Annotated in this window: 68 protein-coding genes, 1 other RNA gene and 1 pseudogene; 24 read left to right on the plus strand and 46 right to left on the minus strand. The window is 46.2% G+C overall.

Annotated elements, in window-relative coordinates:
• Positions 1-209: 209 nt before the first annotated feature.
• From QUA34_RS07165 to QUA34_RS07195, 7 genes are all read right to left on the minus strand, one after another.
• Entirely contained in the window at positions 210-1,337 is a 1,128-nt protein-coding gene (locus QUA34_RS07165) for a glycosyltransferase family 4 protein (protein WP_333385200.1), read from the minus strand.
• A gap of 747 nt (positions 1,338-2,084) precedes the next feature.
• Positions 2,085-3,293: a DegT/DnrJ/EryC1/StrS family aminotransferase gene (locus QUA34_RS07170; RefSeq protein ID WP_333385203.1), complete on the minus strand. Its 1,209-nt coding sequence runs from the start codon at positions 3,291-3,293 to the stop codon at positions 2,085-2,087.
• 558 nt (positions 3,294-3,851) lie between these two features.
• Positions 3,852-4,427 carry an alpha/beta hydrolase gene (locus QUA34_RS07175; protein WP_333328822.1) on the minus strand — a complete coding sequence of 192 codons (576 nt, stop codon included), beginning with the start codon at positions 4,425-4,427 and terminating at the stop codon, positions 3,852-3,854.
• Positions 4,428-5,169: 742 nt separating this feature from the next.
• Entirely contained in the window at positions 5,170-5,478 is a 309-nt protein-coding gene (locus QUA34_RS07180) for a DUF3493 domain-containing protein (RefSeq protein ID WP_333057719.1), read from the minus strand.
• Between the two features lie 168 nt (positions 5,479-5,646).
• The gene (locus QUA34_RS07185; protein ID WP_333213010.1) at positions 5,647-6,879 is read right to left on the minus strand and encodes a DUF445 family protein; all 1,233 of its coding nucleotides are present in this window, start codon (positions 6,877-6,879) and stop codon (positions 5,647-5,649) included.
• A gap of 96 nt (positions 6,880-6,975) precedes the next feature.
• A complete protein-coding gene (gene ubiE / locus QUA34_RS07190; RefSeq protein ID WP_333328825.1) occupies positions 6,976-7,677 on the minus strand; it encodes a bifunctional demethylmenaquinone methyltransferase/2-methoxy-6-polyprenyl-1,4-benzoquinol methylase UbiE in 702 nt (233 codons plus the stop codon).
• A gap of 366 nt (positions 7,678-8,043) precedes the next feature.
• The gene (locus tag QUA34_RS07195; protein ID WP_333082437.1) at positions 8,044-8,988 is read right to left on the minus strand and encodes a response regulator; all 945 of its coding nucleotides are present in this window, start codon (positions 8,986-8,988) and stop codon (positions 8,044-8,046) included.
• Positions 8,989-9,144: 156 nt separating this feature from the next.
• On the opposite strand from QUA34_RS07195, the gene QUA34_RS07200 reads away from it, so the two are divergent.
• Positions 9,145-10,239, plus strand: a complete 1,095-nt coding sequence (locus tag QUA34_RS07200; protein ID WP_333328828.1) for a RuBisCO accumulation factor 1 — start codon at positions 9,145-9,147, stop codon at positions 10,237-10,239.
• A gap of 157 nt (positions 10,240-10,396) precedes the next feature.
• Here QUA34_RS07200 and QUA34_RS07205 read toward each other — a convergent pair whose 3' ends face one another.
• A complete protein-coding gene (locus QUA34_RS07205) occupies positions 10,397-11,404 on the minus strand; it encodes a DUF4349 domain-containing protein (protein WP_333328831.1) in 1,008 nt (335 codons plus the stop codon).
• A 166-nt stretch (positions 11,405-11,570) separates the two neighbouring features.
• Between QUA34_RS07205 and QUA34_RS07210 the strand changes: the two genes are divergently transcribed.
• Positions 11,571-14,027, plus strand: coding sequence for an ATP-dependent helicase (locus QUA34_RS07210; RefSeq protein ID WP_333385207.1), 2,457 nt, complete (start codon positions 11,571-11,573; stop codon positions 14,025-14,027).
• Between the two features lie 412 nt (positions 14,028-14,439).
• Here the strand turns inward: QUA34_RS07210 and QUA34_RS07215 are convergent, their stop codons facing one another.
• Positions 14,440-16,122, minus strand: a complete 1,683-nt coding sequence (locus tag QUA34_RS07215) for a tetratricopeptide repeat protein (RefSeq protein WP_333229611.1) — start codon at positions 16,120-16,122, stop codon at positions 14,440-14,442.
• 297 nt (positions 16,123-16,419) lie between these two features.
• On the opposite strand from QUA34_RS07215, the gene QUA34_RS07220 reads away from it, so the two are divergent.
• Complete coding sequence (locus QUA34_RS07220) at positions 16,420-18,156, plus strand: pseudouridine synthase (RefSeq protein ID WP_333385210.1); 1,737 nt, start codon at positions 16,420-16,422, stop codon at positions 18,154-18,156.
• A 353-nt stretch (positions 18,157-18,509) separates the two neighbouring features.
• On the opposite strand, the gene QUA34_RS07225 is transcribed toward QUA34_RS07220, so the two are convergent.
• Complete coding sequence (locus QUA34_RS07225; protein WP_333385213.1) at positions 18,510-21,032, minus strand: EAL domain-containing protein; 2,523 nt, start codon at positions 21,030-21,032, stop codon at positions 18,510-18,512.
• A 299-nt stretch (positions 21,033-21,331) separates the two neighbouring features.
• On the opposite strand from QUA34_RS07225, the gene dapB reads away from it, so the two are divergent.
• The 4 genes from dapB (at position 21,332) to QUA34_RS07245 (ending at position 23,600) form a co-directional block, all read left to right on the plus strand.
• Entirely contained in the window at positions 21,332-22,159 is an 828-nt protein-coding gene (dapB, locus tag QUA34_RS07230; protein WP_333385216.1) for a 4-hydroxy-tetrahydrodipicolinate reductase, read from the plus strand.
• A gap of 108 nt (positions 22,160-22,267) precedes the next feature.
• A complete protein-coding gene (locus QUA34_RS07235) occupies positions 22,268-22,978 on the plus strand; it encodes a phosphate ABC transporter permease (protein WP_242723651.1) in 711 nt (236 codons plus the stop codon).
• Positions 22,979-23,068: 90 nt separating this feature from the next.
• Positions 23,069-23,236, plus strand: coding sequence for a DUF4160 domain-containing protein (locus tag QUA34_RS07240; protein ID WP_333385219.1), 168 nt, complete (start codon positions 23,069-23,071; stop codon positions 23,234-23,236).
• 31 nt (positions 23,237-23,267) lie between these two features.
• Positions 23,268-23,600, plus strand: a complete 333-nt coding sequence (locus QUA34_RS07245) for a DUF2442 domain-containing protein (protein ID WP_333328382.1) — start codon at positions 23,268-23,270, stop codon at positions 23,598-23,600.
• A gap of 18 nt (positions 23,601-23,618) precedes the next feature.
• Here the strand turns inward: QUA34_RS07245 and QUA34_RS07250 are convergent, their stop codons facing one another.
• The 4 genes from QUA34_RS07250 to QUA34_RS07265 all read right to left on the minus strand — a co-directional run bounded on the left by QUA34_RS07250 (position 23,619) and on the right by QUA34_RS07265 (position 32,919).
• Positions 23,619-24,242 (minus strand): precorrin-8X methylmutase, encoded by a 624-nt coding sequence (locus QUA34_RS07250; RefSeq protein ID WP_015179019.1) that lies wholly within the window; start codon positions 24,240-24,242, stop codon positions 23,619-23,621.
• A gap of 135 nt (positions 24,243-24,377) precedes the next feature.
• On the minus strand, positions 24,378-25,184 hold the full coding sequence (locus QUA34_RS07255) for a TPM domain-containing protein (protein WP_333385223.1): 807 nt from the start codon (positions 25,182-25,184) through the stop codon (positions 24,378-24,380).
• A gap of 246 nt (positions 25,185-25,430) precedes the next feature.
• On the minus strand, positions 25,431-30,905 hold the full coding sequence (locus QUA34_RS07260; protein ID WP_333385226.1) for a WD40 domain-containing protein: 5,475 nt from the start codon (positions 30,903-30,905) through the stop codon (positions 25,431-25,433).
• 682 nt (positions 30,906-31,587) lie between these two features.
• On the minus strand, positions 31,588-32,919 hold the full coding sequence (locus QUA34_RS07265) for a P-loop NTPase fold protein (RefSeq protein ID WP_333213125.1): 1,332 nt from the start codon (positions 32,917-32,919) through the stop codon (positions 31,588-31,590).
• Positions 32,920-33,257: 338 nt separating this feature from the next.
• On the opposite strand from QUA34_RS07265, the gene QUA34_RS07270 reads away from it, so the two are divergent.
• Positions 33,258-34,160: an FtsQ-type POTRA domain-containing protein gene (locus tag QUA34_RS07270; RefSeq protein ID WP_333385229.1), complete on the plus strand. Its 903-nt coding sequence runs from the start codon at positions 33,258-33,260 to the stop codon at positions 34,158-34,160.
• 370 nt (positions 34,161-34,530) lie between these two features.
• Positions 34,531-35,805, plus strand: coding sequence for a cell division protein FtsZ (ftsZ, locus tag QUA34_RS07275; RefSeq protein ID WP_333056121.1), 1,275 nt, complete (start codon positions 34,531-34,533; stop codon positions 35,803-35,805).
• Positions 35,806-35,951: 146 nt separating this feature from the next.
• Here ftsZ and QUA34_RS07280 read toward each other — a convergent pair whose 3' ends face one another.
• A complete protein-coding gene (locus tag QUA34_RS07280; protein WP_333385233.1) occupies positions 35,952-36,731 on the minus strand; it encodes an MBL fold metallo-hydrolase in 780 nt (259 codons plus the stop codon).
• 184 nt (positions 36,732-36,915) lie between these two features.
• Between QUA34_RS07280 and thiD the strand changes: the two genes are divergently transcribed.
• Complete coding sequence (gene thiD, locus QUA34_RS07285) at positions 36,916-37,725, plus strand: bifunctional hydroxymethylpyrimidine kinase/phosphomethylpyrimidine kinase (RefSeq protein ID WP_333385237.1); 810 nt, start codon at positions 36,916-36,918, stop codon at positions 37,723-37,725.
• 105 nt (positions 37,726-37,830) lie between these two features.
• On the opposite strand, the gene dndE is transcribed toward thiD, so the two are convergent.
• Together dndE and dndD are read right to left on the minus strand one after the other, a co-directional pair.
• A complete protein-coding gene (gene dndE, locus QUA34_RS07290) occupies positions 37,831-38,232 on the minus strand; it encodes a DNA sulfur modification protein DndE (protein WP_190660605.1) in 402 nt (133 codons plus the stop codon).
• Positions 38,233-38,497: 265 nt separating this feature from the next.
• Positions 38,498-40,495 (minus strand): DNA sulfur modification protein DndD, encoded by a 1,998-nt coding sequence (gene dndD / locus QUA34_RS07295; protein ID WP_333385240.1) that lies wholly within the window; start codon positions 40,493-40,495, stop codon positions 38,498-38,500.
• Between the two features lie 42 nt (positions 40,496-40,537).
• Here dndD and QUA34_RS07300 point away from each other — a divergent pair, with 42 nt between their 5' ends.
• Positions 40,538-40,666, plus strand: a complete 129-nt coding sequence (locus tag QUA34_RS07300) for a hypothetical protein (protein ID WP_333385243.1) — start codon at positions 40,538-40,540, stop codon at positions 40,664-40,666.
• Positions 40,667-40,739: 73 nt separating this feature from the next.
• Here QUA34_RS07300 and QUA34_RS07305 read toward each other — a convergent pair whose 3' ends face one another.
• The 3 genes from QUA34_RS07305 to QUA34_RS07315 all read right to left on the minus strand — a co-directional run bounded on the left by QUA34_RS07305 (position 40,740) and on the right by QUA34_RS07315 (position 44,140).
• A complete protein-coding gene (locus QUA34_RS07305; protein ID WP_333385245.1) occupies positions 40,740-41,303 on the minus strand; it encodes a GxxExxY protein in 564 nt (187 codons plus the stop codon).
• Between the two features lie 130 nt (positions 41,304-41,433).
• Positions 41,434-43,149, minus strand: coding sequence for a DNA phosphorothioation system sulfurtransferase DndC (gene dndC / locus QUA34_RS07310; RefSeq protein ID WP_333385408.1), 1,716 nt, complete (start codon positions 43,147-43,149; stop codon positions 41,434-41,436).
• A gap of 22 nt (positions 43,150-43,171) precedes the next feature.
• A complete protein-coding gene (locus QUA34_RS07315; RefSeq protein ID WP_333385248.1) occupies positions 43,172-44,140 on the minus strand; it encodes an HNH endonuclease in 969 nt (322 codons plus the stop codon).
• Between the two features lie 222 nt (positions 44,141-44,362).
• On the opposite strand from QUA34_RS07315, the gene QUA34_RS07320 reads away from it, so the two are divergent.
• On the plus strand, positions 44,363-44,974 hold the full coding sequence (locus tag QUA34_RS07320; protein WP_333385250.1) for a hypothetical protein: 612 nt from the start codon (positions 44,363-44,365) through the stop codon (positions 44,972-44,974).
• Positions 44,975-45,046: 72 nt separating this feature from the next.
• Here the strand turns inward: QUA34_RS07320 and dndB are convergent, their stop codons facing one another.
• On the minus strand, positions 45,047-46,168 hold the full coding sequence (dndB, locus tag QUA34_RS07325) for a DNA sulfur modification protein DndB (RefSeq protein ID WP_333385252.1): 1,122 nt from the start codon (positions 46,166-46,168) through the stop codon (positions 45,047-45,049).
• Positions 46,169-46,720: 552 nt separating this feature from the next.
• Between dndB and QUA34_RS07330 the strand changes: the two genes are divergently transcribed.
• Positions 46,721-48,313, plus strand: a complete 1,593-nt coding sequence (locus QUA34_RS07330) for a DGQHR domain-containing protein (protein ID WP_333385255.1) — start codon at positions 46,721-46,723, stop codon at positions 48,311-48,313.
• Between the two features lie 24 nt (positions 48,314-48,337).
• A complete protein-coding gene (locus QUA34_RS07335) occupies positions 48,338-48,580 on the plus strand; it encodes a hypothetical protein (RefSeq protein WP_333385257.1) in 243 nt (80 codons plus the stop codon).
• Between the two features lie 2 nt (positions 48,581-48,582).
• Here QUA34_RS07335 and QUA34_RS07340 read toward each other — a convergent pair whose 3' ends face one another.
• From QUA34_RS07340 to QUA34_RS07415, 16 genes are all read right to left on the minus strand, one after another.
• A complete protein-coding gene (locus QUA34_RS07340; RefSeq protein ID WP_333385260.1) occupies positions 48,583-50,523 on the minus strand; it encodes an alpha-amylase family glycosyl hydrolase in 1,941 nt (646 codons plus the stop codon).
• 254 nt (positions 50,524-50,777) lie between these two features.
• Positions 50,778-51,356 (minus strand): hypothetical protein, encoded by a 579-nt coding sequence (locus QUA34_RS07345; RefSeq protein WP_333385262.1) that lies wholly within the window; start codon positions 51,354-51,356, stop codon positions 50,778-50,780.
• Positions 51,357-51,409: 53 nt separating this feature from the next.
• Positions 51,410-53,002 (minus strand): M36 family metallopeptidase, encoded by a 1,593-nt coding sequence (locus QUA34_RS07350; protein ID WP_333385265.1) that lies wholly within the window; start codon positions 53,000-53,002, stop codon positions 51,410-51,412.
• Between the two features lie 720 nt (positions 53,003-53,722).
• Complete coding sequence (locus QUA34_RS07355) at positions 53,723-55,144, minus strand: methyl-accepting chemotaxis protein (protein WP_333385268.1); 1,422 nt, start codon at positions 55,142-55,144, stop codon at positions 53,723-53,725.
• A 346-nt stretch (positions 55,145-55,490) separates the two neighbouring features.
• Positions 55,491-56,537 carry an endonuclease/exonuclease/phosphatase family protein gene (locus QUA34_RS07360; protein ID WP_333385271.1) on the minus strand — a complete coding sequence of 349 codons (1,047 nt, stop codon included), beginning with the start codon at positions 56,535-56,537 and terminating at the stop codon, positions 55,491-55,493.
• A gap of 10 nt (positions 56,538-56,547) precedes the next feature.
• On the minus strand, positions 56,548-57,018 hold the full coding sequence (locus tag QUA34_RS07365) for a DNA phosphorothioation-associated protein 4 (RefSeq protein ID WP_333385274.1): 471 nt from the start codon (positions 57,016-57,018) through the stop codon (positions 56,548-56,550).
• A 103-nt stretch (positions 57,019-57,121) separates the two neighbouring features.
• Positions 57,122-57,442 carry a nucleoside triphosphate pyrophosphohydrolase gene (locus QUA34_RS07370; RefSeq protein WP_333385277.1) on the minus strand — a complete coding sequence of 107 codons (321 nt, stop codon included), beginning with the start codon at positions 57,440-57,442 and terminating at the stop codon, positions 57,122-57,124.
• Positions 57,443-57,454: 12 nt separating this feature from the next.
• Positions 57,455-58,108 (minus strand): Uma2 family endonuclease, encoded by a 654-nt coding sequence (locus tag QUA34_RS07375; RefSeq protein ID WP_333385280.1) that lies wholly within the window; start codon positions 58,106-58,108, stop codon positions 57,455-57,457.
• The gene (locus QUA34_RS07380; RefSeq protein ID WP_333385283.1) at positions 58,098-60,161 is read right to left on the minus strand and encodes an AAA family ATPase; all 2,064 of its coding nucleotides are present in this window, start codon (positions 60,159-60,161) and stop codon (positions 58,098-58,100) included. The genes QUA34_RS07375 and QUA34_RS07380 overlap by 11 nt, the downstream gene beginning before the upstream one ends.
• Positions 60,158-60,433, minus strand: a complete 276-nt coding sequence (locus QUA34_RS07385; protein ID WP_333328317.1) for a hypothetical protein — start codon at positions 60,431-60,433, stop codon at positions 60,158-60,160. Before QUA34_RS07385 ends, QUA34_RS07380 begins: the two co-directional genes overlap by 4 nt.
• Positions 60,434-60,518: 85 nt before the next feature.
• On the minus strand, positions 60,519-61,886 hold the full coding sequence (locus QUA34_RS07390) for a DNA phosphorothioation system restriction enzyme (RefSeq protein ID WP_333385411.1): 1,368 nt from the start codon (positions 61,884-61,886) through the stop codon (positions 60,519-60,521).
• Positions 61,887-61,982: 96 nt separating this feature from the next.
• On the minus strand, positions 61,983-62,552 hold the full coding sequence (locus QUA34_RS07395; RefSeq protein ID WP_333385286.1) for a Uma2 family endonuclease: 570 nt from the start codon (positions 62,550-62,552) through the stop codon (positions 61,983-61,985).
• 34 nt (positions 62,553-62,586) lie between these two features.
• A complete protein-coding gene (locus QUA34_RS07400; protein ID WP_333082395.1) occupies positions 62,587-63,030 on the minus strand; it encodes a hypothetical protein in 444 nt (147 codons plus the stop codon).
• A gap of 198 nt (positions 63,031-63,228) precedes the next feature.
• Positions 63,229-63,609, minus strand: a complete 381-nt coding sequence (locus tag QUA34_RS07405; protein ID WP_333056143.1) for a phasin-related domain-containing protein — start codon at positions 63,607-63,609, stop codon at positions 63,229-63,231.
• 23 nt (positions 63,610-63,632) lie between these two features.
• Positions 63,633-63,729, minus strand: an RNA gene (gene ffs / locus QUA34_RS07410) — signal recognition particle sRNA small type.
• Between the two features lie 23 nt (positions 63,730-63,752).
• Positions 63,753-64,019, minus strand: a complete 267-nt coding sequence (locus QUA34_RS07415; protein ID WP_333328310.1) for a YciI family protein — start codon at positions 64,017-64,019, stop codon at positions 63,753-63,755.
• Positions 64,020-64,139: 120 nt separating this feature from the next.
• Between QUA34_RS07415 and QUA34_RS07420 the strand changes: the two genes are divergently transcribed.
• Positions 64,140-64,694 carry a 2'-5' RNA ligase family protein gene (locus QUA34_RS07420; RefSeq protein WP_333385289.1) on the plus strand — a complete coding sequence of 185 codons (555 nt, stop codon included), beginning with the start codon at positions 64,140-64,142 and terminating at the stop codon, positions 64,692-64,694.
• A gap of 135 nt (positions 64,695-64,829) precedes the next feature.
• On the opposite strand, the gene QUA34_RS07425 is transcribed toward QUA34_RS07420, so the two are convergent.
• Positions 64,830-65,516 (minus strand): ComF family protein, encoded by a 687-nt coding sequence (locus QUA34_RS07425; RefSeq protein ID WP_333328305.1) that lies wholly within the window; start codon positions 65,514-65,516, stop codon positions 64,830-64,832.
• Between the two features lie 72 nt (positions 65,517-65,588).
• Between QUA34_RS07425 and QUA34_RS07430 the strand changes: the two genes are divergently transcribed.
• On the plus strand, positions 65,589-68,075 hold the full coding sequence (locus tag QUA34_RS07430; protein WP_333385291.1) for a putative PEP-binding protein: 2,487 nt from the start codon (positions 65,589-65,591) through the stop codon (positions 68,073-68,075).
• A 210-nt stretch (positions 68,076-68,285) separates the two neighbouring features.
• Here QUA34_RS07430 and QUA34_RS07435 read toward each other — a convergent pair whose 3' ends face one another.
• Positions 68,286-68,417: a hypothetical protein gene (locus QUA34_RS07435; protein ID WP_333385294.1), complete on the minus strand. Its 132-nt coding sequence runs from the start codon at positions 68,415-68,417 to the stop codon at positions 68,286-68,288.
• Between the two features lie 13 nt (positions 68,418-68,430).
• Here QUA34_RS07435 and QUA34_RS07440 point away from each other — a divergent pair, with 13 nt between their 5' ends.
• Positions 68,431-68,877 carry a hypothetical protein gene (locus tag QUA34_RS07440; RefSeq protein WP_333385297.1) on the plus strand — a complete coding sequence of 149 codons (447 nt, stop codon included), beginning with the start codon at positions 68,431-68,433 and terminating at the stop codon, positions 68,875-68,877.
• A 146-nt stretch (positions 68,878-69,023) separates the two neighbouring features.
• Positions 69,024-69,149 carry a hypothetical protein gene (locus QUA34_RS07445; protein ID WP_333385300.1) on the plus strand — a complete coding sequence of 42 codons (126 nt, stop codon included), beginning with the start codon at positions 69,024-69,026 and terminating at the stop codon, positions 69,147-69,149.
• Here the strand turns inward: QUA34_RS07445 and QUA34_RS07450 are convergent.
• The 3 genes from QUA34_RS07450 to QUA34_RS07460 form a co-directional block, all read right to left on the minus strand.
• The gene (locus QUA34_RS07450; RefSeq protein WP_015179076.1) at positions 69,146-69,433 is read right to left on the minus strand and encodes an RNA recognition motif domain-containing protein; all 288 of its coding nucleotides are present in this window, start codon (positions 69,431-69,433) and stop codon (positions 69,146-69,148) included. The genes QUA34_RS07445 and QUA34_RS07450 overlap by 4 nt on opposite strands.
• A 636-nt stretch (positions 69,434-70,069) precedes the next feature.
• Complete coding sequence (locus tag QUA34_RS07455) at positions 70,070-71,635, minus strand: methyl-accepting chemotaxis protein (protein ID WP_333385303.1); 1,566 nt, start codon at positions 71,633-71,635, stop codon at positions 70,070-70,072.
• 932 nt (positions 71,636-72,567) lie between these two features.
• A complete protein-coding gene (locus tag QUA34_RS07460) occupies positions 72,568-72,786 on the minus strand; it encodes a hypothetical protein (RefSeq protein ID WP_333040721.1) in 219 nt (72 codons plus the stop codon).
• Between the two features lie 161 nt (positions 72,787-72,947).
• On the opposite strand from QUA34_RS07460, the gene egtC reads away from it, so the two are divergent.
• The 3 genes from egtC to egtD all read left to right on the plus strand — a co-directional run bounded on the left by egtC (position 72,948) and on the right by egtD (position 76,424).
• Entirely contained in the window at positions 72,948-73,736 is a 789-nt protein-coding gene (gene egtC, locus QUA34_RS07465; protein WP_333328296.1) for an ergothioneine biosynthesis protein EgtC, read from the plus strand.
• A complete protein-coding gene (locus tag QUA34_RS07470) occupies positions 73,708-75,000 on the plus strand; it encodes an ergothioneine biosynthesis protein EgtB (protein WP_333385306.1) in 1,293 nt (430 codons plus the stop codon). The genes egtC and QUA34_RS07470 overlap by 29 nt, the downstream gene beginning before the upstream one ends.
• 380 nt (positions 75,001-75,380) lie before the next feature.
• Complete coding sequence (egtD, locus tag QUA34_RS07475; RefSeq protein ID WP_333385309.1) at positions 75,381-76,424, plus strand: L-histidine N(alpha)-methyltransferase; 1,044 nt, start codon at positions 75,381-75,383, stop codon at positions 76,422-76,424.
• A 218-nt stretch (positions 76,425-76,642) separates the two neighbouring features.
• On the opposite strand, the gene QUA34_RS07480 is transcribed toward egtD, so the two are convergent.
• Entirely contained in the window at positions 76,643-77,254 is a 612-nt protein-coding gene (locus QUA34_RS07480; protein ID WP_333328287.1) for a hypothetical protein, read from the minus strand.
• Positions 77,255-77,663: 409 nt separating this feature from the next.
• Positions 77,664-77,975 carry an RNA-binding protein gene (locus QUA34_RS07485; protein ID WP_333082386.1) on the minus strand — a complete coding sequence of 104 codons (312 nt, stop codon included), beginning with the start codon at positions 77,973-77,975 and terminating at the stop codon, positions 77,664-77,666.
• A gap of 942 nt (positions 77,976-78,917) precedes the next feature.
• Here QUA34_RS07485 and QUA34_RS07490 point away from each other — a divergent pair.
• The 3 genes and pseudogenes from QUA34_RS07490 to QUA34_RS30175 all read left to right on the plus strand — a co-directional run.
• Positions 78,918-79,727 carry an SDR family NAD(P)-dependent oxidoreductase gene (locus tag QUA34_RS07490; protein WP_333328284.1) on the plus strand — a complete coding sequence of 270 codons (810 nt, stop codon included), beginning with the start codon at positions 78,918-78,920 and terminating at the stop codon, positions 79,725-79,727.
• A gap of 219 nt (positions 79,728-79,946) precedes the next feature.
• A complete protein-coding gene (locus QUA34_RS07495; protein WP_333385313.1) occupies positions 79,947-80,783 on the plus strand; it encodes an MBL fold metallo-hydrolase in 837 nt (278 codons plus the stop codon).
• A gap of 124 nt (positions 80,784-80,907) precedes the next feature.
• Positions 80,908-81,048 (plus strand): annotated as a pseudogene (locus QUA34_RS30175) (3,4-dihydroxy-2-butanone-4-phosphate synthase); the annotation flags it as partial.
• 186 nt (positions 81,049-81,234) lie between these two features.
• On the opposite strand, the gene QUA34_RS07505 reads toward QUA34_RS30175, so the two are convergent.
• Positions 81,235-83,337: a caspase family protein gene (locus tag QUA34_RS07505; RefSeq protein WP_333385320.1), complete on the minus strand. Its 2,103-nt coding sequence runs from the start codon at positions 83,335-83,337 to the stop codon at positions 81,235-81,237.
• 118 nt (positions 83,338-83,455) lie between these two features.
• Positions 83,456-85,110: WD40 repeat domain-containing protein (locus QUA34_RS07510; protein ID WP_333385323.1), on the minus strand; the 1,655-nt coding region annotated here is incomplete at its 5' end.

The raw sequence follows: 85,110 nt of genomic DNA on the forward strand, positions 1-85,110 counted from the left end.
CAAACTTATATTTAACTCACCTTGAATATATCGATCGCTCCTGCTAGTGGTCTGCGATCAATTATTCAGCAAACCCTACTTAAACTTGAGTAGGACTTATATCTAGTCCTGTCATATAACCCTCATCAGGCAAGTCGTGAGGACGAAGAGTCGTTTCTTAAAGATTTTAACAAATAAGGACTCTTCGTCAGTCCTCTCCTATTGAGTTTTTATTTTGCCTGCATTTTTTGCCGAATCTGCTCTCCGCGCCTAGCCGCAACTTTGGGCCAAGTAAACTCCAAAGCTCGCTGGCGGGCGGCGGCTCCCATCTTAGCCCGCAAATCAGGAGAATTAGATAGTTTTCGTAGTGCCTCCACCCAGGCGTCAGTATCGTAAGGAGGAAGAATTATGCCCTCAACGCCATCACGCACAACACCGCCTCCTCCCATCGGTGAAGCCAGAATCGGCAAACCATGAGCCATTGCTTCATAGATAACGAGTGCGCTACCTTCCTCCAGACTGGGAAAGGCAAAAAAGTCAGCTTGGCGATAGGCAGAACTGTAGTCCAAGGCATAATCAAAGTGAACTACATCAGGACGTTTCAGCAAATGGCTGCAAGTGTGAGCAATTGCCGGTTCGAGGGAGCCAAAAATTGTCAGCTTTCCCTTAATCCCAGCTCGCTCCCAAGCCTGTAAGAGCAGGTGAGTCCCTTTGCGGACGCAGGCAAAACCTAGGAAAAGGACGTTAACTTCCTCTGAGGCCGGTTTTTGGGATTGATAATTGGGGAAACGCGACGGCGACCAACCTTCAGTGGTTAACACCAGTTTTTCTTCAGGAACTCCGGCTTCTTGAAATGATTTTACTACTGCCGGACTGGGACAAAACAGAAAGTCAACTAGCTTGAGTTTTTGCTCTTCGGTCTTAATTTTTTCTGGGGTAATTGCGTGTTGAGGTTGCAATTCCAAGCGAGAGTAAGCATCGTCAAGGATACTCTTAGCTTGCTTTTGACAAGTATTAACTCGCTCCCAAAAAATCGGCTTACTTTGCTTGTTAACGCTCTTTACAGTATCTAATGATATAGCGGGCCACAAGTAGGCAACATCAAAATTTTTGATATCTTTGAGAAAACGCTTCTCTGCCTTGATTTTGGGAGCAGTAGGGCTGCGGTAATACAAGTTTGTCAGTAATGACGGAATTGCTTCAACTATATTTGAGTTGCGGCAGGAGCGATCGCAACTCGGGACAACCATGCGAGCATTCAGCTCAGGTTTTTGCCATTCTTTGCACACTGAAAAAAATACGTGGCTGATGGCTCGGTCATTGCAATGAATTGGGAATAAAGCACTCAGTTTTAACATAGGATTCATCTTGAGTTAACTAAAGTTTTTCTACTTGTTTCTAAACACGGAGATAGAAAAATGAGGCTCGGTTTAGAGACCAGTCTTGTTTGATTGAAAAGTAGATTCTGCCGTCTGACAGTGATTGTATGGTGACAACATAACATTAAGTAAATTCACTGACAAGGCCCTGAACCAAAAATTATGTATTTTTACTGTAAAGAATGAAACAGCAGCATCCAAAATGCACTGAAAATTTTTCCAAGATGTTTGGCGTCTTACTAAATAGGGCTTTTCAAGCGTTTTAGATAACGTGGCGATTGAAATTGCTGCTACACATACTGTTCTCCTGGATATTACGTACGAAAATAACTGACCGAAAACATCCAGAGTACAACCTCCCGGATCGCGGCCGCGGATCAGGTCTCACTCACCTGGGCATCCGAGCGAACGGAGAATGGTACAGGCCGCTTTTGTGGCATCTAAAATCTCAAATTTCAAATCTCAAATCCATCGACCGGGTATTAAACCCGGATTTGGTATAGCAGAAGGAACAAGGAAGAAGTTCACCACCCGTGCTCCCTCCTTGGGGGAAATCAGAAGGTAAATGCAATAAAATCAATGGTTTGGGCTATTAAAAACCTCCGGTGGAACCGAAAAGGTTGCTAGATCATTACCTTCCAAAGGGCGTTGTGGAGTTAAAAAACATCCTAGCTGCTTTTGTTAAAAAACAGCTAGGATGTTTGTATGGCAAACTATTTCAGGACTTTAGCCTGCTGTTGCCAAAGCTGGATTCTTAGTTTTGCCGATCGCCAAACATTTTTTAACAGCAGCAATTACATCTTCCACATCTGCATCTGTTAATTTGGCCGAAATCGGCAAGCTAACTGTATGCCGCCCAATGTAGCCAGCATTCGGATAATCTTCGGTATGCCATCCAAACATTTTTTGATAGACAGGATGTTCCGGCATACTCATATAATGTACGCCGACACCGATATTTTCAGCATTGATAGCGTCGAGAAATTCGTCGCGGCTGATTCCAGTTTTGGCTTCATCTACCAGAATGGTGTACAGGTGATAAGCATGAATTGTATCCGGTTCGGGGTTGGCTGGCAAAGTAATCGGCAAATCCGCAAATGCTTCGTTGTAGCGCTGCCAAACCTGCTCCCGACGCTGCCAATAAGGCGTGACTCGTTTCAATTGATGAATGCCGATCGCAGCTTGCAGATCCATCATATTGTATTTAAAACCGACTTCCACCACTTGGTAGTGCTTGTAACCCGAGTCGCTGAAGCGCTTCCAAGCATCTTTGCTCATACCGTGCAGCGCTAAAATGTTGAGCCTGTCGGCGTCTTCTTGACTGGCGGCCAGAATCATTCCTCCTTCCCCGGTCGTAATGTTTTTGGTGACATAAAAGCTGAAGCATCCGAAGTCGCCAAATGTGCCTGCTTTCCGTCCCTTGTACTCTGTTTCGATCGCGTGAGCACAGTCTTCAATTAACTTCAAGTTGTGACGGCGAGCAATCTCGCAAAGCGCATCCATATCGCAGGGACGACCTGCGAAGTGAACCGGCAAAATTGCTTTAGTTTTTGAAGTGATTTTAGCTTCGACTTGAGCCGGGTCAATATTCATTGTCACCGGATCTACATCCGCCAATACTGGTGTTGCCCCGGCGTGGATGATGGCATTAACTGTAGCGCAAAAAGTCATCGGAGTAGTAATGACTTCATCCCCCGGTTCCAAGCAAGCAGCGAGGACGCTCAAGTGCAGTCCCGCCGTACAGGAATTGACTGCAATCGCGTACTGGGAACCCTTGTAAGCATTGAATTCGTCTTGAAACTTCCTGACTTTAGGGCCTGTACCCAACCAACCTGTTTTCATGGTTGCCACCACTTCTTGAATTTCAGCATCTTCGATCGCCGGAGCACCGAAAACCAAGAAACGGTCTTTTGAACGAATAGGATTGTTGTTCATGTTGCTAGTCTTACCCAGTAAGTAAACTTGATCAAATGGAAGTGTTAATGAATGCAGTATCAGCGTTTTTTATCCAGATCTTTTGCTAATACCTTGTATAATGGCATCTTTTGTATAACAAGCTTACTAATGACAAGCCGTTTTTTCGCAAGCGCCTGACCCTGACAGAATTTATATATTTTAAGATAGAGAATCTCCAATGTCCAGTAGATCGTATTTCAGTTTATGGGTGATACACAAGCTCTTACCCGCATTTTTTACTTTAAATATTTTTTTTTAAAAAAGTTTTCTTTCTCTATAAATTTTTTGTAAGATGTCGAACATCTATCCAGAGAAAGATTTGACAGCGAAGTTATTTGATTTGTGATTTTTAATTTTAGAATTAGGAATGACAGATTCCCGTGAGGTTTGGAGCTTGGGTGGAGTTAGATTTTGTTTTAACTCGTGTAAAAATTAGGCAAATTTTGCACAAAAAAAATGTAACTCCCCTGTAATTGATGCAGGTTCAGCAACATTCTGCGATCGCTCCAAGCAATCAACCGTCCTTGACCAAATCCACTACAATCGAGGCAGACGAATCTTGTTCAAAATGTCTTGCAGCCGTTCTGAAACGCCGCCCAATTGTTCTGACAAAGCTACAAGTTTGCCGTAAGCTTCAACTAAGCGATCGCCCTCAACATAAACTTCTGAATTCGGATAATTCTTCATCGCTTCCAGCAGTGTAATCTCGTTATCATTAGTTGCAGACAGCACCAAGGCCTCGCGCAAAGCTTCTCGATTTGCATTCCCAGAAGGAGTGCGAATTACCTGACCCACTTCATCGAGAATAATTTCCCCAACCTTGCTGTTAAGCGTTTGATCCAAAAACCTTTGACTGACTTTTACTGGTCTTGTCAGACTGTTGCGAACGGCTTCCGGGTCTTTTTTTGCTTTTCCCAGCAGCATTTCTAACGCGGGCGACATTTGCCCAGTTTCTGCAAAAATTTCTAATTCGCTGACGGGTAAAGTCATTCGGATCGCACTGTATTTGAGCACTACCTTTTCGGCAGCCGCCGCAGCATTACTGTAAAATACAATTCCCGCGCCTGCTGCTAAAAATAACGTCCACCGCTTTGTGAAAAATGATCGACCCATAGTCAAATCTCCTAACATCTTTTTCTACTTCGACTTTGACACATCTCATTAGTTACTGCACAGGCTCAGGTCTTCGGCAAAGGCCAAATTATTCGATCGCCCCAGCACTTATACCATTTTAGATTTTAGATTTTAGAATTGCGAATTAGTCAGGACGATCGTGGTTTCCAGCATCGGCCAAGAGTTGCATGATTTTTGGGAACTGGTGTTCCCTATATCGAATGCTAGGCAAAAAACTCGGTTCCGGGCGCTGCTACTGGCCTCTTTGAGATTTGAGATTTGAGATTTGAGATTTGCGAATTAGTGAGGACGATCGTGGTTTCCAGCATCGGCCAAGAGTTGCATGATTTTTGGGAACTGGTATTCCCTATATCGAATGCTAGGCAAAAAACTCGGTTCAGGGCGCTGCTACTGGCCTCTTTGTGCGGGGTGCACACCCTACTAATTCTCTCGCTCAATCTCCCGATCCTAGCAAAATGCCGAACGCCAGCTCTTCTATCAGTGAAGGCTGGCGCTGGGCTTAAATTTATTTTATATATTTAGGGTCTTTATGAAAGCTGACCCCAATTGAACGAATTACAAGCGGTTTATGATTAGGGCCTTTAAATTTGCTGACCCCAATTGAAGCCACCTTCTTATAATTACAGGGATCGCTGGAAAACCATGATTTCATAATAATTTCTTTATATTTATAAATTTTTCTTGCTTCATATAAATTTTTGTCTCGATTTGTACATTTTTGTTACTTCGACTTCGGGGATCGGCCCTCGGCGCGCTGCTCCCACCGAAACAGGAACACCATCAGGGCCACCACTCCGACTTGGAGGGCAAAATTAGGCAAAGCAGAACCAATCTCCCGGCCCGAGGCAATTTTAGCGAGGAAAACCAAGCCGCCGATAAAGCCCGAAGCGCCACAAGCTACATAGACAAACTGTCGCAGAGGCCGGTAGGGAGTGGCCATTTCTGCGGTTAAACGCTCGTATTGTTGGCGGCTGAGGTTGCGCGGGTTTTTAGGGATGTTTGTGCGATCGTCCGAATTTGGGGCTGGCATAGATTTAGAAAATAAGTAAATTAGGATTGGGCCACAAAAACCCGGTTTATACCAAAAATCCTCTGGCTTAGGTAGCAAATACTAGGGAAAAACCGGGTTTTTGGTACTTTGGGCGCAAGTCTAGTGAATATTAGACTAGAACAAATATCTCACAACTGCCGAAATAAATCACCGCTGAAGCAAAAGCACAACTGTCTGCAAACAGCCGACAAAAACGCCCAAAATGCCTCCTAAATTTACAATTCCCTGCAACTCGCTTTTGACAATTCCCTGAATTGCTAACTCCAACTCTTCAGGAGAAGTACCTTTGACTCGATCGACAATCACCTGGTCAATATTCAAAATCGGGATAGCCTGAGCTACAATATTTTCTAAATCCCGCTCTAAATAACGCTCTAAAACCAAAGCCAGTTCTTTGCTGACAATTTCCAGGGAAGCGCTCATCACCGCTGAAGTTTGCAAGCGATTGAGAATCAACCGCGAAATATTTTCCCAGTCAATAGATTTGCTCAACCCCTCAAGTACATCTGTACCCCGCTGTTGAACATAGCTGCGAACACTGTCGCGCATAGTTTTTCGCAACTGTCTCACAGTCGAAACCGGTAAATTTTGCATCGACAAATTTTGCAGCCATTCCTGAATTCGCCCGCGAATCCCCAAAGAAATAGTTAACTCTGCTAAGCGCTGATTTGTGGCTTCTCTGTCATCCAGACAAAAAGTCCGCAGCCGAGTTAAAGTGTTCCGCAAACCAAACAAATTTGCTACTACCCAATAAGTGCCGCTGGTTTTTTCTCGAAACCCTTCATCGATGATCGAAATATTGCGATCCGTCAAAAAGTCAATTAAAGCCTGCCGCAGCACTTCCGGTGGTATTACTACCTGCAACAACCACTCAGCAAGCTGAGCCGCCTGAGCTTCCGTTAGCTGAATCTCCAGCAAAACTTGATCAAAAATTTGATTTAGCTGAGCTTCTAAAAAATCTTCCCGGCGCGCCAAAACTTTGAGAATTCGCGGCACAGATTCCCCCAGTAAATCTCGCAAAATGTTAGCGAGAATTTTAGCGGTTTTTTGCTCTGCGTCTGCTTTTACCTGATCCAGCGCCAACTGCAACAACCAGAGAATCACCGACTGCATCCGCTCGGTTTGCAGGAGGCGGCGCGCTAAGTTTTGCAGTTCCTGTGGCGTCAGCAGCGAACCCATAATTGTGTCGGAAATTCGCTTTGCTAAACGCTCTTGGTTGCGGGGGATCAAGCCGGGAGTGAAAGGCAACTTCCGCCCTTTGATATAAATCGCTCGATAGGGGCGGAACAGCATTTTGATAGCTATATCGTTAGTGAAATAGCCAATAATTCCTCCCACTACAGGTGGGGCCAACAACAGCCAAATGTCAGACGGATTCATCAATAATTGGGAATTGGGAATTGGGAATTGTTGATTGTTGACTGTTAACTGTTGACTGTTGACAACTGACCACTGACCACTGACCACTGACAACAGTCAACTGACTAATACCAATACTCCCATCATAGCTCCGGCAATGGGGTAGTGGGTGGCGGTGGCAAATCCGGCTTTGTTGGCGATCGCGACTTGCTCCTGGCCGATCGGGAATTTTTCTAAACTAGGATTAATGTAAGCATATTCTTGAGTCATTCCAAATTGCTGAGCAATGGGCACTACCAGACTGTCTAGATAAAACTGCTGAAAGCTCCGCATTAGGGAATTGCTGGGGCGGTGGAGGTCGAGAATAGCTGCTTTGGCACCGGGTTTGAGTACGCGGTGCAATTCCTGAAGACTGCGGGGGATGTCAGTCACGTTACGCAGGCCGTAACCCATTGTGGCGCAGTCGAAGTAATTGTCAGCAAAAGGCAAGTCTAGGGCGTCAGCTTCTACCCAGGAAATGGGACTTGCAGGGGTGAGAAAAGGTCGATCGCGCTTGGCCGCCACGGCCAATTGTTCGGCGGAAAAATCTACTCCAAATACGCAACCGGTCGGCCCTGCTTGTTTAGCCAGCAACAAAGCTAGATCCCCGCTACCGCAGCACAAGTCTAAACAAGTATTTCCGGGGCCAGCACTGCTCCATTTCACCGCCATTTGCTTCCAAATCCGGTGTTGCCCAAAACTCAACCAGTCGTTCAATTGATTGTAAACTGGTGCAATTCGATTAAATATAGTTTTAATTTGTTCTGCGTTATTAGTCATTAGTCATTGGTGATTGGTAATTTGTAATTGGTGGCTAGTTTGTCATCACGTAAAAACAATTAATCCGTGCATTCATGTCATGCTGTCGCCAGTCATTAATGCTTTGTATTGTTAGCTATCCGCGAGATTTTGTCTTGAATCCTTCGTTTGCTATTATTTTCAACTCAAGACAGAGAGCCGACTAATAACTAATGACTGACAACTAATGACTGATGACCCCGCCCAAAAACAGGTACAAGCTCCCGACAATTGTCGTGAATATTCCAAAATTTTAGACTTTTGTTCAAGCTCCAAGATTCACTGCGCTGCAAGTAAATCTAAAATCTAAAATCTAAAATCTAAAATCTAAAATCGACTGACTGATGACTAATGACCCTGAAAACTCGTCAATACCAAAGCAACTTCTTGAGCGGCGAGGTGAACTGTTGTGAGTTCGTCGGGGCGCAGGGAACAAGGTTGCTTCCACTGCATGGAAATCAGGGCGATCGATCGACCTTTGTGAACCACCGGGATGGTCAGGTGAGCTTGAATGCCGGATTTCTGATAGTGAGGCAGACTCGCTAGGTTTGTGTCGAGTCCAATATTCACAGCACCCTGAATAGTTTGAGAGGTAATTGCTTCTCGAACCAGAGGATCATCTGCCAGCCAATTTTCCACAGGTGAACCAGTGGTGTGACAGCCTTGGAGTGGCATCAAAACATTTCCGTCCACCAGTTGCAAAATGCAACAGTCCGCCAAAAAATTATCACTTATCGCAGTAGCAATTGGCTCTAAACTTGCTTCCAAACTCGGATAATCCACAGCCGTTTGCATAATTGTTGCTAACAGTTGTATTTGATTTTGGGCGCGATCCAATTCCTCAGTCCGCTGCTTGAGAATTTCATAAGTCTCGGCCGCTTTTTGCACCACCATTTTCAATTCGTTCGGGTCCCAAGGCTTAGTGATATACTTGTAAACCTGTCCTGAGTTAATCGCATCCACCAAGTCTTCAATGTCCGTAAAACCAGTCAAGATAATTCTGACCGTATTCGGAAACTGGGGTACGGTTTTGCTCAAAAACTCCGTCCCCTTCATTTCGGGCATCCGCTGGTCGGAAATGATGACGGCGACCTCGCCTTCGATGCCGAGGACTTCCAAGGCGCGAATTCCGCTCTCAGCTTTGAGCACGTTAAAATCTCGTCGGAAAGTGCGGTAGAGTAAATCCAGATTGTCTGGTTCGTCGTCTACTACCAGCATTTTGGGCTTTTTCGGTCTGTGTAGGGTCATGAGCTGGCGTTTAATTTGATCTAGCTCTGAAATGGCATTATCCATAACAATACGATAAACTCCCCTTTGTAAATTTAGGCGAGCAACTATTCTGTAACAATAGTCTCATAACTCACTTACTATTAATCTATCGCTCTGCCGCGACACGAGCCTTGCCAGTATCCAACCACACATAACTTAGCGCTAGTTTTTGATTCAATTATGACTGATACACCGCAAGATTCATCCCCTCCTGCATCTGCATCCTCCACAACTGCTGTGGATGCCGAAAAGTTAATTCGATCGCTCCGCCGCAAAGAAGGCACTTGGGTAGAGTGGGGACAGGCCTGCACTGCACTGCTAAAAGCTGGCTACAACTCTCAAAGGATTTTTGAAGAAACTGGTTTTGAGCCAATTCAGCAAAATCAAGTAAGCGTCGCAGCCCAAGTCTACACCAGCATGGTAAATGCTGGGGCTTCAGACGAAGTTCGATCGCACTTTTTGGGCAAAGGTAGCGATATCTTATACGAGTTTCGGATTCTCTCTCAAGTAGAGCGTGCCGGGGCGGCTGCTTTGATGCTAACCCACAATTTGGATGTTGACGATGCTCGCCAAGTTGCTAAAGCGATCAAGGAGTTTTCGCACTTCGGGAGTCTCCCCCAAGGGTTCACAGACACTCCCGGCGATGCTATGGCTTACCAATGCTGGCAATTAGCGAGACAGAAAAGCGATTTGCAAGAGCGATCGCGCTTAATTGCTCGCGGTTTAAAATTAGCTAGCAGCCCAACCGCTAGGGCGCAAATCGAGCAGTTGCTCGTTGATTTTACCGTAGTTTCCAGACGGGAAGCGCCCCGCTTGCCCGTCTACCGGCTGGATACCGAAGAACAATTGCCGCGCGTTGTCCCGGTTGTGGGCAAATTGCCGCTTTCTACGACAGATTTGCTGGCAGTGCCTTTGCCGGAGGAAATCGAGCCGTTCCGAATGGTAAAATTTTCTGGAGCCGGAGCTTGGGTGGCGATTCCCGGATGGCAGGTAATTTTGAACGCTGAAGATCCGGTGGCTGTTTTGGAAATGAGCGATCAATTGCCGGTACCGCTGCAAGGCAAAGTTGAAGAAGTTTTGATTATTGCCGATCGAGCTCAAAGACAGTGGGATGCTGACAGTTATTTCCTCGCAGATAACGCTGGCAATTTAGAATTGTACTGGTTTGAACAATCCCCAGATATTCCTATTTTGGGGCGAGTTGTGCTGGTGATGCGTCCGAAAAAGATTGTCGATGAAGACTATACCAAAGATGGATGGCAAATTGATGATTAGTCAGTGGTCAGTTGTCAGTGGTCAGTTGTCAGTTGTTAGTTGTCAGTTGTTAGTTGTCGTTGGTTTTAAGAACGGGTTCTCCGGCCGTTCCACAATACATAAATTTTACGTGGGTGGAATGACTAATGACTAATGACTAATGACTACTGACTACTGACTACTGAGGCGGTTTCGGTTCTTGAATTGTCGGAACAGAATGCTGTTTCTTAAATCGATTAAAGCCGTAAACCGCAGCCCCAATTAACAGCAAATAAGGACTGTAAGCCAACAGCCAAATACCCAAACCAAACAAACCCAGCGTCAATTCACCCACAGAATGAGTCGCTTTCCCCCAAGTTTCCTGCACGCGCAAACCTAGAGAAGGTTCGGGAGTTTGTTGAGCCGATACTGCTGCTTCTAGAGTTAAGCTAATAGTCGAATAGGCTACTTGATTTCGCAAACTTTTTAACTGAGCGTCAATGCGTTCGATCGACTCCCGAATATTGCTCAACTCTTGAGCAGCTTTGAGCACGTCGCCGACAGAGCCAGAGCGCTCCATAATTTTTAACACCATTTCCTCTGATTTGCGAAGGTTTCGCAGCCTAGCCTCGCTGTCAACTAATTGATCGGTAACATCCTCAGCCGTCAGAGAACGGTTCTCTACAGTTCCGAGTTTTGCCAAAGCGTCTAAAGTCGTTTCTAAACGTTCTTGAGGCACGCGAATCTCCACAGAAGCCGTTTGGCGGACACTCGAATCCGGGGGCTTTTGATTTTGAAAACCCAAGATATCGCCTTGCTGTTTTTCGACAATATTAGTAACAGATTTAGTGCTGGCGTCAATAGATTTGACCACTACACTGAGTTGGGCTTTTTTAATCAGTTGAGGACGGGTTGCGGTCGTTTCTGCTGCTTTTTTTGATGCACCAGGAGTTTTTGACCTCTGGGCTGCTGGCTCCGGTGCTGGTGCCGATTGTGGAGCCGATGCGGCAACTTGGTTTTCACGGATGCTGGGTGAATCTGCGCCGCCTGGAGCGCTGCTGGTCAGTTGAGATCCTCCGCAGCTAGGCAAAGCAATGGCTGAAGATAAAGTTAAGAATACCGCCACAGCAAAACGAGTTGTGCTGCTGTGGGCTGAGTTTGGGTTTGGCTTGGGCGGGGGGGAATTGATTTTGAGGTTAGTTTTCATTTGGGTGATTCCTATAAAAAAGGCTTAGGTATTGAATTTTATGCTGGTTTTAATTTAAGCTCGAATAGATAGTGTTAGTTTAGCCGATACCGAAATGGAAACGGTAGAGGTTGAATATTTTTTTATTTTTAACCGCAGATGAACGCAGATAAACGCGGATGTAATAATGACTGATGAATTTGATACTGATTTTATGCGATCGACAACGAATATCGATCGCCCTGGCAACATTTCCTCTGGGTTAGACTCTGCCGTGGTTTTGCGAGAACAAGCTTGCCTTAAAATTCGCGAAAGCTTGCGTGCGGGCCAGCAGGACATGGCGGATTGGCAAGGCGGCCCCCTTGCTGTTTCGGCGGTTCCGGGGGCCGGGAAGTCTACGGGAATGGCTGCTGCGTCGGCCATTGCGATCGCCCGCAACGGGCTTCACAGTCGCCGTCAGTTAATTGTCGTGACATTTACGCGATCGGCTGCTGCTAATATTAAAGCTAAAATTCGGGAAAGATTGGCCCAATTGTCTTTATCTCAAGGCGGTTTTGCGGTGCACACTTTGCACGGTTTAGCTTTGAATATTGCGATGCGACATCCTGATTTGTCGGGTTTAAATTTAGAAAATTCAACCTTAGTTACTCCCACTCAAAGTCACCGATTAATTCGTACCTGTGTAGAACTTTGGATTGCCGAAAATCCCCGCCGATATCAAGTTTTGCTGGAAGGACAGCAATTCGACGGAGAGGAAACGGAGAGGCTGCGGCGACAATCGGTTTTGCGGACGGAAATTTTGCCGCAGGTAGCTAAAACTGTGATTCACGAGGCGAAATCTTCTGGTTTATTTCCCGAACAGTTGTTAGAAATGAACGCTCTTGATACTGGGGATGGTTATGAGATTTTAGCGGTAGCTGGGGGTTTATATCAAAAATATCAGGCTTTGTTGAGGAGTCGGGAATTCATCGATTACGACGAAATGATTTTAGCCGCTTTGCGGGTGTTGGAAAATCCGAGGGCGAGGGCGATCGAGCAAAAGCAAGTATTTGCCGTTTTTGAGGACGAAGCGCAGGATTCGACACCGTTGCAGACTCGGCTTTTGGAAACATTGGCGATCGATCCCGATCGTCCTACTTTACCTCCCAATTTTATCAGAGTTGGCGACCCAAATCAAGCGATTAATTCTACTTTCACTCCCGCAGACCCGATTTATTTTAACCAATTTTGCGATCGGTGCGAAGTAGAAAATAAGTTAGCGACCATGGACGGCGCAGGCCGTAGTACCCAGGTGATTATCGATGCAGCTAACTTTATGTTGCAATGGGTAAATAGCTCGAAATTAGCGGGAACCGAACAGCCTTTTCGCGACCAAACTATTAAGCCAGTACCCAGCGATGACCCGCAGCATAATGCCAATCCTGATCCCATTGGTCGAGGATTAGAATTGCATACTCCCCGCGATATTTACCATACAATTGAGTTAATTGGCAAGCGGGTAATAGAGTTAGTAGAAGAATTTCTACCGACAGAGTTTGAATTTGGAATAAATGGCAAAAATATCGAATCAGGCGGTGAAGCTAGCGAAGGTGAAAATAGTGCCAAATTGCCGTTAGGAAATCTGAAATCGATGGCTATTTTGGTGCGGGAAAACAAACAAGGTAAGTTTATCAAAGAAGTGCTAGAAAATCCTAAAAAGCACGGATTAAGCTTTGATTTGCACAAATATGGGATTAAAATTGAGGATGTGGGAGAACGGGACAGACATTCTCAAGTACCTTGGGAAATCTTAACACTGCTGCAATTTCTCGATCGCCCGCACTCTCCAGACTACCTAAAAGCAGCCTTAAAGATTTTGAGCGATCGGCAGCTCATCCCCAAACAAGACTACAATGCTTTTGCTACCAGCCCCGAACAATTCCTTTACCCAGGCCCCCTAGACCCCCAGCAGTCAGACCCCGTTCGCAAATGCCGCTATTTTTGCTGCGGTTTGCTGCAAGCTAGCTTAGAATTGCCACCATACCAAATCATTTCATTCTTAGCCTTAGCGCTGCAATACGACCAAACAGAATTAGCCACGGCCGACAAATTAGCAGAACGAGTAGCAATCCAAACAGCCGGCAACAATTCAATGCGGAATATTTTGGATGTACTCAGCGAAATTGTCAGTTCCGAAAGATTTGAACCTGTGGATGCAGACGACAAAATAGAAGAACGCTATACCAGCAAAGGTCAACTAACAATTATTACCATGCACAAAGCCAAAGGATTGGATTGGGACTGCGTATTTTTGCCGTTTCTGCACGAACAAACCATCCCCGGAAATTTGCGAGTTTTGCCGCAAGCCCGATTTTTAGGAGATTTCACTTTAGCAGAGGTAGCGAGAGCGCAGATTCGAGCAAGTTTGCACGAAAAATATCCTTTACCAAATCTAGGCGAAGCCTGGGAACAAGCAGGTTATTTGAAAACAGCAGAAGAGTTTCGACTGCTGTATGTGGCGATGACGCGAGCAAAAAGTTTGTTGTGGATGGCGGCGGAGAAAAAAGGGCCTTTTACTTGGAACAAACCAGAGAATTTACAGGAGCAAAAACCTTGTCCGGTAATGCCTGTTTTGAAGCAGAGATTTCCGAGTAATGCTATATAAAAGAAGTCATAATTAAGCTGAGGTGCATCAGCTTATCACAAGTTATCTGGCGTTAGAAAATCCCTATCTTTGTCGCATAATCAACTTAATTCGATTGTTAATTGTTGTTCATTTAAATTGTAGGTTGAGGGCGGGCTTTCGGGCCCAACCCCTACTTCCCACAAGAGTGAAAATTTCTTTTACCATGCAATTTATACCAATTTTAAAAAAGAATGCAACAGTATTCTTGTTCCCCCCGCAATGCAGCGGGGGGGCTAGGGGGGGTCGAAGAGTGTTGCACGATTTTAGAGAAATGGTATTAAATGCGGATTAGCTGATTTGCAGGGGGAAGTTTAGGTTAAAACTTTACCCCAGCGCAGCGTTACGAAGAACAAAGCAATTTCAAAACTCAAAAATTTTTGTCAATTTCCCCTCACCACTTTCCTGACATCGTGCCCTTAAGTCTCAATTCTTCTCGACTAACTAGAGCTTCGTAGTAATCTGGTTTGATTTCGAGGGCGACTCCGTAAGAGCTAATGGCATCTTGAGTTCGCTGCAATTTTTGCAAAACGTCGCCCCGCTGCGCCCAAGCTTCCCAGTTGTCTGGCTTGAGTTGAATCACTTGGTCAAAAGCGACGAGTGCTTGGGAATAGTTCTGCATTTCCCCTAGGATCAGACCTCGCTGTACCCAGCCTTGATAGTTATCCGGCCAGACGGTAATTGCTCGATCGTATGATGCTAGAGCTTGTTCGTACTGCTGCAATTTTGACAAAGCGTTGCCGCGTTTCAACCAAGCTTCAAAATTGTCTGGCACGATTTTTAGGACGCGGTTGTAAGCTGCGACGGCTTCTTCGTAACGCTGCAATTTTTCCAGCGCGGCGCCTTGCTGCAACCCTACTTTTGATGTAATTTCTGCTTCTGAAGTCAGAGAGATTACTTTATCAAAACAGGCGATCGCTTCTTCGTATTGCTGTAATTTTTCCAAAGCTTCGCCTCGCAAGTTCCAAGCTTCTAGAAAATTACCTTCAATTTGTAGGGCATTGCTGTAAGCGATAATTGCCTCTTTGTAGCGTTCCAATCCTGCCAGGGCGATGCCTCTACCCAGCCAAGCTTCGGGAAAATTCGGATTAATTTGAACGGCTTGGTCAAAAGCAGCGATCGCCCCTTCAAAATCTCTCGATTCTGACAGTGTTTGACCGCGCCCGATCCATGCTTCGGGATAAAAAGAATTAATTTGAATTGCCCGATCGAAACAAGCAATTGCCGCATCTGCCCACTGGTGTTTGAGGGCCATTCCTTTATAAAACCAAGCTTCGCAGTCGTTGGGCTGCATTTGCAGTACGCGATCGTAAGCTGTCACCGCTTCTGCATATTTGTGCAATTTTGCGGAAGCAATGCCCCGATTGAACCAAGCCAGACTATTTTGTGGTTGCAGTTGAATGGCGCGATCGTAAGAAGTTACAGCTTCAGCGTAGCGTTCGGCTTTCATCAAAGCCAAACCTCGGTTCAGCCAAGCTTCCCAATTAGTCGGGACGAGTTTCAGCGCGCGCTCGAAAGCAGCCACCGCTTCAGGATAGCGCTCTGCTTGAACCAACACGTTGCCTTGCCGATACCACATGGCGGGTAAATTCGGATGAAGTTGGGTTGCTTTTTTGTAACAGGTTGCGGCTGCATCCCACTGCTGCAATTCCTCTAAAACTCTGCCGCGCTGATACCAAGCTTCGTGCTTTTCTGAATTTATTTGAATTGCGGTGTCGAAAGCGGCGATCGCTTCTGAGTGATTTTGCAAACTTAACAGCCCTGTGCCGCGCAGCATCCAAGCCCAGTATTCTTCGGGATTAATTGCTGTAGCTCGATCGGCGCAGGCTACGGTTTCTGCGTAGGAATGCAGTTGCTTGTAAGCTTTGCCCAGATTCAGCCACGCCCTGGCCCAGTCCGGCTTGATTTGAACCGCTTTTCCGTAGCAAAGGACTGCCGCTTCGTACCTTCCTGCGGCGTACAATCTATTGCCCCGATCGTAATCTGGAAATGCTGCAAAAATTCTTAAAATCGGTGGCAGCAGAGCTGGTTGGGGGTTTGAGGAGTTTTCAGGAGCCGAAGTCGAGAGGTCTGGCATACGCCTTGCACATAAAAAATTTAGTGGGATAACAAGCTTGCGGTCTTATATATTAACTTATGCTTTTCTTAATCTCGCTGCTGTTTTGAAACAAATTTAGCATATCAGGCTGGGTGCGACCAATCATTTTTACTTAATTCTAGTAGGTATAAAATTATGCACCCCTCCCACTTTGGGTACACCCCTGTAAGATACGGTCAGTCGATTTTCGATTTTCGATTTTCGATTTTCGATTGACCGAAAGCATCCAGAATACAAGCAGATATGTCCTAATTCAGATTTCAAACCAAATTTAATATGTTAGAAATGCACGCGCTTTTAGATGTCACGGACTGTCATTGGGAGTCGATCGACTCGCAGCCGAATTATTGGTACGAAGGCCGTTGTCCTCAAAGCGGCGAGCTGCTGAGACTGCCGCGCACTCGAATGTCCGAGGAGCTCGCGCGGGGTTTGATGCAGTACCTGGCGGCTGACGATTCCTATGATCGCGAAGGGAAGATGTACGGCATATTACTGGTGGAGATGCCTTCGGGGGAAAAGGGGATACTCAAAGCATTTTCCGGGCTGCTGAACGGTTGCAGCATTGTTGATGGGTGGGTGCCACCGATTCCGGGACGAGATCGTGTGGCTTTCGAGGAAGCCCGCACCTTAACTCAATTGGAGGCGATGAAACAGGAACTTATTGCACTGAATCAACTCCCGCAGCGACAAGAGTATGAAGGCTTGTTTCGGGAGTTTGAAGTGCAAATGCAAGTTTTGAGCGATCGGCATCGCAATTGCAAGCATCAGCGAGACGAAAAACGCCAGTTACTGTGTCAAAGTCTCGCAGCAGAAACGCTAGAAATTGCCCTGGAACAACTGAATCAAGAAAGCCGTTTGGAGAAAATTGAACGCAGGCAATTGAAACGACAGCGGGATGAAACATTGCAGCCGCTAAAACAATTAATTGAAGCTGCGGATCGGCGGATGCAGGCGCTGAAACAGCGGCGAAAAGAACTTTCCCGCGAACTTCAGACGCAAATGCACGCGGCTTACACTCTGGTGAATTTTTTGGGGACATCGCGATCGATCTCCTCATTGATGCCAACTAATTCTATTCCGACGGGTACCGGCGACTGTTGCGCGCCAAAATTGCTCCACTACGCGGCAGCAAACAATCTGAAACCGCTGGCAATGGCTGAGTTTTGGTGGGGGCCGGCATCGGGCGATAAGATACAGGGAGAATTTTATGGCGCTTGTGGCGATCGGTGTCAGCATTTGATGGGTTTTTTGCTGTCAGGATTAGCTCAAAATTCGATTGTTTCTAATATAAATCAGGGTTCGACGGGCGGGCTACAAGCCCAACCCTTACTCACCACAAGCAATAATATTTATTGTGGAACTGGCATCTTGCCCGTTAGGCAAAGGCTACCAATTATCTATGAAGACAAGTGGTTGATTGCGGTCAATAAACCCTCTGGATTGCTGTCAGTTCCAGGTCGTTATTTTGAAAATCAAGATAGTGTTTTCAGTCGTTTGCGTAGCTTGTTACCCGATAGCTTAAATTTAACCATAGTGCATCGTTTAGATTTGGAAACATCTGGGATTTTGCTATTGGCGCGGGACAAAGAAACTAGCAGTCAACTCAGGCAGCAATTTGCAAAAAAGCAGGTTCACAAGGTTTATGAAGCGGTGCTTTCGGGTACTGTAAAAGTTGATGCAGGTACGATCGATCTTCCACTTTGGGGCGATCCAGAAAATCGCCCTTACCAGCAAGTCAATTGGGAGTGCGGAAAGCCCAGCGTTACTCGCTTTCAGGTAATGGCGAGGGAGGGAAATTGCGATCGCGTCGAGTTTTTGCCGCTGACGGGACGCACTCATCAATTGAGGGTTCATGCAGCGGATGTTCGAGGGTTGGGGATACCGATTTTGGGCGATCGACTTTACGGATGTCGGGCTGCTGCGAATCGGCTACACTTGCACGCGCGGGAACTTTCGTTTGAGCATCCGCAGTTGGGAGAAAAGCTGCACTTACAGGCAGAAACACCTTTTTGAGCTAAGGGTGATCGGGCAATGATCAATATCTGTAGAATAACAAGTAATTGCTTCAGCCTCAAGAGTTTTAGTTGAAATTTGTGCTAACAGTAAGTCATAGTTTTATTGATTTAATTTTAAACAACCCTGAAATATTACAGCTTTATTGCTACCGAGAGCGTTATCTAAATTAAGAGGATACTCAGCTAATTTTCGAGGAGCGATAACGAGATGGATGACAATTTTTTTCAGCTTCATGTTTGTTTACCTAGCATTAATTTTAGCACCTAACATATTAGAGATACGCTTGGGGAACCCGATCGACTTTCAATTTTAGCTCTAACGTACAATAACTAATAACTAATAACCCACAACTACCACTGCGGATCGGAAGCCATCAAAGCAGTCGCAGCCTCGCTCGGTAACGGCTTAGCAAAAAAATAACCCTGACCGTATTCGCAGCCGATCGACCTCAACCTAGCTAATTGTGCCGCCGTCTCCACACCCTCAGCAATCACATCCATACCCAAAGCATGAGCCAGCGCTACAATCGTCCGCACGATCGCCACATTCTCCCCCTCGCTTTCGAGCTCCATCCGCCCCACAAACGACTTATCAACCTTCAAAGTATCCGTAGGAAACCGACTCAAATAACTCAACGACGAATAACCCGTACCAAAATCATCAATTCCCAACTTGACATTTAACGCTTTCATCTGCTTCAAAACCGCGATCGCCGACTCCACATCCTCCATCACCACACTCTCAGTAATCTCCAACTTCAAACTCTCGGCACTCAAACCCGTTGTTTCCAAAATTACCTGAATGCGATCGACCAAATCTGGCTGGGCAAACTGCTTTCCCGACAAATTTACACTCATAATCAAAGCTCGATCGAAACCAAACATTCCCTCCCAAAGCTCCAACTGCCGGCAAGCCTCCTCCAACACCCACTCACCCAGTGGCACAATTGCCCCCGTTTCCTCAGCCACCGGAATAAACTTCATCGGCGAAATCAAACCTCGCAGCGGGTGCTGCCAACGCACCAAAGCCTCAAACCCAATAATCTTCCCGCTTGCCAAAGATACAAACGGCTGGTAATGCAGCAAAAACTCCTGACGCTTGAGGGCCATCCGCAAATCAGTTTCCAATTGCAACCTCTCCACCGCCAAATCGTGCATCGAAGCATTAAACACCTGATACCTTCCCGTTCCCAAAGCCTTCGCCCGGTACATCGCCGTGTGGGCGTCCCGCAGCAAGTGTTCCGGCTGTTCACTGACAGTAGCAGCAGGTTCGCCCCCGATGGCAATCCCGATGCTTGCCGTCAAAAACACCTCCTGCCCCTTCAACTCAAAAGGCACAATTAAAGCTTGGTGAATTCGAGTGGCCAAATCCACCGCAGTAGCAACATCAACATTCCTCACCAAAATCGCAAAATCATCACCGCCCACCCGCGCCACAGTATCGGCGCGACCAATACTTGTCCTCAACCGCAACACCACCGCCATCAGCAGTTCATCCCCCGCCAAATGACCCAAAGAATCATTAATCACCTTAAACCTGTCTAAATCCAGAAACAGCACCGCAAACAGATAGCTGCGGCGGCCCCTAGTATTGGCGATCGCCCGCCCCAGACAATCCACGAACAAATCCCGGTTGGGCAAACCTGTTAGAGAATCGTGAAAAGCATCGTAAAGCTTCCTGTAAGCACTGACACTCACACCAGTCACCACCAAACCCAAAGTCGGCGACACCAGCGGCACCCACCCACCCCCAGTAAAAATCCCAAAACTAATCCCCAACAGTCCCATCAATCCCGCAGCCCCAGCCAATCCCGCCCTCACAGGATGCTGAATCCGCCAAGCCAAAACCCCGCCAATCATCGCCCAAGCACCGTTCCAAAAAATTTCCGCCCATTCCGGCCACACCCAAAATAGCGATCGCCCATCCAAAACCGCACTCAATATTTGGCTGAGCATTTGCGCGTGCAGCAACACCCCCGGCATTTTCGGACTTTGCTTTTTAACCGGGCTGTAGGGCGTCAAAAACAAATCTCTGGTACTCGGTGCAGTCGTCCCAATCAACACAATCTTGTCCTTAACCCAGCTTGGGTCAATTTCTCCCTTCAATACCTGCCTGATACTGACTTGTCGCACCACCTCCTTACCAGATCGGTATTTGAGCAGAATTTGGTAGCCTTTGGCATCGAGATTTGCATAGCCACCGCTGTTAGAAGTTAAAGGCACAAATTCTGCCTTTCCCCAATTGATTTGGTGGGGATGAACAGGGCTATTTTTCTGCTGTACTCTGTCTTTGAGATACAGCAAAGCCACTTGCACAGAAAACGATAAAGCAATCTTTTTGTCTGGTTGCGAAACTGAAAGCAAATTGCGGCGTACAACGCCATCAGGATCGAGCACGAAGTCGTTAAAACCGAGCCGATCGGGCGGTATCCCCGGAGGCGCAGGCACTCCCTGACTTTCTGAATCGCTCAATTTATAGATCGCCACCACATTCGGTGCTTTCAGTGCGGCCAGCAATTCTTCGTGTCCCGGCGGTTGAGGCAAATCCCGGTACAAATCCAAACCGATGACTTTTGGCTGATACTTTTGCAGTTTTGCCAAGGTTTGAGCGAGCGCACCGTCGGAAATCGGAAATCTCCCCAAAGCTTGAATATCAGCCTCAGAAATTGCCACTACCAGCAGTCGCGGATCGGGACCCGAATCTGGCTGCAAGCGCACTAACGAGTCAAAACTCCCCAATTCCAGGCTTTGCAGGCCTCCCAACTGCCGAACTCCCATATTCAGCAGCGTTACAGTCGCGCCCGCAAGCATTGCAGGCAAAATCCTAACCCGTCGGTTTTGAGAACTCAGGTTGAGACCAGTTGCGACAGACATGACATATCGAAGATTTCGAGAGAATTTGGCAGTCACAGAAAAAATATGTCGGTGCAAATTAGCTTTGCAGTCTGTTCTTACAGAATTGAGCTTAATATGAGATTGAATGTAATTTTTTCAGAACTTCTGCCGCCACCGAGTTTCTTTAAGCTAATTACTCGATTTGGCAAAGTATTTCTCGAATCGGAACCGGGTTTTGGAAGATTGGCCGACAAATCCTGTCTTTCATTCCTTGTTTACCCAAATTCCCACAAGCGTTAAAATTTAGTCGATCGAACTTTCAGGATATTTTTGAGATTATGGCGAATCAACTTCCGATTCCGGTGATTGTTAACGGTGCTGCAGGCAAAATGGGCCGCGAAGTAATTAAGGCGATCGCCCATGCTAGTGACATGACCTTATTTGGGGCTGTAGACCGCTCTCCGTCGTGCCTCAACGCCGATGCCGGCGAATTAGCCGGATGTGGCCCGTTAGAAGTTCCCATCACTGACGACTTGCAAGGAATGCTGGTATTAGCAGCTCAGGAAAAGCAGTTAGGAGTGATGGTAGATTTTACGCACCCTTCGTCAGTGTATGAAAACGTGCGATCGGCTATAGCTTACGGGATTCGCCCCGTAGTCGGCACTACCGGATTGAGCAGCAAGCAAATTGAAAACTTAGCTGAATTTGCTGATAAAGCGAGCACAGGGTGTTTGATCATACCCAATTTCTCGATCGGCATGGTTTTGCTCCAACAAGCCGCCGTCACGGCATCTCAGTATTTTGAACACGTAGAAATTATCGAGCTGCACCACAATCAAAAAGCCGACGCTCCCAGCGGTACGGCAATTCAAACTGCCCAAATGTTAGCAGAGATGGGAAAAACTTTCAATCCGCCAGAAGTTGAGGAAACCGAAAAATTAGCCGGAGCTCGAGGTTCACTGGCGGATGAAGGGATTCGCATTCACAGCATCCGTTTACCCGGTTTAATTGCCCACCAAGAGGTAATTTTTGGCGGCGCCGGTCAAGTTTATACTTTACGACACGATACGAGCGATCGCGCTTGTTATATGCCCGGAGTCTTGCTGTCTATACGCAAAGTCATTGAATTGCGATCGCTCGTTTACGGTCTGGAAAAGATCTTGTAGGTAATTGGTAATTGGTAATTTGTAATTGGTAATTTGTTACTACTGCCAACTGCCAACTGCCAACTGCCAACTGCCAACCGCCAACTGCCAACTGCCAACTGACTAATTATGCTAATTCCCTTAACCCGCGAAACCTTTCAAGAACTAATTCCCGCCGTCGCCACGGGAGCGCAATACAAATATATCTGGGGAAAACCGCCCGATTTTTTGAGGCGAATGTTAATCTCTGCCGTCACCGTAGTTTTCCTCCTGGTAGTTTATAACTTCGTCGGTTCCGATGTCGGGCCGCTAGTTTTAATCACCGGATTGATAGCTGGTTTGTACTGGCTGTGGGGGCCGATTTTGTGGGCGAGTTTGCGGAATGCAGAATGCCGCAAATATCAATACTGCGGTTTTTGGCAAGGACGAGTTTTGGATATATATATTACAGATGAAGTCACAAGTCAAGAAGAAACAGTCAATCAAAAAGGACAACTCGTAATAGTTGACAACCTAGAACCACGAATCAACTTAGAAGTTGGCGACAAAACCGGATTTACTACTACACTTCGAGCTCCATTGCGGAAAGATCATCAAGGAATTGTCCCCGGCCAAGCTGCTTTAATGTTAATCATGTCAAATCAAGAAGATTTAGGCAGAATTGCCAAAGTTTCAGATATTTATATTCCCAGCCGTGACGTGTGGGTGAGCGACTATCCTTATTTACGCAGAGATTTGTTTGTCGAGATGAGCCAGCAAATTAAAAAAGGTAGGAAAAAAGACCGCGATCGCACTAATCAAAGCAGAGATGTAAAAAGGCGATCGCCCGCTGATTATTAATATTGATAGTAGCCACAAATTTAAGAGCGAGTGCAGGTTAAAATTCTGACAAAATTCACAAGATAGCCGCTAATGCCTGCGGTTTTTTAGGTGAACCCCTACAGTTTCATCTTTTTTAGTTCCGATCGAGGCGAACCCGCCCACATTCATGTTAAGCGCGATCGGCAACTTACCCAATTTTGGATGAATCCTGTATCTCTAGAAAAAAATCTAGGCTTCAAAGAGCATGAATTAAACCAGATTGCTCGTCTTGTATAGGAATATGAACAAATATTGTTGCAGGCTTGGCATGACTACTTTGGTACATGAAACAGAACCCCTCGTAATTAAAGTCACGGTGACAGATGAAAAAGTAATTGTGGACTTAGTTGATGGTCGCAGTTTGAGTGTTCCCTTAGCTTGGTATCCCCGTTTGTTGCACGGTTCCCCGGAGGAAAGACATAATTGGCAGCTACTTGGAGATGGTTATGCCATTGAATGGGTTGATTTAGACGAACATATTGGAGTTGAAGGTTTGCTAGCCGGCCGACGCAGCAGTGAAAGTCAACGATCGTTTGAAAGTTGGTTAATTAACCGCAAGACTGATCGAAATAATCCAGAACGACTAATAACTAATGACTAATGACTGCTGACTTCTCGATCAACTGTTTCCCTCTTGCCCATAAGCTTGCCAAGCCAAATCCACCAGCCCGTTAACTATAGCCACAGCCACCACCGCAGAACCCTTGCGGCCCTCAATCCGAATGTGAGGAATCATCGAATCGTGCAGCCGCGACTTAGCCACGTCAACCCCCACAAACCCAGAAGGAGTCCCAATCACCAAAGCCGGTCGAATTTCCTCCGATTCAATCAAATCCACGATCGCCGACAAAGCAGTTTGAGCCTGGCCCACCACAAAAATCCCTTCAGGATAGCGTCTTGCCAAAGTTTCAATCCCCCAAGCCGCCCGCGTCCTTTCCTTTTGGGGGCGTGTCAAAGCCTCCATCGAACAGTAAACCGGATTCGCAAAGGTACTTTGGATCAGAGGCGTAATGCCCACCTGCACCATCGGCACATCTACCACGATCGTAGTCCGAGCAGCCAAAGCCGCCGCCCCAGCCTGCAAAGCCTGATCGGAAAAACTAATTAAAGACTTGTACTCAAAATCAGCAGTAGCATAAATCACGCGGCGGACTATTTCGTACTCCGCCGCTGAAAAACCGTGGTCGCCAATTTCGTTATCGATTAATCCCAGACTCTGGGCATCGCTTACGTGCCATTCCATTTGTTGGATAGCTGTCGCCTCTGAGTTGTCAGGTATCAGCTTACCAGCTTTTAGTCATTCGTTGACTGTTGAGTAAAATCTGCCAACTGCCAACTGCCAACTGCCAACTGCCAACTGCCAACTGACAACTGACAACTAAGTTTCCGACGATGAAGAAGATTTGCCCAACACCGGAGTCAGGAATGCCACCAAAACTCCGATCGCAAAACCGGCCACATTCCGAACCACAGGCAACCAGTCAGAAGTCCGAGTCACCACAGGCCCAAGTCCGAAAGCGAAAAACAGAATGCCCCACAGCGGCGAAAAAATCAGCGCCCACTGCCAAGCCACAACCTGTCCCGGCTTCCGAGGCTGAGCCGCAAACCCGCAGATGACGCCGCCAACCACCGACGTAATTAACGTCAGAATCCACTGTTCCCTTGGCAAACCCGGAACCACGCGGCATCCGCCCTGACGCAAACAGCCTTCTATTGACTCCAAAGATTCAATAATCGCTCGATCTTCCCCATTGTCCCGCACAAAAAATTGATTACCGTAGCGGGTTTGCAGTTCCACCCAAAAAGTGCGCGGCAACAGCGGATACAGCGAGTCGCCCACATTAAAATTGAGCAAATTGCCCCCTCGGGGGTCCGCAACTAATAACACACTCTTGTCATCTAGCCCCCAATAGCTTTTGACAGCCAAACCGGGCGTGCGATCGTACTGAGTCAGCACTCGCAGTTTCCAGCCCGTTTCGGCTTCAAATGCCTTTAAATTTTTTGCCAAATTTTGTTCTTCAATATCCGTAAGGGCTTTAGCTAAGTCAATGATCGGCGTCTGAGTTGAAGGCAACAAATCGGGATTATTGAAAGCGTGGGCTACAGGTGCGATCGTCCACACGGACAAAGCCAGACAAAATGCGACAACAGATGCTAGAAATTTTCGCGGGAAAAGCTGTGACATAGGAACTTATAATCCGGGTCTTAATTGTGAATGCTAGCTGGCGGTCTTAACCAAAGGATAAGAGAAAACTCATTTTTCTTTACAATTATTTACTTTACAGGAAGCCGAGAGCAAGGGGAAGGAAAAAATAGTTTTTGAGAAAGGGGGAGGGGGGAGAAATTAGCGATCGAGCTCCTCAAGGGGGTGAGTAACATCGAAAATCGAAAATCGACTCAATCCCCCAATCGAAAATCTAAAATCGAAAATCTAAAATCGATTTGGTTTTGCCCCAACCCCCTCACAGAGAAGCCGATCGCGATCGCTCACATTAGGATTAGTTCTCAGATAATCCCCCACCCAGTCACAGCCCCTCACCAGCAAATCGTCAAGATCCAAATTCCACAAAATCACCCGATTATCCCGGCCCGCAGAAGCCAGAACCTTCCCATCCGGGCTAAAACTCACGCTCATCACACTATCCTTGTGACCCGTCAAAGTTTTCAACAAAGTCCCGCTGCGACTCCACAGCTTCACCTTATGGTCATAACTGCCCGAAGCAACCAACAAACCATCCGGGCTAAAACCCACGCTAGTCACGCTGTCGCTAGAACCCTTCAGCAGCGTCGCCACCAAAGTCCCATCTACCTTCCACAATTTCACCGAATTGTCGTAACCAGCCGAAGCCAGCATTTTGCCATCAGGGCTAAAAGCAACCCCCAACACAAAACTGTTGTGAGCTCCTTCAAAAGTTCTTAGCAAACGACCGTCCCGATTCCAGAGTTTGAGAGTACCATCATCGCTGGCAGAAGCCAGCATCGAGCCGTCGGGACTGAAAGTCACCCCAGTCACCCAGCCTGTGTGTCCCGTCAAAGTCTTAATCAGCCTGCCGTTTCTAGTCCAGAGTTTCACAGTCTTATCCTTGCTCGCCGAAGCCAGAACCTCGCTGTCGGGGCTAAAACTCACGCTCATCACGCTGTCGGCGTGGCCGTCGAGAGTGAACAGCACAGAAGGCGAACACGGGAATAGCGGAGCCGAAGGACAAGGGAGAATATTATTCATGCCATCTTCTGTCAAACTCCAGACTTTCACCGTTTTGTCGTAACTCCCAGAAGCAAGTACCTGGCCGTCGGGGCTGAAACTGACGCTGGCGACTCTCTGAGTGTGTCCTTCTAAGGTTTCCAGCAAAACTCCCGTGCGACTCCAGAGTTTGATAGTTTTGTCCGTAGAAGCAGAAGCCAGCCTTTGGCCGTCGGGGCTAAAAGTAACGCCTTGCACCCGGTTTTGGTGTCCGTCGAGGGTTTTGAGCGGCACGTCATCGAGTCGCCACAGCCTGACAGTTTTGTCAAAACTTGCCGAAGCCAAGGTTTTGCCTTCCGGGCTAAAACTCACCTGAGTAACTCGATCGGCGTGTCCCTCAAAAGTTCTCAGTAAGCGACTCTCTGGTTTAATGTTGCTAGCATCGGTTGGGCGTTTGTCGCCAACACCAGCCAGACTCCAGAGTTTGACAGTCCCGTCTGCACTTCCAGAAGCAAGTGTTTGACCGTCGGGGGAGAAACTGACACCAAATACCCACTTGCTGTGTCCCCGCAAAGTTGTTAGCAGTTCACCTTTTTTTGCTGGTTTTGAATTTTCTGTTGGTGGGTGTTTGAGTGCAGCGATGCTCCAGATTTTCACCGTTTTATCTTCACCCGCACTGGCGATCGTTTCACCATCGGGGGAGAAACTGACGGTGTAAATTTTCGAGGGTTGTCTGTTTTCGCTGTGCCATAAATTAGCGATTAACTTACCGTCAGAACTCCACAGTTTCACAGTACCGTCATCGCTCGCCACAGCGATTATTTGGCCGTCGCGGCTGAAGCTTAGCCAATTTACGGGAGCAAATTGTTCGATCGTTCGCAGCAGCGTGCCATCGGTTTTCCAAAGTTTGATAGTTTTGTCTGTAGAGCCACTGGCGATCGTTTGACCGTCAGGGCTAAAAGCAACGCTGGTAACGCTATTAGTATGCCCTTTGAAAGTTGCCAGCAAACTGCCGTCATTTTGCCAAATTTTGACAGTTTTATCTAAACTTGCCGAGGCTATGGTTTTGTTGTCGGGACTGAACGCCACACAGGAGACACTGTTAGTGTGGCCTTTGAAAGTTGCCTGCAAACTGCCGTCGCGCCGCCAAAGTTTGACTGTTTTATCTACACTGGAAGAAGCTATTGTTTCGCCGTCTGGACTGAAGCTAAGACCCCAAACTACATCGCCGTGTCCTTCCAAGCGGTTGCGTTCTTTAACTCCATAAACTGCCTGCTGCAGGGCGGCAGAAATCAGAATTTCGGTGTCTTTGAGAGTAGACATTTGTTGGGAGTGTTCGATCTGTTTCCACTTTTTGCCAGCTCTCAAACTTTCCATCATGGCGTCAAATTTGTTGTTTGAGAAATAAAGTGCTTCAGAAGCTGCTGTCAGGGTACTGATTTCGGCTCGCTGAGTTTGAGCGACAGCTAGCTGTTTTTGACCCACAGCCCGCCACCAAAAATTTACGGCGGCGATGGTGGAACTGGTGAGCAGCATGACGCCGATCACTGCTACTCCCAGCAGTTGTTTGAGAAAAGTATTGGCTCGGTAGAGCTGTGCTTGACTCATTTTTTTGTCTGCTTCTGCTTTGTGCAGTCTGGCTTCTAAGCCGAATCTTTGACGGATCGGTCGCACTAAATAGTCGTGTACCAATTGATAGCGGTCTTCGGGCGCTTCCCGTAGCAGAAATAGCAAACCGTGACCAACTAAAATGTCTAAAATTAAGTCGAGGTTGTCGGTTTTATTGGGTCGGCTTTCAGGGTATGCAGCGAACTGTCGCTGTAGGGAAATTCTGTTTCTGCCGATCGCCGATAATTCGGTTTCGCGGGCATCGGCTGGCTGCTGACCTGTAACTAACGAGAGTTCGTGTTTGGTTTTTATCAGGCGAACGCCTCTTTCATCTGTCAGGGAAAACAAGATTTTCCAAGCTGCGTCTTCGTTAACGGGTCCACAGTCAGAGATGACTCTTTCGAGCGATCGTTTCACTAATTCCGCTTTGGGATTGTCCCCCAACTGCTGGTATTGTGCTAGACTGGTAATACCTTCTTCTTGCAGTTGCGCTCCTACTACCTGCAATTCGATCGGTCGCACTTCTTGCAGTTCGTCTGCTAAATCTTCTACGAAGGCATCGATCAGTGCCGGCTCTAAATAAAATTCCGCCCGTTCTGTTAAGTGTCCGATGACAGCCCGCGCGTCTTTGATAGAAAAACTCCGCAGTTGGTAGCGGATACTTTTGTCGAGAATATTATTGTTAATAGCGTCAAGATTTGGGAAGCGATCGCAATCTAGTAAATAGTGCAAATAATCTTCGCGCAAGCACAGAATTATCTTGACATAAGGCAAATTCAAAAACAAACGCAAAAAATTATAAAAAAGTTGTCTTTGTGCCACTGAAGTCGAAACAAAGAAAAACTCTTCAAATTGATCGAAAATCAGCACAGTCAACAAATTATTTGTGGCATTTTCGCGCAACTGCTCTATAATAAAAGAAGAGACTTCCGAGCTGCGAGCAGGAATAACCGAGCAACTTCTTTTGTGGATTTCCTGTAGTCCTTTCGAGATTAATTTACTTTCCTCTTCGGCTTGTTTGTCGTACAGTGCGCTGTTCAAAGCATTTTCTAACTCCACCAGCCAGTCGGTGTAAACTTTGACTACTACGGGCAATGTATCCCGCGCGCCCGGAGTAATATTTTTCAAAGCTGGTACTAAGCCGGCATTGACTAGAGAACTTTTCCCGACTCCGCTGGGCCCGTGAATAATAGTTAATTTATGGTCGTCCCTGCTAATTCTTTCTAGCAAGCTATTGATATCTGTTTGCCGCGAGTAAGCTGTCATGGAGGCTGCGATGGCAGCTTGGTTTTGAGCTGAGGGGCCTGAAGGATTGACCGCTTGGCGCTGCTGCTGCAATTGGCTGGCTCCGATAAAAGCTCTAAATCCGTATTGATATTCGATCGAACGCTGGGTTTTTTTAATCCGAAATGCTTTAAGATACTCTCCCTGCTCGAAATAAACGGCTTGCAATTCCGTCAAAATATCGATGTAAAGTCGGGGGTCGTACTTCGGCTCGCTTTGAGATTGAGCCAACTCCAAAGAATGAACCGCCGCTTCCCACTGGCCTAACTGCCGCAAACTTCGGGCTAAAAGTAAAAGATACGAACTCCTGTCGGATTTGGGATGTTGGATTTTAGATTTGGGTTCGTTACTTAACTCGTTAGAGCCCACAATTTCTGGATAATTTCCCTCAAACCCCAATCTCAAATCTTCAATCAGCAATCTCAAATCATTAGGCGTTTGATCCAAAATCGCCAAAGCCAACTCGGCTAGCTGGCGGGCTTGACTCCACCTCGACTCTTGCAGGGCAACTTCAGCCAAAAAGCCGTAATCTTGAGCTAGTTGGCTGGGGGTACCGTAAGTGAAGTGCAACTGCAAAGAATTTTCCGCTAATGCTTGCAACTCTCCCCAAGCTTTCAGGCGCTGCAGCACTTCTCCGAGGTGTGCTGTCACCTCAGCTACCAATTCCGGGCGTGAGGCAAGGGAGAAAGCGTTTCTAGATTTTTCCAGGCTAATCCACGCTTGTTCCCAGTGCTGGCGGTTGGCTACCGGGTTTCTGGCTGCTTGTAAGCGGTGACACAGGGCTATGTGAAACAGCACTATGCCTTCTCTCTCTAAAAATAAAATTTTGGGGACAGGATTCGACAAGGAGGAGAAGGTTTCTGGGTTTTCGGAATGTTCCAAGTTTGCTAGTTCCCAGTTGCCCGTTTTCTGCTGCCAAAATACTAAACTTTCTTGGTAGTGAATTAAGGCAGTTTCGGTTTGGTCGCTGACATAGTAATCTCGACCGAGAACGAATTGCAGGCTGGCTTTGAGGGCGGGTTCTAATTCTTCACCGCGATTTTGTAAATCTCTTAAAGCTAATTCTAGTTCTCGGCGTGGCAAAGAGCCGATCGCCAAATCGAAGGTATTGCCCGGACTCAATGGCGAATACGAGTGGACATCTGATTGTCGTCGGTTTTGTGGCCGTGAGTTAAAAGTTAGAAAGCGTTCTCCAGGGCTGATTTCGCGATCGAGGTCGCTTTTTTCGGACGGGGTTTCGCAGGTCTCACAATTAGCGATGGTGCTGACGTTGCTACTGGCGAGTTCTTGATTGAGTTCGCCTATTTTAAATATAGTATCGGCCCGCCTAGCGAGAAAATTAATTAATTCGTCAACGCCCATTTCAAATTTAATTGTGGCGGCGGCCCAACTTTTGAAATCCGGGGCCAGACGAATCATTTTGGTCACGATGTCATCTGTTACCCACAAAATCACTGGGCAGGAAAAATTTTTGCGAAATTCGTCTCGCACTTGATTGGTAGAAGCCATCAGTTCGTCGATCGCTACTACTGTTTCTAAACCAAATACCATCAAAGCCGAGGCAGAAACCACCGGCGAGTACCCCTCTTGGAAAGTGCTTGCCTGCAGAGTAGTGTAAAGGGTTTTGACTGAAGCTGGCAGGACGAGATCTTGAATTGGAACTGGGGACACTTCTCGCAGCCGCTGCGCTATTTGCTGGCGCAACTGCTCGTAGTTGCAGCGCACCAAAATTAGCGAGAATTGGTGTTGAGACATTGTGATTGACCTGACCAGAGTTTTGAGCGATCGCTCGTTGTAGTTGGCAGTTTCTTGTACCTTAATTAGATCGGTCATGCGTGCACCTCTTTTGCATTAATCAATTACCTAACGCTCGCCAATCGTGACTGAAAGCGTATCTACTTAGACAGCGCCGTCTCTGTCTGACGCTTTATCTCTGTATAAATACGTAGTTTCTCCTACTTGTTCTATCAATACTTACATAGTTATTAGATCCAATGTAAAGATATCATACCTCTCAATCTCAGAGAATGCTAGACTTCCCAATAAAAAATTAAGGTTATCTTAGATGTTTTTATTCAGCTATACATAAAAAACTACAGATCATAAATAGCCAACTGCTAAGTTCACGATCATACCGCCGGCTAGCTATTAGTAAACAACTCCGATATATCTGTAGCAGGCATTTAACACAACCGCAAAAAAAATGTCGTCCGGGATGGGATGATATGAAATTAAGAGCAACAGGTAAAAACAGAAATAGGGGGTATGACATTGCAGATATGAGAGTTGAGAGTGGGGAAAGTCCTTAGTGGCGGCAAAGTTGTATACGACAATAACATTCACCGCCTATAGCCAGCATTCAACAGAAATCAGCCAGTGGCAAAAACCGCTGACTGATTTCTTTATTAAATTGTAAGATTTCGGCGTTGTGAGCGATGAATTTTCAGTTAAATACTTTCTAATTCCCTGGTGGTTAAGGGTTCTTAGAGTCACGAAGCTATCTCAAAAACCCCAACTATTTTGCTTCAGTGCGCTGCAGCCACTCCTTATATTTTCTGGTTTCTGCTAGGGCTGGATTAATCCCAAACCAACGACCTTCTTGATCGCGGTATTCAAAGACAAACATACTTCGCAACAAGATTTGAGACTCTTCTTCGCCGGTTACACTTTGTCGCTTGACGACTTGAAACAGCAATTCCCATTCCAGGTCATTGATGGCTCCCAAAAGGTCATCGCGATATTCTTGAATGACGCTTTCGAGGCATTCGCGAGAGAAGGGAGGGTCTTCGTGCTGCAAACAGCTATACAAAAGCATCAGTAGATTGCGAACGTGACCGCCACTAATCCGGCAAAGCCGATCTAAAGTTTCGGGAGAGTCAAACACCTGGGAAATCAAATCAATGCGTTGATCGGGAGCAACTTTCGGGAAAGCTCTAGCTAATACTAACTGCCGCAGCAGTGCCATTCCTTCGAGGTGGTCTTCGCCCGATCGCACTTGCACTGGTACCATCGGCATCACCTTGGGCTTGACTCCAAATCGACTGGCAAGGCGGCCGAAGTCGTTGGAAAAAATCAAAGTCAGGGGAATCGTGTAGACAACATGGCAATTAAGTTTTTTCAACTGTTCGCCACGGTCTAAAAACAGGTATTCTGGCTGGGTGCGTCCGCTGGGTTTGAGGGAGGCGTCGAGGCGATCGAGGTTGTCAACGATGACTGCGAGCCCTTTTTTGCCTTGCTGCTTGAGTTCGGCGTTAGCTTTGTTGAGGAGTTCTTCGTTGATCGACTGCAAAATGCTGTTGGTGCGGGGTTCGAGATATTGCCTGAGTTGCGATCGCAGTTTGGGAGAGTCTTTAGTTTTAGCAGTAACTCTAGCAATGCCTACAGATAACTCGGCTTCCGCTGACAAATCTATGGGAGTCTGCAAAAATTCTGCCACTTCTGCAAACAGATTTGTAAAATAGCTCGGTCTGAGTTTGATTTTAGCCGATTCCATAGTTTCGCTGACTTGGCGCGCAATGCTCAGCAAAATATCGCTGATATCTACATCACCCATGTCTAAGTCTTGGGAAGACTCGAAGTAGACTACGCAAAAACCCTCTTGCTCTAGCTCAGCTTTCAGCCGAAACAATTCCGTAGATTTGCCACAGCCGATATGTCCTGTAAATAGCTGACAGGTTGGCTCGTTGGGGGAGATGCGGGTAATGGTTCGCTGTAAAGATTCAATGATTTTGCCGCCACGCACGGAACCAAAATCAATGTAGTATTGATAATCCCCTGGGTCTCCCGCAACAAGGGTCTTGCTGGGGTTGCAGGCTTTATAGAATCTGTCTAATTCGAGTGCGATCACAATGGAAGCCGAATAAAAGTTAAAAAAGTTAATCGAAAGTCTAAACTTTCTTTAGTTGAGTTTAGTTTGATTTGTAACCTTTTGCCCTGTGGGGTAATGCCCTAAATACCCAAAGAACCTTGATCTGGCAAGGGGTTTTCCCGGCGCTGGAATTGGGAATTTTTAATTAATAATTTTTTATTACTTAGCGGGATCAGTGATATTACTGATATCAGCAGGAGTATGGGTAAATTTGCGGGGATCTGGTTAAATGGTAGGGGAAAACAGGGTTCAAGAGAGAGAGCTTAAACAGTTTTGAATTTGTGCTAATCCTTAATTCCTATATTGTCAAGACGTAGATGGCTAGTTTTGGAGCGGTTTCTCAAACAGAGTTAGGGCGCAGGCGCCAAAAGTTGCGGCAGCAGAGGCGCGCTCGATTGGCGGCTGTTGTGTGGCAAATGCTAGCAGCGAGCGCAATCGCTGGAGGTTTGCTGTGGTGGATTGCTCAGCCGGCTTGGTTGATTGCCCGATCGGAACAAGTGAAGGTGGAGGGCAATCAGTGGCTGTCAGATAAGGCGGTGCGGTCTTTGGTGCCGCTGTCTTACCCGCAGTCGCTGTGGGGGATTCAACCGCAGGCCCTGGCCGAAAAGCTGGAGTCAACGGGGCCCATCGCCAAAGCGAAGGTGACTCGTAACTTGTTTCCGCCGAGTTTGACTATAGAAGTGGCAGAACGCCTGCCGGTGGCCGTGGCGCAGCCGACGGCGGTGTTGAGATCGAACAGTGAGAAGGAAAAAGTGGGGTGGCTGGACGCTCGCGGAGGTTGGATGCCGTCGGATAGTTATACTGCTGTACGATCGCAGAATAGTTCGATCGGGCCCGGCAGCATTCCGGGAACGCAGCCTCAGCGTTCTTTGCCCACTTTAAAAGTCATCGGGCCTTTGGAACAGTATCGCGCGTCTTGGCCGAAGTTTTACCAAGGACTCAGCGGCTTGACGGTGAAAGTGTTTGAGATTAATTGGCAAAACCCGAACAACTTGATCTTGAAAACAGAGATCGGTACCGTACACTTAGGGCCGTACAGTTCCAAGACTGCGGAGCAACTTAAGGTTTTAGACCGAATGCGACAATTGCCAAAACAGATAGATTCAAGCAAAATAGCCTACATTGACTTGAAAAATCCTGCTTCGCCGATCGTCCATTTGCCGGAACTACCCGGCAGTTTGGAGAGTTCAACTCCGGCACCCACTCGCGCCCGAAATTGATCCTCTGTCAACAAAAGGTAGAAGGTATCGATCGGACGGCAGAATTTTTAGCCATCAGGATCAATACGCAGCACTGGAAATAAGGACTGTTTTTTGATATCGAGTCGGGAAAAAAAATCTGATTTTTCTTTCCATCCCGATGCCTCAGAGGCTAGTATCCATTTTTTTTCCTGGTGCCTTGCTTACAACTGCCTTAATCCGGTCAAGTACCTGGATGGCGTCAAGCGAGGTCTGGGCTAGCGAGGTCGGCCAAATCCGAGATTGCTAACATTAAGCATCGACCAGTGTTAGTTTTTCGCGCAACTTAGCCTATAGTTGATTGTGAATTGGCGTTTAGTTAAAAAGCTGTAATCTACTATCCCCGACTCTAATGAAGCTTAATAATAGACAGGGGTCTGACCAAGACAGTCCCCCTTCGGAAGAAGTAAAAAATTTTCCGGTGGCTGCAGATTCCGCCAATCCCTTTAGACGCAAGTCTGGTTATGTAAATGTAGATAGTATTGATATCGATCCTATGGTCAATCCCAAAGACATAATGCCCAGCAGTGCTGCCAAAATCAAAGTAATTGGCGTCGGCGGCGGTGGGGGCAACGCCGTTAACCGGATGATTGCCAGCGAGGTTTCTGGTGTCGAGTTTTGGTGCGTGAATACAGATTCCCAAGCTCTGGTTCTCTCAAATGCTCCGAAACGCTTGCAAGTCGGACAGAAGTTGACGCGCGGTTTGGGGGCGGGGGGCAATCCGGCGATCGGTCAAAAGGCTGCGGAGGAATCTCGCGACGAGGTTGCTAATGCTTTGAATCACGCGGATTTGGTATTTATCACAGCCGGTATGGGCGGCGGTACGGGTACAGGCGCGGCTCCGATCGTGGCTGAGGTGGCTAAGGAAATGGGCGCCTTGACTGTGGGCATAGTGACGCGGCCTTTTACGTTTGAGGGACGGCGGCGCACCAGCCAAGCTGAGGAAGGGATTGCGGCTTTGCAAACTCGGGTGGATACGCTGATCGTGATTCCTAACGACAAGCTGCTGTCTGTGATTTCGGAACAAATGCCGGTACAAGAGGCTTTTCGAGTTGCTGACGATATCCTGCGCCAAGGGGTTCAGGGTATTTCTGACATTATTACTATTCCCGGTTTGGTGAATGTTGACTTTGCTGACGTGCGGGCAGTAATGGCGGATGCGGGCTCGGCTTTGATGGGCATCGGCGTAGGTTCTGGCAAGTCGCGGGCTAGGGAGGCTGCAATGCAGGCTATTTCTTCGCCTCTGCTGGAAGCTTCGTCTATTGAGGGCGCTAGAGGTGTGGTGTTTAACATCACGGGCGGTACTGACATGACGCTGCACGAGGTGAATGCGGCGGCTGAGACGATTTACGAGGTTGTCGATCCGAATGCCAATATTATTTTTGGAGCGGTGATTGACGAGCGCCTTCAGGGTGAAATTAAGATTACTGTGATCGCTACTGGTTTTTCGGGGGAAGTTGCGTCGCCTCCGCCTCCGGGGCGCACGCAAAATGTTAATGCTCCTTGGCGGGCTGCAACTGTGCCGGTGACTCCTGCTCAACAGACGCCTGATCCGAAAGCGAAACCGCCGCAGGATTTGGGATTGGATATTCCTGAGTTTTTGCGTAACCGTCGCCCGCCAAGATGATTTTAGATTTTAGATTTTAGATTGGGGATTTTAGATTGGGGATTTTGGGATTTTAGATTGGGGATTTGGCATTGAATCTCCCATCTCCCATCTAAAAAATCGAAAATATCGAGCATCTAAAATCTAAAATCTAAAAAATCTAAAATCTAAAATCTAAAATCTAAAATTTCGAGGGTTTGTCCTGGTTCGGGTTCGAGGAGTTGGGTGGAGAGGCCGGATTTTGCTAGCAAATCGCGAAATTCGGGCATGCTGCCGATCGATCGCACTAACATTGGTAAAATGCCTGTGGCTCGGATGTCTCCCGCCGCTGTAGGCAGGAAAAACCGAGGTTTGAGTGTTTGGGCGAGGCTGAGGGCTTCCGCAGGGCCGATGATGACTTGTCCGAGGAAGGGGAAGATTTGACCGATGACTGGGGCGATCGCTACGTCTACTGTGTCTATTTTCTGTTTAACTTTGTCTAATGGTGGCAGGTGCGGTTCGTAATAAAGTGTCTCGCCACTGCTTAAATCTTTGAGCAAATAGCCGTTTTCTTCTTGTCCCGGCTGGATTTCGGCTCCGGGTACGGCAGTAATTTGTAACTTTTCTTGATAATTAAATTCTTGCCAATTAGCTAAAGATGTGATATTGGTGTAGCCTAAACTGCTGAGGACTTTGGCGGCGGTGGGTGAGGCGATCGCGGGAATTGTGCGATCGAGCAGTTCGAGTGTTGGTCTGTGACAATGGTCGTCTAATCCTTGGGAAATTAGGATGAGGTCGATCGGCGGTAAGCTGCTGGGAGTGAAGGCGACGGGGGTGTTGTGGTAGGCGGTGAACAGCCAGGGTTGACCGTAAAACACGAGGGGATCGATTAGCCAGGGATCGACGAGGATAGTTTGGCCTGCGATGTAGAAGATCCAAGAGTTGAGGTCGATTCGGGTGATTTTCACAATTATTTGCAATAATTCTTTACATTTGTTTTAATCATAGCTAATTTTGTTTGGGAATTTTAACCCCTTCGGAAGCACAGGCGGGACGCCCGTGCCACTGGGAAGCACAGGCGGGACGCCCGTGCCACACATATAATTGGGATTTGTCTGGTTCAAGTTGGTGTTTATCTGGGGTTGAAAGAAGATGATTAAATCGAGGATTCCTGTGGCTTTGACTGTGGCTGGTTCTGATAGTGGCGGTGGGGCCGGAATTCAGGCGGATTTGCGGACTTTTGCGTTTCACTGCGTGCACGGTACGAGTGCTTTAACTTGCGTGACGGCTCAAAATACTTTGGGGGTGACGCGGGTGGATGCTTTGTCTGCTGAGGCTGTGGCTGCTCAAATTGAGGCGGTAGTGGGGGATATTGGGGTGGATGCTGTGAAGACTGGGATGCTGCTGAATAGGGAAATTATGGTGGCGGTGGCTTCACAGGTTGAGGCTTTGGGAATAGGGAATTTGGTTGTCGATCCGGTGATGGTTTCACGATCGGGCGATCGATTGATTGATGAGGGGGCGATCGCCTTTTTGCGGGAAGTTTTGATTCCAATGGCTGCTGTCGTGACTCCCAATCGGTTTGAGGCTCAGATTTTGAGCGGTTTGGAGATTGTTTCTCTAGACGATATGCGATCGGCGGCGCAGCAGATTTATCGTTTGGGTGCGAAAGCTGTTTTGGTGAAAGGCGGCGGGATGAAGGGAGATTTGCGGGGAATTGATGTTTGGTTTGATGGTACGCGGTTGGATGTGTTGAAGACTGAAAATGTTGATACTGGCAATACTCACGGGACTGGTTGTACTTTGAGTGCTGCGATCGCCGCTAATTTGGCATTAGGTAAAGATTTATTGACGGCGGTGACATTGGCTAAGGATTATGTTACTACTGCTCTCAAATATGCTTTGGATATTGGGGAAGGCCAAGGCCCAGTAGGTCATTTTTTCCCCCTTTTAGTGAAATAAGAAGTTATTGGTTATTGGTTATTTATTTGTTGCTCGCTTGGACCTCCTAATAACAACTGTCAACTGTCAACTGTCAACTGTCAACTGTCAACTGTCAACAATCAGTTAATTTCTTAATTTTTCAGGCGAAAGAGCGATCGCCACCAAGTCTTCAATTTTCTTAATATTTGGATCGCCGGCCAAATAACCAATCCCTCGGTGCAAGTGCAGGCGAAATTGTTTCGCTAGAGTTTCTTTTTCTGTGCCTAAATTGTCTTGGTGACACCGCTGCTTGAGGGCAATTATCAGGATATCAGCCATGTCGCCGCCGAAGACATCCCAGCTTAATTCAACGTTGCTGTCGCTGGGAATTGGTACTGGGGATGGGATGCTGGGTTCGGCGAGCGATCGGCAAAATCCCCACCGGCATAGAATATTCCACTGATCGATTTTGGTCGATCGTTTCAGTTTTGATAGTTGGTCTTTGCCTGTTTGGGATAGGCGGATGCGATCGACTGGTGGTTCCATAGGTTTAAGATTGTTTGGTATATTGTAAAAAGTGTTAATCTTGCGGAAGCAAGGCCTCTAAATAACTGGAAATAATTAACATTTTTTTACACGGCGCGACTTGATTAAATCGGTTTTTTTTGGTATTTTTATTGTAGTAGGATTTATCCTTAATAATGGGATGGTGGCAAAAATAAAATTTTCGCAACCATCCCATTATGCTATATATACTACCGCAACTCCAGGGCAAAGTCAAGGGGTTGCGGCTATTTTTTGGGGCGAATTTTTATTCCCAGAAGTAACCTTTTTCGACGGTGGTTTGGTGTTTGGCGGAGTCGTATTTGAGGAGGTAGCTGTGGGCGATCGCCTCTAATTCTTGGAGTTTTTCGTATTCTACTTTTCTAATTTCCGTGTCGGTAGAAAGCAGGATGACTTGGTGGCTGGCTGAGGGGAAATAGCGTTCCACTAGGTTGTTTCTGTGCGAGGAGTCGAGGCGGCCCAAGGGAGTGTCGATCGCCACTGGCAATTGTCTCCCGGATACTCTAGCCAATCCCCACAAAAAGGCGATCGCCAGCAATTGTTTTTCCCCGGCTGAAAGTCGGTGTTTGGGTACCGGTTTGCCTTCTGGATCGTAAATCGAGAGGCTAAATGTTTGAGTGTCGATCGCAACTCTGTGCACGAGGTCGGTTTTGTGCAACAGGTAGCGGAAACAGTCGGTAATTTCTATTTCTAGTTTGTTGAGTTTTTTGAGGGTGAGTTTTTCTTTAAAGAGTTTCAGGGTAGCTTGGGCTTTGGCGATGGAAGCGATGACGTGTTGGCTGTTTCTGATGGTGATGTATTCGCTGCTGTAGTTTTCTAGTTCTTTTTGGTTTTTGGCTAATTCTCTCTCTAATTCATCGACTCGGCGGTTGGCTGATTCCAAGGCTGCGGATGCGATAGCGACTGCTTTTTGGGCTTTACTGACCTCTTCTTCTAGTTTTTCGTAGGCTTCGGGGGAAGCGGCGGCGGCGAGTTGTCTGTCTGTAAAGTCGATTTCTGCTTCGATGTTTTTGATTTCTTCTATTTGTTCGCGGGCTAGAATTTGCTGGGCTTTGATTTGGTAGCTAAGAAGGTTTTCTAGTTGCTGGATGCTGTTGTTGTCGGCGTTCATCCAGGGCGGGGAGTCTGTTCCGGCTTGCTGTTCGAGTTCTTGGTTTTCTTGGCGGATGAAGTCTTGAATTTTATCGAGTTGTTGGGGATTTAAGGAGATTTCCGCCATATAGTTGAGAAGGCGATCGCTTCTTTGTTTGATAACATTTTGGGCAATCTTTGCTTGCTGCTGGCTGGCTTCTGTTTCTGCTTGAATTTTTGCTTCACTTAGCAAGGGCGAAATTAGGGCTAGTGGTAGCGTATTTGACGCCAATTCCATCATGGCTTGACGGTTTTTTTCTGCCTGATTTCTGTAGTCGTTTAGCTGTCTGTCTAGTTGACTGCGATCGGCGGCAATTTTCCCGCCTTCATAAATAAATTTTTCTGATGCTTGTTGCTGATTTTTTTGAGCTTTATCTAACTCGTTTTTAAAGCTAGCTTGTTCTTCTGTTGCTAATTCTTTCTTCTCAGTAATTTCCTGAAAAGTTTGTTCAATTTTCTCTAAAGCAGCCAAGTCTTTTTTGCCAGCAATTTCTTTCCGCTTGCGGCCGGCTAATATTTCTAAATCGACCGCGAGGCGTTCTGCTAATTCTAAACCTAAAAGAGATTTAATCGCCCCGACGACAAACTCTGGCGGTGTTTCGAGTTCAGCGAGTTCTTTTACTTGTTCGCCGTCAAACAAAAATAGGTTGGATATTCCGACGGGCAAAAGGGTTTCGATGTATTCGTCCCAGGTGTTAGTAATTGCTTTATCTGACCACCAATCGCTGACTATTTCGCTGTATATGAGAATGCTTAAATTATCTTTGATATCGGCTTTTTTCCAGTATCTAACTATTTTGAATTGAGCTAATTTGTCATCTTGGACTTGTTCAAATGTTAGTTCGACGCGGGTATCTTCTAATGGGGGAGTGTGGCGGTTGACGCATTGATTGAGAAAGTCGCTGTAGCTTAAATTCCCTCTGGTGGAACATTGGGCGCGACCACCGTAGAGGGCGAGGCGAATGCCGTCCATGAGGGTGGTTTTGCCGCCGCCATTCATGCCGCCAAATAGGATAACTGGGCAGGGATTTCCGTCTTTTTCGGGGCGGAGATTGATGGTTTGGGTGCCTGCATAGGGGCCGAAGTTTTTGAGGACGAGTTCGAGGAATTGCATTGTAGATGTTGTTGGTTGGTGGGGGGGGCGGTTAGCAACGGATTGGGTAGCGGATTTAACGGATGGGTGGTTGGTGGGGTGGCGGTTAGCAAAGGATTTAACGGATGGGTGGTTGGTGGGGGGCGGTTAGCAAAGGATTTAACGGATGGGTGGTTGGTGGGTGGCGGTTAGCAGCGGATTTGGTAATCAGCCACTAATCATCCGTTACATCCGTTACATCCGTTGCTAACCGTCCCCCCCTTTGCTACCAATCGATGACATCTGTTGAATCTTCCTCCTGGTTCTGGGGCTGAATGCTGGAAGGTAAGGGGAGTTCGGCATCTGTTTCTTCATAGGTTCCTGAACTTCCTCTTGTCCAACCCCTGCCACTTGTTTTGGGCGTCCACAAGTAGGGTTGAATGTGTTTCTGCCAACCTTGTACAGATTTTGGTGGGAGGATGCGGTGATATTCTAATTTGCTACGTCCAAAGTTTATAAATAAATCTACTTGGGCTCCTGTAGCTGCTACGTAAGCTATTATTTGAGCTTTATCTTTATCGGTCATTGGATAATTTACGGCTTTATCCTCTACTACAATACCTTCATTCACCCAATGGTCTAGATAGAGGATTCCCATCCAAACTTCACCGTCGTAAATTTGTCTGGGATACTCCATTTCTGTTGTTAAACCGGATTGTATCATTTCTGCATCAAAGGCTCTTTGGTAATGTTTTTCTCTTAAACCTTTTTGCGTCCTCCGGTGTACTCTCATTGCACAGCCGATGATGCTGTATGTAAGTTCCTGATGGGGAATATTAGGATTAAGCATGGTCGTAAAAATTTTGTAATTTAAACGATGAGGGTTGGGTAATAATGAGGTTAGTTGACAGCCTATTCTATCCGATCGCTCGGCGGGGTGGCTGTCAACAAGTTTGGGTTTAACCGCAGGCTAGCGCGTGCTAATCGCTAGGTTTTTCCTCTCCTGAATTGGGCGGTGAAAATTTAATATCCGCCCAAGATAGCTGTCTGCTTTGATTGCTGTTGCTTTCCAGTTCTTCTTTAAGTTTGGCAATATCAACGGTATCGTTTTTGGCGGAACTGTTGGTTTGGGCGATCGCATCTTTGAATTGCCGAATGTTTTCCGTCGGATTTGCTTTAATATCTTCCACCGCTTTTTTTAAATTGCGTTGATAGTGGGCGTTGCCAATCGCTTCTTCCTTCGATCGCGAACTGGTTTCAAAGCATTTGTCCAAATCGGCGTAAATACCTGTACGGCGGGGCTTCGTGTAGTATTGGCGTTCTGTATCAAGGAGTTTTGCCATCAATTCGAGGTGCATTTTGTCCTCGCTGCAAATCTCTTCGATCGCAGTCCATTCATCGCTACCGAGGAGTTTTCTTTCGGCGGCGGGACGGGAATCTTCAAAAGGTTCGCCCGTGACTTCTTCGTAAATCCGAGGTAAAGAATCGTCGAATTCGTGCTTTTCTTCCAGCCAAATGCGGCGGATTTCGCTAAGTTCTTCTGGGGTAATTAAGGTGATGTCGCGCATTTCTAGGGGTGCGGTTTTGCGGATTTGGGTTTGTGCTTCCAAGACTCGTCTCAGCCAGTGTTCTCGCCAGAATTTGGTGTAGGGCCCTGGGATGGGTTCGACGGAGGTTGTGTCGTCGCCCATGTTGCGTTCAAACAGTTCTACTCTACCGTAAATGCGTCGGAAGTCTCTTTTTGGGCGATCGTCTTTTATGTCTAATTCGTTGCGAATATCGAGGAGAGGCTGCATCCATTCTTTTTCCTCATCGTTTTGAATCATTGCCTCCATAGATTTGTCTTGGCTTACCATTGTGCAAACCCAGCAGCCAAAGCGAGAACTGCCGCAGCTAGGTGTAGACGTATCGACAACTAAAGGACATTCATTGTCTGCTGTTGCGCCTCGATACATGGTAAATAAATCTTTATTGCTATTTTCCCAAGGGTTAGGCCACTGATTCAGATAAATCCAGACTTCATCAGTTCGCCAATCTTCTATCGGACTATAAATTAGGGAATTAGGCAGACTAGGACTCTGATAAAGCAGAGATTTAATGGAACTAGATTTATCATTTAGACGGTCACTCATGCGACCTATTTCATGTTTCTCCATTGAAACAGCGCGTTTAATGCTTTCAGCTTTGCGAGTACCCAATATAAGAATTACTTCTCCATTGATTCTCACCATATCACGAACAAACCGATTAGAAGGAAGGATTTTCAGGCGTTCAGTACACCAGCGAAATCCATGTCTCGGTGCTGGGTAGCCTTTTCCCATCAAGTTGACCCAGAAAGTATCTTTGACATCTGGATAAAGCATATGAGGCTCTATTGGAAGCTGCTGCTTTATAGCCGCAGACTTCATCTGTTTTAATGATTGACGTACCCAAGTAGAAACTATCGGGTTCTCTACCAGTGTATCTGTGGTAATTACATAAATTTTTTTCGTCCTTTTTTCAGGTGGTAATTCTGCTATTGCATACCAGATAAGCTGCACTACCGCAGTGCTGTCTTTCCCACCGGAATATCCTAAAACCCAAGGTAGATCATCTAAACAATATAAATCTCTAATTTCTTGACTTAATTTTTTTATTTCTTCCACTAAGTCCCTAACGGTACGGGGTGGAAAAAGTGGTAGCATTGTTTCTGTCATGTCTTCAACCTCAGTTACTTTATTAAGCTCTAAATACATTCCGCCGATGCCATTCTAGCGATTCAAGTCTTGGTAAATCTTGGTCGGAAGTGGGCAGGAGAATAGTTTCACTATGAAAATCTTTCATACATCTGGCATTGGGGGATTCCTCTTCTAAGTCATTAGCGACGATAATTCTGTAATTATCATCTATAGCAAACCAACCCTGGTCAAAAGCCCAATGATGATTTTTGCACAATGATATCCCATTATTAATTTGATTATCATAAAACTTTGAAAATGGCTTAATATGTGAGCCATCTACAATATTTTGAGTTAGATTTCTGATAACTTTCAATCGACAAAATGCACACTTGTAATCATATGTATGTACTACTGCTTTCCTGAAAAAAGCATTTCTAACAGCAGATTTTGTTAAATGAAATCTCGGTTCTCCGTCAGAAACTTCGGCTGTAGCCGACATTTCTCTTTCTGTGTGACTAACATTTTCAAACTCTTGATTGACCTGCAAAATCTCTCCAATATCGTCTCTATTTGATGAAAACCATTTAGCAATCAGTGTATCTATTAATTCCGCTCTAGAATTTTGGTCTTGGAGTAAATCGAATAATTCATTATCCCAACTACCGTATTCTACAGCTTCTCTTAGCTTGTTAGTTGTTTTAGGCTTTGAACCGTTAAATCCCGATTTCAATGTTTTATGCCAGAATCCATCACCTTCCAAATGCCAAAATGGATAGTACAAACCACGATTGTGAGAGTCAGAACCTAAAATTTCCCAATACTTGTTAAATGTTTTAACCAAGGCGTCCGAAACATAAATTCGATTTTCCCTAATTATTCCTTGAGCAATTAGATCGATGATTGACAATAGTAATATTGGCTTATGATTAGCTTGGCCACGTTGGCGTGTGTTATTTACATTAAGAGCTGCAAAACGTTGGCGATAGTATGCTAAATTCTTATTTTCGGACTCTTCTCCTGTAGTCATTTTCTCCTGCCGCTAGAATTAAATAAAATCCGACCTGAAATTTTACACTCTTGTCAACAAAAAGTTAAGCACCGCAAGGCAAAACCATAACGCAGAAACTAGACAATTTAAGCAGTGTCAGCAGACTAAAAAGTAATTTTATAGCCTAGACAGGAGATAATTATATCACTGTCCGCGTGCATCTGCTGTTAAAAAATCATCTCTCACCCCCCCAGATCAAATATGTCCTACAGCGACTTCAAAACGATCGACCAAGCCGTCTCAACCCTGGATCTAACCGTTGAAGACATTCCCCACTTATTCAGCCACATTACCCCGATCGCACCTTCAGAACGCCTCAGACAAACTCTAGACGAAGCTTTAGACTTAGCCTCAAGTATCAGCACCGAAAAAGCTCGATCGGAATTAATCCTCACTCCCATTCTACTCGAAATACGGCGCACTTTCAACAACAAAATTGGCTATTTTTCCGGCAACACATTTAACGTAGAAGAGAGCCAAGGATTAACCGGGGCTTGTGACTTTCTCCTCAGTGCGTCGAGCAATCAATCATTAGTTACAGCCCCAGTCTTGACATTAGTGGAAGCCAAAGACAACGATATTAGAATAGGCTTGGGACAGTGTGCGGCTCAGATGGCAGCAGCTCAAATATTTAATGCCCGCAAAGGCCAAGAACAATCCGCAATTTATGGAGCAGTTTCAACGGGTACAAACTGGAAATTCCTAATACTAGAAAATCAGTTGTTAAAAATTGATTTGACTGAATATTATATTACTCAGCTAGACCAAATCTTGGGCATTCTTGCAGAACCATTCAGACGCTATTTTAATTAGCCCTGTTTTTGGTGGCATTTAGCCGCTGCAATTACAAACGCAGGTGGCACGGGTCTCCCGCCTGTGCTGCATCTACGCGCGTCCCGCCTGGGCTGTATGTGCGGTTTCCAAACCCAACCGCTTTTTCAAATAATCAGTCATCCAACTAACACTCGCCCTCGACTTAGAAATCCCCCCTTTCAACAAAATCCCCCCCTCCCAATCAGGATTAGAAATCGACCAATCAACCTGCTGCAAAAGGCTCAAACGTTCCTCCCAACTCTCAGGAAAAACCGATCGCAAAGCCGCCCCAACTTCCCCCAAACTCTCAAGGACAACACTGTGACAGTGCACGCAATCCCGGCGCATTTCCCCCGCAGCCACTTGTTTGTGCAGAACTAATTGCCAATCTGGAATAAAACTGCAAACCGCATTCCAATAACTAACCGCCAGTTGTATTTTTTGAGCGAGTTCTTCCTCTTTGTGTTCTTTTTTGGTGCGAGAACCAGAGGGTTTTGCCTGTTCGCTGCAGTGAATATTAGACAGCAAAGCCATGATAGCACGATCGATCGCACTCAGCGTAAACAATTTGTGCGATCGCCCGTTCAAACTCCCCCTCTCCATCTCAGTCAAACACCGGAAAACCTCAACCTGCTTAACAACCGCCTTCACCACAAAAGCGCGATCGTCCCGGTGGTTGTAAAGTACACTTAGCGACGCCTCCAAAGGAACTTGAAAATTATTCAAATCAGCAAACATCTGCTGCGACTTTTCCAACCCAATATCGAGAAACAAAATCAGCGCCACCGTCTCATATCCCAACTGCGGATTTTCCCTCAAAGCCATCTCAAAAGCCGCCCGCCGATGCTGTCCGTCATTAATAGTAAACTTAGCATCCATCGGCACCCGCAAGCGACCGATTTTCCGTTCTTCGGCCTCATTCCCCACAGCTTCAAAAGTAATATCCGCATCAATCGAAGCAGCAATTGCCCCACAAGTATAATTTGTAGGATTCTTCACAAAATAATCAGCAATTTCAGGAATCCTAGCTTTGTTAAGCGCGCGTTTCGCCCGCATAGACGGCGGCAAATCTTCTGATTCAAAGGGAAACAATTTCGGCAAAAAACGCACCGGACACATCGACACGTAATATTCGCGGCCCGCTTGAATTCCCCGGATGACCGGCAAAATGTATTCAAAAGAAGGAGTAGACATATTTTTTTGTGAAACCGCAGATACATCTGAAGCAAGGGCGCGAGGCAATTAACTCGCTAACCCGAAAGTCCGTCGGGGGTTGAAACCCATCCCTGATCCGAAAGTCCGCCGGGGGTTGAAACCCATCGTTGATCCGAAAGTCCGCCGGGGGTTTAAACCCATCGCTGATCCGAAAGTCCGCCGGGGGTTTAAACCCATCGCCGATCCGAAAGTCCGCCGGGGGTTTAAACCCCCGTCTCATAGCGAAAGTCGGTTAAAACCGACTGAAAATCTTGAAATTTATCTATATTTAGTCCTCTTAAGAGGACTTTCGCTATGAGACAGGGGTTTTCAACCCCTGGCGGACTCAGACGGTGGCGCGTAAGACCCAGACGCATCTGCATCAAGCCCGATCGCCCCTCACCTCTTGACAAATTAAACATTAAATGATATGCAACGTAGAACTTATTAGTATTTTAAGTATTTCACAAAAATTTTTAAAAAACAAGAGTTGACATAAATTTTAACCCATGATATTTTTAAAAAAATAGCCTAATTATATAAAAACAGCCGATGACTACCCATCCAGCGGATGACCTCGCTAGCAAAATTTTAGAAAAAGAAAATAGCGACAGACAGGAAATCGCACTTTTATTAGATAATTATTTAGGAAAGGACGATCGCATTTTCGTACAAAAAACCCAGATGGGAAACAGCGAAGCATACATCGGTTCAGTCACCCTAGAATGGTTAGACTCTCGCGTCCGTTTCGCCTCCCAAATGCCGCTTTTCCGCCAAAAATTTGACCTCCAAACCAACAACATCGTCCGCGACGACGAAACCATTGACGAAATTATCCAGCGTCCCTTAGATTGGTCGCGCCAAGCCACCCTAACTCAATACTTAGCCGCCCGAAAATCGCACAAATTCCCCGCAGTTTTAGTAGTCGTCAGTCCCCCGTGGGTAGATAATCCTCTAGCCGAGGAATGGGATAAAAATGGCGTAGCAACCAAATCCGCGACTGAATTTACATCCTTTGATAAAAACGAGAACTTAGGGCTTTTGAATGTTTCTAAAGAACTCTCAATTTTTGCCTTAGACGGCCAGCATCGGCTGATGGGAGTTCAAGGTTTAATGAGTTTAATTAAAACCGGAATCCTGCAAAGATACAACAAAAATAAAAAACCTGTCGGCGCTGCAATTACTCTGGAAGATTTAGCAGAAGAGTATCAAATCGACCCCGAAACAGTGTATAAATTAGCTCACGAAAAAATCGGAATTGAATTTATCCCGGCGGCGGTAGCGGGGGAAACGCGACAGCAAGCACAACGGCGCGTGCGATCGATCTTTGTGCACGTTAACCTAATGGCGGTAACGCTGAGTCAGGGACAGCTAGCATTATTGAACGAGGATAACGGATTTGCGATCGCAGCCCGAAAAATTGCCGTCACCCACCCCTTATTAAAAGAGCAAGATGACAGAAAGCCCCGCGTCAATTGGGACAGCGCCACAGTCGCAGCAAAATCAACGGTGTTAACCACATTGCAAGCGCTGCAAGATATGTCCGAACGGTATTTAGAATACAAATTCCCCCATTGGAAGCCGGAACGAAAAGGTTTAATTCCCATGCGTCCAGAAGATGAAGAACTGAAAGAGGGAATTGAAGAGTTTAAAAAATTGTTCGATCATTTAGCAACTTTGCCTAGCTATCAAAGAATTGAAAGCGGCGAAGAAACGGATGAATTGCGCCGATTTAGTTTTGAAAAGCCAGGGGGCGAGGGCAATATTTTGTTCCGTCCCGTCGGTCAAATTGCTTTAGCTAATGCTTTAGGAATTCTAGTATTTAGAAAGAAACTTTCTCTGAAATCTATTTTCGACAAACTCCGCAGATTCGATGTCGATGAAGGATTTAGCCACATGGACAATCCTGAGTCTGCGTGGTACGGGATTTTGTACGATCCGAACAAAAAGCGAGTGCTAGTTTCTGGAAAGGATTTAGCAACGAAGTTAATTGTATATTTGGTGGGGGGAATTCAGGACGATATGGAGCGAGCTCATTTGCGGCAAGCGGTAGCGGAAGCGAGAACTTTTGAGGATAAAGCTATTAGTTTTAACGGCAGATTTGTGCAGCCGCAAGAGGTAGGATTGCCGGCAGTGCTGAGTTGATTTTGTTACCGCAGATGCAGGCAGATGTTTTTTCACGATCGGCGATCGACTGCACATAGCTGCGGCAATTTATTGTTTTTCTCGTACTCTAGATTTGCGATCGCACGGCGTGACAAAGTTAATCGAGTCAGTGGAGTTGAAACTGCACTGACTCGATCGCTCGTTTCGCCCATTCAAGATATGCGATCGCACGGCGTTGCAAAGTTGATTTGCTCAAGGTCATGTCACCCACTCGTTGATTCCGGCGATCGCACTACCTCAGCTTGACTTTAGGGATGATTCGTCAAAATCAAAAATTCGGATGCTGGAAGCGGTTGGATCTCGACATAGGCAGTCCCATCTTGTCGCTGCACTGACACCGTTGATCCCACCTGATGAGGCCCCGTGTAACCCGGATTCCCTACTTGGGCCGTATTCAGAATTACCGTCATTGAACGGACGATCGCGTTGAGATTAGCATCCACTAACACTCTCGCTCCCCGATCGTCCGTTCCATGACTGTTTAGCACGCAAACCGCCTCTTCATCATCTAAAACCCGTGACCAACCAATAATTTCTCCACTCAGTCCGTGCTCGCCAAAGGGCAAGTTCAAGAAAGGAATCGCGGTTGGTCGCAAATACTGTCGTCCCAAGCGCAGCACAGGGAACTTTTTGCGGAGTGCCGCCATTGCCGCCATCCGAACATAGACAGGGTGATTCGGATCGAAACAGTGAACACCCGCTGTCCCAAACGGCCCAAAGCCGGGCAAGTTTTGATCGATGGCTTGTAGTCCTGCTACTCCAGATTGCCGGGGATGCGAGGGGCCAAACATTGCTTCCCGCAAATAGCGATCGGACCGCTTCCAGTCGGGCAACCACTTGCGTTCAGACGGTTCTGGCCCCGCCAATGCCTGCTCGGTTCCCGCGTAAATGCAGGGAATCCCCAACGTGAACAGTTGCAATGCCACCCCCGCAATCACCTGATGATCCGATCCAGCTTCGCTGGAAAAGCGGATTTTTTCACCAAATACATGATCGTGATCGTCCAAAATTGAAACATGACGCCGCCCGAGATTCCGATGTGAACCCATCACCGCGTTCATTGGATCAAACCCGTTAAAGTAGGCTCTTGGGTCCATCAGCCCTTTGGCAACCTGGTTAAGATTTCCCCGCATCTCGCCGATATCCAACGCAGCATTTAAGTTTTGCCCCACCACATCCAGATAACGGTCTTCGTTGTAATCTCCGCCTGCGACTTCTCCTACCAAAAAGAAGTCACTCTTACCCAGATTAGCCGCAAACTCCTTAATCGCCCCGCAGAAATTGCGGGCTTGCTCGTAGGTGACGTGCTTGAGGGTATCAATCCGAAAGCCATCGCAGTCTGTCAGGGCAATCCAGTATTTATAACATCGGGCTAAGTTATCTAAGAGATGGGGATAGTCCAACTGGAAATCTCGCAGCGTAATGAAATCCGATCGCCGGAATTCGGCATTGGGATCGTCGAGATCCCCCCGCCCTAAATCGCCCTTTCCGGCACGAGTATAGCAATCTGGTTCCTGGAGTTCGATCGGCCAAACTCCTTCCGCGTCCGTTTGAGGTTGCCCCGCAATGGGTTGTCCACGATCGCCTACCCACGACCCAAACTGATACCAACCAGGTGTATAGGGTGGTTCCCATTCTCCCCCAGGAGTACCAGGGGCATAGATCCAGTTAGATCCTGAATGGTTAAAAATGATATCAAGGATAATGCGTAGCCCCTTGGAGTGGGCTTTATTCACCAGACTGACCAAATCTTGGCGAGTCCCAAAGCGAGGATCTACCTCTAGAAAATCTTGAATGCCGTAACCGTGATAGCTATCCAAGTGACCCCGTTGCTGAAAGATGGGCCCTACCCAGATCGTCGTCACGCCTAGTTGGTTGAGATAATCCAGCTTTGACTCTAATCCTTTGAGCGTCCCACCCTGCCAGCGATCGCCTCCGGATTGTGCCCACTTGTCAAATTGCCAAGGCTGTCCATTCGGCAGATTAGGTCGGGCCTGATTCAGTTGCTGCCGATTAAGTAGAGGGCGTGTATCTTCTTTACCATCACTAAAGCGATCGGGTAAGAGAAAATAGAGGACTTCATTTCTCCAATCTGCAGAGGATGGAAAGTAACTCTCACGTCGGGGTAAAGAAAAGTCTTTTAGACTATCTGGACGCTTCTTGGTTAGATTCTGATCGGCAAATGTCATAGGATTTATCTCAGATTGGTGAATAGTTTTGCTCGGTCTTCTGAAGTTATGTTTTTTTGGTTAATGTGAGGAAATCGGCGATCGCACTCTGGCAAGAATGGACTGGACTCAGGCGATCGCTCGATCTTGTGTGGACTGAGTTAAACCTCTGTGAAACCCAGATTTTTTGTTGTGGCGATCAGTTTGGGATGATGGGTTTCGTGCCCTCAACCCATCTTGCTAGGAGATGGCGATCGCACTTACTTACCAGCAGACTAATTGTCCCCGCAATGCTGCCGTACAAGTCGATCGATCGCCTGTGCAATAGTTAGGAATCTCGATCGAGGAGTTTCGGGTTGATTATGGAGTGTTGTCAGAACATTCTCAATACTTTGACCTGTTGGCAATACCAATGTTGATGATTTCTCCCCCAGGCGAATAGTGAGCCGGTGGGGGTTGAGGGTAGGTTCAGATGGGATCTCAGAGGGTAGGTCGGCAAAATTCCGATCGGACAGAATGTTGGCAAGCATTACTAAATCCTGTCGCTCTAATTGACATATTTGATGGGGAGATGACACTGTATCGTTGATAAAACGACTAGCCTGACAAGTCCCATTAGGGAGAATTGTCCAAGTTATGCCAGAAATCCCCACAAAGCCCATCTGTCCATCTCGGAACTCTAACTCTGCGATCGGATGACCATCTTCCGTGAGGAAAGGATTGTTACGAGGTGTACTCATCGCCATAGCAGTCATAAACGCTAGAAGTGATACCAGAATGGTGACTGGAATGAGTTTTTGGTAAAAAGGCTTCTCCATAGCAAAAAACCTATCTCTGGGGCATGGTTTCACCATACCCCCAGTCCTAATTAGACTATTCTTCTAGTTGACATAGACAAAGCAAACTACTAAACAGGGATGCCTCGTTCAGTTTCAAAAATCCGCTGGATCGTTGCTTTGTATTCTCCACCACACCAGGATTGGTCAACCGCGAGTAGCATATCCTTGGCATACTTGAAGGTCGGTGAAGTTGTTCCTAGAACCAGCATACTCCCAAAGATCAGGAAGTCTGCCACTTCTTGTCCGAGTTTTTTTCTCAAGTGCCAGCAGGCCCCGGCCCAAGCTTGACCACGGTCATGGGACTCTGTTGAAGTTTCGGAATATTTCAAATCATTATCGCAGTTGCGAATCATCCCCGCTTTTTCAGGAGCAGGTACGACATACTCCCCTAAGTCAGGATCATTCAATAAAGAGCAAGCGAAATAATCAGCGTAACCTTCGTGCAGTGCAGCTCCTTCACTTCCAAACATAGCAGGGTGATATTCATCAATCACGGCATGGGTGAACTCGTGAGCAACTACATCAAATTCCTTGGCTAGGTCGCGAAGTCCACCGGGATTGCCGGGATAACTGCCATCTCCGAAGTAGATCTGCCCCGTACTGGAAGAGTAATAAGCATTATCGTATTTTGTTCCGGTATGGACGTTAGCAGCGAGTTGTCCACTGTTAACTTTGCCATAGGGGTTATTGACAGTAAACCCTCGGAATCCCAGGTCCAAGAAGTATTGATAGACTTTCTCCACAGCATAGTAGACTTGGCATTCATCAAAGTGCGTATCTTCAGGAGGAAAGTCAAATCGGTAATTGCTGCCTGCCACTGCGCCGGGCGCATCCTCATTAATCACCTTACAATACCGACCATCTAACTTGTTGTAAGGAGATTTGACATCGCGCAGCATCACAGTTTTTAGGGACGTTTCCTCGGGATTTTCAGAGTAAACTCGCGCCCGAGGTGCAAAGTAAAATGAGTGAAACTTCATCGAGTTGTAGCTGTCTACAATTTCTCCATTCTGGACATCAATAAAGTATTCCCAGTCACCGAGGGGGGTTTCTGCCGGAACAGTTAAGTGATAGACTCGCACATGACCCTGTTGGGTCGGATAGAGGACGGTTTTATGGGTAATGCCACCCCTCAACTCAACTGCTTCACCGAGATCTTTTCGGGCAATCTGGCGAGCTTCTTTTAGGGAGATAGCTGTCTCGCCCGGTTTGACAGAAATTTGCGATCGCAGACCACTCGTCACTATCCGAACTTGATTTTTGTCATCTACACCTACCAAAACGCTGGCACCAAAGACCGGTAATCCCTGGTGATTTTGCTGGCGACGAATGAATTTCAGCCCGCCCCACTTAAAGGAATCAACTTCAGTCAGTTCTTCAGTATCTTCTGCGCTCAGTCCTAAAATGCCAGGGTTTTCCATCAGGAAGGAACGGCTGGCGTCAGCGGCAGTGCCTGTCATTGTCATGGACAATTTTCCTTCTAAGTAAGCAGGATTTCCGGTCATGGTGTTCACCACTAAGGAAGATCCCGATCGCTGCGCTAGAAATGTTTTCCTCTGGGCCGAAGCAACCGCGACTGGCTCAGTGGCTACACCAGAGACGAAGGCATCAACACGATTTCGGTTAGCTGGATGACTAAGGCTAGACTCTTTATAAAACATAGGTTTTTCTCCTTCAATTTATGCAATGAATTCCTGAAAATCGGATTTCTAAAGACGCTGGATGACAGCGTTTGCTCCAATACTCCTTCAAATAAACTTGGGAAACAATACGATGATCTGCGTATAGGATTATGAAGATATTGCAACAAATTCTCCTTTAAGCAGTCCCAACTTTTCTTGGCAACCATCACCGCACCCGTTCGAGTTTGTATAGTTTTTTGTAAAGATTCTCCCAATGTTTTCGCACTGTTCCTTCAGTGCAACCCAGCACTTTAGCTATAGCAGTTTTCAATCGGACATCTGTACTTAAGCTGTTGCGGCTTTTAAATTGTCTGTCAAAAAACAATCAAAGTTTTGTGGGGTGGGCGTCCCGCTCGCCTTAAATATGCAATTTAAATGCGCGACAGCTTAACTCAACTGAGAAATGCTATATTCCGGCATTGCTATTATTTTTGGCAATCCAAAACAACACCGGGGCCTCGCGTTTGGTGAGTCTTAGGAATTCCCAAGCAGCAATAGAGAAGGATTGCGGTTGTTGTTCTTCCCGTAGCAAGAAATATTGCTTCCCGATTTGATCGGGAATGAGACGGATGATCAGTCGTCTGAGTAATTTTAGGAATATTTAGCTAAGTTTTTGCGAACAGTCGCTACCAGCCATGAAAAAGGGGGATTGAATTCGTTAAGTCCCCCTTGAGAACGGAGATGCTGAAGGGTGGAGGATCAAACAACTGCTTGCAGCTTTTGAGCAGCAGAATTGAGTTGGTGCGTGCTGACTTTGATTTGCGATACACCCGAAGCCGTCTCCCGCGCACCGTGATTAATCGCATTCATCGCTTCGACCACTTGATTAATCGCAACTGCTTGTTGTTTGGCATTCAGCGAAATTTGTTGACTGCTGATGAAAACTTTGTTGATTGAGTTAGACACACCTGTGAATGCCTCTGCCATGCTATGGGCAAGGGACAAGCCTTCATTCACTGTCTTGTTGCCTTCATCGGTGACTATCACGGTGGAGTCGATCGCCGTTTGGATTTCCGATACCAGCCTGTCGATCTTGACCGCAGACTTCTTACTTTCGTCAGCAAGTTTGCGAATTTCTCGAGCAACTACCGCAAAGCCTTTGCCATGATCGCCAGCACGGGCGGCTTCTACGGCGGCACTCACGGCCAGCATATTGGTTTGATTAGCTAAGTCACCCACCAAGCCCGAAATATTGCCAATCTGGTTGGTTTGTTCGCTCAGGCGCAAAATTTGTTGGGCGATCGCCCCCACTTTGTCCTTAAGGGTAGTCATCTCATCAAGAGTTTGGCGCACCGCTTCTGTACCGCCTTCAGTCAGCGAGAGGGCGTGACGTGCCCCTGAAGCAGAGACTTCAGCCTGTTCCGCCGATTGGCGCGAAGATGCGCCGAGTTCGTCCATCGTGGTCGAGGTTTCATTCACTGAGCTAGCTTGTTGCGAGACGGTGCGTTCTTGCTCTTCGACCGCACTGACGATTTGTGCCGAGGAGCTAGCAATTTCGCCGGCAGTTTGGTTGAGGGTGTTGGCGATCGCCGTGGATATCAAGTATGCCACCACCAAGGCAATAACTAAAGAAGCAACAGCACCCAATACCGACATCATGACCAACACACCGAGCGCATTTTTGGTGTTAGTTTCCGACTGCTTGACTAGCTTAGCTTGCTGAGTGTCAAACTCCGTCATAACAGCCTCGAAAGCCTTGAGATTTTCTGCACCCTTCTCTGCTGTGTCCATTACCAATTTACGGTTACCAGCTTTGGCCGCTTCAATCAGATTGCGGGCGCTCTTGTCATACTGGGTTGAAAATTCAATCATCTTGGTCATCCGTTCTTTTTGTTCATTGCTGAGGTTGTGAGTCAGATCTGAGGCTTGATCTTCAGTTTCCTTCAGCTTCTTGACACCCGCTTCGTAGCGATCGAGCGCTTCTTTGTCAAGGGTCAGAGCATAACCCCTTGACTGTCGGGCAATTTCTGATACTCTCAATTCAATGTAGTCTGACATCCTAGCAGCTTCTACTGCTTGCAATGCTTCCTCAAAGTTCTTACTAACTGTTTGCGATGTACTATAGACACCGATCGCTAGTCCTGCGATTAATCCTACTGGCACTGAGTAGCCAAGTAGCATTTTTCCTCTGAGTTTAAAGCTGTTCAACATAGATTTGATCCAAAATTTGACTTCAATCAATAGCTACACTTCGGTAGGAAATGATCGATGGCGGGTGGCGCCATTAATCGCCACCTACTCAACTTCTTCATCTCAACCTCCCAGGAGACCTGCACTCCCTTTCACTGCCTAGGGGGTCTTCTGCGAGTAGGGGTCTATAATACTGGTTACCAAATTCGGCACGGGTAGATTTAAATTATACCATTATGTACTGTGAGTATTACCCTGATTAGTGGAGTTTTCCGAGGAGTTTTCAAAGAGCAGGCGATCGATCTTAAGTTTGGTTGATGCTGTGGCTTACACCGCTTCATTTTAACAAAATAAGTTCAGCTCCTACAGGCAAATGATCGGACTCGGTTGCCTCCAAAACCGAACTAGATTTAGCACCCCAATGATTTGAATACCAAATATAATCAATCCGGCAAACGGGATAATTTAATCTCCAATTAGACCTTTTTACCAATAACTTAAGTTCCCAACCGTTAGGCCAGGTAAAACCAAACCCCAGTCCAGATTCTCGGAAGGAATCTTGCATGACTTTCTGCACCCTGTCATAGTCTTGAGTTTCGTCTGTCATATTAAAATCGCCCGCGACAATTACTGGCAGATTTTCTCGTTCAACTCGCTCCACTAAGTCTTGAATTTCAGGCGCCCGTTTGCCATATTTGTAAACTGGAATTTTGAGAAAACGCCCGATTCTCGATTTCTTAAACCACGGCCCGGTAGCTTGCATATTGTAAATCACTACTTCTTGTTCGTTAAATTTAATAATTGCCCGTTGCTGCGTTTCTCGATGGCCGGCTAAGTGCAGTATTTCGCTGGATACAATCGGATATTTACTGAGAATTCCTACAGGGGGAGTGCCAATTTGATAGGGGTAGTCTGCTTTTAACCAGGTGAAAGCTCTTTCGGTATGTTTCCTAACGATTTCTTGTAAAAATATAATATCTGGTTTTTGCTGGTGAATCAGTTTAAATAAAGTAGGTGACTGAGTTGCATACCAACCGACGTTATGGGATAGAATTTTGAGACGGGGCTGCGAATTTGTAATATTTATTGGTGCGGGAGAAAAGTATTTAATGTGCAGCCAACTTATTAGGAAAATGCAGGCGATCGCAGAAATAATAGTGAACCATCTTTTTTTGATAATTAATAATCCGATGATGGCAATCAGGAAAGTGGGGAAGAAAATTAAGGGAATAAAAGTGCTAATTAAGCCAACAATCCACAGTCTATCCCAAAAAATTAGTTTGAGAATGAAATAGCAGATAATAAATGCTGAGTAACTGTAAGCAAGAAATTTTGCAGATTCCTTTAAGCAGCTCTTGATTATATCTTTTGGGATGTGCTTCATTGGGAACCTATTAAAATAAAAACTTGCTTAAATCAAATTCTTCATTTGACCGATGTTGGTTGTCTCTTTCTGAAATCAAAACTAACAAAAGGCGATCGGTATAATCCGCCGCACCCCGCAACTCTTCTCGCAAAATTTCCAGTCCCCCATTAGCATATTCTTCAAAAATATGCAAGCGTTCTGCTTCCAATTTTTCGTCGAGATGGGAGAGAATTTGAGGATTTTTGGTTTCGGCGATCGCAATTAATTTAATCGCCATATCGTAGCCCCTCGATACAAAAATATCAACATCGATCGCCCCCGGTTCTCGTTTAGAAATTTCCCCTAAAGGCGATCGTTTTTTCCGCTGCTTTCCCAATGATGCAGCGAAGGCGATGACATCAGCGTAAGTCTGAAATGGCGCGGAGTTGTTATCCGATAAAGTTAATGATTTGACTAACTCCGCTTTATCTTTAGCAATTCTAATTTTGTTAGCAGCCATTGGCATAATATCTAGTTTCTAACTATTATAAATCTCGCAAATATCCAACAGTCGGCACAGGCGGACTTCCTTTGTGTAACGCCCGGTTGAAACCGATCGCACTTCACAATGTCCGCAACAACATAATTTTTTGTGCAAAACCTCCTCTTGCTTCCCGCCGCTTCATTTGTTCGGCCAAAAGTCGATCGCCCGAAATGCCAAAACTCGCCATCACCGCATCTATCACCTCATACAAATCCGCCAATTCCGCCACCAAATCTTCCTCGTGGGCCTGGGCCGCTTCCCCCGCTTCTTCAATCAATTTCTGCAGCAAAGCTTGACGGTATTCTGCCTCCGACAAAATTACAAACTCGCATTCCTTCCCGCTTTGGCGAATAATTTCAGGAATGCGATCGCGCACCAACTTATGATACTCTTTTTTCACGTCAAACTCCTTTCAACCTTGACTAAAAGTTTGAATCAACCAGCGATTAATTTCCCCATCATCTTCTGTTTGACTCCGGTTCAAAGCTTCCTCAATAAACGCTATTTCTAAGCCAGGTAAAACCAGTGAATTTTGAATTGTCCCACTCCCTCCCGCAGTAATAGCAAAGGCAAATACTGCATTCGTATTTGCATTAGCTGCCCAATATTCTTGGACTTCAGAATGTTCGTAAATTAAACGCTTTACTCCCAAATCATCGGCACTAGAAGATGCTCCTATTTCCACTACTAAAGCTGGAGGTGCAAACACATTCAAATTAATTGGCCTATTTGTGCGACGAGGCAATTCAAAATCTGCACCTATATAATAAGACAAATCAGGTTGAAATTCCCGAATACCTGTTTTGCGAAAACTGGCATTAATTAACTCCACTATTCGGATATTTCTAAAAGCAGTATAAAAATTGACAACTCTCGAAACTACTGAATTATGACGACTGTGCAATGCCCCTACTGGTGACATTTCTACCCTCATGTGTTCTTGATAGTAATAAAACTTGCCCTTTTCCCATGCTGAATCCTCAGCAAAATTCAGAAACTCTTCCCACGTCGCCTTCACCCAAATATCTGTTTCTAAAACCTGCGTAATTGCCGAATTAGAAGTCATAATCCACCTCTACAATTTCCGTATATTCAAATTCATTTGGACTGCGCCTAACTAAAGGATAGCGTGTCCCCCCGAGTTCGATCGCATCTTCTTCACAATCAGCTTTCGGAGAATTGTACACCAGGACGTATTCCCTGCCTGTGCAACTTTCCATCTCTTGAGCAACTTCTCCGCGCCACTGAGTTTTGGTCACCAAAACTACCAATTGATTCGCCAATTTCGGCAGCTTATTTGCAATTTGCTTGCGATAAATTTCGTCCAAACTCCCAAAGGGAGAATCCATAACAATTGGAAACGTACTGCTATCCGGGCCCATCAAAGTATTTTTTTGACTCCACTCCCGCACGCCCTCAATAATCCCGCCGATAAACGACAAGCTGAGAATTTGATTTTCTCCTGTAGAAGCGGCAACCAAAGAGTCTTGTCCCGACGTATTTTCTACTAGCGTCAGTTCGTATTTATCGCTCAACTTGGGGATATAAGGAGTAAAAGAAATGTGACTGAAAATATCTTGCACCCGCTTTTCCAACTGAGAACAAAACTGTTTTTCTAAGCGCGATCGCACTTCAGTTAGGCGATCGATCGCATCTTGAGCCGCAGCAATCCGGCGCTGGGCTAATACTTGCCTTTGCTCATTCAGTTGCTGCTTATCGATTTGCTTGTCTAGATTGGCGATCGACGCATTCAAACTCTCAATCTGCTGCTGGTTAGAGCCTGTTTCCCGGTGCAAATCGCCAATTTTTGCCTCAATTTCATCCAAGCGCTTTTGTAAGCGGCTGACATCGCCTTCAGGAAAATTTCGCAGCTTGTTGTGAATATCGTCTAACTGCGTTTCCACCCGAGAAAGTTCGGTTCTGTCGCGACTGATATTGCCTTGCTGTCTGTCAATTTCTTCCCAAAAATCAGCCACTTGCCTATCAATTTCATTTACCCGATCGCTAATCCGAATAGTTGTTTCTTCCACATCGCCAACACCTGCCTTATCTATCCAACCGCTAACCTGTTGGTGAGATTCAGAACCCTCCACTAATTCCGCACCGCAGATACACCGCTGCTGCGCTAATAACTCTTCCAAAAACGGCCGCTGAATCCCCGAAAGCAACGAGCCACATTCTCGTAAACCCCCGACAATCACTTCAAATTCAGCCGCCGCATCTGACAGAAATACCGCGTAACCGCGCATAGATATTGAGCGTTTTAGAGCATCTGTAGCTTGTGAAATTTGTTGCTTAAATAAATGGCGCTGCTTTTCCAATTCGTCTCGCAAATTTTGCAATTCGGCGGCACCGCCCAGTAGCAGCAAATCACCGTTAACTGCTTTTCTTAACTCGCGTTGATGAATCAATTCTTGCTCAATTTCTAATTTTCTTTGCAAAAATTCTTCTGCCTCTTTTTGAGATTTTTGCTTTTCTTTCAAAAGTTTCTTAATTTCGGAACTGCCAATCATTCTTAAATCTGTTTCTAGAGACTTTCTGGCATCTCCCAAATGTCTAATCGAGCGATTCAGCACCTCTACTCCCAGCAATTCCTTAGTAGCTTCAGCAATTTCTGCTTTCTTATCGTGGCGGACAATTTGCTCGATTCGCTCTCCGTCAAAAAAGAAATATTGATGCAAACTTTCCGGCAAAATTCGTCCGATAATATCATCAGGATGCTGGGGCGGTAGCATCCAGCGGCCGTCATCTTTTGCTACCTGCATAAACAATTCGCCTTTGCTGTGTTCGACACTATGTTGACTTTTGTAAGCATGACAACTGCGCCTTACTTGGTAGCGCTTGCTGTCGTGTTCAAACACGATTTCCACCCAACAAGGTACTCGTTTGCCCGGTTTGGCTTCCGCAATAGCGCGTTTATTTACTGATTGTTCTTCCGTAAAACCCGCGCTCAGATTTCCGTAAAGTCCCCAAGTAAAGGCATTCATCAAAGCTGTTTTTCCAGCACCGTTATTGCCGTGAATCACTGTAATATTTTGCGCGCCCCAGGCCAGCTTAATTTCGGGTGTTTGGCCGAAAAACTGCCGGAAATTGCACAGACTAATTGAAATCAGTTTCATACAATTGCTTCCTTAATAACTTTCAAAATGTCATCGCTAATATAGCGGGGAGCCCTCATGTACAGTTTATCTTTTTCAATTTCTAATACCCGTTCGATAATTTGTCGGACTTCGGGCGGCGCGCTAGTAATTGGTTCCTGTACGTCGCTCAATTCCTGATGAGTTTGATAAGAAGAACGATTTTCTGCTAAAATACTTTTTGGTACGGCTGCGATCGCACTATCTTCATATCTAAAAGCCATAATCAGATTTTCATGCAGATTTTCAGTCATTTTTTTTCAAATATTAAAAACTAGCAACTCAAACTGCGTTCGAATAATTCTCTATTCTCAAACATAAACCGAAGCTTAATAAATGTCAAATGTCTAATAGCCCGTAACGCCTCTGAATTTGCAGCAATTTCACTCTCGCTTCCCCAGCATTGTCGGCTAAATCCGCAAATTCCAAGAACCGCTTTAACTCTTTTCGCAGCAAATTGCGCTCGACTTCTAATGTTTCCCGACCTAAATCTGGAGGCAAAACTATCATGTCAAATAAAGTTGCCCTTTCCTTCCCCGGATGCGGCCGCAAAATCCGTCCCCGGCGCTGAATAAACTGGCGCGGATTGCTGCTGCTTGCTAAAATTACAGCATTGCGAATTGCTGGAATATCAACGCCTTCATCCAAACAGCGAATCGCGACTAAACCTTGCAATTCTCCACTCTCAAATTGTTGGCGCAATCGTTCTCTTTCTGCTAAAGGAGTTGCCGCAGTATAAGTGTTAACTCGGTAGCCTAATTCTGAACCCAATAACTTCGCGGTTTCTGTTAGTTGGCGGTTGTTATTTCGGCGGGCACCTCCTTCAATCGCACCATCGCCGCAGTAAAATAAAGTATGGGCTGTGTCGAGACGGTGAATCATTAATTCTCGCAAAGCTGTTAATTTATTAGCCGCTGCCCCAATTAACCGGGCTCGCTGCATTAATAAAGTCGTTAAAGCATCGTTTTCTTCTACTTTTTCATCGCCCCAAAGCGCCCAGCCAATTTTTTTAGTTAAGTAGGAATATTTGCGGGTTTCGGCTTCGGTCAATTCTACTAAAATTGGATAGTATAAATAATGTACTAATGCTTTTTGGCGGATAGCATCAGCCAGGGTGAGTTCAGGCTGCAAAACAGGGCCGAAATAATCTAAAATAGCTTCGGTTCCTTGTTCGTCGAAATGCCTTTCTGGAGTGGCGGAAAGGGCGAGTCGCAGTCCAATATTGCGCGGCAAACTTTCTCCTAAACGCGGCGCGCCTAAGTTGTGAACTTCGTCTCCAATAATCAGGGTTTTTTCTGGGAAATAGCGCAGTTGCGATCGCAAACTATCTCCCATTAAGGTAGCATTAGTAGTGATGATTGTGAGAAATGTTCGTTCGCCCGTTAGCGAAGCCCTCGAAGAGGATCGCACTTCATACAAACCCCCAGCCAGCTTATTCTGCCAACTGCGGGCGCTATCAAAAGCCAAAATAGGTTTTAAACCAAATTTCTCCGATTCCCGCGCCCACTGATTCACCAGGTGGCAGTAAGGGCAAATTACGAGCAGGACTTGCAGGTTAATTTTATTGTATAATTCAGTGGCGATCGCCAGTGCAGTAATCGTCTTGCCACTACCCGTCGCCATCTTCAGCGTACCGCGTCCCTGATTCGCAAACCAATTAGCAACCGCCACTCGCTGATACTGTCGCAATTGCAGCGATGGCGGCATCTTCGGAAACCCAAATTGCGAATTATCAGCCGTTGAGCGATTCACCTTTAAATGCCGTTAGATGCCAACTTACCCTGACTCAACTGTAACTCATTTCTAATTAAAACTTAACAGCTCAAACAAATTTGCCACCGAAAGTTGCAAATCCGACAGCACATCCAGTACAGGTAAAATATCTTCATTCTCTTTAATCTCAGGTTCCTGCTGCGGTTTAAAAACAATTACCAATTCTTCTTCCGGGTCAATCAGCCAACCTAATTTAGTATGATTCTTGAGGCAAAACAGAATCTTATTAATTACGCGAGTTGAACTTTGCTCCGGCGATAAAATCTCAATTGTCCAATCCGGCGCAATTTCAAACCTATTTTCAATCTTTCCCTGAGAATTCAGAGGAATGCGCGGCCACTCGAACACTGCTATGTCTGGAACAATAGAACGCCCCCCAAAAGTGCAGCGCAATTCTGGAAACGCATAAGCTAATTGCTGCGGCTTGCCAACTCGATTAATAACAGATGGAAACTCGAATTGTAACGTACTGTGTTTTCCTTGTGGCATAGCTTTTTGATAAATTTGACCATCAACATACTCGCTAGCCGGCTTAGTCTCTGGCAATAGCAGAAACTCTTCCAGAGAAATCTTTGACGGAGACTGAATTGACGTTACCATAAGCCATTAAACCCTCAACAACTCAACTGGGTCATTAAAAATCTGCATCGCCGTCTGTTTCCCAATCCGCACAACTCTCCGATTCCACACCAGTAGGGTGCATCGCACAAACCAACAAATTGCCACCGTAAACTTGACCGTGATAGTTGCGACAACCGCGACAAGCCGGCTGCTGCGTCGGCGAAGGGTCTACATAAGTAACCATCGACAAATCTATCTCATCAAACTCCGGGTCGAAGTCGCGGCAAATTTCAATTATCGGTTCGATAAATTCATTAAATAAACCGTCAAATTCATTGAAATAACCGTCTATGTCGTTAATCAGATTATTTTGTACTTGTTCTGTAAACTCTTCCGACATTTTTGCCAAAACGTCCAGCATTTCGACAAACTCTTCGCCCATTTCGGTGAAAAAATGCTCTACTTCAGAAACAGCATTTTCCATTACTCCAAAAAAATCTTTAGACCAATCTTCCATGAATTTGACAGCTTGCTATTACAAAATATTTTACAGACAAGTGCAGCCAGCCTCAAGTGAAGTGCTTGCACCTACTTTCAATTCTATTACCTATTGCCTGATATCCGTCCACCTCTGAGAGGGCAGATATTCAAAAAGGGAACTCAAGATTATTATCCTGAGTTCCCTTCATGCTTTGCTGAGCGAGCTTTTTCCTGCTTAATCCCGCTTCAGCCGCCGCAATTCCTCTTGTAAATTCTGCACCTGTTCGCGGAGCTTGTCTACGCCGCCTGTCTCTTTAGCATCTTTTGCCGAGACATCTTCTTCCTCAGAAACAATTTCAATCCGCCGAGGTTCAGCGGGTTTTTCGTTCCCAGCCGAGGCTACGGGGGGCTGCTGCTGAGCCTGTTGCACCATGTCATCAACAAAGCGGCGAGCTTCTTCCGTGGACATCTCGCCCCGCTTCACCAATTCGTCTGCCAGCTTTTGGGCTTCAGTGCGTAATTCAGTTAACTTGCTGCCAGCTTTTTCACCCGCATAGGAAGCGAGCCCGACACCAAGGTAAACTGCTTTTTGTAAAATATCTCCGAAACCAGGCATAGGAGCTACACCTCATAAAACTGGGTGAACCGGAGACCACGCCTATTACAAGCATCCCGTGTTGCTGCTACCTTCCGGTCCTGACAAGATTTGGGCGTTGGAATCGCGTGGGTCCAGTTCATAAATGAGTATAACACAGTTATTTATTCTTCAACCACACACCAGTGATAAATTTCATAAATAACGCAACCGTTCTTCACCAGCGGGTCTTCAGCGACGATCGCCTTCGCCTCATCCATCGAATCCGCCTCAAACATCAACATACCGCCGCCCCGCCGCGCCCAGTAGCCAGTTTTCGCTCGGTGTCCTTTAGAAATCAACTCTCGGACATAAGCTCTGTGAGCTGGCACGTATTGGTCAAAGACAGGCTTTTCGACAATTCCTTGCTCAATTTTGACAAACCAAGGCATTTTTATTGGGGATTTTAGATTTTATATTTTAGATTGGGAATGGGTGATCAGCAATGGGATCTAGGGTAAATGCTCTATATTCCATTTTGCACCATCCTTTCTTAACTGCGATGTTATCCGATGAACCAGTCAAAACAGCGATTTTTTATTGCCCTAGTGCCGCCTCCCGATATTGAACAGCAGATTACTGAGATTCAACTGTATTTTGTGGCCTCCTACAACAGCCGCGGTGCTTTGAATTCGCCGCCACACATCACGCTGCAACCTCTTTTTGAATGCTTAGCAGACGATGTTCCCAAATTAGAGGAAAGTTTGAAGGAGTTTTCGGCAAATCGGCTGTCAATTCCCGTTACTCTATCCGGTTTTGCTGCTTTCGCGCCCCGCGTCATTTACGCTGATGTTGTCAAATCACCCGAATTGCTGGAGATTCACAAAGATTTGATGAGTTATATGGAGGCAAATTTGGGAATAGTCGATCGAGTTTCTCAGACTCGCGCATTTGTACCGCACATGACAGTAGCGTTTCGCGATTTAACTAAGGAGAATTTTCAAGCGGCTTGGTTGGAATTTGCAGGGCGATCGCTCCACTTTGAGTTTACCGCTTCGGCATTAACTTTACTACTTCACGACGGCAGCCGCTGGAACATCAGCAAACAGTTCCCGCTTTCGGCCTAAACTCTCTCTCTTCTTTCTCTTCCTTCGTGTCCTTAGCGTCTTCGCGGTTCGTTTTCCCCAAAAAATCTTGTTAGCAAATTCTGATTAATATCATGTCCTCACTACAAACATTTTTAAACTAAAAGACAAAATAGCCTATCGATCGCCCTTATTCGGAGTTGCAAGTGCCACAGTTCCATAAACCGAAATTCCCGACAGTTTCAATATTTGAATTGCCGACTTAACCGTAGTACCGCTAGTGTAAATATCATCAACTAACAGCACTCGATCGCGCGGGAGGCGACGACGAAAATCTTTCCCCAAACTTAAAGCATTTTTCATTTCCGCTTGCCGCTGCTGTGGCGTCAGAGCGAATAAAGCCTGAGTATTTTTCACCCGCTCCAAACCGTGCCGCTGCAAAGGCAAACCAGTCACCTCGCAAAAACTTTCAGCCAACAGTTCTGCTTGGTTAAAACCGCGCTCCTTGACCTTTTCTTTGTGCATGGGAATCGGTACAACTGTTAGATTGTCTATAGCTAATTCGGGAAAACTCAGCCAAGATTCTGCCAGCCAGCCGCCTAGAGGTTTTGCTAATTGCGGATTGCCGTCATATTTCAAAGCTGCGATCGCCCGTTTGAGAGCCCCGCCATACTCACCCCACACAAAAACACGCTGCTCTGAATGCCAAAATCGACCAGGATCGCTTAACTGACATCGCTGAAGTTGCTTGTGACAGTACGGACAAAACTCTCCGGCGGCCGGTCGCTGACAAAGAGGACAGTTAGACTTAAGAAATAGATTGAGAAAAGATTTGACTAATCCCGTCCATTTTCGCTTGTTCATCCTAAAATTGTCGTAAGTGATTAATGGGAAAAACTCTCAACTTCAATCAGTTTCCACCGACAGGCTCGCAGCGTGAAAAACCTCTACTGGTTAGACAAAATTCAACCTTCAGACAGAGATGCAGTGGGAGAAAAAGCATTTTACTTGAGCTGTTTGCTCCAGAAAAATCATCCTGTTGTACCGGGTTTTGTCGTACCGGCTACCACATTCTGGCAGTTTTTAGAGTCGATCGAGTGCCTAGAACCGCTGTTTGCTGACTGGCCACACTCTTCACTGCACTTGAATGTCGATGAACCCAGACAACTGCAATCGATCGCCCGCAGCATCCGCCACCAAATCCTCGCCGGCAAACTACCAGATTCACTGCTCTCCACCCTAGAGTCTGCTGTTTCTCAACTCAACTCCAAGTCAAACTTAAACTCCACAGCCTTAATTTTTCGCCCTTCCCTGACTTCCTGGAACCCGAAAACAGTCGGCATTCTGGCGTCTCAGGCAGTACGGGCAGAACCCGAAGCCATTGGGGACGGACTCAAACGAGCTTGGGCAGAAATGTTCAGAGCCCGAAGTCTATTTTACTGGCAGCGGTGCGGTCTGCGGGTACAGCAAATCAATCCCGCAGTTTTGGTGCAGCCACTTCAAGAAGCCATCGCCGCGGGCGAGGTAAAAATAAAGGCGGGTGCACAGTGGGAAATCCAAGCCACCAGCGGTTTGGGATTGTCCCTCGCTAGGGGAGAAACCATCCCCGATTACTATCAAGTGCAGCCAGAAACAAGCGCGGTTAAATTCCAGCGGATCGGTTACAAAACATTAGCCTACAATCTCAAAGTCGGCGATGGTGAACCGAAAAAAAAACTGCTACTGGGCAAGTTTGCTGCTTTCCCAATTCCCGATTCTCCATTTATAATTCCTGATTTTGCTGATTGTTGCGTGCAAGTTTTAGCGCTGGGAGAGGAAGCACAAACAGAATACGTTTTAGAGGAATCGCAACTGCAAGAAATCATTGAATTGAGTAAAAAAGCGATCGCCGAATTTGACTCGGATTTAATTTTCGAGTGGACGCTAAATCAGACAGCAAACAGCGGGGAAGCGCAGTTTTATTTCACTCAAGTTCGTCTTGTCAAAGGGGAAAAAGTCGCGCCACTAGAGGAAAATTCGAGATCCCTCCCGCACCCAAACTCGATCGCCCCAGCCCGAACTCCTGCCATACTCAGAGGTGTGGCAGCAGCATCAGGAAAAGCCGAAGCAATTGCCCAAGTTATGACTAATTCCCACCCAGAAAACGCGGAATTCTTAGCCGGAGGCATTTTGGTAGCCCGGACAATCGAGCCGAATTGGCTGCCTTGGCTGAAGATTGCTGCTGGAGTGATTGCGGAACAAGGAGGCATGACATGCCACGGCGCCATTTTAGCGAGAGAATTGGGGATTCCCGCCGTTGTGGGAGTGACCGGGGCGACGCGGGCGATCGCCTCGGGCGATTCGGTTTTGGTAGACGGCGATAGCGGAGAAGTTTTTGCCCTCGCCCAACAGGATGCGATCGAGACAGGAGACAGCAGCCGACTTCGGGACACAGCAAAAAAGGCAAATGTATACAGTACAGCAGCGAAAATGTCAATAGCCAAGCACCAATCTTCTACCTCCGATCGATCGTCCAATTGGGCGTCTAAATCTCGACAATCTGAGTCTACTCAATATGTTTGGGGCCCACCAACGGCGACTCAACTGCTAGTTAATGTCAGCCAAACAAGTTCGATTGACCGCCTCAAAAATCTGCCAATAGACGGCATCGGATTGCTGCGATCTGAATTAATGGCATTAGAAGCTTTGGACTGTGAAAACCCCAAAGTTTGGCTACAAGACGGCCGCCAATCGGAATTTGTCGATCGCATGGCGGATTGCCTCAGTTTATTTGCTGCTGCCATTTCGCCGCGGCCAATATTTTATCGCTCTCTCGATTTACGCGAGTCAGGCGACCACGGCAGTTTCAGTTATACCTTTGAACCGGAATTATTTGATTGGGAACTCTGCGTACTTCAAAAAGTCTGCGAGTCAGGCCATACCAATGTTAATTTAATTTTGCCTTTCGTGCGATCGGTTGAGGAGTTTATCTACTGTCGCCAGCGCTTAGAAACTATTTGGAAAAACCGCTCAGCCGAATTTCAACTATGGATTATGGCGGAAGTTCCTTCAGTGTTATTTTTATTGCCAGATTACGTAAAAGCCGGAGTTCAAGGAATTTCCATCGGCACCAACGATTTAACCCAATTGCTGTTAGGAATTCACCGCAACTCCGACCAGGTAGCAGGTGCATTCAACGGGCGCGATCAAGCAGTGATGAGGGCGATCGAACAATTAATCAAACAGGCCCGGGCCGCCGGCATTCCTTGCTCAATCTGCGGCGACGCTCCCGCATTGTATCCCGATACAGTTGAATCCTTCGTGCGGTGGGGGATTTCGTCTATTTCGGTCAATGTCGATGCTGCAGAACAAACTAGCAGGGCGATCGTCCGCGCCGAACAGCGCCTACTCCTAGAACTCGCTCGATCGATAATTAACAATTAACCACTCCCGGACGCACTTGACCCCAGAAGTCCGGTTTCTACTCTAAATCATGGCTTTGGTAAGCAGCCACCCGCTCAGAAATCGGATTTCTAGAGAACCCGTGCGTCCAGGAATATTAACAACTACAGAAACCTGGTTTCTGAGTAGATCTAGCAACCGCCCTGACGGTTAGGAAATTCTTAATTTCTCAAACCCTTGCTTTTATTCCTTTTATTGCTTCTTCCTTCTTCCTTCTTCCTTCTTCCCTCTTCCTTCTTCCTTCTTCCCTCTTCCTTCTTCCTTCTTCCTTCCACTAACATCCGATTTTAAAGCTAGGATAGAAATATCACCAATTCTTGACATGGAGGTACAAACCGTGAAATCAAAAATTATTGCAACCGCAGCAATACTTGCCGCCCTGGCCTTTCTGCATCCTCACCCAGCATTATCTCAACCTGCAACTGACGGTGGCAAAAAACCCGGATTCTGGCAACCTCAAGCGCAGGTTGACAATACTCGCAACATTACCCTCAGACTGTTAAATGAAACAGGATTAAACCTAGAATACGGTCCATCAGGTGGCAGCTTGTCATCCTTGCCCGTCGGAACCAGCAAAAACATCATTGTTCGTATCAGCAATCGCACCGGCGACATTGCCAATATTCCGATTAATGCCACCGGAGGAACCACAACTTTGAAATACGACTATAACGTTGACTCGCAGACAAACATTGTGACGATTCGCATCACCAGATCAGACGGCAGCACTCGGCAAGACAGATCAGTTTATATTGATGAAAAAGGGCGAGTTTACTCTTTCTAAGATTAATGCTCATCAACCCGGTTTCTCCTGATAAATTTTGCTCTTAGCAGCGAGGTATCGCGGAAGAAATCGGGTTTCTAGACTACCGCGCATAAATTCTGTCTTTCTCAAAAAGTTATGAATCAAGTCCAGCCCATAAAGAATCGATGTTTTGTGCAGCGGATTTGACATTTCATCCCCAAAATCAACTGCTGCTTGCAATTCGGCGCTACTGGCGCACTGGTGCATCAGGTGGGTTTCGAGAGGATGTCAACCGCCGCATCGCAGACTAATATCCGTCGTTTCTCTTGATACCTGCGCCTCGATTTCCCTCTTCTTTCGGTTTAGCTTTGTTCACTCGCAGGGGGCGCCCCATCCACTCTGCACCGTCTAATTCGGCAATTGCAGCGTCTTCTTGGGCATCCTCCATCATCTCAACAAATGCAAAACCGCGCATCCTACCGGTTTCCCTGTCGGTAGGCAAGACAACTCGCTTGACTGTGCCGTATTCTGCAAATACTGCTTTCAGGTCTTCTTCGGTGGCGCGGTAAGACAGATTTCCAATGTAGATAGTCATGTCGATCGAACTGAACTTGTTGTGCTATACATAATAACCTTTTAATTTAATTGTCAAGTGCTATCTAGCATACAACTGGGCGATCGACTCTGACTAAAAGGGTTTGCCGCACTGACCAACCCTTGGTACTGGCTGCAATAGTTAGCTTAATCAAAACTCATATCCTCACTGATCCGCAGGGCGCGTCAGGATATGAGTTTTGGGGCGGCGAGGAATCCCACCCCTGAACAATACTTGATTTTAATCAGATCAGTGATAGGTGGGCGACGCATCGCCAAGCATCTTCGGAAATAAAGCGAGTAACAAGGTATAATATATTAGGTTGCTCTAGACCACATCGTTGATATAGCGGTTTTTAACTTTCGTGAGGTACTTGGCAGTTAATTACCAATTCCCCACTTCTTCTATTCTTTAATCTAAAATTTACATCTGTACCTCATTAACTTGAGAATTGCTATACACATCTAGACAGCCCTTTGAGCAAACCTACTTCACATCTCCCCACCCCTTTCCTAAACGGGGAGATGTCACCTTCAATCCTTGGGCAAAATTGGGAATTGCAAATTGGAAATGAGGAATTGGGAAATTTTTATCTCCATCTGTTTAATCCCCAGTTTAGGATATTACTTTTTTCATTTAAACTAAGGATCTGAGATTTAAAGCAGCTTTGTTAAGTGTTTGAGTCCCAATTCGACTTTGGGTAATACCGCGGGCTGTTTCCGTTGCTCCTTTATTCAGAACATTCATCCCCTCTACCACTTGCTCAATAGCGATCGCCTGCTGTTTGGTATTCAGAGAAATTTTCTGACTGCTGACAACAACACTGTTAATAGCATTAGCAACATTGTTAAAATTATCCGCCGTACCTTCAGTCAATTTTAGGCTATTATCTAAAGTTTTCTTGCCCTCATCTGTTACCATCACTGTTTTATTAATGGAATTCTTAATACTGTTTATCAAATCATTAATCTGATCCGACGATGTTTTGCTTTGATCTGCCAGTCGGCGAATTTCCGTCGCCACCACCCCAAACCCCTTTCCTTGTTCTCCGCTGCGTACTGCTTCCACTGTAGCGTTAATGGCCAGCATATTAGTTTGATTTGCCAAATCGCTGACTAAATTGGTAATATTAGCAATCTGATTGGTTTGCTGGCTCAAATGTAAAACTTGATCGGCGATCGCTCCGACTTTTTCCGTCAAACTCAACATTCCCTGCTGGGTTGTCTGCACTACTTTACTGCCTTCTGCTGCCATATTTAAGACATTACTGGCATTTTCAAGGGCTGATTCGGCTTGCATAGCTGATTGCCTCGATGATGCGCCCAATTCATCCATTGTGGTAGTTGTTTGATTAACAGAAGCAGCTTGTTGTACAGCAATACTTTCTTGTTGCTCAATTGTCGCAGCGATCTCGGTAGAAGAACTGACAATCATATTAATAATACCTTTCAGCGCTTTATCTAAAGGTTTGGCGATCGCTATGCTTAAAGCTATTCCTAAACCAATCGCTGTTAGCGGTCCAACTGTCATCCCCAAAAATACAGCTACTTGAGTCTTACTAATATCATTTTCTGCGGTTGTATAAGCGTCGTCGGCTTGCTTTTTGTTGGATGCAGATACGGCTAAAATTGCTTTTGTTGCCTTGATAAATTCAAGGCGAATTAGCTTAGATTGCTGACTAAGTTTATTCAAAAGGTTACTAGCTGTTTTGGCTCTTGCCATTTCTGGCGAATTCCTTTTACCTTGAGTAATTAGGTTTAGCTGCAAGCCCAAAGGATTCAAAATTCCCAGTTTCTCAAATTCTTGATTAATTCGCAGGAGTTCTTGATCTGCTTGCTTCCACTTCTCCCAATACTTAAGCATTTGTTGATATAGGGCGTCTTCATCTGAGGTACGTGGAGTGGTTTCGTATTCTTTAAACCCATCTTGAATCTGCTGCCAAGCCTTGTCCATTGTGTTTAAGGCATCTTGCCTTTCTGCTTGAGTGAGTGCCGGATTAATTAGCGCTCTCTCGGATGACTCAATTTGGGTTTGTCCCTCGTTAATTTTCCATAAGGCTTCAATACTCGGTAAATTATTTTTACCTATAGTATCTATGTGTTGACTGAGATTAGATGTTGAGTTACCTCCTACCCAGGCAACTAACAATACTAAAAGTCCCATAATCAGAAAGGCGCCGATCAGTCTGGTTTGTAAATTCATTTTTCTCAACAACATACTATTTCTGCTTCCTTCTACTACAGTTATCCTCGCTGCCATCCTCAACATATCTTGTATATTATAGCTTTTCTCAGGTAGAGCAAGTACCTATTAGGATTTTACCTTGGAGATTTTATTTTTTAAAAGTAGTAATTAATTGATCGGGAACTCCCGATCCTGAAAGTCGCTATCGGTTTTGGGTGACGACGCAGTTACGGTAGCTTTTTGGTTGTCATCATGTTGAATTCATTTTTATAAACCCCCTTTAAAATAAAAATGCTCCCACTCTTGAATAACTTCCTTATTAACTCTATCATTAAAAGGTTCAAGGGCGAGAAACAAAACTAACAAACGTGTTTGAAAAGTTTTCATAAACACTATATGTAACGTTGAATAAAGTTCTAACATAATTTAATTTAATCAGGAAAATAATAAATTAAGTTTGATACTTTTAGGCTCTGACAACATACCTAAACCATGGAAAAATGCTTTGGTAGTGATAGAAAAGGGTCATACAAAGAGGCAAAATAAGTAATCAAGAAAAAGGGCGAAAGTAATATACTTGTCGCCCCCTTCGCCTGATTTATCATAAGCCGGAAAAATTAGGGTCAAAACTTAAAAATAATTTCAGTTTTCTCAACCCAACAAATGCCCAATTATTAGGAAATGCTATCGAGTTTGCATTTCGTCAACTTTCTCAGAAAAATACTTGTAACTGGTTTACAAACTGCTGTTATTGTACTTCATCAATCTGAGAAAGGCTATACGGGAATCGCTTGTGTCTGTGCAGATTTTCTAGCGGGGACTGAGCAATTCAATCTAGCCAAGTGTGCAAATCCCATAAGGGAAAAACGCGAAAAGCCAAACTGTGAAGTTTGGAAGCCCACGCCATAACTGTAATCAGTTTGGCGTTGGGAGGATGTTACTGCTTTTCCTTAGTCGATCGAGATTGACTGAGGCCCCGTGCTTTTACCGTTGGTGGGTTCGGCTGGGGGAGTAGTGTAGGAAGTTGAACCAGCTTGCTCGTCGATCCAGCTTTTAACGGGATCTTCGTGAAGGTTGAGTCGAAGCAGGCCAGATAAAAATCCGCCCGCGAAGGCGATCGGCTGTTCGATCAATTCTTTCGCCATTGGGATGAGTTCGTCGATGAACATTCAAGAGTCTCCTTGTGTTGCAGGGGTTATACCTTAACTGTATCGTTTGTACTGCGATGCTGGCAGCGGGCTACAAAAAACCTTCCAGCGCTGAAGATGCGCGATCGGGCAATTTTTCGGCTCATGACTTACAATGCTAATCAAATTGCTGCAAAAATTTTATGTGCCGTTTGCTTGGCTACCTAGGGGAGCCGATTTTACTTGATGCTATTCTGTACAAGCCGGAACATTCCCTAATTGTGCAGAGTTACCAGCCCCGCGAAATGACTTCTGGTCTACTCAATGCTGACGGTTTTGGTATTGGTTGGTATCACCCGCACCTAGATACTGACCCGTTTACCTATAAAAATGTACAGCCAATTTGGAGCGACATTAACCTTCCGAGTATCAGTCGATACGTTGAATCTGGATGCGCGATCGGATATGTTCGCAGTGCAACTTCAGGACAAGCTGTAGATTTGAGCAACTGTCAGCCGTTTCAGAACGATCGCCTGCTGTTCGTACACAACGGCTTCGTGAAGAATTTTCGGCAAACTCTTTACAGACCAATTCGCGATCGACTCAGCGATACGCTTTATCAATCAATTAACGGTACTACAGATTCAGAGCATATTTTCGGCTTGTTTGTCAATGAATTGACAGCCACCAATGTGACTCTAGAAGCTGCTTTGCAAAACACGCTGAAAACTGTGGCAGAGCTAGCAAACTTTCACCAAGTAGAATTTTCAGCTAATATAATTATCAGCGACGGACACCAGCTTGTTGCCTCTCGCTTTGCTTCCCAAAAAACCCCTCCTTCCCTCTATTGGCTGCGGGACGATTTAAATTTCCCGGATTCTGTCATCATTGCTTCTGAACCTTTATTTGCAGGCAATTGGCACGAGTGCCCAGTCCAGAGCATTATCAGTACCGGAGTAGAGCGTGATATCGAAATCTATCCAATCTTGTAGAAAGGCAATTTATCGCGATTTGCAGCAGTGTCGCAGCGGCACTTTCAAGCTATTTGCAGACATCGATTATGATACTTTTTGCCGTCAAGCTCATCCTGATTTCAGTCCAGTTGGCTGGCACTTAGGTCACATTGCTTATACTGAGGATTTGTGGCTGTTGCAACGGTGCGCTGGCTTGAAACCTGTCTTTCCTCAGTATCACCAACTGTTTGCTGCTGATATTTTGCCCAAAAAACAACGGGTTTTTCTGCCGACGTTACCAGAAGTTGAATTATATCTGGACGAGGTGAGAAAAAAGGTGTTCGATTATTTGGAAGTAGCGCCGATCGACGAGCAAGAAGGTCTCTGGCGGTTTATTATTCAGCACGAAAGCCAGCACTGCGAAACTGTTGCTTTCGTGTTGCAAATGCACAGGAATAAGGCAGAAAAAAGAGGGAAGAAGGAAGAAGGAAGAGGGAAGAAAGAAGAAGGAATATTAATGCCCAATGCCCAATTCCCGATGCCCCATGCCCCATTCCCCATTCCCAATTCAGCGATTGAAGTTCCGGGCGGGGAATTTTACATGGGAAGCGATGCTGCTGAGGCTTTGGATAACGAGCGATCGCGCCACCTATGTTATTTAGAAGCATACTCGATCGATCGCTATCCCGTCACTTGCCGTCAATACCGAGATTTCATGGAATTCGGCGGCTATCAAAACCCTGATTGGTGGTCAGCGGACGGCTGGAAATGGCTGCAAGGCGAAGCCGTCTTTCAACCGCTTTACTGGTCAGAAAATCCAGCTTTCAACAACCATCCAGTCTGCGGCGTGAGTTGGTACGAAGCCGAAGCTTACTGCAACTTTGTTGGCAAGCGTTTGCCATCGGAAGCAGAATGGGAAAAAGCTGCGAGTTGGGATGCCAAAAATCAAACATATCGCATCTATCCTTGGGGAGAAGAACCGCCAAACGGCAGCCTGTGCAATCACGGCAATAATATTGCCAATACCTCGCCAGTTGATGCCTTTCCCAAAGGAGCAAGTGCCGCAGGCTGCTATGATATGTTGGGCAATGTTTGGGAGTGGACTGCTTCAACTTTTGACGCCTATCCGGGATTTGAAAGTTATCCTTACAGGGGATATTCTCAAGTTTATTTTGATGGAGAACACCGGGTTTTGAAAGGCGGGAGTTGGGCGACTTTTCCGCAGGCACTGCGATCGACCTTTCGGAATTGGTACTATCCGGGCGTGCGGCAAATTATTGCTGGTTTTCGCTGCGCTAAGTAGTTGGCTAGGTAATTATAATTACCATCAAATTGGTTCCTAGTGAAAAATTTATTCATCGGACTTTGCCGATGAACAAATTCCTTAATACTTGCCTTACAAAGCTTATTTTACGAACCTCAGATAACTGGCTGGAGAGGGAATTGGGGAAAAAAAATGTTTGCGAAATGCCCAACTTTTTTCCATGTAACAAGCTCAAAGAAAACAAGTTTGGTTAAGTATTCAATAATTTTTGTGGATAAATTTTAAGTTTTAATTGTGGATGCGATCGCCATCCGGTGAGAAAATACAGAATCCAGAGCCGCATGAAAAATCTGACTTGAGCGCGATATTTGGCAACGCGGCTGCGTGCTATACCGATATGTGCATCTAAAAATTACTTTATGAAATCCCCAAGACTCTCCGATACGACAAACTCAGCCTTAACGAAGGAAAACCGCCTGCACTTAGAGCGCCTGGTGAGCGCTGCGGCACTGACACCGGCAGAAATCAATGCTGGCAGCGATGCAGTTAGCGGGTTAACTCAAAGCCCCAAATCCCTGCCTCCAAAGTATTTCTACGACGATCGCGGCTCGAATCTGTTTGAGTTGATTTGCCAGTTGCCGGAATACTACTTGACGCGCACTGAGACGGCAATTTTGCAGGGGTGCGCGGGGGCGATCGCAAATTTAACGGGCCCCTGCGAAATTGTAGAACTCGGCAGCGGCAGTTCCACCAAAACTCGGATTCTCCTGGATGCTTACAGTCAACTCGAATATCCCCTGCACTATTTGCCGATCGACATCAGTCCTACTATCCTAGAAAGCAGCGCTTGTCAACTGTTGGCCGATTATCCGTCGCTCCAGATTCACGGACTTGTCAGCACTTACGAATTAGCCTTAGCTAAAATTGCACCGTCGCCCTTGCCAACCCGAATGATTTGCTTTCTAGGCAGTACCCTCGGCAATCTCAACGCTCAAGAATGCGATTTGTTCTTCTCGCAAATTGTCGGTGCATTGCAGCCGGGAGAGTATTTTTTGCTGGGAATTGACTTGGACAAATCTAAGGATATTTTAGAGCCGGCCTACGATGACAGTCAAGGAGTAACGGCAGCATTTAACTTGAATATGCTGCGACATTTAAATCGAAAATATGAGGGAAATTTTGATTTAGCACAGTTCGAGCATTGGGCTTTTTACAATCAAGAGGAATGTCAAATAGAAATGCACTTGAAAAGTAAAAAAGTGCAAACAGTGCAGTTGCGTTCTCTCAATTTAATAGTTGAATTTGCAGCGGGAGAAACTATCCGCAGCGAAATATCGCGCAAGTTTAATCTCAATACTGTAAAAAAAGAACTTTCGCAGCGTGGTTTAATGCCTATGCAGGTTTGGACAGATCCAAATCAGTGGTTTGGCTTGATGCTTTGTCAGATGTCAGTTGACAGTTGACGGTTGACAGTTGACAGTTGGCAGTTGCCAATTGCCAATTGCCAATTGTTATTTGTTATTTGTTTTGAATATCTCGCAATAATTAGTAACTACTGACTACTGACTAATAACGTTCGCGAGCGGGGACAGCACTATGACTACTGACTACTGACTACTGACTACTGACTACTGACTGCTGACTACTGACTACTGACTACTGACTACTGACTACTGACTAATTAACAAATCGGCCGCTGTCCGGGTTTTACGGCGTGAATGTACTCACTGCCCGAGGTCGGCCATCCCCTCTTATAATAAGCTTCCTCCGGCTTCCCCCAGCCCAACTGCAACAAAATTTCTAGGAAATCCAACTTTTCCCACTTCGAGAGACTGGCCCATTCTGTGCGCTGGGCTATAGCCTCTACATCAACCGACTCGATTGATCGAAAATCCTTTCCGCTGTTAACACTTAAATACAAATCCATCCCGGCAGTTACCTGCTGCCAGAATTCCAACATAGCAATCTTAGCTGCCTTCAACGTAATCAAATCAACCGGTAGAGCTATTAATTCGTCATCCACTGCCGGATAGCGTAGAGTATTGCCTTTAACCGCAATTTCCCGCCAGACAATCCCAGAAACTTGATGTTCCCGCTGGTATTCGTGTACGGCTGCCTTAAAATTTTGATAAGCAGTGAACTTCTGTACGCCCTCAGATTTGAGAAAGCGGTCAATCACGGGGTTGCCTGTAGCAGGAGTTTCAGTCAAGTTGAGGCGCCGCCCATACAAGCAGGCTTGGCGCTCTTCTTCGAGGATTTTAATGAGTTCCGCCGTGCTGTAGACCTTGGACATCTTTATTCAGGCAAAATCAAGATATTGGCTGATATTCGGCTGGTTTTCTCGACTAATCTTCGGTAAAGATAGTTTTGCTGTTCTAGGCAATATTCAGTTTTGCCGTTATTCTAGCTTTTCTTGCTGCTTAATTCTAGTTTGATAGTTTACAGGCGTCGAGCCGCGAAATCCCGACAGCCTCTTAAAAAAAGCAGTTAAGAGGGTACTGAATCACGAACTAGAGTGGGAACTGCACCGCGGGCGTATCTCGCGGGATTTTTCGCCAAAAACAAAGCCCCCTCCAAGGAGGGGGCAAAACTGATTTAGAGGTTTGGGAGTTTTATTGGATGGGTCGATCGAACAACCCGAAAAAAAAGCAGCATTCGCACCTGCCGTCAACTACCAAAACTCAAATTTTCAGTCTCAAAGCTTAGTAGCGTCGAGAAGAGCGATCTTTGTCGCCCCAGCCGCCGCCGCCACCCGATGAGCGTTTGTTGTCTTCGCGAGGTTTGGCTTTGTTGACTTTCAAGTCACGGCCCATCCACTCAGCACCGTCTAAAGCTGCGATGGCTGCTGCTTCTTCTGCCTCGCTTGCCATTTCCACAAAAGCAAAACCCCGCATCCTGCCTGTTTCCCGGTCCATTGGCACTTGGACGCGGCTTACAGTACCGTACTCGGCAAATACTTCGTTGAGGTCATCTGATGTTACCTCATATGAAAGATTACCCACGTAAATCGACATAAAATCTCCAGAATCATTAGGGTGCAGAGACTTAGATTCGGAGAGACGCTTGTAAATAAACACCAACAAACTACGCAACCGAATTTAATTCTTGGAAAACCACTATAACATGAAGCCAGCAGAATCAGCAATTGGCTGTCATAATTTTCAATGTTGGGTGCCGAGCGCGCAATCGGCAACCGAAAGTATTCTTGATAAATGACATCTTACACTCTTGGCATCCTCCGCTTGGTTTCTTGCTGCGCGATCGACCTGATATCTGAGATTTTTTGTCGCTGTTACCAGATTGATTGGGTCTGATTGAGACCAGTGCCTGAGATTCAGTTATAACTGACATCCGGCACTGTTCTCCTTGGACAAGCCTCCTGCCCGTTCCACCAGAGATAAATGTTTTTAGCCCAGGATTAATCTTCCGAGTCAATCTCCCATCTTCCATCTCCCGTCTCTCATCGCATCCGATTTAGCGCCCGATAATGGCGGCTCCCCAATAATTATCAAAAGAGTTATTAGCCATATCTACGCGCATTTTATACTTAGATAGCAATCCTCGCATCATTTGTGAATTTCTTACTCGCTCCCCGATCTCGCGGGGAGGGTTGGGGTGGGGTAAAAATTTTACGACTCCTGCAAGGATTGCTATCTAAGTATAATTATTTCTTTAATATTTCCATTTTATTCATTTTTTAAGGCTTTATGTAGTTTCTCTATTTGCTCTTTCTCTAAGATGATTCTCGGCTGTGATTTTTACACTAATTGCATGAAGTTTGTTTTCGATTCTACCGTATTTAAATGCCTAAAAGTTTATGTCCTGGGAAAGATGCGATCGCACTCCTACCTCCCTAGCATTGTAAAAGTTGAACGTCCACAGTCCACAAAGATTGTCTAGTACAGACAGAAGCAAGCCTAGACAAAAGAGCGTGGAGCAGTTACAGAGGATTTTAAATGGTTATAAACAGTTCGTTGACCCGGCCCTTGGCTGTCGTGACGGGTGCCTCTAACGGTATCGGCTACGAACTCGCCAAACAGTTCGCTCAAAACGGCTTCGATCTCCTAGTCACCGCCACCGGAGCGAGCATCAATGAAGCGGCTCAAGCCTTTGAGGGGCTCGGTGCCAAAGTCGATACAGTGCAGGCAGACCTCGCTACCTACGACGGTGTTGAGACGCTCTACAACCAGATAAAAGCGACTAATCGGCCAGTGGATGCGATCGCAATTAATGCCGGTGTCGGCGTCGGGGGCGACTTTGCCCGCGAGACAGACTTGAAGGACGAACTAAATCTGATTAACCTCAACGTTGTCTCGTCTGTGCATTTGGCTAAACGGGTAGTTAAGGATATGGTCGATCGAGGCCAAGGTCGGATTCTATTCACTTCGTCGATTGCCGCCCTAATGCCGGGGCCATTCGAGGCAGTCTATGCAGCATCTAAAGCATTTATACACTCCTTCTCAGAAGGGCTGCGTAACGAGTTAAAGGACACAGGCGTCACCGTTACCGCGCTGATGCCAGGGCCGACGGATACCAACTTCTTCCATCGGGCGGGAATGGACGACACGAAGGCGGGCGCAGACAAGAAAGACGACCCGGCCGAAGTTGCCAAGCAGGGCTTCGAGGCGCTGATGGCGGGTAAGGACGACATTATCGCCGGTTCACTCAAGACAAAGATTCTCGCCAGCGCAAGCAAAGTTTTACCTGATACCGTTAATGCCGAAATGCACCGCCAGCTTACTGAACCGGGTTCTGCTAACAAATAATTCACGCCCGTCTTACTATTCTTATGTGCAGATTTAAAGAAAGTAAACATCGCAGATAATGGCCTGATTGCAGCCGATAAAAGCGTGTTTACTTCTCCCAGTATTGGCGATTTAGCAAAGTTTTCTCAGGCGTTCATCGAGGGCATTATGCAGCATCGGCCTTGGATGCGAACTGAGGAATAAATGGTTCCCGCCTAAGTAATTTAGTGCAGCACATTTATGCAAATTCATCATCTCAATTGTGGCTGTATGTGTCCCATTGGAGGGGCGCTTTTCGATGGCTTCAGTCGCGGCTTGACGGCTAACCTCGTCTGCCACTGTCTGCTTGTTGAAACGAATCAGGGACTGGTTCTGATTGATACCGGCTTCGGATTGCGGGATATTCAGTCCCCTTACTCCCGGCTCAGCCCGTTTTTCGTTTATTTTAATAACATCCAGTTCGATCGCAAGTACACGGCAATCCATCAAATTGAACAGCTAGGATTTTCACCAAGCGATGTGCGCCATATTGTGCTAACCCACCTCGACTTCGATCATGCCGGTGGTCTAGAGGATTTCCCGGAAGCAACCGTACACGTCATGCAGGCTGAAATCGATGCCGCACAGGATCGGCACGGTTTCATCACAAAAAGGCGCTATCGTCCGGGGCAGTGGGATGAAGTCAAACGCTGGAAATACTATTCGGCGGGTGGCGAACCTTGGTTCGGTTTTGAAGCAGTCCGCGACCTCGACGGGTTGCCGCCGGAGATTTTGCTAATCCCGTTGGTGGGCCACACGCGCGGTCATGCTGGCATTGCCATTGATACACCCGATGGCTGGCTTCTGCACGCAGGTGATGCCTATTTCTACCGACACGAGATGGATGCCGCTAACCGACGCTGCACGCCCGGTCTGCGCGCCTACCAATGGATGATGGAGGTCGATCGCAAGGCTAGGTTGCTCAATCAAGGTCGGCTGCACGAATTATCGGTGCAGCATAGTAAAGATGTGCGCGTGTTTTGCAGTCACGATGCTATTGAGTTAAAAGCCTTCGCTGGCGAGTCTAGGAGTTCTTAAAACTAGAAATTTCATCCTTCGTTCGGAATTGCTTTTGCCCGATCGCGAATTGACAAATAACCTAAATTCAGCCACAATTCTCCTCGATCGATCGTTACCCGGTAAACCTCCGCTATCCACTGCAACCGTCAGCATCGATGCAGTCAACGGCGTCAGTACCGGCATCTCCGCCGAAGACCGGGCGCGCACCATCCAAGTCGCCATCCACCCGGACACCAAACCTCAAGACTTGCGCCGTCCCGGTCACATTTTCCCCCTGCGGGCGATGGCACTCATCACCATGTGCCAGTTGCGTCAGTCCTGTTTAACTTGTTATGTTGAAAAAGGATTGAGATTAGGATGACGCTAATCTTTTCCAGGAATAACAAGTTTTTGACTTACAACCGCAGATAAACACAAATGACCGCAGAGGGATATAGGCTTTGGCAGCATTCTTAAAAAATTCTCTAAATCAAACCACACTCTTTTTCACCACCACTTCCACCTTTTCCGTCGTCCATTCCTCACTCGCATCAGTCACAACCCTGATATTTCGCTGAGGGTTATTTTCATCCACAACCGCCGCCAATAATTGTTCTAAAGCATTGGTCGGTTCTTTATCCCCAAATCCTTTCCGAGATTGGTCTAAAGCTGGCAATTCCAATAATTGAAAATTTGTTGCATCCACCGTCGCAAATACTTTAATGACATCTACCCCTTCCTGATAATTTTCGGGCAACTTGAGAGCGAGTTTAATTGATTTCTCTTTTCCGGGATCTAGAGAATCAAAAGTTAAATTTTTGGGATAATATTTAAAAATCATAAAATCCGGCTGAAGGTTCAATGCACTGATATTTAAAGTAACCTTAGATTCATTCCGAATTACTAACTTGACATCTTCTTCATCTTCTTCTAATACAGGAACCTTACCATCAACATTCAAAACTACAGGTTGCCGTTTAACTGATTTAACCACTTCAACCTTAAGTTTGCCATTTAAAGGAGCAAAAGCATCCTCATTATCCAGTTCCAAAATACTCTCATATCTGGCAACATGGATTAAGCGATTAATTAGCCTTTCTGTGGCTTCAGGTTCATCAATTTTTATAGGAAAAAGAAGATTCTTGATGGGTTCTTTATTCGCATCTAAAATCCAATACTCCCCTTCAGAATTTAGGGAAACAAAATAATCTACATTCTCATCTGTTTCTGTTTCCGAACAAAATTCTATCCAGCGATGGCCATCAACTTGTGTTTTCACTAGCTCCAAATCCGAAAATTGTGATTTTGGTTCTGGTAAAAGCACTCGGACTTTGCGAATTTGTTTCAATCCTGGCGATACATAAACAGCAGGAGAACCAATTTCAAACATTCCTCTATCAATCATTCCTTGCTCTAATTTAGGATTGATGGCTCTAATACTGTCTATTTCTGTTACTTCTGCCCAACAATCGGATGCTCCCAATTCTACAACTTTAACCCTTGCAATTCGGTTTTCCTCATCCTTAAAATCTCTCGTTCTGAATTTGAAAATCTCAAATTCTGCCCCTTTTTTAATGCCGCTTGCTTGACCCATTTGTAGCTGAACTCGGTTTTTCTTGATATCTACTTTCATCACCGGCACCTTACGGCTAGCACCAACAAACTGACCCCCAAAAAAAGTGCGCTCAGTCTCTCCCATCAACATTGGGGTTTGCCGTACAAATACATTGTTAACTTGACTAGAAACTTTATTAAATAGCTCCTCTACAGAAATTTCTGTTCCCTCTTGCCGCAAAGCTTTTAATAAAAAATAAGTCAAAGCGCCGTTGCGTTCCGTCCCTTCAAAAACCTTTTCATAAGCAAATTCATGATCCCGGCAAGCAGCGATTAAGGTATAACCTTTTGGTTCGGGTAACAAACCATTAACAACCGTAATATTGCGGCTATTTTCTGTTGAAGTTTGCCAATTTTGGGCTAATTCCTGAAGCGGGGCGACTAAACTATCCGTAGGTCGAGGAGTGGTGTCAATAAACCCTTCCCCGCGAATCCGGTCATCTCCGCTCATTTCTCTGGTTGCACCACCGGAATGACAGCTATCGAGTACGAGGGTGACAACTAACTCTTTTTCCACCATGTCTTCCAGCAATTTAGCAAATTCTATATCGCGCAAATAGCGGGAATTTGGTTGACCGATATCTGTCGGAACTAAGGCTTCATCTAAACCCCCAAAACCCTTGAGGCTTTCAAAAATAGTTTTCGCCCGTCCGCCGTGACCGGAGTAGTGAATATATACTCGGTCTTGAGGTTGGGCTTTGGCCGTTAGTTCTTTGAATTTAGCAACAATATTTTCATAAGTGGGTAAGAGTTCGGGGGATTCTTTGGGTTGGTTGGGATTGTCGGAAGCTGTAGCGGTGAGTTTAATGATTTGGTCGGAGGTGAGGTTGAAGGTATCTTTTAAATAGGTTTCGACATGGCTAATATCTTGAACGCATCCCCGCAGGTTTTTGTAGTAGTTACCTTCTGGTAAGCGATGGGGGAAATAAAAATCGATACCGATGAGGAGGGCGTAGAAGTTGGGGGTTTGGTTTGTCATGGTTGATGGTGGGTAAGGGGTTTTAGAAAGGTTTGATTTTTATATGAGGTTGAGGTGGGAGTTTTTAGGCAGTTTTTGAGATTAACTTGTTATTTTAAACAAACTTTCTGGCAAAAGCCTATTGATTTGTGGGAATACCATCACACAGGTGCCTGTCGCTATCGCTAACATTGGGGCTGCTTTCTAAATAGCTACGTACCCAGTCACAACCACCCTTGAGTAAATCATCAAAATCAAAATTCCATAAAATTATTGTCTTGTCATTGCTGGCGGAAGCCAAGGTCTTGCCATCGGGACTAAATGCGACGCTATTGACGACTTTGCTATGGCCGGCAAGGGTGGCAATCGGTTTTTGGCTTTGCAAATTCCATAAAATTATTGTCTCCTCACCGCTGGCGGAAGCCAAAGTCTTGCCATCTGGACTCAATGCGACGCTCATGACCCAATTGTTACGGCCGGCAAGGGTGGCAATCGGTTTTTGGCTTTGCAAGTTCCACACTTTGATGGTGTTGTCAAGGCTGGCGGAAACCAAAGTCTTGCCATCTGGACTAAATGCGACGCTCATGACCGAACTGCTATGGCCGGCAAGGGTGGCAATCGGTTTTTGGCTTTGCAAGTTCCACACTTTGATGGTCTGGTCAGCGCTGGCGGAAACCAAAGTCTTGCCATCTGGACTAAATGCGACGCTCATGACCCAAGTGCTATGGCCGGCAAGGGTGGCAATCAGTTTTTGGCTTTGCAAGTTCCACAGTTTGATGGTGTTGTCACGGCTGGCCGAAGCCAAAGTCTTGCCATCTGGACTAAATGCGACACTGCTATGGCCGGCAAGGGTGGCAATCGGTTTTTGGCTTTGCAAGTTCCACACTTTGATGGTGCTGTCACGGCTGGCGGAAGCCAAAGTCTTGCCATCTGGACTAAATGCGACGCTATTGACCAAGTCGCTATGGCCGGCAAGGGTGGCAATCGGTTTTTGGCTTTGGAAGTTCCACACTTTGATGGTGTTGTCAAGGCTGGCGGAAGCCAAAGTCTTGCCATCTGGACTAAATGCGACGCTATCGACCGAATTGCTATGGCCGGCAAGGGTGGCAATCGGTTTTTGGCTTTGCAAGTTCCACAGTTTGATGGTCTTGTCACGGCTGGCGGAAACCAAAGTCTTGCCATCTGGACTAAATGCGACGCTCATGACCAAGTCGCTATGGCCGGGAAGGGTGGCAATCGGTTTTTGGCTTTGGAAGTTCCACACTTTGATGGTGCTGTCAAGGCTGGCGGAAGCCAAAGTCTTGCCATCTGGACTAAATGCGACGCTATTGACCAAACTGCTATGGCCGGCAAGGGTGGCAATCGCTTTTTGGCTTTGCAAATTCCACACTTTGATGGTGCTGTCACCGCTGGCGGAAGCCAAAGTCTTGCCATCTGGACTAAATGCGACGCTATAGACCCAAGCGCTATGGCCGGCAAGGGTGGCAATCGCTTTTTGGCTTTGCAAATTCCACACTTTGATGGTGCGGTCAGCGCTGGCGGAAGCCAAAGTCTTGCCATCTGGACTCAATGCGACGCTATTGACCAAGTCGCTATGGCCGGCAAGGGTGGCAATCGGTTTTTGGCTTTGCAAGTTCCACACTTTGATGGTGCTGTCATCGCTGGCGGAAGCCAAAGTCTTGCCATCTGGACTAAATGCGACGCTATTGACCGAACGGCTATGGCCGGCAAGGGTGGCAATCGGTTTTTGGCTTTGCAAGTTCCACACTTTGATGGTGCTGTCATCGCTGGCGG

The sequence above is a fragment of the Microcoleus sp. POL10_C6 genome, from assembly GCF_036701585.1.
Classification (GTDB): domain Bacteria; phylum Cyanobacteriota; class Cyanobacteriia; order Cyanobacteriales; family Microcoleaceae; genus Microcoleus.

Coding starts and splice junctions, on each gene's coding strand:
- dndD (WP_333385240.1), bottom strand. CDS start 40,495: ATGCAATTCCTCGAACTCGTCCTCAAAAACTTCGGCCCCTATGCAGGC.
- QUA34_RS07375 (WP_333385280.1), bottom strand. CDS start 58,108: ATGACTTCTAATTCGGCAATTACGCAGGTTTTAGAAACAGATATTTGG.
- QUA34_RS07350 (WP_333385265.1), bottom strand. CDS start 53,002: ATGTTTTATAAAGAGTCTAGCCTTAGTCATCCAGCTAACCGAAATCGT.
- QUA34_RS07220 (WP_333385210.1), top strand. CDS start 16,420: ATGTTAGAAATGCACGCGCTTTTAGATGTCACGGACTGTCATTGGGAG.
- QUA34_RS07505 (WP_333385320.1), bottom strand. CDS start 83,337: ATGACAAACCAAACCCCCAACTTCTACGCCCTCCTCATCGGTATCGAT.
- QUA34_RS07335 (WP_333385257.1), top strand. CDS start 48,338: ATGTTTTTTCACGATCGGCGATCGACTGCACATAGCTGCGGCAATTTA.
- QUA34_RS07420 (WP_333385289.1), top strand. CDS start 64,140: ATGAACCAGTCAAAACAGCGATTTTTTATTGCCCTAGTGCCGCCTCCC.
- QUA34_RS07315 (WP_333385248.1), bottom strand. CDS start 44,140: ATGACTACAGGAGAAGAGTCCGAAAATAAGAATTTAGCATACTATCGC.
- QUA34_RS07455 (WP_333385303.1), bottom strand. CDS start 71,635: ATGAATTTACAAACCAGACTGATCGGCGCCTTTCTGATTATGGGACTT.
- QUA34_RS07345 (WP_333385262.1), bottom strand. CDS start 51,356: ATGGTGAAACCATGCCCCAGAGATAGGTTTTTTGCTATGGAGAAGCCT.
- QUA34_RS07185 (WP_333213010.1), bottom strand. CDS start 6,879: ATGAATCCGTCTGACATTTGGCTGTTGTTGGCCCCACCTGTAGTGGGA.
- QUA34_RS07405 (WP_333056143.1), bottom strand. CDS start 63,609: ATGCCTGGTTTCGGAGATATTTTACAAAAAGCAGTTTACCTTGGTGTC.
- ubiE (WP_333328825.1), bottom strand. CDS start 7,677: ATGACTAATAACGCAGAACAAATTAAAACTATATTTAATCGAATTGCA.
- QUA34_RS07395 (WP_333385286.1), bottom strand. CDS start 62,552: ATGGTAACGTCAATTCAGTCTCCGTCAAAGATTTCTCTGGAAGAGTTT.
- QUA34_RS07480 (WP_333328287.1), bottom strand. CDS start 77,254: ATGTCCAAGGTCTACAGCACGGCGGAACTCATTAAAATCCTCGAAGAA.
- thiD (WP_333385237.1), top strand. CDS start 36,916: ATGATTAAATCGAGGATTCCTGTGGCTTTGACTGTGGCTGGTTCTGAT.
- QUA34_RS07495 (WP_333385313.1), top strand. CDS start 79,947: ATGCAAATTCATCATCTCAATTGTGGCTGTATGTGTCCCATTGGAGGG.
- QUA34_RS07460 (WP_333040721.1), bottom strand. CDS start 72,786: ATGTTCATCGACGAACTCATCCCAATGGCGAAAGAATTGATCGAACAG.
- QUA34_RS07305 (WP_333385245.1), bottom strand. CDS start 41,303: ATGCTTAATCCTAATATTCCCCATCAGGAACTTACATACAGCATCATC.
- QUA34_RS07340 (WP_333385260.1), bottom strand. CDS start 50,523: ATGACATTTGCCGATCAGAATCTAACCAAGAAGCGTCCAGATAGTCTA.
- QUA34_RS07200 (WP_333328828.1), top strand. CDS start 9,145: ATGACTGATACACCGCAAGATTCATCCCCTCCTGCATCTGCATCCTCC.
- dndE (WP_190660605.1), bottom strand. CDS start 38,232: ATGGAACCACCAGTCGATCGCATCCGCCTATCCCAAACAGGCAAAGAC.
- QUA34_RS07180 (WP_333057719.1), bottom strand. CDS start 5,478: ATGCCAGCCCCAAATTCGGACGATCGCACAAACATCCCTAAAAACCCG.
- dapB (WP_333385216.1), top strand. CDS start 21,332: ATGGCGAATCAACTTCCGATTCCGGTGATTGTTAACGGTGCTGCAGGC.
- dndB (WP_333385252.1), bottom strand. CDS start 46,168: ATGTCTACTCCTTCTTTTGAATACATTTTGCCGGTCATCCGGGGAATT.
- QUA34_RS07210 (WP_333385207.1), top strand. CDS start 11,571: ATGACTGATGAATTTGATACTGATTTTATGCGATCGACAACGAATATC.
- QUA34_RS07250 (WP_015179019.1), bottom strand. CDS start 24,242: ATGGAATGGCACGTAAGCGATGCCCAGAGTCTGGGATTAATCGATAAC.
- QUA34_RS07170 (WP_333385203.1), bottom strand. CDS start 3,293: ATGAACAACAATCCTATTCGTTCAAAAGACCGTTTCTTGGTTTTCGGT.
- ftsZ (WP_333056121.1), top strand. CDS start 34,531: ATGAAGCTTAATAATAGACAGGGGTCTGACCAAGACAGTCCCCCTTCG.
- QUA34_RS07390 (WP_333385411.1), bottom strand. CDS start 61,886: ATGCCGCCATCGCTGCAATTGCGACAGTATCAGCGAGTGGCGGTTGCT.
- QUA34_RS07490 (WP_333328284.1), top strand. CDS start 78,918: ATGGTTATAAACAGTTCGTTGACCCGGCCCTTGGCTGTCGTGACGGGT.
- QUA34_RS07385 (WP_333328317.1), bottom strand. CDS start 60,433: ATGACTGAAAATCTGCATGAAAATCTGATTATGGCTTTTAGATATGAA.
- QUA34_RS07245 (WP_333328382.1), top strand. CDS start 23,268: ATGACTACTTTGGTACATGAAACAGAACCCCTCGTAATTAAAGTCACG.
- QUA34_RS07425 (WP_333328305.1), bottom strand. CDS start 65,516: ATGAACAAGCGAAAATGGACGGGATTAGTCAAATCTTTTCTCAATCTA.
- QUA34_RS07450 (WP_015179076.1), bottom strand. CDS start 69,433: ATGACTATCTACATTGGAAATCTGTCTTACCGCGCCACCGAAGAAGAC.
- QUA34_RS07260 (WP_333385226.1), bottom strand. CDS start 30,905: ATGACCGATCTAATTAAGGTACAAGAAACTGCCAACTACAACGAGCGA.
- QUA34_RS07270 (WP_333385229.1), top strand. CDS start 33,258: ATGGCTAGTTTTGGAGCGGTTTCTCAAACAGAGTTAGGGCGCAGGCGC.
- QUA34_RS07445 (WP_333385300.1), top strand. CDS start 69,024: ATGTTTTGTGCAGCGGATTTGACATTTCATCCCCAAAATCAACTGCTG.
- QUA34_RS07195 (WP_333082437.1), bottom strand. CDS start 8,988: ATGGATAATGCCATTTCAGAGCTAGATCAAATTAAACGCCAGCTCATG.
- QUA34_RS07365 (WP_333385274.1), bottom strand. CDS start 57,018: ATGGCTGCTAACAAAATTAGAATTGCTAAAGATAAAGCGGAGTTAGTC.
- QUA34_RS07485 (WP_333082386.1), bottom strand. CDS start 77,975: ATGTCGATTTACGTGGGTAATCTTTCATATGAGGTAACATCAGATGAC.
- QUA34_RS07355 (WP_333385268.1), bottom strand. CDS start 55,144: ATGCTACTTGGCTACTCAGTGCCAGTAGGATTAATCGCAGGACTAGCG.
- QUA34_RS07415 (WP_333328310.1), bottom strand. CDS start 64,019: ATGCCTTGGTTTGTCAAAATTGAGCAAGGAATTGTCGAAAAGCCTGTC.
- QUA34_RS07380 (WP_333385283.1), bottom strand. CDS start 60,161: ATGAAACTGATTTCAATTAGTCTGTGCAATTTCCGGCAGTTTTTCGGC.
- QUA34_RS07225 (WP_333385213.1), bottom strand. CDS start 21,032: ATGTCTGTCGCAACTGGTCTCAACCTGAGTTCTCAAAACCGACGGGTT.
- QUA34_RS07320 (WP_333385250.1), top strand. CDS start 44,363: ATGTCCTACAGCGACTTCAAAACGATCGACCAAGCCGTCTCAACCCTG.
- QUA34_RS07215 (WP_333229611.1), bottom strand. CDS start 16,122: ATGCCAGACCTCTCGACTTCGGCTCCTGAAAACTCCTCAAACCCCCAA.
- QUA34_RS07205 (WP_333328831.1), bottom strand. CDS start 11,404: ATGAAAACTAACCTCAAAATCAATTCCCCCCCGCCCAAGCCAAACCCA.
- QUA34_RS07360 (WP_333385271.1), bottom strand. CDS start 56,537: ATGAAGCACATCCCAAAAGATATAATCAAGAGCTGCTTAAAGGAATCT.
- QUA34_RS07165 (WP_333385200.1), bottom strand. CDS start 1,337: ATGTTAAAACTGAGTGCTTTATTCCCAATTCATTGCAATGACCGAGCC.
- QUA34_RS07330 (WP_333385255.1), top strand. CDS start 46,721: ATGACTACCCATCCAGCGGATGACCTCGCTAGCAAAATTTTAGAAAAA.
- egtC (WP_333328296.1), top strand. CDS start 72,948: ATGTGCCGTTTGCTTGGCTACCTAGGGGAGCCGATTTTACTTGATGCT.
- dndC (WP_333385408.1), bottom strand. CDS start 43,149: ATGACAGAAACAATGCTACCACTTTTTCCACCCCGTACCGTTAGGGAC.
- QUA34_RS07435 (WP_333385294.1), bottom strand. CDS start 68,417: ATGTCAAGAATTGGTGATATTTCTATCCTAGCTTTAAAATCGGATGTT.
- QUA34_RS07255 (WP_333385223.1), bottom strand. CDS start 25,184: ATGTCACAGCTTTTCCCGCGAAAATTTCTAGCATCTGTTGTCGCATTT.
- QUA34_RS07235 (WP_242723651.1), top strand. CDS start 22,268: ATGCTAATTCCCTTAACCCGCGAAACCTTTCAAGAACTAATTCCCGCC.
- egtD (WP_333385309.1), top strand. CDS start 75,381: ATGAAATCCCCAAGACTCTCCGATACGACAAACTCAGCCTTAACGAAG.
- QUA34_RS07400 (WP_333082395.1), bottom strand. CDS start 63,030: ATGGAAGATTGGTCTAAAGATTTTTTTGGAGTAATGGAAAATGCTGTT.
- QUA34_RS07175 (WP_333328822.1), bottom strand. CDS start 4,427: ATGGGTCGATCATTTTTCACAAAGCGGTGGACGTTATTTTTAGCAGCA.